This is a genomic window from Sphingopyxis sp. Soil_C_28 (assembly GCF_057657055.1).
Map to the genome: position 1 here is coordinate 113,716 of NZ_JBDGJE010000001.1, position 115,343 is coordinate 229,058.

Below are 115,343 nucleotides of genomic sequence, written 5' to 3' on the forward strand. Positions count from 1 at the left end.
CACGTCCTGCTCGTGGAAGAGGTGAGCGAATATCTTTACGCCTTCGACCGCGCCTTCTTCCATGTCGCGACCTGTCTGGGGCCGCGCGGGCTGGCCGGGCTTCGGTTGGGGCGCGTCAGCGATATTCGCGAAAACGACCGTCCCTTCGGCATGGAAGTGGAAGAAATTGCACAGGGGTGGTGCGCACGCACCGGCATCCCGTGGCTCGGTCGCGCCGACATCGGGCATGATGCGGACAACAAGGTCGTGCCCTTCGGCTTGCATCGCGCGGGGTGAAGGAATAGGCGCGGGCCCATTCAAAAACATGCGAAGGGACGCATCATGCGCGCATTTATTTTTCCGGGTCAGGGCAGTCAGGCCGTCGGCATGGGCAAGGCTCTGTCCGACGCATCGCCGGTCGCGCGCGAAGTGTTTCAGGAGGTCGACGACGCGCTCGGCCAGAAGCTGTTCCAGTTGATGAGCGAAGGCCCCGAGGATCAGCTGACGCTGACCGAAAACGCCCAGCCTGCGATCATGGCGAACGCGATCGCCACGCTGCGCGTGCTGGAAAAGGAAGGCGGCGTGACGCTGTCGGCCAAGGCCGATTATGTCGCGGGCCACAGCCTCGGCGAATATAGCGCGCTCTGCGCCGCTGGCGCGTTCGACCTTGCCACCACCGCGCGCCTTTTGAAAACGCGCGGACAGGCCATGCAGGCGGCGGTGCCCGTCGGCATCGGCGCGATGGCGGCGTTGCTCGGCGCCGATATCGGCACCGCGCAAAAGCTTGCCGATGCCGCAGCCGAAGGCGAAATCTGTACCGTCGCAAACGACAATGACCCCTCGCAAGTCGTGATCTCGGGCCATAAGGGCGCGGTCGAGCGCGCCGTCGCACTGGTCAAGGATTATGGCATCAAGCGCGGCGTGTTGCTCCCGGTTTCGGCGCCCTTCCACTGCCCGCTGATGCAGCCCGCCGCCGACGCGATGGCTGAAGCGCTGGGCGCCAATCCGCCTGTCGCGCCGCTCGTGCCGGTCGTCGCCAACGTCACCGCCAGCCCGGTGAGCGACCCCGACACGATCCGCGATCTGCTCGTCCAGCAAGTCACCGGCCGCGTCCGCTGGCGCGAGAGCGTCGGCGCAATGGAAGGCATCGGCGTCACGAATTTCGTGGAATTCGGCGGCAAGGTTCTCGGTCCAATGGTCAAGCGCAGCGCAAGTGGCGAAGTCGAGATAGTCAGCGTGATTTCGATGGACGACATCGAAGCTCTGCTCAAAACGCTTTAAGTTTCAGATTTCAGGAGACCCAATATGTTCGACCTCACCGGCATGACCGCTCTCGTTACCGGCGCTTCGGGCGGCATCGGCTCGGCCATCGCACAGGCGCTCGCGGCGCAGGGCGCCCGGCTTGCGGTATCGGGTTCGAATGCCGACAAGCTGAACGCCTTTCGCGATAGCCTCGGCGGCGACCATGTCGCGTTGCCCTGCAATCTGGGCGATGCCGCTGCGGTCGACGCGCTTGTTCCGTCGGCGGTCGAGGCGCTCGGCAAGCTCGATATCCTCGTCAACAACGCCGGGGTGACGCGCGACAATCTGATCATGCGGATGAAGGACGAGGAGTGGATGGACGTCATCCGCATCAATCTCGAGGCCAATTTCCGCCTCGCGCGCGCTGCCGCCAAGCCGATGATGAAGGCGCGTTTCGGCCGCATCATCTCGATCACCAGCGTCGTTGGAGCGACGGGCAACCCGGGGCAGGCCAATTATGCGGCGTCAAAGGCGGGCGTTACCGGCATGACCAAGGCGCTGGCGCAGGAGCTTGCGAGCCGCGGCGTGACCGCCAACTGCGTCGCGCCGGGCTTCATCGCCACCGCGATGACCGACGATCTGCCCGACGCGCAGAAGGAAGCGCTCAACCAGCGCATCCCGGCAGGCCGGATGGGCGAGGGCAGCGATATCGCTGCCGCCGTCGTCTATCTCGCGTCGAAAGAGGCGGGATATGTCACGGGCCAGACGTTGCATGTGAACGGAGGGATGGCCATGCTGTCCTGATGGGTCGCACCTCAAGGGCGGAAGGATTCGTCGATGCATAAGGGTTTGATGGCGGGCGTCGTGCTTGCATGGGCAGGGCTGCCGGGCGCCGTTTCGGCCCAGGAAGGCGCGAAGTTCGATTGCGTCGTTTCTTCGGTCGCGCCAGATGTGAAGGAATCGATCGGCAACTCGATGGCGGGCGGCGGCGATGAAGCGTCGCGCGATGTCCTGTTCAAGCAGCTCGCGACGATTACCGATGGTTGCGTCACGCGCCATGGTATCACCGCCGAGCAGAAGGGCAGTTATTTCGATTACAGTCTCGCGCGCATTTCGCGCGAATGGCTGATCGGCGATATCGCGAAGCTGGGCTTGTCCAGCACGATCGTCGACAAGGCCCTCGACTTCGGCGCCGGCGGGGCGAATCCCGACCTGTCGGCCGACATGAGCGAGGATCAGATCATGGCGATCGTTCAGGCCTATATTGAAAGCGGCGTCGACATCGAAAAGGTGGACAGCGCGGCATGGGAAAAGGTCGGCGCCTATGCGGCCGCCACCTCGATCTACTGGAACAAGCGCAAACTTCTTCCCTTCTGATCCGCGATGGAGCCGGAGCCGGTCAAACCGGCCCCGGCTCCGCGGGACGAGCGAAGAGAGGGGTCAGAAGCTCGCCCGGGCGGTAAGACGGAAGTCGCGGCCAGCCAGCGGCACATAATCCTTGGTAAAGCTGGCGTGGCGCCGCGCTTCGACGTCGAAGATATTGTTCGCCGACAGGCTGAGCGTCAGATTTTTCGTGTCGGGAAGCGGTCGCCAGCTGATCGACGCGTTCACCAGCGTGAAGCCCTTGGTCGGCGTTTCGAACTGCGCGACGCGGGTCTGGTCGTCGGTCCATTCGACCTCGGCGCGGGCGTCGATACGCTCGCCCTGCGCCTCTAGCCCACCCAGTACGCGGAGCGCGGGGATGCGTGGCACGTTGCGGTCGAGCCCTGCGTTTTTGATCTTCGCGCGCGTCATGTCGGCGATCACATCGCCGACGATGTTGAACCCGCCGATCTGCGCCAGCCGCGCGCTCGCCTCGGCTTCGAAGCCATAGACGCGTGCATCGCGCTGGAAATATTGGAACACGGGCAATTCATCCTCTTCTGCGCCGGTTGCGGCCGAATAGATGAAATTGTCGAACCAGTTTGAATAGCCGGTGAGGCTGAGGTTAAAGGCATCGGTCTTGAGCTTGAACGAGGCTTCGGCGCCCCAGTTGGACTCGCGCTTCAAATTCGGGTTGCCCAGCTCGAAGCTTTGCGTTGCGATGTGCGGACCGTTTGACAGCAGTTCCTCGGCCGACGGTGCGCGGATCGCGCGCGATACCGAGACTCCGAATTTCGCGCCGTCGAACAGATCATAGGACGCACCGAACGCGCCCGAGAAGCTGTCGAAACTGCGGTCGAAGCCGACCGTCTGCGCGCGCACATTGGTCTTTTCATAGCGTGCCGCAGCTTCGAGCCCAAGCGGACCCATCGTATATTCCTGGAGCGTGAACAGCGCGAACTGGTCGGTCAGGTTGCGCGGCACGAACGCCTCGGCGCCGATCGCGTTGAAGTCGCGGTGGCTGTACTGCACGCCGCTCGCGCCGCGCCAGCCACCACGATCGTTCTGCGCCAGTTCGATGCGGCCTTCGACACCCTGATTGGTGAAGACGGTGCCGATCTCGTCACCCTCGAATTCGGTGTGCTTGTAATCGGCAAAGCCAGCGCGGATGCGCAGCTTGTCGAAGAAACCGTCACCCAGCTCGACCTCGCCGCGCACGTCGGCGCGCCATTGCTTCATGCCGATGGTGACGGGGGCTTCGCCATGGTCGTGGCCACCCTCTTCTTCTTCGCCGCCATGGTCATGCGCGGTGTTCGGCCGGTCGGGCACGCCATAGTTGGTGTCGAAATAGCCGATCGAAATGCCGAGCTGGCCGCCGTCGTTGATCAGTGACAGGCCCGCGCCCGCAGTCCAGGTCTCGCTTTGCGTGTTGTCGATCTTGCCGCGCTTGCCCGCTTGTGCGGTCAGTTCTGCCGCTTCTTCCGGATGCCCGTCCTCGACCTCATGCTCGGCAAGGTGGAGCAGGTCGCCGCGAATATCGGGGGCATAGACAAAACCGCCGCTGCGCGTGTCACCCGCCTTGCGCCAGCTACCGTCGAGGTGCGCGACGATCTGCGGGCTCAGCGCGACGTCGATCGAACTACCGATATTGCGGTCGTTGGCCGCTGTCGCATAGCCCCCGATCGCGTCGATATGGACATGGTCCGAAGGTACTTTCCGCGGAATGCGGCGGTCGAACAGGTTGACCGCGCCGCCGATCGCCTGGCTGCCGAACAGCAGCACTGCGGGACCGCGCAGGATTTCGACGCGCTCGACGGTCAGCGGGTCAATCGTCACAGCATGGTCGGCGGAGGTATTCGAAGCGTCGATCGATCCGATACCGTCGGTCAGGATGCGTACGCGCTCGCCCGAAAAGCCGCGAAGAACGGGGCGTGATGCGCCCGGGGAGAAGCTGGTGGCCGATACGCCGGGTTGGCGCGTCAGCGTGTCGCCGATCTGCCCGCGGATGTCGCGCGCCAGCTCGTCGCCTTCGAGCACCGATACATTGCCCAGGATGTCGAGGCTGCGGACATAGGGCGCGGTGACGACGATCGGCTCGCCGGTGTGCACATCGTCGTCGCTGCCCGCGGCGGCGCGGTCCTGCGCATAAGCGGGGGCGGCAAGAAAGATGGCAAAAGTGAAACCGGCGGAGCAAAGCAAACGCATAAGGGGAGAGTCCTGTTCTATGGCGACCTGTTGGCGCGGCAGTAATGATATACTGTTACAATGACAACCCCCAGAGCGGGCCGATGCTGTCGTTCGTCGGACGCGGGCGGCCGTTAGTCGACAAACGCCGATGATCGGCGGATCAAGCGAAGCTGTCTTGCAGGGGCGGGGCCGCCGCCCTAGATCATGCGCATGACTATTGCTGCAAACAGCCTCGACCTTATCGGCAATACCCCACTGGTGCTGCTCAAGGGGCCGAGCGAAGCCACCGGCTGCGAAATCTGGGGCAAATGCGAATATGCCAACCCCGGGGGATCGGTGAAGGACCGCGCCGCGCTCTATATCGTCCGCGATGCCGAAGCGAACGGGAGCTTGCGTCCCGGCGGTACGATCGTCGAGGGGACCGCGGGCAACACCGGCATCGGCCTCGCTCTCGTCGCCAACGCGCTCGGCTACAAAACGATCATCGTCATGCCCGACAACCAGAGCGCCGAAAAAATGGCAACGATTCGCGCACTTGGCGCGGAGCTGGTGCTGGTCCCGCCGGCGCCCTTTGCGAACCCCGGCCATTTCGTCCACACCTCGCGTCGCATCGCCGAGGAAACCGAAAATGCGATCTGGGCCAACCAGTTCGACAATATCGCCAACCGCAAATCGCACATCTTCGGCACCGCCGAAGAGATTTGGGAGCAGATGGACGGCCGCATCGACGGCTTCACCTGCGCCGCGGGGACGGGCGGCACGATTGCGGGCACCGGACTGGGCCTGAAGGCGCACAATTCCGACATTGTCATCGCGCTCACCGATCCGCACGGCGCCGGGCTCTATAATTATTATCAGTGCGGCGAACTGAAGGCCGAAGGCACGAGCGTTGCCGAGGGGATCGGCCAGAACCGCATTACCGCCAATCTCGATGGCGCGCCGATCGACACCCAATTCCGCATTTCGGACGCGGAGGGCCTCGCCGTGGTCCGCGCCTTGCTCGACAAAGAGGGACTGTGCCTCGGTCTGTCGTCGGGAATCAATGTCGCCGGAGCGATGGCGCTCGCGCGGCAACTGGGTCCGGGCAAGCGGATTGCAACCATCCTCTGCGACAGCGGGTTTCGATATCTTTCGACACTCTACAACCCCGAATGGCTGGCGAGCAAAGGCCTGGAGGCAACGGCGTGAGGGACATGCGGATCGACAATAATGCGCCCCCCAAAGCACCGCCGCCGCCGACCGCGACGGCACCGGTCAACGATACCATGCGGCGCGTACAGATCGGCATCGCCGGGGTGCTCACGGTGCTCCTGCTCGTCGGTATGGCGGGGCTTATCGGCGAGCGCGCGCGAGACAGCAACGCCGGAGATACGACCGCGACCGCCGAGATGAAGATGCTTGGCGACGAACAGAAAAACAGCGGTGCGCCCCTTGAGGAACTGGGGGTTCAGGCGGTCCAGCCATCGGCAAAGGATGAAAATGCGGCGACGTCTGTGAAGGTGCCGCAGGCGGCGCCTTCTTCGTCGAGCGTTCCCGACCTCGAACCCGACCCCGCACTTCAGCGCGCGCGCCAGACCAAGCAGTGACCGCGGCGTCGCGCGGGCCGTGGCTGCGCGCTTTTGTAACGACCGTGGGAATCGCTTCGCTGACGTGGGTCGCGGGCGGACAGGCGTTGCTTGGCCGTATCGATCCGGCGCTGGCCGTCCCAGTGCTCATGCTGCCGATGTTGCTGCTCGCGTGGTGGCAGCGCCGCGAGCCCGCATCGGATCGCCTTCGCACTTACCTTCTAAGCCTTGCGCTTATGGCGATCGTGCAGGCTTTGCTCGCACTCGTCCTCGCGGGGTCGACGGGGTGGCTTCAACCGCTCATCAACATTTTCGCGGGCGGCATCGCCGCCTGGCTCGCGGATATGCTCTTGCAATGGCGCGCGCGGTTCAGGCTCATGCGATGGCTGGCGGGGTTGGCTTTGGTCGCCTGCTGGGTTGCTGCGGGGCATGCTGGCCTCGCCATCCTCTACCGACCGGCCGCCGCGCCGGCGGACGCGCCCGCCGTCACGATGCTCACCGGCCTGCCGCTGCGTTGGTCGGCCAGCCGCGACATCGCCGCGATGATTGCCGAAGGAACCAATGACGATCCGGCCCTCGCGCGGCTGGCGTCGGTGGGCCCCGTGTCGCTCGTTGACAGCCTCGTCGACCATGTGCCCCAGCCGGGCGGCGCGCTGCTGATCGCGCACCCGCGCGCGCTGGCGCCACAGGAGCTGGTGGCAATCGATGCCTTTGTGCGCGGCGGGGGGCGCGCGGTGGTTCTGGCCGACGCGCTCTCGGGCTGGCCGGCGCGCTATCCGCTTGGCGATCCGCGCAACGCGCCGGTTACAAGCCTGCTGACGCCGCTTCTCGCCCATTGGGGTGTAACGCTTGGCGCCGCACCGCCCGGCGAGCGCGCGGTGCTGCCCGCCGACATCGACGGTGCGCGGCTTCGCCTCTTCAGTGCCGGGCGCTTCGACCGCCTGCCGCCCGATTGCCGCGCTTACGCCGACCGGCGCGTTGCGCGTTGCGCGATAGGCGAGGGTGAGGTGTGGCTCGTGGGCGACGCCGACCTGCTCTTTGCGCCGCTCTGGCAGCCGGCCGTCCCCGATGCCGATCATCTGCGGCGGTCGGACACGATGGAATGGCTTTCCGCGCGTCTTTGGTCCGGCGCCGGACGCGGCCTGCTGCATCCGCTCTGGATTCGCACCCGCACCACCTGAGTCGGCGTTTGCGCCCCAATTCGCCCCGATGGACCTGCTGCATTCGCTCGCCGCTGGCACCGTGGGACGGGTATTTACCCAATTACATGCGCGTTTTGCGATAAATGGGGGTCGGATTCCCTATTTCACCCTAAAATACCCCTTTCCACCCCGATCTATAGTTGATACTCAGGAATCGGAGAGGGGCATTCTCCACCTGTGCCGAATGAGCTGGAATCCTGCGATTCCGGGGACGGGGAAGTTTTGCCCGGTGGCGTGATACGGGGGGCAGAGCGATGGCGATTGTGACGCCCGGCCAGTATGCAGGCACCAGTTTTGCCGCGATCGATGGCAAGGGACGCATCGCCGTTCCCTCTCAGTTCCGCAACAATGTGCCCCTCATTGCGGATGGCCAGCGCGTGCTTTGGGTCGGCTTTCACGAAAAGCTGCCCTGTCTCGTGGCCTATGGCCAGGACCAGTATGACCGACTGAACGGCGAGATCGAGCGCGACCGCGAAACCGCGCGGCTGCGCAATATCGACTTCGACGAAGATGCCGAGTTCAAGAAGCGCTTCAGCTATACCGAGCCCTATACGCTCGACGACAGCGGTCGCTTCCTTCCCAGCTTCATCCACCGCGACCGCGTCGGCGATGCGGGCGCGACGGCGTTTGTGGGATCGGGTCGCCGGCTTGAAATCTGGTGGTTGCCGACCCTGGCCGAATGCGCCGAGGCCGATCCGGTGCTTCAGCGCCTCGCGGCGTCGTGGGACGCGACCAAAGGGAAGGGGCGCAAATGACCGGCCTTCTCCCCCGCGACCCGCGCCACGATCCCGTCCTCCGCGATGAAGTGCTGGCCGCGCTCGCCATTGTCCCCGGCGAGCGTCATGTCGACGCGACCTTTGGCGCCGGCGGCTATACCCGTGCGATGCTCGCTGCGGGCGCCGACGTCATCGCCTGCGACCGCGACCCCGATGCGATTGCCGAAGGGCAGGCGCTGGTCGAGGAAGCGGGCGGCAAGCTGACGCTGATCCATGGCCGCTTCGGCGAAATCGACCGGCTGCTTGCCGAACGCGGCATCGATGCGGTCGACGGAATCACCTTCGACATCGGCGTTTCGTCGATGCAGATCGACCGGGGCGAGCGCGGTTTTTCCTTCCAGAAGGACGGCCCGCTCGACATGCGTATGGGGCAGGAGGGCGAAAGTGCCGCCGACTGGTTGAACAGCGCCGACGAACATGTGATCGCCGACGTCCTTTTCCACTATGGCGACGAACGGCAGTCGCGCCGCGTCGCCCGCGCGATCGTCGCCGCCCGGCCGCTGAGCCGCACCGCCGAACTGGCGATGGTGATACGCAAGGCGCTGCGTCACCCGCCGGGCGCGCCGAAGGATCCGTCGACGAAAAGCTTTCAGGCGATCCGTATCCACATCAATGCCGAACTCGATGAACTGATGGCGGGGCTCAACGCCGCCGAACGGCTGCTCCGTCCCGGCGGCCGGCTCGCGGTGGTCAGCTTTCACAGCACCGAGGACCGTATCGTGAAGAACTTCCTGCGCGAACGGAGCGGTGGCGATGCCGCCGGTTCGCGTCACCGGCCCGCGCCTACCCCTCTGGCGCGGGCCGCAACTTTCGAAACTCCGGCGCGCAAGGTGCGTCCGGGCAAGGCCGAAGAGGCGCGCAACCCGCGCGCCCGTTCGGCGACGCTGCGCAGTGCGATCCGGACCTCCGCTCCGGCGCATTCGACCCGGGAAAATTCAGGGAAGGAGGCAATGTCATGCTGATGGCGGCCCGCAAGCTCCAGGGGATCGGCCTGGTTCTGCTCGTGCTCATCTTCGCGATGATGCTCTACCCCGTGTCGCTGAAAGTCGCGGCGACGCGCAGCGAGCTGACGCGCATCGAAAAACAGATCGACAGGACGCGCGACAATATCCGCTATCTCGAATCCGAACTCGCGGTGCGGGCTTCGATGCGCCAGCTTGAGCAGTGGAACGCCGACACCTTCGGTTACTCGGCTCCCGGCGCGGGCCAGTATCTTGAAAGCGAGCGCCAACTCGCCTCGCTCGACCGCCTGCCGCGCGCTCGCGGCGCCAACGAGGTCGCGCCGGTGCTGATGGCGATGGTCTCGCCGGTCGCGGCGGCTCCCGTTTCCGGCAATGGCGCGCCAAAGGACGGCCCCGTCGCGGCCAAGCCTGCCGCTGCCAAGCCCGTCGTGCTGGCGCAGGCCGACACCAGTGTGCGCAGCGATACGCCGCCGCGGATGGCGCCGACCCGCCGCCGCGAACAGCTCAAGATGATCGAGGACCAGCTGCTCGCCGAATCGACGCTCGCCGACCTCAAGCGCGCGGCAGCCGCCGAAGCGGCAGGAGGGAAGTCCGGCCGATGAACACGCTGGTCGTCCGTCCGACCCGGGTTCGAACCGCTGGGGTGCGGCAGCAGATATTGCTGACCGCCCAACAGCGTTTGATGATCCTGATGCTGCTGTTCATGGCGGCATTTTTCGTTGTGTCGGTCCGACTTCTCTATTTTGCGTTGTTCGATACCGCGTCGAACCGCGATGCGGCGACGGCGTTCGTCCCCGCGCGCGCCGACATCATCGATCGCAACGGCGTGCCGCTCGCGCGCACGATCGATGGCTATTCGATCCGCGTCGTGCCGACGAAACTGCTCAACAAGCGTGAATATCTGGCCGACGAACTGCACAAGATTTTCCCCGAAACGCCGCGCGAAGAACTGCTGGCCAAGCTTAGCGGCTCGCGTCCGACCTATATCCGCCGCCGCGCGCTTCCCGATCAGGTGGCGGCCGTGAACGCGATCGGCGACGTCGGTTTCGACTTTCCGCGCGAAAAGGAACGCCTCTATCCGCAGCTCAGCCTCGCGGCGCACGTGCTCGGCTTCACCAATGCAGAGGGGCATGGCGTCACCGGGATCGAAGGCGCCTTCGACCAGCGGTTGATCGACAAGGCGACGCGCGGCGACCCGCTCGCGCTGTCGATCGACGCGCGTGTGCAGGGTGTGCTCGAAAGTGAACTGGGTTCGGCGGTCGCCAATCTCGAGGCCATCGGTGGCGCGGGGATCATTCTCGACGTTCACACCGGCGAAATCGCTGCCATGACGTCGCTGCCGACCTATAACCCCAACAAGCTGATGGGCGAGGATCCAAGCACGCGCCGCAACGCCATGACCTATAATCTCTACGAGTTGGGTTCGACGTTCAAGCCGCTGACCGTCGCGGCCGCCATTGACGCCGGGACGGTGACCAGCATGGCGCGCCGCTACGACGCGACGCAGCCGCTCGCTATCGCGGGCTTCAAGATCCGCGACAGCCATCCGTCCAAGCGCTGGCTCAATGTGCCCGAAACGCTGATCCACAGCTCGAACATCGTCACCGCGCGGATTGCCGACGAACTCGGCCGCGACAAGATGGAGGCGATGTTCCGCAGCCTCGAATTCGACGGCCGTCCGCATATCGAACTGAAAGAGCGCTCCTTTCCGCTGTGGCCCAGGGACTGGGGTCGCATCACGACGATGACTACCGGCTATGGCCATGGCATCGCGGTCACGCCGCTCCACCTCGCGAGCGCCTATGCTGCGTTGGTAAACGGCGGCATCTGGCGGCCGGCGACGCTGATGAAGCTGGGCGACAAGGCGCCGCCGCAGGGCCGCCGCGTGTTCAAGGCTGCAACCAGCGCGCGGATGCGTCAGCTGCTGCGCCTGATCGTTTCGGATGGCACCGGCAAACAGGCCGAGGCGCCGGGCTTCCGCGTCGGTGGCAAGACTGGCAGTGCAGAAAAGCCGGGCGCCGGCGGCTATCGCCGTCATTCGCTCGTCTCGACCTTTGCCGCAGCCTTCCCGATGGATAATCCGCGCTATGTCGTGCTGGTGATGATCGACGAGCCCAAGGGCAATGCCTTCAGCTCGGGTCAGCGGACCGCCGGCTGGACCGCGGCGCCGGTGGTGCGCAAGGTCGTGACCCGCGCGGGCCCGATGCTCGGCGTCTTCCCCGACGAAAGCCGCGACGTCGATGTTTCCGAACTCACTCCGCTGTTATGGAGAAACGGGGAAACCGAATAATGCGCCTGTCCGCGCTGCTCGACGATCAAGGGCTGGAGGGCAGCGATCCGGTCGTCACCGGGCTCGCCATCGACCATCGGAAGGTAGCACCGGGAACGATCTTCGGCGCTTTCGTCGGCGAAAAATTCAACGGCGAAGATTTCATCGCCGCCGCGATCGAGGCGGGCGCGATTGCGGTTGTCGCGCGGCCCGAGGCAAAGGTCGAGGGCGCGGTCCATATCGCCGACGCCAATCCGCGCCGCGCCTTTGCGCATATCGCGGCGCGTTTCTTTCACCGTTTTCCGGCGAACTGCGTCGCGGTGACCGGCACCAACGGCAAGACCTCGACGGTCGAAATGACGCGCCAGCTGTGGCGCATGGCCGGGTTCAACGCCGCGTCGATCGGTACCCTCGGGATCACGACGTCGCAGGAAAGCGCCTCGACCGGGCTGACGACCCCTGATATCGCTACCTTTCTCGGCAATATGTCGGGGCTTGCCGTCGAAGGCGTGACCCACGCGGCGTTCGAGGCTTCGAGCCATGGCCTCGACCAGTATCGCACCGAAGGGCTGCCGGTGAAGGCAGCCGCCTTTACCAACCTCAGCCACGATCATCTCGACTATCATGGCACGATGGAAGCCTATCTGACCGCCAAGATTCGGCTGTTTTCGGAAGTGGTCGTCCAGGACGGCACCGCGGTGATCTGGGCCGACGATGTTTACTCGCCCGCAGTGATCGACGTCGTGAAGGCGCGCGGCATCCACCTGATAACCGTCGGGACGACCGGCGACGATCTGCGCCTCGTCTCGCGCGAGCCGACGCAGCTTGGCCAGTCGCTCTGCATCGCGGCGGGAGACCTGACGCAAAAGGTCGATCTCCCGTTGATCGGTGCATATCAGGCCGCGAATGCTCTCGTGTCGGCGGGCCTCGTTATCGCCACCGGTGGCGATGTTCGGCAGACGCTCGGCAATCTCGCGCGGCTGCAGCCGGTCCGCGGCCGGCTCGAGCGCGCGGCGATCACCAAGGCCGGCGCTCCGGTCTATGTCGATTACGCCCACACCCCCGATGCGATCGAGGCCGCGCTCGATGCGCTCCGCCCGCACGCGACCGGCCGACTGATCCTCGTCTTCGGCGCCGGCGGCGACCGCGATCAGGCGAAGCGCCCCGAAATGGGCAAAATTGCGGCCGCCAAGGCCGACGTGCTGATCATCACCGACGACAATCCGCGCGGCGAAGACCCCGCCGTCATTCGCGCTGCGATCGCCGACGGCGCACCGAACGCACAGGTGATCGGCGACCGCCGCGCCGCGATTGCCGCCGCAATTGCCGAAGCGCAGGCCGAGGATATCATCTGCATCGCGGGCAAGGGTCACGAACAGGGCCAGATTGTAGGCCGCGGCGACGATATGCGCGTGATCCCCTTCGACGATGTGACGGTCGCGCGCGAGGAGGCAGCATGAGCCCGCTCTGGACCGCCCGCGCTGTTGCAGCCGCCACCGGGGGGCAGGCAAGCGCCGATTTCACCGTGCAGGGTGTCGCCTTCGATTCGCGCGAGGTCACGAACGGCGACCTGTTCATCGCGATGAAGGGCGAAGTCGCCGACGGCCACGCCTTCATCGACAAGGCGATTGCGGCGGGCGCCGCAGGCATCGTCTGCGAAACCGTGATCGACCACCCGCACGTGCGCGTTGCCGACAGCGTGCAGGCGCTGAACGCGCTCGGTACGGCATCGCGCGCGCGCAGTCATGGCCGGATCATTGGCGTCACCGGTTCGGCGGGAAAGACGGGGACGAAGGAGGCGTTGTTCGCGGCGCTCGACCGCTTCCGTCCCGGCAAGGCGCACCGCTCGGTCAAAAGTTATAACAACCATGTCGGGGTGCCGCTCAGCCTCGCGCGCATGCCCTCGACCGCCGATTTCGGCGTGTTCGAAATGGGGATGAACCACGCAGGCGAACTGGCGGAACTGACGCGCATGGTTCGCCCGCACGTCGCCATCGTCACCACCATCGCCCCCGCGCATATGGAATTTTTCGGCAGCGAAGAAGCCATCGCCGACGCCAAGGGTGAAATTTTCGAAGGGCTCGAACCCGGCGGCACCGCAATCATACCGTTCGACAGCCCGCATTATGTGCGCCTCCGCGCCAAGGCCGAGAAGCACGCCGCGCATGTCGTCAGCTTCGGCCTCGGCGCCGATGCCGATGTCCGTGCGGTCGACTGGCTCTCGGACGGGCGGGGCGGTTCGCTCGTCACCGCGCAGGTGCAGGATTCGCTTCTCTGCTTCACGATTGCACAGGCGGGCGCGCATTGGGTCTCCAACTCGCTTGCGGTGCTTGCCGCGGTGAAGGCCGTCGGCGGCGACCTTCCGGCGGCGGGTCTCGCCTTTGCCGAAATGGCGGGTCTTGCCGGTCGCGGCGCACGCCACCGCGTCGCAGTCCCCGGCGGCCACATCCTCGTCATCGACGAAAGCTATAACGCCAATCCGGCCTCGATGGCGGCGACCATTGGCCAGCTTGGCAGCGAATCCGGCGACCGCCGTATCGCGATTCTAGGCGCGATGCGCGAGCTTGGGCCCGGTAGTGACGCCTATCACGAAGGCCTCGCGGCTCCGCTCGTCGCGGCCGGAGTGCAATTCGCCCTGCTTGTCGGCGAAGAGATGGCGCCGCTCGCCAAAGCGCTTGAGGGCCGCATCGATTTCGAGCATGTCGCCGCGCATTCGGCCGCGGTAGGGCGGCTGAAGGACCTGATCCGCGCGGGCGACGCCGTGCTGGTCAAGGGGTCGAACAGCGTCGGGCTGTCGCATGTCGTGACGGCGCTGACCAACGGGGACTATTGATGCTATATTGGCTGGCGGAATGGCTTGGCTTTCCGGGGGCGCTCAACCTCATTCGCTACTTGAGCTTCCGCTCGGGCGCGGCGGTTGCGACCGCACTGATCATCGGATTGTGGATCGGTCCGCGCTTCATTCTGATGCTGCGCATGCGGCAGGGGAAGGGACAGCCGATCCGCGAGGACGGCCCACAAAGCCATCTCGCCAAAAAGGGCACGCCGACGATGGGCGGGCTGATGATCCTCATTTCACTGATGATCTCCGCCTTGCTGTGGATGGACCTGTCGAACCGCTTCGTCTGGGCCTGTATTTTCGTGACCGGCGGCTTCGCCGCGGTCGGCTTTCTCGACGATCTCGACAAGGTGACCAAGGGCAGTCACCGCGGAATTCCGGGGCGGGTGCGCCTGCTGATCGAATTTTTGATCGCCGGTGTCGCGGTGTTCCTGATCGTGTCGCGCACGGGCACCGACCTCTATTTGCCATTTTTCAGCGGCGTCGTGCTCGAACTCGGGCCGCTTTATTATGTCTTTGCGATGGTCCTGATCGTCGGTTTCGGCAACGCTGTGAATCTCACCGATGGGCTCGACGGGCTCGCGACCTTCCCCGTGATCATTGCCAGCATGGCGATGCTCATCATCGTTTACCTGTCGGGTAACGTGAAGTTCGCCGAATATCTCGGCATCCCGCATGTGCCGGGCGCCGGTGAGCTGGCGATCTTCGGTGCGGCGATCATCGGCGCCTGCCTCGCCTTCCTGTGGTTCAACGCGCCCCCCGCCGCGGTGTTCATGGGCGATACCGGCAGCCTCGCGCTCGGCGGTGCGCTTGCGACCATCGCCGTCACCGCGCAGCATGAACTGGTGCTCGTCATCATCGGCGGGCTGTTCGTCGTCGAGGCGCTGTCGGTGATTATCCAGGTCTTCTGGTATAAACGCACCGGAAAACGTGTCTTCCGAATGGCGCCGATCCACCATCATTTCGAACAGCTCGGCTGGCCCGAATCCACCGTCGTCATTCGCTTCTGGATCGTCTCGATCGTCCTCGCGCTCGCCGGACTCGCGACCTTGAAACTCCGGTGATCGTCTCGCGCGTCTTTGCCGGTCGCCGCTATGCGGTGCTGGGACTGGCGCGCTCGGGGCTGGCGACCGTCGAGGCGCTCGTTGCCAGCGGCGCGGGCGTGACCGCGTGGGACGACCGCGAGGAAGCGCGCGACGACGCGATGGCGCTCGGCGCCGATATTGGCAATCCGCTGGAGATCGACCTGATCGGCTTTGCGGGCGTCGTGGTGTCGCCGGGCGTGCCGCTCAATCGTCATCCGATCGCCGCGCATGCGCGTGAGGCGCACGTCCCGGTGATCGGCGACATCGAGCTTTTTGCCGAGGCGCGCGGCGACCTGCCGCCGCACAAGGTCGTCGGCATCACCGGCACCAACGGCAAGTCGACCGTGACGGCGCTGATCCACCATATGCTCGAAAGCGCCGGTGTGCCGTCGCTGATGGGTGGCAATATCGGCCTGCCGATCCTGACACGCGACCCGCTTCCCGAAGGCGGGGTCTATATCCTCGAGCTGTCGAGCTACCAGATCGATCTCTCGCACAGCCTGGCCTGCGATGTCGCGGTGCTCACCAATCTCAGCCCCGACCATCTTGACCGGTACGACGGCTTCACAGGCTATACGGCGTCGAAGGCCCGATTGTTCAGCCTGCAACACCGCGAACAGGTCGCGATTGTCGCGATCGACGACGATCCGTCGAAGATGATCGCGAGCCGGATCAATCATCGGCTCCATCGCGTGTCGGGCAAAGACATCGATCCGGTCGATCAGACACGCTGGCCCGCGCTACAGGGGCCGCACAACGCCCAGAATGCGGTGTGCGCGATCGCCGTGTGCCGCGTGCTGGGGCTGAACGACGAACAGATTGAGCGGGGGCTGGCGACCTACAAGTCGCTGCCGCACCGGATGGAATTGGTCGGCGAAGTCGGGGGTGTCAGCTGGTTCAATGACAGCAAGGCTACCAACGCGGCTTCCGCTGCACCGGCGCTGGCGGCATTTCCGCCGGCGCCGGACCAGCGTTTGCACTGGATTGCCGGAGGCAAAGCCAAGGGTGACGGGCTGGCGGCGTGCCGCCCATGGTTCGCACACGTCAAACGCGTCTATCTGATCGGCGAGGCGATGGAGCCGTTTGCGGCCGAGATCGGGGATGCGCTGCCCGTCGACCTTGCGGGAGATATGGCAACGGCGGTCGCGCATGCCGCAGCCGCGGCAAAGCCCGGCGACATCGTCATGTTGTCGCCGGCATGTGCGTCGTTCGACCAATTCACGGATTATGAACAACGCGGCGATGTCTTTCGTGGCCTTGTTCACGCGCTTGGGGCATGAGCGGGGGAATGGACAATATGGACGCCACGACCGAACGGCCGGTGATCGCAACCACCACGCGCACGGTCAAGCGCCGCGGTCCGCGCCTCAGCCGTGCCGACCGCACCCCGCTGGGCCTGTGGTTCTGGGAAATCGACCGCGTCCTCCTGCTTCTTGTGTCGATCCTCGTTGCGGTGGGGCTGGTCGCCGTGGCTGCGGCATCGCCCGTTGCGGCACAGAAATTGTCGACATCGACCGCCTCGCTCGATCCGCTTTATTACTTCTATCGCCAGCTGATGTGGGTGATGGTTGGCGTGCCCGTCATGCTGGCCGTGTCGATGCTGCCGAAAGCGCAGGCGCGGCGGTTCGCCATTTATGGCACGATCACCTTCCTGCTCCTGCTTTTCCTCGTGCCGCTCGTCGGCACGTCGGTGAACGGTGCACAGCGCTGGATCGGTAGCGGTATATTCCGGCTTCAGCCGTCGGAATTTCTCAAACCCTTCTTTGCGGTATCGCTGGCGTGGGTGCTGTCGCTGCGGCTGCATGACCAGAGCCTGCCGGTCGTCCCGCTCGCGCTTGTGCTCACGGGGGTCATCGCGCTGCTGCTGATGGGCCAGCCCGATCTGGGGCAGACGGTGATTTTCGTGGCGACGTGGCTGGTCCTCGTGATGGTCGCGGGGCTGTCGATGCGCATCCTGGCCGGGCTTGCCGCGTCGGGCGTCGTCGGCCTCGTCCTCGCCTATTTCTTTTATCCTGTCGCGCAGCAGCGCATCAACATCTGGCTGTTTGCCGAAGGCGACAGCTTCCAGGTCGACAAGGCGCACGCCACGCTAACCGCCGGGGGTCTCATCGGCACTGGGCCCGGCGCGGGCCTCGCCAAATTCCAGCTGCCCGAGGCACACACCGATTATATCTTCTCCGTGATCGGTGAGGAATTCGGGATGATCGCGTGCATCGCTATCGCGGTCCTCTATCTCGCGATCATCGTCCGCGTCCTCGTTCGCCTGCTCGACGAAGACGACAGCTTCCTGATCCTCGCGGTCGCGGGTCTGATCGCGCAATTTGGCGGGCAGGCGGTGATCAACATGGCGGTGAACACGCAAATCTTCCCGTCAAAGGGAATGACGCTGCCTTTCATCAGCTATGGCGGTTCTTCCTTTATCGCTTTGTCGATCGGAATGGGTTTGCTCTTGTCGCTGACCCGGCGAAACCCCTATGCGGCGCGGGTGTCGATGACCCGAAACTGGAACAAGAAATGAACGCCCAAAAATGACCGCGACGCGCCACTTCCTTCTCGCTGCTGGCGGGACGGGGGGACATATGCTGCCCGCCTATGCCCTTGCCGGCGAACTGATTTCGCGCGGCCACCGCGTGGCGCTGGTCAGCGACGACCGCGGACTGAAGATTCCCGGCGCTCCCGCCGAGCTTGAAACGCATGTCCTGCCAGCAGGGCGGGTGTCGGGCGGACCGATCGGCTGGATCAAGGCCGCGCTTGCGATCCGCAAGGGACGGCGCATGGCCATCGACCTGATCCGGCAATTCGATCCCGCCGTCGTCGTCGGCTTCGGCGGCTATCCGTCGCTTCCCAGCCTGCTCGCTGCGGGTGCGACAAAACGGCCGCGCGTGATCCACGAACAAAATGCCGTGCTCGGCCGCGTCAACCGGCTGATGGCGCCGCGCGTCGATGCGGTGGCGGTCGCCTATCATAATATCCAGCGCTATCCGGCGGGGCATGAACTGAAGAAGCATATTACCGGCAACCCCGTACGCGACGAGATTATCGCGATCCGCGAGGAAGGTTTTCCGCCGCTTCCCGAGGATGGCATTGTTCGCCTGCTCGTGGTCGGCGGCAGCCTGGGCGCGACGGTGCTCAGCGAGGTGGTCCCGGCCGCCGTCGCGATGCTGCCGCCCGCGCTGCTCAGCCGCCTGCAGGTCGTGCAGCAGTGCCGCGAGGCTGATCTGGAAACGGTGCGCGCCAAATATGCCGAACTCGGCGTCGCCGCCGAATGCGCCGCCTATATCAAGGACTTTCCAGAGCGGCTCCGCTGGGCGCATCTCGTCATCGCGCGCGCGGGCGCCTCGACGGTCGCCGAACTGGCGTGCGCCGGGCGCCCCGCGATCTTCGTTCCCTATCCCAGCGCGATGGACGATCACCAGACCTACAATGTCGTCGACCTGGTCGAAGCGGGCGGGGCGATCGCGTTCCGGCAGCCCGCCTTCACGCCCGCCGAGGTCGCGAAGCATATCCAGCGCATGGCGCTCGAACCCGGCGCCCTGGAAAATGCGGCCGAACGCGCTGCGAGTTGCGGCCTGCCCGATGCGACGCGCGACCTTGCCGATCTCGTCGAATCGCTCGCCGCGCCGCCGATGATGGACGTGATCCGCGTCGGCGCCTCCTCGGGCCAGCGCGCGGCCGCAAGCGGCATGGCATCCGCCCGCCAGGGAGGCGAATGATGCGCGGCGTTGCGACCGACATTGGCACCATCCACTTCATCGGTATCGGCGGGATCGGCATGTCGGGTATCGCCGAGGTGATGCACAATCTCGGCTATCAGGTGCAGGGCAGCGACATCGCCGACGGCTATGTCATCGACGGCCTGCGCAAACGCGGCATCAAGGTCAGCATTGGTCATGAGGCATCGAATGTCGACGGCGTCGCGGTCGTCGTGACCTCGACCGCGGTCAAGCGCGGCAATCCCGAGGTCGAGGCTGCGCTCGCGAACCGCATTCCGCTCGTCCGCCGCGCCGAAATGCTCGCCGAGCTGATGCGGCTGAAATCGACCGTCGCCATCGCCGGGACGCATGGCAAGACGACGACGACCAGCCTCGTCGCAGCGCTGCTCGATGCGGGCGGGATCGATCCGACCGTGATCAACGGCGGCATCATCAACAATTATGGCTCGAACGCGCGCCTTGGTGCCAGCGACTGGATGGTGGTCGAGGCCGACGAGAGCGACGGCAGCTTCCTGCGCCTCGACGGCACGATCGCGGTCGTCACCAACATCGACCCCGAACATCTCGACCATTATGGCAGCTTCGACGCGATCAAGGACGCGTTCGTCGAGTTTATCGAGAATGTGCCTTTTTATGGCGCCGCGATGCTCTGCCTCGACCATCCCGAGGTGCAGGCGATCATCCCGCGCATCCGCGACCGCCGGATCGTGACTTATGGTTTCTCTGCCCAAGCCGATGTGCGTGGCACCAATGTGACGCCCGGCCCCGACGGCAACCGTTTCGACGTCGTCGTGCGCGACCGCGACGGCAACAGCCGGACGATCGAGGGCATTCATTTGCCGATGTCGGGCCGCCACAATGTCCAGAACTCGCTTGCCGCGATCGCCGTCGCGCTCCACATGGGCGTGCCGGACGACAAGATCGCGACGGGCTTCAACGGCTTTGCCGGGGTCAAGCGCCGCTTCACCAAGGTCGGAGAGATCGCGGCGGGCGAGGGCATCGTCACCGTGATTGACGATTACGCCCACCACCCCGTCGAAATCCGCGCCGTCCTCTCCGCTGCGCGCGAAGGCGCCGGGGCAGGGCGCGTCGTCGCTGTTGTCCAGCCGCACCGCTTCACGCGCTTGCGCGATCATATGGACGATTTCCAGCAGGCGTTTAACGACGCCGACATGGTGCTGGCGCTGCCCGTCTATACGGCGGGCGAGGCGCCGATAGACGGCGTGTCGTCTGATGCGCTGGCCGCGGGCCTGCGCGACCGCGGACATCGCCATGCCAATGTCGTCGCCGATGCCGGCGCGCTGGCCGCGTCCATCGCCGCGAGCATTGCGGCGGGCGAACTAGGCGCGGGCGACATGGTCATCTGCCTTGGCGCGGGCGACATCACCAAGATGGCGGCAGGACTGGCTGCGGCGGTCGAGGCGGCATGAACGCCGCGGATACCCTTCCTGCCGTGCGTGGCAAGCTGACGGCAAAGGCGCCGCTGGCGCCGCTGGTCTGGTTCAAGTCGGGCGGCCCAGCTGACTGGCTGTTCGAGCCAAAGGACGCCGAAGACCTCGGCGATTTTCTGCGCGACCTCGATCCCGCGGTTCCCGTCTTGGCGCTCGGCCTCGGCTCGAATCTGATCGTCCGGGACGGGGGTTTCCCGGGCGTCGTCGTGCGGCTCGGCAAGGCCTTCGCCAAGGTTGAGGCCCTCGACGCGACGACGCTCCGCTGTGGTGGCGGCGCATCGGGCATCCTCGTCTCCTCGACCGCGCGCGACGCGGGGATCGCAGGCATGGAGTTCCTCCGCTCGATTCCCGGCACGGTCGGCGGCTTCGTCCGCATGAACGGCGGTGCCTATGGCGGCGAGGTCAAGGATATCCTGATCGACTGCGACGTCGTGCTACGCTCGGGCGAGCGCAAGACGCTGCCGCTCGCCGACCTCGGCTACACCTATCGCCACAGCGAATTGCCCGCAGGAGCGGTCGTCATCGGTGCAACCTTCCGCGGCCGCCCCGGCGAGGCGCAGGCCATCCAAGCGGAAATGGACCGTATTTCGGCCAGCCGCGAAGCGTCGCAGCCGCTGCGCTCGAAAACTGGCGGCTCGACCTTCAAGAATCCCGACGGCCACAAGGCGTGGCAGCTTGTCGACGAAGCTGGCTGCCGCGGCTTTTCGGTCGGCGGCGCAAAGGTCAGCGAAAAACACACCAATTTCCTGATCAACACCGGCGACGCGACGAGCGGCGATATCGAGGCGCTCGGCGAGGAAGTCCGCCGCCGCGTCAAGGACAAGAGTGGCGTCGAACTGCAATGGGAAATTCAGCGCGTAGGCAATTTTGCCGAAGCGCCAAATAAGAATGTGGGAGTCATGAATTGAGCCGGGGTCCGTGGCATGTCGCCGTTCTGATGGGCGGCTGGTCGGCCGAACGCGAAGTGTCGCTGATGAGCGGCAATGGCGTCGCCGACGCGCTCGAAAGCCGCGGCCACAAGGTTACGCGCATCGACATGGACCGGGACGTTGCGCTGCGGCTTTCCGAAGCCAAGCCCGACGTCGTGTTCAATGCGCTCCACGGCGTCCCGGGTGAGGACGGCACGGTGCAGGGTATGCTCGACCTGATGGGTCTGAAATATACCCACAGCGGCCTCGTCACCTCGGTGATCGCGATCGACAAGGAATTGACGAAACAGGCGCTTGTGCCCCATGGAATCCCGATGCCGACGGGGACGATGGTCGACAGCGAAAGCCTCTTTACAGTCGACCCCTTGCCGCGCCCCTATGTTCTGAAGCCCGTCAACGAAGGCTCGTCGGTTGGCGTCGCGATCGTGCGCGACGACAGCAATTACGGCAATCCGATCGCGCGTGAAGCCGTCGGCCCCTGGCAGGAGTTTGACCGCCTGCTTGCCGAACCCTTCATCAAGGGGCGCGAGCTAACCGTTGCGGTGCTCGGCGACACCGCGCTTGCCGTCACCGAACTCCGCGTCAAATCGGGCTTCTACGATTATGACGCCAAATATACCGACGGCCTGACCGAGCATGTTTGCCCCGCCGACGTCCCCGACGACGTGGCGCAGCGGATGAAGGATCTGGCACTGCAATCGCACCGTCTCCTCGGCTGCAAGGGCGCTTCGCGTTCGGATTTTCGCTGGGACGACGAACATGGCCTCGCGGGGATTTTCCTGCTGGAGGTCAATACACAGCCGGGCATGACACCGCTCAGCCTCGTGCCCGAACAGGGTCGCGCGGTGGGTATGGATTATGCCGAACTGGTCGAACGCATCGTGGGGGAAGCGTTAGCATGAGCAAGACACAGATCAAACGCGGGAAGGCGCCGCCGCGCCGCCCGGCGCGCGCGCCGAAAAAGCGGCGGAAGGTACAAACCTCGCGCCTCAATGCGATCATCAACGCGCTGCCGATCAGCCCGCAGCGATTGCAGAAAGTCGCGAACTGGACGATTGGTCTCAGCCTGGTCGCGGTTGCCGCAATCGGTGCGCATGCGACCGGCGTAACCGCGAAGGTGCACGAGGAATATGCGCAGGCGGTCGGCCGCGCCGGGTTTCAGGTCAAGAAGGTCGAAGTCGTGGGCGCTGACCGCATCGACCGGCTGAAAGTCTATGACATCGCGCTCGCGCAGAAGGACCGCTCGATGGCGGCCGTCGATCTGGAAGATGTGCGCGGCGACCTGATGCGCTACGGCTGGATCAAGGATGCGCGCGTGTCGCGCCGCCTGCCCGACACGCTCGTCGTCGATATCGTCGAACGCACCCCGGCGGCGATCTGGCAGCACAACAACCGCCTGTCGCTGATCGACGAAAAGGGCGTGGTGCTCGAACCCGTCACGGTCGCGACGATGCCCGACCTGCCGCTCGTCATCGGACCGAAGGCGAACCAGCGTTCGCAGGATCTGGGACGGCTGCTGACGGAGGCGAGCAGCCTCAAGGAATTGCTCGCGGGCGCGACCTGGGTCGGCAACCGCCGCTGGGACCTGCGTTTCCGCAGCGGCGAAACGCTGTCGCTTCCCGAAGGCGAGGCCGAGGCGAAGGCTGCGCTCGCCAAATTCGCGCATATGGACGGCGCCAACCGTCTGCTCGGGCGCGGCATCTTGCGTTTCGACATGCGCGATCCGGCGCGGTTCGTGCTACGTCTGCCCCACGAAGGCCAGGTGGCGCCCGCGAAGCTCGACGAGGCGCGCGCCGCGGTCGACGCCGTCGCGGCCGCTTCGTCGAACGAAGGGTAAGACCATGGCGCCGCCGCGCATCGAAAAGATCATCACTGCGCTCGATGTCGGGTCGTGGAAGGTGTGCGCCTTAATCGCGGGGCAGACCGCCGATGGCCAACTCCATGTGCTCGGCACCGGCCAGCGCGAAAGTCGCGGCGTTCAGCGCGGCTATGTCGCCGACATGGAACAGACCGAGCATATCGTGCGCGAAGCGATTGAACAGGCCGAGCGGATCGCGGGGCTCAACATCGATGACGTCTGGGTCAGCTTTTCGGCGGGCGGGTTGCTCAGCGATGTCGCGCCCATTGAAAGCGAGCTGGGCGGCCATCGCATCGAACGCGAAGATGTCGACGATCTGCTCGCTGCGGGGCGCGCCGGCATCGATCCCGAAGGCCGGATGATCCTCCACGCACAGCCCGCACTCTACACGATCGACGGGCTGACGGGGGTCAAGAACCCGATCGGGCTTCATGCTGACCGGCTGGGCGTCGATATCCATATCATCATGGCCGATGGCGCGCCGGTGCGGAACCTCGAGGCCGCGGTTCGTCAGGCCCATCTCGACGTCAACGCCGTCGTCGCCTCGCCGATTGCGGCGGGCCTTGCCTGTCTGTCGGACGAGGAACGCGACCTTGGCGTCGCGCTCGTCGAACTCGGCGCTGCGGTCACCACCGTGTCGCTCTATGCTGGCGGGATGCTGGTCGAAATGGCGTCGCTGCCCTTTGGCGCGAGCGACATCACCGACGACATCGCCTCGGCCTTCGGCATCCGCCGCAGCCAGGCGCAGCGGCTGCAGAGTTTTTACGGTTCGGCTTCGGCCAGCCCGCGCGACAATAACGAGATCATCGAGCTCGAACCCGGCGCGCCGTCGGGCAGCGATTCCCCGCGCATCACCCGCGCGCAACTGGTGACGGTGATCCGCCAACGCCTCGACGCGATGATGGGCGAAATTGGCCGGACGCTCAAGGATCTGCATTTCGTCGGGCCGATCGGACGTCAGGTCGTGCTCGTCGGCGGCGGCGCCGACCTCAAAGGGATCGCCGATTACACCCAGAGTGCCCTCGGCCGCGCCGCGCGCGTCGGGCGACCGCGCGGCTTGCACGGCCTGCCCGATGCGCATAGCGGCCCCGCTTTCGCGACGCTCGCGGGTCTGGTTCTCTATGCGGCGTCGGACCCGGTGGACCTTCGCGATCTGCCGATGATGTCGCAGGATGTTTATCGGCCGGCGGGGACTTCTATCCTGCATCGGCTGATGGCAGCACTGAAAAGCAGTTTTTAGTTGCCGCAGGGTCAAAAAGGTTAATTTTTTGGATGATTCCCGAGTCACAATAGTGCAATGCGGTAATAGAAAACCGGGCGGACGGACTACCGCCCGGCTGGGTCGCAAGGTTGGGGAAGCGGCACCTGTCCGCCGCTGCAGGGAGACACTTTGATGAGCATCAATATTGGCCCGCCGCAGGTCGATGAGCTGAAACCGCGCATCGCGGTGATCGGCGTCGGCGGCGCGGGTGGCAATGCCATCGCAAACATGATTGCCGCGCGCGTCGAAGGGGTCGACTTTGTCGTCGCCAACACCGATGCGCAGGCGCTGAATGCTTCGCCCGCCGAACGGCGCATCCAGCTGGGGACGCAAATCACCCAGGGGCTGGGCGCGGGTTCGCGGCCCGAGGTCGGCCGTGCGGCCGCCGAGGAAAGCATCGCGCAGGTCGAAGAGGCGCTGAACGGCGCGCATATGTGCTTCGTCGCGGCGGGCATGGGCGGCGGCACCGGGACGGGTGCGGCGCCTGTCATCGCGAAGGCAGCGCGCGACCGCGGCATTTTGACCGTCGGTGTGGTGACGAAGCCTTTCACCTTCGAGGGCAATCGCCGGATGCGTTCGGCCGACGCCGGAATCGCCGAACTGCAAGAGCATGTCGACACGCTGATCGTCATACCCAACCAGAATCTTTTCCTTGTCGCCAATCCGAACACGACCTTCAAAGAAGCGTTCACGATGGCCGACGAAGTCCTCCAGCAGGGCGTTCGCGGGATTACCGACCTGATGGTCATGCCCGGCCTGATCAACCTCGACTTTGCCGACGTGCGCAGCGTGATGCGCGAAATGGGCAAGGCGATGATGGGCACCGGCGAAGCCGAAGGCGATGGCCGCGCACTCGAAGCCGCGCAGAAAGCGATTGCCAACCCGCTGCTCGACGGCGTGTCGATGGCGGGCGCAAAGGGCGTCATCATCTCGATCACCGGCGGCGAAGATATGCGCCTGATGGAAGTCGACGAGGCTGCGAACCATATTCGCGAGCTGGTCGATCCCGACGCCAACATCATCTGGGGCAGCGCGTTCAACGACAGCCTCGACGGCAAGATCCGCGTTTCGGTGGTTGCCACCGGGATCGACGGCAGCGGCGAGCAGGCGGCGGCATCGCCCGCAACGCGCAGCTTCTCCTTCGCTCCCGCGCGTGCTGCAACGCCCGCGCCGGTGGCCGAAGAGATTGTTGAACCAGCGGTTCAGGAAGAATCCTTTGTCGAAGCCCCTGCGGCCGAAGGCAGCGATCCGGCTCCCGGCTTTTCGTTGAGCGACCCCGCCGAGCCCGAAGTTTCGTCGGCGGCTGCCGAAGAGGAACCGATGGTCTTGTCGCAGGTCGCCGCGACCTATGACGATACCGCCGACGAGCTCGTGCTCGACGCACCCGAAGCGCCGGCGGAATATCAGACCTCGTCTGCTCCGGCACCGACGGAAGAAGCACCCGCGCGGTCTGTCGGGGGCGGTACGCTGTTCGAACGCATGTCGCGTCTTTCGCGCGGGGCATCGACGCCTGACGCCCAAGAAGGCGGCAAGGAAGACGGGGTTGATATCCCGCGTTTCCTGGGGCGCCAGAACAACCAGTAACGGGGCTATCGAGCGGCTGCCCGCCGGGCACGGCCGGCCGGAATTCGGGATGATTTGCCCATGCGGCAAGCGAAAATGACGGCGAAGCCGGCGCGCGCACGGCGGATTGTCGGCGCGCTCGGTGCGCTGCTGCTCGGTTCGGCGTTGATGACGCCGGTCCAGGCGATGCAGGCAACGCCGCCCGACGCCGCAACGCGGGTGGCAATGCAAAAGCGTACGGCCGCCCGTTCGCTGTTGTCGTCGGCCCTCGCGCGCATCGCGTCCAACAACAACGACACCGCCGCCTTGCTCGATGCGGGTCGCGCGTCGATTGATCTGGAGGATTATCGGGCCGCGCTGGGCTTTCTCGTGCGTGCCGAACAGGCGAACCCCCGCGACGGGGCGGTGAAGGCTGCGCTCGGTTCGGCGATGGTCCATATGGAAAATCCCACCCGCGCGCTCGACTATTTCGGCGAGGCGCAGTTGATGGGTGCGTCGGAAAGGCTGTTCCTTTCCGACCGCGGCCTCGCGCGCGATTTGCTGGGTCAACAGGACGCGGCGCAGCGCGATTACCAGCTGGCGCTGTCGATCACGCCGAACGACGAATTGACGCGGCGATACGCGCTGTCGCTTGGGATCAGCGGCGAGGCTGATCGCGCGATCCAGATGCTGACGCCGCAATTGCGCGCGCAGGACCGTGGTGCATGGCGTTTGCGCGCGATGATTCTCGCAATGAACGGGCGCGACAAGGAGGCGACCGAGATCGTCAACGCGACAATGCCGCCCGCGATGGCGCAGAATATCATGCCCTATCTGACCCAGATGGACCGGCTCAACCCGGCGCAGCAGGCAGCGGCGGCGCATTTCGGTCGCTTCCCCAACGGTCAGCTCGGCCCGAAACGCAAGCCTGTGCAGATCGCCGCCGCGACGCCGCCACCTTCGCCTGCGCCCGTTGCCTCAACGGGAAGGCGCGCTACGGCGGCCGACAAGCGGCAGGCGATGATGTCGGCAACGCCCGCGCCGACGCCCGTCAGCCGCAAACCCGCTCCGACACCCGCGCCGGCCGCAGCACGGCCACGGCCGGCGACGATCGCATCGGTCAGCCCGACGCCAACGCCAACGCCAACGCCAACGGCAGCTGTTCGCCCCGCATCCGTATCGCCGCAGCCCGTGCCCGACAATGTTTTGGCGGCAGCGACCACGCCGATCTCTACCGCCGCCGTCCCCCTCCAACTTGGCCCCGGGTTCGATCCGACCGCTAACGGCATCGCCCCGGCACCGGCCAAAGTCGATGCTCTCGACGCGGCCTCGCAGCCGGCAGCAAATACAGCCCCGATCGGCACCAATGCCGCGCAATCGTCGCAGCCTGTCGGGCCCGGCTTCTCGATCGCCGACATGGGCCGCGGGACGGGCGCCGCGCCCGCGACGGCGCCGATCTCTCAAACAGCCGTGCCGGTTCCTGCGCCTGCACCGGTGGCCGCAGTTCCCGCGCCCGTCGCCTCGGCGCCGCTCGCGTCGCTCGCCGATATCGTCGGATCGATCGAAATCCCGGCCGAAGAATTGACCCAGCCCGACAATGCGATCGGTGCCGATACGCTGGCCAGGCTGATGGCGGACAAGCGCAAGGCCGATGCCGCCGAGGCGGCGAAGCGTGAGAAGGATAGTGCCGCGGCCAAGCTGAAGGCCGAAGCCGACGCCAAGGCGAAGGAAGAGGCGGCCGAAAAGAAGGCCAGCCCCGCGCGTCTGTGGGTCCAGGTCGCGACCGGCGCCAACGCGCGCGCGCTCGCCACCGACTTTGGCAAGTTCGCCAAGAAAAGCCCCGATATATTCAAGGGCAAATCGGGCGCGACGGCCGAATGGGGCAAGACGCGCCGCCTGCTCGTCGGGCCCTTCAAGGATCGCAAGGCGGCGCAGGACTGGCTTGCGAGCTATAAAAAGGCAGGCGGCGACGGTTTCCTGTTCAACAGCGAGGCGGGCCAGTCGGTCGATCCGGTCAAGTGAGCGTTGCCGATTGCGCCAGCCAACCTGAAAGCAGCCGCGGCCGCCGCTATGCCGAGCTCGGCCGGGTCGTTCGCGGGCCGCGCGATGACTTCCAGCGCGACCGCGACCGGATTATCCACTCGATCGCGTTCCGCCGCCTCCGCCACAAGACGCAGGTTTTCGTCGCCCCCGACGGCGATCATTATCGCGTCCGCCTGACGCACAGCATCGAGGTCGCGCAGATCGGCCGCGGTATCGCCCGCGCGCTCGGCCTCAACGAGGATATGACCGAGGCGCTCTGCCTTGCGCACGATATCGGCCACCCGCCCTTCGGCCATGCGGGCGAGGATGCGCTCAAGTCTGCAATGACCGACCATGGCGGCTTCGACCATAATGGCCATACGCTGCGCACCCTTGCGCGCCTCGAATGCCCCTATCCGCTCTTCGACGGCCTGAACCTGACGTGGGAAACGCTCGAAGGACTCGCCAAGCATAATGGCCCGGTGACGAACCCCGGCTGGGCGCTCGCAGAAATCGATGGCGATTTCGGGCTCGATCTCGGCAGCCATGCCAGCCTCGAGGCACAGATCGCGGCGGTTGCCGACGATATCGCCTATGACAATCACGACATCGACGACGGTCTCCGCGCCGGGCTGCTCGAGCTCGACCAGCTGATGGAACAGCCCTTCGTCGCCGCCAATTACCGGGCTGTCGAAGGGCGTTTCCCCGGTGCGCCGCGCGACCGGCTGCTTCGCGAACTAGTCCGCGACCAGATCGGCGTCATGGTCAATGACGTGATCGCCGCGACGACGGCCAATGTCGCTGCCGCTGGCGTGGCGAGCGCCGACCAGGTGCGCGCCGCCGGCAAGACGCTCGGCTGCTTTTCGCCGGAACTCGCCGCACAGGAGCGCGACCTCAAGCGCTTCATGTACGCCAATCTCTATCATCATCCCGAACAGGTCGCCGCGGCAGAGGCGGCCAACCAGGTCGTCGGCCGTCTGTTCGCGGCCTATGCCGAAAACCCGGGCCTGATGGGCGAGGACTGGTCGTCGCGCGTGCCCAAAGAAGAATGCGCGACAGTGCGGCATATCGGCGACTATATTGCCGGTATGACCGACCGTTTCGCCATCGACCGCTACGCCGACATTTTCGGCCGCGATGCCGTGCCCCAGGCTTTGGCGCATGCCTGACGCTCTGATCATCGGCGCGACGGGGCTCATCGGGCGCGCGGTGATCAAAGCCTTCGGCAGCACACCCGCCCTCGTCCTGGCGCGCCGCAAGCTCGAGGATCTGGCGCCGCATCATGCCGAAATGGTCGCACCCGCCGATCGCTGGCCCGATATCATTGCCGCCGAAAAGCCCGCGGTGCTGATCTGCTGCCTCGGCACGACGATTCGGCAAGCGGGATCGAAAGACGCCTTTCGTGCCGTCGATCACGACCTCGTTCTCGCGGCGGCGCGCGGCGCGAAAGCGGGTGGCACGCCGCATATGATCCTCGTCAGCTCGGTCGGCGCCGCTGCGGAAAGCAGCAATTTCTACCTGCGCACCAAGGGCGAGACCGAGGATGACCTGCGCGCGCTCGGCTTCGATCGGCTCGATCTGATCCGCCCCGGCCTGCTCCGCGGCGACCGGCCGGGACCACAGCGATTGGGCGAGGGACTGGCGACGATTGCCGCGCCGTTGGCCGATGCGCTGCTCCACGGCTCGTTCCGCCGATATCGCTCGATCTCGGGTAATATTGTCGCCGCAGCGATAGTCGCGCTGGCCGCGCACGGCGGTTCGGGCGTGCATATCCACGAAAACGACGCGATCCGCGCGCTCGCCGATTGACTCCTTAAAAGGGCAGCGCCAAGGCTCGGATGTCTGTCGGGCCTCGCAAGGGATTCGACCGGCCGCGCGGGAGAGCGTGAGGGCAGGGTAACCGGCGCCTCACCACCGAAGGAGCAACCGCCCCGGAAACTCTCAGGTCAGCAGGACCGCGCAGGCTGGAACGGACACTCTGGAAAGCGTTCCGGCTGCCCGAAATATGGGGGGACGGAACCACCGAAGGGGTAACTCCGTCATATGATGGAGGAAAACTCTCAGGTTCCCGTGACAGAGGGGGCATGGCGACAAGGTGCGGCGTTGGGCCGCACATAAGCTGTGCAACCGCGGGAGACTGGCATGACCGATATTGAACAGACGGACGACGAAGCGGTTATCGAGACCGAGACGCTGCCGCTCGACGCCTGGCATCGCGCGAAGGGGGGCCGGATGGTCGAATTCGCCGGCTATTGGATGCCGATCCAGTATGAAGGCATCATGGCCGAACATCTGTGGGTTCGCGAAAACGCCGGTTTGTTCGACGTCAGCCATATGGGACAACTCGCGATTTCGGGCGACGATGTTGCCGAAGCGCTCGAAACGCTCGTCCCCGGCGACATTTCGGGGCTGAAGCCGGGCCGGATGCGCTATTCGCTGTTGCTCGACGAAGATGGCGGCATTCTCGACGATCTGATGATCACCAACGAGGGCGACCAGTTTGGCATTGTCGTCAACGGCGCGGTCAAATGGGAAGATATCGGCCATTTGCGTGAAAACCTGCCCGACGACGTCACGCTCAATCACAATGAGGATTATGGCTTGCTCGCGCTACAGGGCCCCAAGGCGGTCGACGCGTTGGCGCGGCTGATCCCGGAGGCCGCCAGCCTCGTCTTCATGCAAGCGGCCCGCACGACCTGGCAGGGTCATGCCATTGCCCTCAGCCGCTCGGGTTATACCGGCGAGGATGGCTTCGAGATTTCGCTGCCGAACGAGGCGCTTGAGGCCTTCGCCGACACGCTCTGCGCGATGGACGAAGTCAAGCCGATCGGCCTCGGTGCGCGCGACTCGCTGCGGCTCGAGGCGGGCCTGCCGCTCTACGGCCACGACCTCACCCCCGCGATCGACCCCGCCGAAGGCGACCTGGGCTTTGCGGTCAGCAAGCGCCGCCGGGCGGAAGAGAATTTCCCCGGCGCCGCGCGCATTCTCGGCCATCTCGAAGACGGCCCGCCGCGCAAGCGTGTCGGCTTGCTCGTCGACGGCAAGGTGCCCGTCCGTGAAGGCGCGAAGCTGTTCGACGGCGAGGACGAGATTGGTGTCGTGACCTCGGGCGGTTTTGCCCCCAGCGTCGGCGCGCCGATCGCCATGGGTTATGTCCCGCGCGACCACGCCGTGCCCGGCACCGCTGTCGCTGCCGAAGTGCGCGGCAAGCGGGTAGCTTGCACCGTCGTCGCGATGCCCTTTGTTCCTCATAATTATGTCAGAAAAACAGGAGGTTGACTGATGCCGCGTTATTTTACCGAAGAACATGAGTGGCTCGATGTCGACGGCGACGTCGCGACGGTCGGTATCACCGACTTCGCGCAGGGCCAGCTTGGCGACATCGTGTTCGTCGAAGTGCCCGACACCGGCGCCGAACTTAGCCAGGGCGGCGACGCCGCGGTCGTTGAATCGGTCAAGGCTGCCAGCGACGTCTACGCGCCTGTCGACGGCACCGTGACCGAAGGCAATGGCCAGCTCGAGGAAGATCCCGCGCTCGTCAATTCGGACCCCGAAGGCGAAGGCTGGTTCTTCCGCATGACGCTGGCCGACAAGAGCCAGCTCGACGGCCTGATGGACGCGAAGGCGTACAAGGCTTTCTGCGACAACCTCTGACCCGGTTCCCCTCTCGCACGGGAGGGGAAGGGAGATAGTGTGACGAACATCGACCCGGCCCTCGCCAATTGCCGCCTGATGGTGGCGACGCCCATCTATGACGGGGCGCAGGGCACCTATGTCCGCTCGGCGCTTGATCTGGCGTTGAAGGCGCAGGCGCTGGGCGTTTCGGTCCGGTTCGAATTCATCCTCTATCAGCCGTCGATCACGCGGGCGCGCAACATATTGGCGGCGATGTTCCTCGCGAGCGATTGCACCCACATGCTGTTCGTCGACGCCGATATCGATTTTACCTCAGACGACGTGTTTTCGATGGTTCAGGCGATGGCGGGGCGGCCCGATTGTGCCGTGCTCGGCGCAGCTTACCCAAGGCGGATGGTCAATTGGCGCAACGTCGCGCTCGCAGCCGAACGCGGTTTCGGCAAGGAGGATCCAGCCGATCTCGCGCGCTTCGCGGGCGATTTCGCGCTGCAATTCCTGCATGCGGATCAAAGCTTCGCACTGACCGATCTCGTCGAACTGGCGCGGCTCGGTACGGCGATGATGCTCATCCGCCGCGACGTGCTCGAAACATTGCGCGCCAAGCTGCCCGACATCGCCTTCCGGCCCGACCCGGCCGAACGCGCGGCGCATGGTGTCGGCGAATATGAAGCGGCCTGCTTCTCGCCGATGATCGAGGCAGAGACGCAGGCGCTTTTGTCCGACGACTACGCCTTTTGTCGACGCGTCCGGGATGCCGGTTTTCGCATCTGGCTCGCGCCGTGGGTCAGCACGACGCACAGCGGACCGGCGATCTTCCGCGGCTCGCTCGCCGACGTTGCCCAGCTTCTTTCCACAAATTCAGCCTCTTCTCCGGAGTAATTCATGCGTTATCTCCCCCTCACCACCGATGACCGCGCGGCGATGCTCGCGACCATCGGCGCGTCGTCGATCGACGATCTGTTCATCGATGTCCCCGCCGAGGCGCGGCTTGACGGCCCGATCGCCGGGCTGCCGAACCATGCCAGCGAACTCGCGGTCGAACGTCATATGGGCGCGCTCGCACGCCGCAGCCGTGCGGCGGGAGAGGGGCCGTTCTTCCTTGGCGCCGGGGCTTATCGTCACCATGTGCCTGCCAGTGTCGATCATCTGATCCAGCGCGGCGAATTCCTCACCGCCTATACGCCGTACCAGCCCGAAATCGCGCAGGGTACGCTCCAGATGCTGTTCGAATTCCAGTCGCAGGTCGCCCGCTTGCTCGGCACCGACGTCGCCAATGCGTCGATGTACGACGGTTCGACCGCCTGCTGGGAAGCGATCGTCATGGCGCGCCGCATCACCAAGCGTGGCAAGGCTTTGCTCTCGACCGGCCTCCACCCGCATTACCGCAGCGTCGCGCGCACGATGGCCAAATATACCGGCGATGTTCTCGTCGATGGCGATCCGAGCCTTGAAGCCGGCACCGACTGGGCGGCGCTGGCGGACAGCATCGACAAGGAAACGAGCTGCGTCGTCGTCCAATATCCCGACATCCTTGGCCGCATCGACGATATGACGAAGCTGGCCGAAGCCTGCCAGGCCGCGGGCGCACTGCTGATCGCGGTCGTCACCGAACCCGTTGCGCTTGGCCTGATCAAATCGCCCGGCGAAATGGGCGCCGACATCGTGGTGGGCGAGGGGCAGTCGATCGGCGTCGGCCTCCAGTTTGGCGGGCCGTATGTCGGCCTCTTCGCATGCAAGACCAAATATGTCCGCCAGATGCCGGGGCGCCTCTGCGGCGAAACCGTCGACGCCAATGGCAAGCGCGGCTTCGTGCTGACGCTCTCGACGCGCGAACAGCATATTCGCCGCGAAAAGGCGACGAGCAATATCTGCACCAATTCAGGTCTTTGTGCGCTGGCTTTCAGCATCCATATGACCTTGCTGGGTGAGGCTGGCCTGCGTCAGCTCGCGGCAATCAACCACGGGCGCGCCAAGGCAGCGGCGAGTGAACTCGCAAAAGTCCCCGGCGTGTCGGTCCTGAACAGCAGCTTCTTCAACGAATTCACCCTGCTGCTTCCCACCGAAGCCCGTCCCGTGATCCACAAACTCGCCGAGCAGGATATCCTGGGCGGCGTCTCGCTTGGGCGTCTCTATCCCGACAATGCGGGGCTCGAAAACGGCCTCGTCGTCGCCGTCACCGAAACCGTGACCGAGGCGGATATTTCCGCCTTCGCTGCTGCCCTGAAGGAGGTGCTGGCATGACCGCGCTCAACCGCGCCGGCTGGCGCCCCGAAATGAACACCGCCGGCGGCGCCGACGACACCGCGACCTTCACCGGCAACCGCGCGCTGATGCTCGAAGAAGCGCTGATCTTCGAAATCGGGGGCAGCGAGACGACTGGCGTCGATTTCGACGAAGCCGCGCCCGCCGCCGACCTTGGCGCGCTCGCACGCACCGCGCCGATCGGCCTTCCGGGGCTTAGCGAGTCCGAGACCGTCCGCCATTACACACGCCTGTCGCGGCAGAATTATGCGATCGACCTCGGCCTCTTCCCTCTCGGCAGCTGCACGATGAAGCATAACCCGCGCCTCAACGAAAAGGTCGCGCGGATGCCCGGCTTCGCCGACGTCCATCCGCTCCAGCCGCAGGAAACGGTGCAGGGTGCCTATGCGGTGATCCACGAACTCGCCGAATGGCTGATCACGCTCACCGGCATGCACAGCGTCGCGATGTCCCCCAAGGCGGGCGCGCATGGCGAACTTTGCGGCATCCTCTGCATCAAGGCGGCGCTCGCAGCGCGTGGCGAGGACCGCCGCGTGATCCTCGTCCCCGAAAGCGCGCACGGCACCAACCCCGCGACCGCGGCCTTTGCGGGATTCACCGTCGAGGATATCCCTGCAACCGAAGCCGGCCGCGTCAACCTTGAAGCGCTGAAAGCGCGTCTCGGTCCCGACGTGGCGGGGGTGATGATCACCAACCCCAACACCTGCGGGCTGTTCGAACGCGACATGAAGGCGATCTCGGACGCGGTCCATGCCGCGGGCGGTTATGTCTATTGCGACGGCGCGAACTTCAACGCGATCGTCGGCCGTGTACGCCCCGGCGACCTCGGCGTCGATGCGATGCACATCAACCTCCACAAGACCTTCTCGACCCCGCACGGCGGCGGCGGCCCGGGCTCGGGCCCGGTCGTACTGTCCGAAGCGCTCGCGCCCTTCGCGCCGCTGCCCTTCGTGACACAGCAGGGCGAGGGTTTCCGCCTGATCGAAGAGGAAAGCGCGGGCGAGGATCATCCACAGACCTTTGGCCGCATGACCGCCTTTCACGGCCAGATGGGCATGTTCACCCGCGCGCTGACCTATATCCTCAGCCACGGCGCCGACGGCCTCAAGCAGGTCGCCGAGGATGCTGTGCTCAACGCCAATTATGTACTGCGCAGCCTCGATGGCGTACTCGATGCACCCTTCGGCGGCTCGGGGCCGTGCATGCACGAAGCCTTGTTCAGCGACAAAGGCCTCGCCGAAGGCTTCTCGACGCTCGACATCGCCAAGGGGCTGATCGACGAGGGCTATCACCCGATGACGGTCTATTTCCCGCTCGTCGTCCATGGCGCGATGCTCGTCGAACCGACCGAGACCGAGAGCAAGGCGGCGCTCGACCAGTTCATCGGCGCGCTGCGCAGCATCGCATTGCGCGCCAAGAACGGCGACCCGGCGCTCAAGACCGCTCCGCATTTCGCTCCTCGCGCCCGCCTCGATGAAACGCTCGCGGCGCGCAAGCCCGTGCTGGCCTGGGAAGGCTGATGACCGAACCGGCGCCTGGCCCCGAACGCACCCGATCCGGCTGCGTCGCGGCCGGGGCGCTGTTCGCGATCGTCGCGATCCTCGGCTGGTTGATCGCCATCACCGCCTATGGCCTGGTTGTCGAGCAGTGGGAGATGATCGAGGTTCGCCGCGAATTCAGCTACGACTGGGTCTTCCTCTATGCGCCGCTCTTCGCCATCGGCATCGGCCTCGCGGCGGCATTCCTGATATCGCGGCGCGCGTCGGCGGCGCGAATGACCTTGCTGATCACCATCACCGGCGCCATTGCGCTGCTTGCAGGCGTCGTGCTTTTCGGGCTGGGCGGACTGATCTGACAGGGCGGGGGAGCGCGCGATGAGCTGGGATAATATTTTTCTATTCGCCAATTATTGGGCCTTCGCTGGCTGGATCGCACTCGCCTTCCTGCCGCGCAGCCCCAAAATTCTCGCGGCGATCCTTTACGCCGGCGTTTTCCTTCTTTGCCTTGCCTACACCGTGCTGATCGTCGGTTTCCTGACCGGCGGCATCGATCCCGGCGGACCCGGCGGCGGCGACTTTACGACGCTGAAGGGCGTGATGAAGCTGTTCGACAGTCCCGGCGGCGCAACGCTCGGCTGGGTTCATTATCTGGCGTTCGACCTGTTCACCGGCATGTGGATCGCGCGCGACGCCGATCAAAAAGGGTTCGGCCGGATCGTCCAGTTTCCGTTCCTGTTCCTGACCCTGATGGTCGGCCCGGTCGGCCTCTTCGCCTGGCTGATCGTTCGCGAACGTCGCGCCCGCGCCCGGGCAAAGACGCGGTGACGGCGCAGCCGTGGAGCCCGGGCGACGGCGGCGGCGCGGATAAACGCCACGCCCCCGCAACGCTGCGCAACCGCGACGCCATAGCCGCGACCCTCGCCGACTGGCTGCCGCCATCGGGAATGATACTGGAGGTCGCGAGCGGATCGGGCGAGCACGCCGTGCATTTCGCCGCCGTCTTTCCGGGCCTCGACTGGCAACCGAGCGACCCCGATCCCGCCGGGCTCACCTCGATCGCTGCGTATCGGGCCGAAGCTGGCCTGCCGAATATCGCGCCGCCGCTCGCGCTCGACGCTGCGTCCAGCGTCTGGCCGATCGATCGCGCCGACGCACTGCTCTGCATCAACATGGTGCATATCAGCCCGTGGGAGGCCACGCTGGGCCTGTTCGCGGGCGCCGCGCGGCTGCTCGCGCCCGGCGCGCCGCTGATCCTCTATGGCCCCTATATCGAACCCGGCGTGCCGACCGCGGACGGCAATCTGGCCTTTGATACCAGCTTGCGCAGCCGCAATCCGGCATGGGGTCTGCGCGACACCGATGCCGTCAAAGCCGCCGCTGCCGATGCCGGCTTCGCCTTTGCCGCGCGTCGCAATATGCCCGCAAACAATGTGATGCTGCTCTTCCGCCGCACCTGATGGACCTGACAGGTGCAGCGATCGGCGCTTTACGTCGCGCCCGCAACCGCTAGCCTCGCCGCAATTGCACGAAAGAGATGCGATTCGAGGAGAGAGAGCCGATGGGCCGCGATGTTTCGGAGCTTTTTACATTTGACGAATTTCTGACCCACTGGGCCAGCGAGCGCCCCGACCGGGTGGCGCTCCGCGAGGAGGGGCGCGTCTTTACCTATGCCGAACTCGACGACCGGACCGCGCGCGTGGCCTCCGCGCTGATCGCGGCGGGGCTGCAAAAGGGCGACCGCATCGCGTGGATCGGCAAGAACAGCGATCTCTATTTCACCCTCTTCTACGGTGCGGCGCGTGCGGGAATCGTGATGGCGCCGATCGGCTGGCGCCTGTCGCCGACCGAATGGGTCTTCATCGTCAACGATACGCAGGCGAAAATGGTCTTCGCCGGGCCGGGGTTTGAAACGCTGGCCGATCAACTTGCGGGCAAGCTGCAAAATGCCCCCGCGATCGTCGGCGCGGCCGAAGCGCGTGCGATGATAGAGGCGACGCCGCGCGCCGTGTTCGATCCTTCGTCCGCCAACGACGCGGTGCTGCAACTCTATACCTCGGGCACCACAGGAAACCCCAAGGGCGCCGTGCTGTCGAACCACAACCTCTTCGCGCTGCGCAAGAATTCGGCCGACAGCGATCTGGCGTATACCAAATGGGAAGATGATGAGGCGGTGCTGGTCGCGATGCCCTGCGCGCATATCGGGGGCACCGGCCTTGGCATCATGGCGCTGGTTTCGGGGCTGCCGGGCGTGATTCTTGCCGAATTCAATCCCGACGGCGTGTTCGACGCGGTCGAACAGCACGGCGTCACTCGCTTTTTCATCGTCCCTGCGGCGTTGCAGATGCTGCTGATGCACCCGCGCTGCGCCAGCGTCGATTACGGCCGGCTCAAATATATCCTCTATGGCGCCGCCCCGATCCCGCTCGACCTCTTGCGCCAGTGTATCAAGATGTTCGGCGCGCAGTTTATTCAGGCTTATGGCATGACCGAAACCACCGGCACCATCTCGATGCTGCCGCCCGAGGACCATGATCCCGAAGGCAATGCGCGCATGCGTTCGGCGGGCAAGGCGCTTCCCGGGGTCGAAATCGCTATCCTTGGACCCGACGGCGAATCCGTCCCGACGGGCGCGGTGGGCGAGGTCGTCACGCGCTCGTCGAACAATATGCTGGGATATTGGAACCTGCCCGACGCGACCGCCAATACGATGACCGACGACGGCTGGATCCGCACCGGCGATGCGGGTTACCTCGACGAGGACGGCTATCTTTTCATCCACGACCGGATGAAGGACATGATCATCACGGGCGGCGAGAATGTCTATCCGGCCGAAGTCGAAAGCGCGATCTTCGGGCACCCCGCGGTACAGGAAGTCGCGGTATTCGGCATCCCCGACGAAAAATGGGGCGAGGCGGTGAAGGCCGTCGTCGTGGCGAAACCCGGCGCCACGGTCGACGAATCCGACATCATCGCCTGGGCGCGCGACCGCATCGCGCCGTTCAAATGCCCGCGCAGTATCGACGTGATCGAAGCGTTGCCAAGAAATGCCAGCGGCAAGATCCTGCGCAAGGACCTGCGTGCGCCCTATTGGGAGGGCTATGCGCGGATGGTCAACTGAGCGGGTGAGGTTTCGGTGCCGGCACGTGCTGGGGGACGGGCGTGGCGGCCGGTAACGACAGGTTCATTTGGCCGGTGCTTTAGCGTGCGCCGATGGAAAGCCTTATCGACTTCTACCGCCCGCTGAGCGCGGCGCTGGGCATGAGTACGGGCGCTTCGGACAGCCTGCTGCATGTCCACGGCGGCATGGTCATCCTGTTTCTCGCCCGCGTCGCGACCCGGCGTTCGCTCGCGACATGGACCCCATTCCTGTTCGTCCTGGCGGCGGCGATCGCAAAAGAAGTCGCCGACCGCATTGCCCATGGCACCTGGCGGATGCCCGACAGCGCGCTCGACCTGGTCAATACGATCTTCTGGCCCTTCGTCCTGATGATCGGGCTTCGCTGGCGCCGCGCGCGTACCGATCCTTCCCCAGCCGGGTCCCGATCGGGAGGGGATGGCGACTAACGACCAATTGTGGGCTTCAATCCTCCCTGTGGCGAAGCCATGGGAAGGTGGCAGCGCGAAGCGCTGACGGAGGGGCGATGGAGCCGACGTTGCTGCCCCTCCACCATCCGCTTCGCGGACGGTCCCCCCCCCCATCGCTGCGCGATAGGGAGAATAAAAAGGTCCGCTTCCCAACCCAAAGCCGCCTGAAATCGTAAATCCACCCCAGCGCCCGACGTGTGAGAATTTGAAAGCCAACCTCTGAGGCGCCGCATAAATTCGCCCCACATTCGGCCTTTCACGCGACCTACACCCCGAAAGGCCGATGAGTTTTCCTCGTCAGTGCAACCCATGCACGAGGAACATGGAGGGCTTCACCTTATGGTGGAGCCCTTTTTTGTTAAGCGGCCGGTTTCTGGCGCTCCCGCGCGCGCTGGAATCCCTCGCGCGCCGTGCACCGGCCCAGCCAAGCCTTTGTGGCATCGCCCAGCACATCGTCGGCGCCCAGCGTCGTCGCGAGGAAGGCGGCGTAGCCGATCACGATATCGGCGATCGTGAAGCGCCCCGCGACCAGCCATTCGCGCCCGTCGGCCAGCGCCGCCTCGATGCTTTTTGCGCGGCCGCCGAAAAAGGCTTTGTAATCCGCGACCGCCTGCGCGAGCCGCCGTTCCTCGGGCTCGACGCGCGTGTAGCGGATCATGATTGCGAGCGGAAAGGTCAGCGTCGCGTCACTGCGATGCAACCAGTTGCGCCACGCCCAATAATCGCCCTCCTCGCGGCGCACCTCAAGCGGCGTCCCCTCGGCGATGCGTTCGCAGATCGCTGCCGATTCGGTCATCAGCCGTCCGTCCTCGACCCACCCGGGAATCGTCATCAGGGGGTTCACCGCGCGATAGTCGGGCTCGAACGCCCGCGGCGGGAATTTCAGCAGGCGCAGGTCGACGTCGATCCCCACCTCTTCGACCGCCCACAGGCAGCGCAGCGAGCGGGCGTCGGGGCAGTGATAGAGGATTGGCCGAATATCTTCATGCGTCATGCGGCGACTTCCTTCGGGCGGGCAATATGGCGGCGATGTTCGCGCCAGGCGATGAACAGGCCCGACGCGACGATCAGCGGCGCGCCGACCCATGTCGTGTCGGCGGGCAGGGTTCCAAAGAACCACCAGCCCGCGGCAATTGCCCACAACAGGCTCGAATAATCCATCGGGATCACGACCGACACCGGCGCGAGGCGCAGCGCGCCGGTCAGCGACATCTGGACGATCGCGCCGAGGAAACCGAGCCCGACGAGCAGCAACCATTGGGGGCCGCTATGCGCCGTGATGACAAAGGGCAGGGCGATGCCGAGCGGAATCATCGACAGCAGGCTGAACCAGAAAACGATTGTCGCGGCATTTTCTGTGCGGCCAAGGTCGCGGACCGCAATCGTGATGAGCGCAGTCATGATCGCGCCGGTCAGCGCGACGACCGTGCCGACGCCATGCTCGCCGCCGAACCCGCCCGCGAAGCTCGCGATCGGGTTGAGCACGACAAGCACGCCGACAAATCCGATGATCACCGCGCTCCACCGCTGCCACCCCGTCGCCTCCCCGAGCAGCAGGGCTGCAAATATCACCGCAAAAATCGGCACCGACAGGCTGATCGTCGTCGCCTCGGCCATGGGCAGCAGTATCATCGCGCCGAAATTGCACGCCATTCCGGTCAGCCCCATCAGCATACGTCGGCCGTGCGCGCCGATTCGGGTCGTTCTCAGCGACGAAAGCCCGCTGGTCGCCATGACCCAGACAAGCAGGAAGGGCAGCACCAGCGCCTGCCGCCAGAACAGGCTCTCGACGATATGGATGCCCGCCGTGTCGATCATTTTGACCAGCACGAACATCAGCGACAGGCTGACCATCGCCAGAAGCCGCAGCCCGATGCCGCCCAGGTAGTTTTGCGGGGCTGCGGATGATGGAGCGCCGTTCATGCGAAATTGCGCATATCAGCCCGGCCCGCGCACGCAACCCGTCATCCCTCTTGCCCCGCCTCGTCAATCGGGCTAGTGGCGCACTCCGGCCTAGGGGTATAGCTCAGTTGGTAGAGCATCGGTCTCCAAAACCGAGGGTCGTAAGTTCGAGTCTTACTGCCCCTGCCAGCCGGCCCATCGCGCCCTGACCTGTCCCGGGGCGTCCCATCTCCATCGCTCGAAATCCTCCGAAAAGCTTGCCTCAGGAGCTCCCAGAACGTCTTACGACGTCTCTGGCCGGTCTCCCGCATCAGCCTTGCCGTCGCGATTTGTTGATAGGCAGATGAACAGTCCAGATATCCACCCGCAAACTCTCAAATCGCATTCGGTTCGAATCGGCAGGTTCTAGAGAGCGTTGAGGGGACGAGGGGCAAATTTATGGCGCTTCGGATATGGGTTCGAGTCCTACACCAAAATCTGCAATTTCTCCGTCCGCTTTGCTCTGGTCCCCTGGACGACCTCGAAGCAAGAGGGATGAGATAACGGCCGCCTACTGAAAGTTTCTCGCTTGATATTCAGCCAAAAACGCGCGATCTCGCCGTTCGATCAGGCGAGATCGATCAGCAGGACCTCGGCCTCGGTTTCTGCCTCAATGGCGAGCATATCCTCCGAAGTAACGGCGGCGCCATCGCCTTCGCGCATTTCAGTTCCGTTGAGCCCGATGATTCCGGAGACGACCTGGACCCAATAGCCGCGGGCGGCATCAAGTTCGCGCTTGAGCGCGGCGCCCTCGTCGAGTTGCGCCTTCTCCATCGAGGCATCCTGCCGCAGCGTCAGTGATCCGTCGCGCCCGTCGCTGCTCGCGATGGTGATCCAGCGGTTGCGGGCCTTGTTCGATGCAAAGGACTTTTGTTCATAGGACGGCGCGCCTCCGATTTCGGCGGGAATGATCCAGATCTGAAGCAGATGGGTGCGTTCGTCGGGGCTGGGATTGCGCTCGCTGTGGCGGATGCCCGTCCCGGCGCTCATCCGCTGCACTTCGCCCGCCTGGATCAGCGCGGCATTGCCGAGGTCGTCGCGATGCTCGACCGAGCCTTTCAGCACGATCGTCACGATTTCCATGTCCCGATGGCTATGTTCGGGCAGCCCTGCGCCGGGGACGATGCGGTCCTCGTTGAGCACGCGCAGGTCTCGAAAACCCATGTGCTGCGGGTCATTATAATCCGCAAAGGAAAAGCTGTGGCGTGCGTCGATCTGTCCGCCCTGATGGCGGCCACGAGCGCCGCGGTCCCTGAAGCTGATCATGCTACTCTCCTGTACGGAGCGCCCCCGGTCGGGCGGCGCTCCGGTCTGGTTCAGGCGGCGTCGACGAGGACGATTTCGCTGTCCTCGATCGCTGTGATGCGAACGACATCGAGGTCGCTGATCGCAGCGCCGTCGCGGGCGTTGACACGAACATCGTCGATCTGGATCGCACCCGTTGCGGGCACCAGATAGGCCTTGCGGTCCTTGCCCAACAGATATTCCGCCGTCTCGCCGGCCCGCAGCGTTGCACCAACGACGCGCGCGTCGGTCCGGATCGGCAGCGCGTCATTGTCATTGTCATAGCCCGACGCGAGCGTGACGAACTGGCCCGAGCGCTCGCCCTTGGGAAACGGCTTGGCACCCCATTGCGGCGCTTCGCCGTCACGCGTCGGGACGATCCAGATCTGGAAGATCTTGGTGGTCACATCTTCCAGATTATATTCCGAATGACGGATGCCCGTGCCGGCGCTCATCACCTGGACGTCGCCGGCTTCGGTGCGGCCCTTGTTGCCAAGGCTGTCCTGATGCGTGATCGCGCCTTCGCGGACATAGGTGATGATTTCCATGTCGCGATGCGGGTGCGGCGGAAAGCCGGTCTGCGGTTCGATCGTGTCGTCATTCCAGACACGCAAATTGCCCCAGCTTGTCCGCGCGGGGTCATGATAGCCGCCGAACGAAAAATGATGTTTGGCGTCGAGCCAGCCATGGTTGGCACCGCCAAGGCTGTCGAAAGGGCGAAGTTCGATCATCGTCTGTCTCCATCGTCGCGCCGGAAGCGGCGCCGTTGGAGAGGATTTAGCCATTGCGGCCCATCATGATCAGTGGGATAAAATTTGCCGAAACGTTCGAGGAAATAGAAAAGTGAACAATCCGGGAACCCCGACCTTCGATCAGTTGCGCATCTTCCTCGCGATCGTCGATACGGGCAGTTTCGCGGCGGCCGGGCGGCGGCTCAATCGCGCGGTCTCGGTGATCAGCTACGGTATCACCAACCTCGAGGCGCAGCTTGGGCTGACACTGTTCGAGCGCGAGGGCACGCGCAAGCCCCAGCTTACCGTTGCCGGCCGGGCGCTGCTCGCCGAAGCGCGGTCGATCTCGCACGGGATCGACGGTCTGCGCGCGAAGGTGAAGGGGCTGCTCGACGGGCTGGAGGCCGAGATCGATCTTGCGGTCGATGTGATGCTGCCCGCCGAACGGCTCGGCAAAGTGCTGCGCGCTTTTGCCGCCGAGTTTCCGACGGTCCAGCTCCGATTGCATGTTGAGGCCTTGGGCGCGATCACCGCGATGATCCTTGACCGCAAAGCGATCGTCGGCATCTCAGGCCCGCTGGCGGCGGGTGTCGAGGGTGTCGAATGTATTGCCGCCGGGTCGACACCGATGGTCCCGGTGGCGGCGCCCGATCATCCGCTCGGCCGGATGGATCGCATCCCCCCCGGTGCAGGGCGCAATTACACACAACTTGTGCTCACCGACCGCTCGCGCTTTACCGAAGGGCGGGACTATTCGGTGATGAGTCCGAAAACCTGGCGCCTCGCCGACCTTGGTGCAAAGCATGCGTTGCTTCGTGAGGGGATCGGCTGGGGCAATATGCCGCTGCCGATGATCGAATCCGATCTCGTCGCCGGCACATTGATCCAGCTCGCTATGCCCGATCATCCCGGCGGAACATACCGCTTTGCGGGTGTTTGGCGCCGCGATTCACCGCCGGGTCCGGCAGCGTCCTGGCTGCTCGAACAATTTGTCGCGCTGGGCAGCGATGACGCCGAACTCGCGGGGATGATCGATCTTTAATATTTGAGCATCGCCTCGGTGCCCGCCATGCGGATCGTGCGCGCGCTGACCCAAGGACCAATCCTCGTCATAGTGAAGGTTGGTCTGTTCGACGTCCTGCGCCTGCGCAGCGAACGGGGCGAGCGCGACCAGAAGCAGCGCGGAACGCATCAACGCCGGGTAATGAAATGGCGCGCGATCGGCGGCGTGTCGCCCGCATGGAAATCGCGCAATGTTTCCTGCAGTACGCGGTCGGCGTTGGTGACCCGGTCATGCTGCCGCAGATGCTCGAGCCAGCTCTCGACGGTGAAAGTCTCGATGACCGTGCCGGGCTGCGCGGTGTCCTCATAGACTCCCCAGTGGATTGCCCCGTCGCGACGTCTGATCCGGCGCATTGCTTCCATCGCGGCGAAGAAGTCCGGTACCTTGGCGGGATCGACGCGATATTCGATCGTCACCAGCACCGGGCCGCTGTCCTGTTCGATGTCCCCATCGACGATCGGGGCCGGCCAGTGCGCTGACGGTGCAAGGTCGAGGCGGCTTGCACCATCGAGCGGGAAGCGCCACGCGAGAACCAGACTGACAGCGACGAGCAGCGCTGCGGCGGCGAGCAAGGTGGTCGGCACCCCGATCCCGGAAGCCACCGATCCCCACAAGGTCGATCCGGCGGTCATCGATCCCTGAAAGACGAGGAGATAGATTGCGAGCGCGCGCGCCTTGACCCAGGCGGGCGATGTCGCCTGCGCGCCGCCGTTCAGCGACGCCATCATCGCGATCCACGCCAGACCGCCGACAAAGAGCGCCGCCGACGCGGTCCAGAAATCGACCGCGAGCGACAGGCCCGCCATGGCAGCCGCGAGCAGGATCGACGCGCCCAGCGTAATCTTGTTGGCGCTCAGCCGGCCTCGCAGCCGGGGCATGATCACCGCGCCGGCGATCGCGCCGAGCCCCATGAAGGTCAGCAAACCGCCATAGCCCGCCGGGCCCAGCCCCAGGTTGCGCCGCGCGATGATCGGCAGCAGCGCCCACAGGCCGCTCGCGAAAAGAAAGAAGCCAACCGAACGGATGAGGACGACCTGCAGTTCGGGCGCTCGCATCGCATAACGCAGGCCCGCGCGCATCGCGCCGACCATATGCTCGGCGGGCAGATGTCGATCGGGGGCGTGCCGTTGCCAGCGATACAGAACGGTCAGCACGGCGAGGACCGACAGGGCGTTGACTGCAAAGACGGCGGCGGGCCCCGATGCGGCGATGATGACGCCGCCAAGCGCGGGGCCGATCGCCCGCGCGATATTGATGCCGAGCGAGTTGAGCGCGACCGCCTGCTGCAACGCCGGACCGGGGACGAGTTCGGGCACAATCGCCTGGAATGCGGGCGCGGAGAAAGCGGCGCCTATCGCGATCGCGGCGGTGAACAGCAGCAATATCCACGCGTCGGTGAATCCCGCGAACGTGATCGCGGCAAGCGCGGCGGCCGCGACAAGCCCGAACAGCTGCGCGCCGATCAGCAGTCGCCGCCGGTCGACGATATCGGCCAGCGCCCCGGCGGGGAGCGCCAGCGCGAACATCGGGAATGTCGTCGCCGCCTGCACGAGCGCGACCATCAGCGGGTCGGGCGACAGCGAGGTCATCAGCCACCCGGCGCCGACATCGTGCATCCAGGTGCCGATGTTCGACACGATCGTGGCGATCCACAGCGCGCGGAACATCGGACTGGCGAGCGGCCCTTTGGCTTGTGTCCGCGCGGTCGCGGCGGTCATGGCTTGTCGCCGCGCAGGATCGCCGCGAGCATCAGTCCGCCGACGAGGCCGACATGCTCGAGGAACGTGTTGCGCTCGTGGAAACGGGCGATGGGGTCGGCGATCTGCCAAAACGGGTGCGCAATGACCGTCGCTATGGTGGTGAAAACCCCGAGCGCGCCAGCGCCGAGCCATGCTTGCCGGCCGACGATGACCAGCAGCGAACCGCCGATCTGGATGAGGATCGTCGCGGCGACGACAAGCGTCGCAGGTTCCAGCCCGAAATGCCGCGCTTCGCCAAGCGCTCCACCAAGGTCGAGCAGTTTGGCAAAGCCGCTGGTCCAATAAGGCAGAGTGAGCAGGGATGCGGCAAGGACCGCGAAGCGATTGTCGCCGAGCAGACGGGCGATGGGTACGGGGGTCATCATCGCTCAGACCGCCCAGCAGCCGCAGCCGAACGCGCCCCAGAAGCTCTGGACGTCGGCGGCGGGCGCATGGGCGCCGAGCGCCGCGGCATGGTCGTGGCCGTGAACAGCGCAGGAGGAAGCGCAGCCGCAGGCCGAAGCCATTTTCTGCGCACCCTCGGGGCGGCGGTAGTGGCCGCCGAAGGTCGCCACGGGCGACCAGTCGGGCATCGGTTTGGGCAGCGCGGGCGCAATGGAGCCATAGTCGCCCTCGCCATGCACGACCTTGCCGCCAAGAATGGTCAGCACCGACCGGAGGTGGACGATCTCGCTTTCGGCGACGTTGAAATAATCGTCCGACAGCATCGCGAGGTCTGCGAGTTGCCCCGCCTTGATCTGCCCCTTCTTGCCCACCTCGTTGGAGAACCAGGTGTTTTTCTCGGTCCACAGGCGCAGCGCCGTCTCGCGGTCGAGCCGGTTGCGGACCGGATAGATCGTTGTGCCGCCCAGCGTCGTTCCGGTAACCAGCCACGACAGCGAAACCCATGGATTATAGCTTGCGACGCGCGTTGCGTCGGTGCCTGCTCCGACGGGAATGCCGGCTTCCATCATCCGTTTGATCGGCGGGGTCGCCTCGGCGGCCTTGGCGCCATAGCGTTCGACGAAATATTCGCCCTGGAACATCATACGGTGCTGAACCGCGATGCCACCGCCCAATGCCGCGATCCGGTCGATGTTGCGTTCGCTGATCGTCTCGGCGTGGTCGAAGAACCAGTTGAGGCCTGACAGCGGGATATCCCGGTTCACTTTCTCGAACACGTCAAGCGCGCGCGAAATCGTCTGGTCATAGGTTGCGTGCAGCCGCCACGGCCATTTACGTTCGGCAAGCAGGCGCACGACGGGTTCGAGATCGGCTTCCATGCTGGCGGGCATGTCGGGGCGTTCGACGCGGAAATCCTCGAAATCCGCCGCCGAATAGACGAGCATTTCGCCCGCGCCATTGTGGCGATAGGTATCGTCGCCGTCGCCAGGCTTGACCTGCGTCGACCAGGTGGCGAAATCCTTCAGCTCTTCCTTCGGCTTTTGCGTGAAGAGATTATACGCGATGCGCAGGGTCATCTCGCCGTCCTTGTGCAGCTTTTCGATGATCTGATAATCGTCGGGATAATTCTGGAAACCGCCGCCCGCATCGATAACGCTGGTGACGCCGAGCGAATTGAGCTCGCGCATGAAATGCTTGGTCGAATTGACCTGATACTCTTCGGGAAGCTTCGGCCCCTTGGCGAGGGTCGAGTAGAGGATCACTGCATTGGGCTGCGCCAGCAGCAATCCCGTCGGATTGCCCGCGGCATCGCGAACAATCTCGCCGCCCGGCGGGTTCGGCGTGTCCTTGGTATAACCGACGACGCGCAGCGCGGCAGCGTTGAGCAGCGCACGGTCATAGAGATGCAGGATGAACACCGGCGTATCGGGCGCCGCGGCGTTGATTTCGTCCAATGTCGGCAGCCGCTTTTCGGCAAACTGATGCTCGGTAAAGCCGCCGACGACGCGCACCCATTGCGGCGGGGGCGTATTCTGGGCCTGCTTCTTGAGCATCGCCATCGCATCGGCGAGGCTGGGAACGCCGTCCCAGCGCAGTTCCATATTATAATTGAGCCCACCGCGGATGACGTGAATGTGGCTGTCAATCAGCCCCGGGATCAATCGGCGGCCCTTCGCGTCGATGACGTCGGCGTCGGGTCCGGCCGCGCCGCGCACCGACTGCTCGCTGCCGACGCTCAGGAACTTGCCATTGCGGATCGCAACCGCTTCGGCGACCGGGTTTGCCCGGTCGAGCGTGGTCACCTTGGCGTTGACGATGATCAGGTCCTTGGAACTCATGGCGAAGCTTTCCGATGCGGTGAGAAGGGCGGTCATGGCGGCACCAGCGAGCGCCTGACGGCGAGTGATGGGATTCATGCGTCGCGATCCTTATTGGCGGGGCGGGCACCGAGCACATGGCTGGCGCAATCTTCGCGGACAAAGCGGACTAGCTCCGGGCGATCGGCGAGGCGCTTGACGATCGGTACCAGCTGCTCGCCGACGAGAATGCCAGCCAGCCCGACGAGGGCGACGATCGGCGGGGCGGGAGAACGGACGCCGAGCAGGCTGTAGACGACGCCAACCAGCAGTCCGGCGCCGAGCGACACAAGGTAGAGTTTCATTGTCCGTCCTCCCTCTCGTCGGTCAGCCCTTCACAAAGGCGAGCAGGTCGGGGTTGATCACATCCGCATGGGTGGTGAGCATGCCGTGCGGGAATCCAGCGTAGATTTTGAGCGTTGCGTTCGGCAGGATCTCGGCCGAGAGCACTCCGGCGTTCTTGTAAGGAACGATCTGGTCGTCATCGCCGTGCAGCACGAGCGTCGGCACGGTGATCGCTTTCAGGTCTTCGGTCTGGTCGGTTTCCGAAAAAGCCTTGATGCCATCATAATGCGCCTTCGCGCTTCCCATCATGCCCTGGCGCCACCAATTGTCGACGACTGCCGGCATTACCCTGGCATCGGGACGATTGAAGCCATAGAAGGGTCCTGCCGGCAGGTCGTGGAAGAATTCGGCCCGATTGGCGGCGAGGGCGCTGCGCAGGCCGTCGAACACCTCCCTAGGCAGGCCGCCCGGATAGGCTTCGGTCTTGAGCATGATCGGCGGCACCGCCGATACCAGCACCGCCTTGGCAACGCGGCCCTGCGGGATGCCGTGCTGTGCGACATAGCGGGTGACTTCGCCGCCGCCGGTTGAATGGCCGATATGCACCGCATTTTTGAGGTCGAGATGTTCCATCACGGCCGCAGCGTCCGCCGCATAATGATCCATGTCATGGCCGTCGCTCACCTGCGCCGAACGGCCGTGGCCGCGGCGGTCGTGTGCGACAACGCGATAGCCGTTCGCGAGGAAAAAGAGCATCTGCGCGTCCCAGTCGTCCGACGACAGCGGCCAGCCGTGGTGGAAAACGATCGGCTGGGCATCCTTCGGACCCCAATCCTTGTAAAAGATTTCGACGCCGTCCGTGGTGGTAACATAGCTCATGAGATGATCCTTCGGCAGATGGGGAGTGGACTTCAGTGTGGCCGGACCCGATGGATCCGGCCATGGGCTGGTTTAATGGCCGCCTTCGGAGGCGCCGAACATCGACTTGGCATAGGTGATGCCCAGGCCATAGGCACCGCCCCATTTGGCCGCGATGCCCGTGGTCAGCCCATAGGTCTCACCGCGCGCCCAATCGCGCTGCAGTTCGAGCAGATATTGCAGCGAGGTGATCGGCGTAGCGCCAGCCTGCACCATCCGCTCGACGGCGCGCTCATGCGCCTCTTCCGAAATGTCGCCGCTGGCGTCGGTGATGACATAAGTCTCGAAACCCTGTTCGATCGCCGACAGCACGGGGCCGACAATGCAGACCGACGTCCAGAGGCCGGCGAAGACGAGGCGGTCCGTGCCGATGTTGTTTACCGCATCGATCACGCCCGCATCTTCCCAGCTGTTCATGCTCGTGCGATCGAGCATCGCCTGACCGTTGAAGGCGTCGGTGATTTCGCTGAACATCGGGCCCGAAAAGCTCTTTTCGGCGACCGTCGTCAGGATGGTCGGAACATTGAAACCCGCCGCGCCGTTCGAAATGAGCGCGGCATTGTTACGCAGCAGTTCAGGGGCGATCGATTTGGTGGCGAACGCCATCTGCGATTGGAAATCGATGAGAACCAACGCGTGGTTGCCGGGGTCCAGCAATGCTTTGGCGGGGGTCGGGGTGGCTTTGATCGACATGGCTGACACTCCTATTTGAAAAGGCCGGTCCCGATCCGTTCGGGCTGAGACGGGTTTACGCCCGGCGATTTGTGCGAAACAGGCCGATAAAATTATTCAGTACGTTCGAAAAAGCTGAAAAGATTGCGCAGGCCGCCCGGCACATGGAGCGAAACGGGTCGACCTTCGACTGGCAAGCACTCTGCGCCGCATCGCGCGATCGTTCAAAGAGCGGGTTCAAAAAGACCTGGCGTCAAGGCCACAAGTCACGCTGTATATTTCGATTACTTGGAGCTATAGCAGGGTCCTGTCGGCCCTGTCAGGTCGTCACGAAGAGGCCACGTCCTCGCCTGCGCGCTGCGCGGGCTTTCAAGTCCGGGACGGCCCGGCGGCCTTTGAAGGAGGCTGTCATGGCCTGGATTTATCTTGCCATTGCGGGTGTGCTCGAAGTCGTGTGGGCCTTTTCGATGAAGCAATCGGAAGGCTTCTCGAAACTCGGCCCGTCGCTTGTCACGCTTGTCGCGATGATCGCGAGTTTCGCCTTGCTCTCGCTATCGATGAAGTCGCTGCCGCTCGGCACCGCTTATACCATATGGACCGGAATCGGGGCGGTCGGCGCGTTCCTTGTCGGCGTCTTCGTCCTCGGCGAACAGGCGAATGCGATGCGGATCGCCGCCGCCTTGCTGATCGTCGGCGGGTTGGTGCTGATGAAGCTGTCGTCGCCGGCTTGAGTCTGGTGGGGAAGCGGCGCCCGCCCGAAAGCTCCACGAGCGGTCGGGCGAGCGCCAAGGGCGAGCGGCGGGAAGGCCGCCGCCCTATGTCATAACAGGATGTGACAAATATCGGGCTGCGGGCGGACGATGCCGTGGGTCAGTCGCGCGATCGCGCCTTCGTCGATGCGTGTTGCGTCGGCGAGTTCGACCCGGTAGCGGCCATGAAGCGCGTGGACCGTGCGCACATTTGCGTCGCCGCCGAGCGCGCCGACGACCTCAGCGGGGAGCGCCGAGGCGCCGGACCTGCCGGCGACGATCGGGATCATTGTCGCCGCCGCAGCCCCACCGCTCCACGCCAGGGCGCCGCGGATTTCCTCGGCGACCAGATCGGCGATCGGTCCGAGGACGACCTGCGTCGCCTTTTCGGACGGACGGATAATACCACGCGCGCCGAGCGCAGAAAGCGCGGTGTCGTCGATCGCACGCTGGTCGGCGACGATCAGGCGGAGGCGCGTCGTGCAGGCATCGACGCTGACCAGATTGGCGGCCCCGCCGAGCGCCGTCACGAACGCGTTGCCACGGGCGCTACCGGCCGATTGCGTTGCAGTTTCGGCGACCTCGCCCTTCTCGCGTCCGGGCGTCGTCAGATCGAAACGGCGGATGAAGAAACGGAACAGGCCGTAATAGAGCAGCGCATAGACCGCCCCAATCGGCAGCAGCAGCCAAGGCCGGGTCGCGAGGCTGAAGTTCAGAACATAGTCGAACAATCCCGCCGAGAAACCGAAGCCCAGCTTGACGTCGAGCGCGTTCATCAACGCCATTGAAGCGCCCGTCAGCAGGGCGTGGATCGCGTAAAGCAGCGGCGCGACGAACATGAAGGTGAACTCGATCGGTTCGGTCACCCCGGTGAGGAAGCTGGTGAAGGCAAGACTGAAGAGCATCCCGCCGACCGCCTTGCGCCGTTCGGGCCGCGCTTCGTGATACATGGCGAGGCATGCGGCGGGCAGGCCGAACATCATCACGGGGAAGAACCCGCTCATGAACGCCCCTGCATTGGGGTCGCCCGCAAAGAAGCGGCGAAGATCGCCCGTTGCGCCTTCGAAATCGCCGACGACGAACCAGGCGGCGTTGTTGATAATATGGTGCAGCCCGGTGACGATCAGCAGCCGGTTGAGCACGCCATAGACGAACAGCCCGGTGCCTCCGCTCTCGACCACCGTGCGGCTCGCCGCATCGATCGCGCCGCTGATATGCGCATAGCCATAGCCGAGGACGGCCGCGAGCAGCAGCCCGGCGACACCGCTGGCGATGGGCACAAAGCGCCGCCCGCCGAAGAAGGCGAGATATTCGGGTAGCGCGATCGTCGCGAAACGGTTGTAAAAATTGCCGCCGATCAGTCCCGACAAAATGCCGATGGGCACCTCGAGCTTGTCGATCTGGGTCAGCGTCCAATTCTTGGCGGCGAGCGCCGCTGCCGGCTCGGGCCATCCCGCGCCAACGTCGGGCGGTGCTGTCAGAAACGTCTGCGCGCCGGTCGTCGTGACCAGATAGCAGACCACGCCCGCGAGCGCCGCGGCGCCATTGCCGTCGCGCGCAAAGCCGACCGCGACGCCAATCGCGAAGAGGATTCCCAGATTGTCGAAGATCGCCGCGCCCGCTGCCGAGATGAAAGCGATGTCGAGCAGGTCGGGCTGGCCGATGCGCAGGAGCAGGCCCGCGATCGGCAGCACCGCAATCGGCAACATCAGTGCGCGGCCCAGCGGCTGGAGCGCTTCGAGCATCTTTCTCATCGCCGTGTCTCCTCGAATGCGCGGGCCAGCGCGCGAACCTCGGACGCCGACTTGCATTGCAGCGCGAGCTCGGCATGCGCGCGTGCTTCGATCAGGGTCAGCCCGCGCACGATCTGCTTCGCCTCGGCGACGAAGCCGGGGACGGCGGATAATTCGGTGACGCCAAGCCCGACAAGGATCGGCAGCGCGGCGGGATCGGAGGCGAGCCCGCCGCACACGCCGACCCAGCGCCCGCGCGCGGTCGCGAGGCGGCAAGTTTCGCCAATCATGCGGAGCACCGCAGGGTGCATCGCATCGACACCGGCTGCGACAGCCGGATTGCCGCGATCCATCGCGAGCACATATTGGGTGAGGTCGTTGGTGCCGATCGAGAGGAAGTCGGCCTCGACGGCAAGCAGGTCGGCGGTCATCGCCGCGGCGGGCGTTTCGACCATCACTCCGACTTCGACCGGCGCCGCGATTTCCATCTCGCCGCGCAAGCGGTCGACGAGCGCACGGACATGCCTTAACTCGTCGATGCCCGCGACCATCGGGATCATGATCTTGCACTGGCCCACGGGCTCGACGCGAAGGATCGCGCGGATTTGCGTTTCGAGCAGGTCGGGCCGGGCGAGTGCAACGCGGATGCCGCGCTGGCCGAGCGCCGGATTTTCCTCGCGGGCAATCGGGATATAGGCGGCGGGCTTGTCGCCCCCGATGTCGAGCAGACGGATAATGACGGGTTTTCCCGCCAGCGCGTCGGCGATCCCTTGATAGGCGGCGAACTGCTCGTCTTCCGAGGGGGCCGTCTCGCGATCGAGGAAGAGGAACTCGCTACGGACAAGACCCGATCCTTCGGCACCTTGCGCCGCGGCGATCGCTGCATCTTCAACCGTGCCGATGTTGGCGAAAACTTCGATGCGCGTGCCGTCGGCGCTGTGGCACGCGTCTTTCGCGGCTGCCTGAGCTGCCTCGCGCCGCGCGTCGCGCTTCGCAAGCCGCGCCACGAACGCATCGGCGTCGGCGGGCGAGGGGCTTGCCGCGACAAAGCCCAACTCCGCGTCGAGCAACAACGGCGTGCCGTCCTCAACAGAATCGAGCGCATCGCCGATCGCGACGAGCGCGGGAAGGCCCATGCCGGCGCAGAGGATCGCGACATGCGAGGTCGGGCCGCCGCGCGCGAGGCAGATGCCGGCAGGCTTCGCTGCGGCGAGCGTCATCAACTGCGACGGCAGTAAATCTTCGGCCACGACGATGGCACCTGCCGGAACCGTCGCGCCCTCGATCGGCGCGCCGGTCAGCGTCGCGAGCAATTGTCGCTCGATATCGACGAGATCGTCGACGCGTTCGATCAGATGCGCATTGCCCGTCGCGCGGATCGCATCGATCTGGTCGTGGATCGCGCCGCGCCAGGCAAAGCCCGCGCTATGTCCCGCCGCAATCCGGTTTTCGGCGGCGGTCAGCAGTTCGGGATCGTCGATCAGGGCGAGATGCGCCTGCATGACTGCGGCGACACTGCCGTCGGCCGCCTCGGCGCGTGCTGCGATTCGTTCGCGCACCGCGCCGCGCGCGGCAATCAGCGCGGAACGTTCATGGGCGGCGCCGCGGCCCTCGCGCGCGACCGCGATCTCGACCTGTCGCAGCCGCGCCGCCGGGCCGATCGCCAGGCCGGGCGAGGCGATCACGCCGCCGATCTGTCCGGCGCGGAGCGGTTCGGCGGCGATGACCGGCGCCGGTGCCGCGATTGCTGGCGCGCCTTCGCCCATATCGGTCGCGAGCAGCGCGACGACCGCCGCGAGTGCGGCCTCGGCATCGTCTCCGCGCGCCTGCACAACGACCTCGTCGCCGAACTTCGTGCCCAGCGCGAGCAGTGCGACGGTGCTGCGGGCATCGCCGCGCTTGTCGCCGTTCAGCAAATGCACTTCGGCCTCGAAGCTGCGCGCCGCTTCGCCGATACGCGCAGCGGGGCGCGCGTGAATTCCGTGGGGCAGCGACAGCGTCACGGCTTGTTCGACTATTGTGCCGTCGTCGGACCGCCGGCGCGCTTCGGCTCGAACGGGCACCAGCGTCATCAGTGCCTCGCACGCGCCGACTGCGCAGTCGATCGTGCGCCGGCTGATCGCAAAAGCCTCCGCGTTGGTCACGATCACGGGCGTGATAAGGCTGGTCGCAGACAGCGCGACCGCGTCGAGGTCGAAACGGATCAGCGGATCGCCGCGCGATACCGTCTGGCCGACCGTCACGAGCGGAGTGAAGCCTTCGCCCTTCAGCATTACGGTGTCGAGCCCGATGTGGATCAGCACCTCGGCACCCTCGGCGCTGCGCAGCGAAACGGCATGGCCCGCTTCGTGCAGCGTCACGACCTCGCCGTCGAACGGCGCGACGACTGTGTCGCCGAGCGGCTGGATCGCGACCCCATCGCCCATCATGCGTTGGGCGAAAACCGGATCGGGAACATTGTCCAGCGTCGTTGCCCACCCCCTGATCGGCGAGGTGATGATCAAGCTCATCGGCTTTTCCCCATATTTCTGCCGCTTATGTTGTGCGGCTTGCGTATCATTGTGCGGCTTGAACAAGGTCCGGTGCGGATTCCGAAACGATCTTTCCCCCGATCCAGGTGGCGCGCGGCGCTAGCGCAGGGTCGAGCCATACCCAATCGGCACGCTGCCCCGGTGCGATCGCGCCGATGCGATCCTGTAATGACAGGAAGGCCGCGGGCGTCGCACTTGCCATCAGCGACACGTCGGGGACGGAGAGGCCGGTGACCTCGACGGTCTTGCGGAGCGCAGATGCCATGTCGAGATGCGTGCCCGCGAGCGTGCCATCCTCGAAAATGCAGACGCCGTCCTTCACCGCGATGCGCTTGCCCTGCAGCGTGAATTCGCTGACGTCGGTGCCCACGCTCGGCATCGCATCGGTGACCAGCATGATGCGGTCCTTGCCCTTTGCATGGACCGCCAGCCGCACGACCGCCGGATGCAGATGGACGTCGTCGACGATCAAACCGCAATAGGTATCGGAATCGAACGCCGCCCCGACTGCTCCCGGACTGCGGTGATGCAGCGGCGACATTGCGTTGAACAAATGCGTAAAGCCCGAAAGCCCTGCCGCAATCGCGCGCTGCGCCTCGTCATAGGTCGCGTCGCTGTGCCCCGCGCTCACGATCACGCCGTGGCGGACGAGGGTGCGAATGTCGTCTTCGTCGCACAATTCGGGTGCGAGGGTCAGCATGACGCGCCCGCGATGCGGCGCGGTGAGCGTCGCGAGCGTATCGGCGTCAAGGCGGCGGATCCGGTGCGCCTCGTGAATGCCGCGCTTCACCTCATTGATGAACGGGCCTTCGATATGGATGCCGATTACTCCGGGCACGCCCTGTTCGATCGCGGCATCGACCGCCGCCATCGCCGCGGCGATCTGCGCCGGGGTATCGCTGATCAGCGTCGGCAGGAAGGCGGTGGTGCCGAACCGCGCATGCGCGGCGCCGATCGCCGCGATCGCCTCGACATCGACCTGATCGTTGAACAGCACACCGCCGCCGCCATTCACCTGCGTATCGACAAACCCGGGAAGCAGCCAGCCGCCGTCCAGATCGATCACCCGGTCCGCGGCCGCGGTCGTTGCGGGCCTCGCGCTGGTCACAATGCCGTCGGCGATGGCAATATCTACCGCGCCGACGGCACCGGTCGGCAGTGCGACCCAGCCGTTATGGAAACGAAAGATCATAAAGTCTCGGTAACCTTGTTGAGATGCGGAGGCGAGTCGGGGTTGTGCCCCCGGGCCAGCGCAAGCGCGCTCGCCATGCGATAGAAGCTCTGGATCATCAGGATCGGTTCGATTGCCGGATGCGCTTCGATGGCGGGCAGGTCGCCGCCTTTCGGGTCGGCGAGCAAGACCGTCGCGCCGCGGCCGCGAAATTCGTCGGCGACGGTGCGAACGCCTGCGGCGGCGCGGTCGGTGCCACCAAGCGCGAGGACGTGAAACGCATCGCCGACGATCGCCATCGGGCCATGGCGTACCTCGGCGGAACTGAAGCTCTCGGCGTGGAGCCCCGAGGTCTCCTTGAACTTGAGCGCGGCTTCCTGCGCGGCGCCAAGGCCATAGCCGCGGCCGAGGACGAACAGGTTCGTCGCATCCCTGAACGCGCCGACAGCAGGCGACCAGTCGAGCGCAAAGGCTTGCTTAAGCTGCGCGGGCAGGGCGGTCAGTGCGTCGTCGAGCACCGTGTCCTCGGCCCAGGCGGCAACGAGCGCCGCGATCGCGGCGAGCGAGGCGATATAAGATTTGGTCGCCGCCACCGACCGTTCGACCCCCGCCGAAAGCGGGATCGCGACATCGGCGAGGCTTGCGAGGGGTGAGCCTTCGGCGTTGACCAGCACGACCACGAAGGCGCCGGCATCGCGCTGTTGCTCGACCGCGGCGAGCAGATCGGGGCTTTTCCCCGATTGCGAAATAGCCAGGCACAACCGATTGCCCGCCACCGCCGGCGCATCGTAAAGCGACGCAATCGAGAGCGCGGCCGACGCGGTCGGCGTTCCCGTCATCGTCTCGATCAGATATTTGGCATAGGTCGCCGCATGATCCGACGAACCGCGCGCGCAGGTCACGACCGCCGCAGGCGGCGAAGCGCGAAGGCGGCGGCCGACCGCGGCGAACGCGTCGCGGTTCGCGGCGAGCATTTCCGCGACCGCCGCCGCTGCCTCCCCAGCTTCCTGCTCCATCAGCGTCTGTCGACCGTCTATAGCGGCGTTCGGCGTCATATGATCGAATCTCCGGATCGGTGACATGCACCCACTCGATGTATTGGTACTATATAGGTTATATAGGTCTCATCAAGACGTATGTTTCGTCGATCAGATTTTGACGATCCAGCCCTTGCGGCGCAGCCATTCCATCGCCGCCCAGATGAGCGACATATAGAGGAGGATTGGCAGCAACGACGCGATCGGGTCTCCCAGCGATTCGCGCAGCGCGCGGAAGGGCAGCAGCAGCAGATCCCAGGTGACGACACCCGCGGTTAGCTGATGCAGCGTATAAGCCGCGATTGCGTTGGCGCCGAACGCCAGCATGGCGGTCGCAGCAAGGCCCGGCTTGCGGCCTTCGCGATCGAGCCAATGATGCAGAAGCGCCAGCGCAAGGATGGTAATCCCGCTGGTGACGAGAACAAAGCTGCTCGACCAGATGTCCTTGACGATCGGAAAGATGAGGCTCCATGCACCGCCGGCCGCGAGCATCGCGGCCCCGGCAACGGCAAGCTGGCGGGCGGCCGGGCCTTTGCGGCGGATCAGCATTTCGCCGATTGCGACGCCGATCAGCCCCTGCGCGATGGCGGGAAACGTGCCGAGAATCCCTTCGGGATCATAGCCCTCCGGCCCTTTTACATAAAGGTGGTTGCCGAGGAACAACCGGTCGATCGATGCTGCGAAATTGTGCCCGCGCACCCAGATATCGGTCGCAAGCCCGTCGAGCGACGGAAGCAGCGTCAGGGGCCAATAAGCCGCGAGGATCGCTGCGGCGATGATCATCCGCGCGCGCGAACCCGCAAGCAGAAAGAGCAAGGCGCAGGCGCAATAGACGAGGCCGATTCGCTGGAGCACCCCGAACAATCGCCAGTCGCCCGAGGCGAAGCTGGTAAACCAGTAAAGATTGCTGAGAATGAAACCCAGCAGGAGCAGCCGCCCCGTCCGCCCAAGGATATGTCGCCGCTGCGCCGAATCGAGCTTCGCCTCGCGCATCGAAAAGGGGATGGCGATCCCGACCATCGTCAAAAACCCCGGAAAAACGAGGTCGGCGAGCGTGAGTCCCTCCCAGCTGACATGCAGCAGGATCGGCGCGACATTGGCTTCGGCGCCATATTTCATCGCGGCGGCGGAGTTGACCAATATCATCCCGGCGACGGTCAGCCCCCTCAGCACATCAAGTGAAATCAAACGCATGGCTTTGCCTCCCCGGTCGCCGTCGCCCCCTCAGGCAACATCTTTGCGCTGCCACAAATTTGCAATGGACAGCGTGCTGAATTTGTAGTCTATTGGTAATAGTCCAAGGACGCAATTGGTCTTATAAAGATTGTGGGAAGGCAATCTGATCGGTTTGGATGGGGGAAAGCAAAAATGATTCAGGGGCCTGTAACTACATATCGGATCCGCCACGGTTTGCTTCAGGGCATCTGTGTTGCCGCCTTGGCGAGCGCGATCACCCTTCCTGCCGCGGCGCAGGATAGCACCACGCCGGTATCGGCCGACGATGCAAATCCCGACGACATTGTCGTCACCGGCATCCGCGCCAATCTGGAATCGGCGCAGAACCGCAAGCGCAACGCCGATACGGTCGTTGATTCGATCACCGCCGAGGATATCGGCTCCTTCCCTGACAAATCGGTCGCCGAAGCGTTGCAGCGTGTTCCGGGCATCACCGTGATCCGTTTCGCGGGCACCGACGACACATCGCACTTCTCGGCCGAACCCTCCGGCGTCATCGTTCGCGGCCTCAGCCAGGTGCGCTCCGAATTCAACGGCCGCGACACCTTCAGCGCGAACAGCTCGCGCGGCCTCAGCTGGCAGGATATCTCCCCCGAACTGCTCGGCGGCATCGATACCTATAAGAACCAGACCGCCGACATGGTCGAGGGCGGCATCGCCGGTACCGTCAACCTGCGCACCCGCGTGCCCTTCGACCAGGACGGCCGCCTGATCTCGATTTCTATCAAGAACACCTATGGCGACATTGCGAAGAAATCGACGCCCGAAATCTCGGGCATCATTTCGGACCGGTGGGAAACCGGGATCGGCGAGATTGGCTTGATGCTCAATGGCGCCTTTTCGCACGCCGTGACCGCAAGCCAGGGCATCCAGTTCGACCGTATGGCAATTTTCGACGGCGTGTTCGGACCGGGGAAGCAATATATTCCCAGCGGCATCTACATGCGCGACAATGAATATGACCGGAAACGCTATGGCGTCGCGGCCGCCTTTCAATGGCGCTCGAACGACGGCGACATGGAACTGACCGGTCAGTATAACCGCTCGCAATACAACAACAGCTGGCGCGAACATGCGATCTATTCGAGCGCATTCAGCATTTACGGCCAGCCCAGCGACTATCAGGTCACCGATCCGACGCTGGTCAATCCGCTCACCGGGACTGCACCGTTCCAGTTCGACGATGACGGCAATTTTCTTAGCGGCTGGTGGTCGGCGCCGCGTCCTTATGTTGGCGAAGGCAATGACAATTTGGGACTTGGCGTCAACGAGAACGGCCAGGCTTTTTTCAATCGCTGCTACGGATGGGAAGGTTGCGTCCCTCAGCAGCGCGCGCCGCAGGTCGATACCGCCGCCAACGCGCTGAAGAACAAGCAGATCACGCAGGACTTTGGCCTCAACTTTCGTTGGGACGTTACCGACCAGTTGCGCGTGACGCTCGACGGCCAATATGTCGATGCCAGCGTCAGCAACTATAACGCGTCGGTTACCGCGCGCACCTTTGCCGACACCTATGTCGACCTGACAGGAAAATATCCGCGGCTCGAATTCCGGCCCAATCAGGCGGAGAATATCAATCTGTCCGCGGGCGGGCTGAGCAATCCGAACAATTATTTCTACTACGCCGTCACCGACCATACCGAGGACAGCGACGGCCAGGAAATCGCGCTACGCGCTGACGTCGAATATGACGTCGATTCGGGTTGGCTTGATGCGATCAAGGTCGGCGCACGCTATTCCGACCGTGACCAGACGGTGCGCTGGGGCGCATATAACTGGGCGAATATCTCGAACACCTGGACGTACACGCAGGCGCCCTATTTCAACATCGACAAGCCCGTATACCCGGCTGGGAGCAACGGTCTCCACACGTTCAGTGGTGATTTCTTCGCCGGCAATCAGATCAACCACAATACATTCTCGTTTTTCAACATGGACATGTTGTCCAGCCGGGACAAGCTCGCGGCGGCACTCGGCCGCCCGAACATCGGAGTTGGCGATTATTATCCCGTCTGTTCGGGCGCCGGGTACCGGTCGGGCGAGACGATCGAAAAATCCTTTGGCTGTTACCTGCCCAGCGAAGTCCACCGCGTCAGCGAACGTACCGTATCGGCCTATGCGATGGTGAAGTTCGGCGGCGACAGCCTTGCGATTGGCGGTATCCCCATCTCGGGCAACGCCGGCGTGCGCCTGATCTGGACGCGCGACGATACGCAGGGGGCCACGACCTTGCCCAACCCGTTCACACCGGCGGGGCTGCTGTGCCAGCGCGGAACCGATCCGGGCACGGGGCTGCCGACGGCGACGTCGGGTTGCGTCGTGACACAGAACGAGATCAACTTCGGCAACGGCGCGACGGTGGCGGATACCACGAAGGCCAATCATTTCCACGCGCTGCCGAGCTTCAACATCAAGTTCGACCTGTCCGACAGACTGGTGTCGCGCTTTGCCTATTCGCGGGCGATGTCGCGGCCCGATTTCGGTCTGTTGCGTAACTTCCTGACGGTGAATCGTCTGACCCCGAACCTCAATGACCGGTCGGATACGAACATCACGCGCGATGCCGCCGGAAATGCCATCGCCTATGACTGGCAATATACCGGTCAGTCGGGCAATCCGGGGTTGAAGCCGATCACCGCCGATCAGTTCGACCTGACGCTCGAATATTATTTTGGCCGGTCGAGCTCGTTCACCGCGACGGGTTTCTACAAGAAATTCTATGATTATATCCAGGCCGGCTCGTTCAACGTCGACGTCACCAACAATGGCGTGACCGAGTCGGTTCGCGTGAACCGGCCGGTGAACGGCGACGGTGCAACAATCTATGGCGCCGAGTTCGCTTTCCAGACCTTCTTCGACTTCCTTCCGGCGCCCTTCGACGGTTTCGGTGTCCAGACAAATTATACCTATGTGAAGAACAAGGGGATCGAGACGGTCAATCTGACCAATGAAACCGCGGGTGGCACCGCCGGCGGCGGCATCAGCTACGACACCTCGACGGTGAAGGCGCGAGCGCTGGAGGGTGTCTCCAGGCACAGCTACAACCTTGTCGGCATGTTCGAAAAGGGCCCGGTCTCGGCGCGCGTCGCGTATAACTGGCGCTCCAAATATCTGGTGACCGCGATCGACTGCTGCGTCGGCTTCCCGATCTGGCAAAAGAGCACGGGCTATCTCGACGCCTCGCTTCGCCTGCGCGCCACCGAACGGATCGAATTCGTCCTCGAGGCGACGAACCTGCTCGGCACCGATACCGTGCTGATGCAGCAGGTGGACTCGACCGGCCTGCTCAAGCCGAACGCCTGGTTCAAGAACGACCGGCGCTATCAGCTTGGCGTGCGACTGAACTTCTAAAGGGGGAAGGGGCGTCGGCTGTGTCCACTTGGGGCTGGCGCCCGCTTTCTTCCACGCTAGGCTGACCCGATATGGGGGATAGGTTCGAACTGGTGATCGTTGGCGGCGGGACCGCCGGCTGGATGTGTGCCGCGGCGTGCGCGGCGAAGCTCGATCGGGCACGTTTCCGTGTCCGCCTCGTCGAATCCGAAGAGATCGGGACCGTCGGTGTCGGCGAAGCGACACTGCCGCAGATGAAGGATTTCAACGACTTCCTCGGGCTCGACGAAGTCGAGTTCATGAAGGCCACGCAAGCGAGCTTCAAGCTCGGTATCGAATTCGTGAACTGGGGGCGCGAGGGCGACCGCTATATCCACCCCTTCGGCACCTTTGGCCGCCCCATTGGCGAGGCTGATTTCTTCAGCTACTGGATCCGCGCGTTTCGTGGCGGAACCGCGGCGCCGCTATCCGACTATTGCTTCCCGATCGTCACCGCACTGCAGAACCGTTTCATGCTGCCAAATGGCGACGGGGCGGATGTCCGCAATGCCTTTGCCTATGCCTATCACCTCGATGCCTTCCTCTATGCCCGCTATTTGCGCGGATGGGCCGAGGCGCGCGGGATCGAGCGTGTCGAAGGGCGCATCGTCGAGGTCGAACAAAATGGCGAGACCGGCGACATTGCGGCGGTCAAGCTCGCGTCGGGCACGCGCATCGCGGGCGATCTGTTCATCGACTGCTCGGGCTTCCGATCGCTGCTTCTCGGCGGACCGCTCGGGGTCGATCTGGAGGACTGGTCGCACTGGCTGCCTTGCGACAGCGCGCAGGCGGTGCCCTCGGCACGTTCCGCCGATTTCACGCCCTATACGCGTTCGACGCGGCGCAAGGCCGGCTGGCAATGGCGGATTCCGCTCCAGCACCGCACCGGCAACGGCTATGTCTATTCGAGCGCCGATATTTCGGACGACGAGGCGGCAGCAACCTTGCTCGCCAATCTCGACGGAGAGGCGCTCGCCGAACCGCGCGTACTGCGTTTCAAGGCGGGCAAGCGTCAAAAGGCCTGGGCGAACAACTGCATCGGCATGGGTCTCGCCGGCGGCTTCCTCGAACCACTGGAATCGACGAGCATCTATCTCGTCCAGATGGCGATCATGCACATGCTGACGCTGATGCCGTCCGAACGCACGATCGATCCCGCGCTTCGGGCTGAACTGAACCGCGTGATGGACGTCGAATATGACCGCATCCGTGACTTCCTGATCCTCCATTATGTCGCCAACGAAGCCGACGCGCCGCTTTGGGAGCGCGTCACCGCGATGGCCGTGCCCGACACGCTGGCGGGCAAGATCGAGCGTTTTCGCCACCGCGGTCATGTCCAGGCCTATCGCGACGGGCTGTTCGGCCCGCCGAGCTGGCAAGCGGTGTTCGTAGGGCAGGGGATCGATCCGCTTGCCGCCGACCGGCTGGCGGACGTGCTGCCCGCCGCAACGGTGAACGAACGATTGCAGAACCTCGCGGCAACGATCGCCGACGCAGCGGGGACGGTGCCGTCGCACGCCGATTTCATCGCGCATTATTGCCCGGCGCCCGCTCCATGACGAATTCGATACAGCGGGTCGTCGTTTACGGCGGGGGTGTCGCGGCGGCGATGGCGGCGCTTGCGGTCTCCCGCGCCTTCGCGCGGCTCGGGACCGATGTCGTCTGGGTCGATACCGGCGTGGTGCCCGAACCGCACGCGGCGCTGATCGCACCGCCCGATCTGGCGACCTTTCACCGTCTGCTGGGCATCGATGAGGCCGCGCTGATCGCGGACGCCGCCGCGACGGTCAACATGGGGCAGCAATTCGCCGGATGGTCGGGGGACGATGGCGCTTTCCTTCATGCCTATGGCGATGCGGGAAGCCCTTTTGCCTCGCTTCCTTTCGTGCAGCACTGGACGCGCGCGCGCCAGGCCGGGCTGGGTGTCGGGCTGGAGGATTTCTGCCTCGCGGCGGTCGCGGCCAAACAGGGGCGCACAGGCGCGCCGCGCGCCGCCGCGACGCGACAGGCGGTCAAGCAGGGATGGCATCTCGACGCCGCCGGTTATGCGCGGCTGCTCCGCCGGGCCTGCGAGCGCGGCGATATCCGTATCGTTCGCGGCGCCGACGCGGTCTTACATGCAAGTGGCGGACGGCTCGACCGCATCGATCTTGCCGATGGCGAGCCGTTGGACGCGGACCTTTTCATCGATGCAGATGGCATTCTGATCGCCGCACTCGATCCCGATGGCTCCGTTGCTAAAGCTGCCCTCTGCGACCGAATGATCCGCGGCTCGGCGCCCGTCTTCGATCCGCTGCCGCTTTATAGCCGGGTCACGGCGCATCCGTCCGGGTGGCTCGCGATGATCCCCTTGTCGGACCGCACCGCGATCGAGTTTGCTTATGACAGCCGGTTGTTGCCCGACGCCGACGCGCCCGCCGCACTGGCGGCGATGGTCGGGAGAGCGGTCGATGTCCTTCCGCCCACGCCGCTTGACGCGGCCGTGCGCCCGCGCCCCTGGGCCGGTAATGTCGTGGCGGTCGGCCCGGCAGCAGGCGCGGCGCCCGCGCTGGACGGCGGCGAACTGCTGCTGCTCCAGCTCGCGATCGCGCAGCTCGTCCTGCTATGGCCGATCGATCGCGCGGCGATGCTCGAGGCCGATATCTATAATGAGGAAATTGCCGGTGCCTGGGCGCGTGTCTCCGACTTCACCGCGCAGCATTTTCGCCTCAACGCCCGCGCCGGCGAGCCCTTATGGGACGCCGCGCGCATTGCGCCCATCTCCCCCGAACTCGCGTCCAAGATCGACCTCTTTGCCGCGCGCGGCATGTTCGCGCATTTCAATCATGAGGCGCATGTCGAGGACAGCTGGGCGCTTGTCATGGCCGGGCATGGCGTGGTCCCGCGCAGCTTCGACCCGCAGGCGCTGCTTGTCGAGGATCAGGCGCTGATGGCCGAATTCCAGCGCCAGCTTCGCGCTGTCGCTAGCGATGTGCACGGCATGGAAACGCATGCCGATGCGCTGCAGCGGATGCGCAGGTGAGCGCGCGACAGCGACCGATCCGGCGCATCGTCATCGTCGGCGGCGGCAGCGCCGGCTGGATGACCGCAGCGGCGCTCGGCCGCGCGCTGTCGGGACAACCGCACGCGATCACGCTCGTCGAATCCGAAGCAATCGGCACGGTCGGGGTCGGCGAGGCGACGGTGCCGCCGATCCACGAATTCAACCGCTATCTGGGGTTGAATCAGGCCGAGTTCCTGCGCGCGACGCATGGCACGATCAAGCTCGGCATCCAGTTCGACGGTTGGGGGGGCGAAGGTCACCGCTATTTCCACCCCTTCGGCTATCTCGGTATCGAAATGTCGGGAATCCATTTCCACCATTTCTGGCTGCGTCATCTCGCGGCGGGCGGCGATCCCGATCATGGCCCCTATAATCTGGAGACGATGGCCGCGCGCGACGACCGCTTTGCACCCGCGACGCGCCATGGGCCGGTGCATCATGCGGTCCATTTCGATGCGGCCGCTTACGCGCGCTATCTCCGCACCTATGCGGAAGAAAAAGGCGTGGTTCGGATCGAGGGGAAGGTTGCCGACGTCCGCCTCGATCCCGAAGATGGCTTCATCATGTCCATCGCGATGGAGGACGGCCGCACGATCGAGGGCGATCTGTTCATCGATTGCTCGGGCTTCCGCGGGCTGCTGATCGAAGGCGCACTGAACACAGGCTACGCTGAATGGAGCCACTGGCTGCCGTGCGACAGCGCGGTTGCGATGCCCTCCGAAGGCGAGGGTGACCCGTCGCCCTTCACGCGCTCGACCGCGCGCGAGGCGGGATGGCAATGGCGCATCCCGCTCCAGCATCGCGACGGCAATGGCTATGTCTATTCCAGCGCGCATCTGGAGCATGATGAGGCCGAGGGGTTGCTGCGGTCCCGCCTTCCCGGCGCGGCGCTCGCCGATGCCAACCGGCTGCGCTTCACTGCCGGGCATCGCAAAGCGATATGGAACCGCAATTGCGTCGCGATCGGGCTGGCGGGCGGTTTCCTCGAACCGCTCGAATCGACGTCGATCCACCTGATCCAGACGACGATCATCCGGTTGCTCGCGCTGCTGCCGCGCGATGCGATCGATCCGCATGTCGTTGCGCGCTTCAATCGCGACGCGCTCCACGAATATCGGACGATCCGCGATTTCGTGATCGCGCATTACGCCCTCGCGGGCCGCGACGACACGCCCTTCTGGCGCGATATCGCGGCAGCGGGAATGCCCGACAGCCTAGCCGAGCGCATCGAGGCGTTCCGTGCGACCGGAAACATCCTGTTCGAGCCCGGCGATCTTTTTGGCCCTACGAACTGGTACGCGGTGCTGACGGGGCAGGGGGTGCGGCCGCAAAGCTGGCACCCGATTGCCGACAGCCTCTCCGCCGAGGAACTTGCCTCGCGCCTCGCGACATTGCGTGGCCGCGTGGCGGAGCAGCTCGCCGAGCTGCCGCCGCACGTCGAATTCCTGCGCAGCCTAGCCGTTTAGCTCGGCGACGACGTCATAGGCGTCGCCGCGATAATAGCTTTGGGTGAATTCGGCGGTACGCCCGTCGGACAGGAACCCGCGCCGTTCGATAAACAGGCCGGGCGTTCCCGCCTCGATCCCCAGAACCCCGGCCTGTTCTGCGGTAAAAGCGACCGCGCGCAGGCGCTGCAACGCGCGCACGGGCAGGTGCCCTGCCGTCTCCAGCGCCTCGTAAAGCGACGCTCCGACCGCCTCGACCGACGGCAGGCAATAGGCCGGGATCGTCGCATATTCGAGCGCCATCGACGTGTCGTCGGCGTAACGGATGCGGTGGAACCGATACACGAGCGACCCCGGTGACAGCCCGAGCGACAAGGCTTCCTCTGGCGTTACCGCGCCCGCCGTCTTGCTGACCCATTTGCTCGTCGGCTTGCGCCCCCGCGACTTCATATCCTCCGAAAAGGAGGTCAGTTTGGAAAAGCTCTTCTCGACGCGCGGCCGCGTGACGAAGGTGCCCGCGCCGCGGCGCCGCGTGACGATGCCGTCGGCGACGAGGCCGTCGATCGCCTTGCGCACGGTTATGCGCGATACCTCGAATTCCTCGGCCAGATCGCGCTCGGTGGGGATCGCTTCTTCGGCTTTCACCAACTGCCCTTCGATCGCGTCGCGCAGGATCTTCTGCAATTGCAGGTAGAGCGGAGTGGGGTCGTCCTTCTGGAGCGGACCCACGCGTTCGATCAATGACAAGGACGATGCTCCACTTGATTGCGTCGGCGTGCCGGCGATAATACCAGCCTTAGCGCAGCATGTGTTGCATTGGTATCTTTGCGTCAACCTTGTTGCGATTTATTCGCGCAAGAACCCGCGACGGATCGCCTTCGTCAGGGCATGGTCGGCGGTATCCTGCGATAGCTCCCACACCATCACGCCGCCCGCCTTTTCGGCGGCAAGGCGCGATTTTTTTTCGATCGTCGCGGGACTGTTGTGCGTGATGTAACGGCACCCGGCGCACCGGTCGCCGACGACATCGGTATTGGTCGCATCTTTGCCATGTGCGGCGGCGAGATCGCGATAGGACCAATTCGCCTTTTCGCCGCCGAAGCCATAACCGTAAAAGGGGACGCCGAGAACGAGACGATCTGGAGCGACACCGCGGGCCAGCCACAAGTCGAGATCGCGCTCCGCCATCGCAAGGGTCGAATGTTCGGCGCCCGGCTGACCCCAGCTTGGCCCGATGGCGTCATAGGACATCACGTTGACGAGGTCGAAATAGGGGATCGAACTGACCGGGATCATCCCACCCTCATAGGAAGCGGTCGCGCAGGTCAACAGCTTGCCGCGCTCGGCCATCGCTGCGGACAGCGCTTGAATGGACGGCGTATAATCTCCCGCGTGATCGATCTCGGTCAGCAACTGTCCTTCGATATCGATGTCGACTCCGTCGAGCCCCAGCGTATCGGCCAATTCGACCAATGCCGCGACCGTCGCAGCGCGCCGTTCGGGCGCAAGCAGCGCTTTCCAGTCCCCCGAACAGCCGGGAATCACGCCGCCCGCGGTCGAGATCAGCACCTTGGCGCCGCCCGCCTGCAATCGCGCGACGGTCTTGCGCAGCGCCTCGACCGACATATTCTCGCCGGTCTCATCGCCCATGCACGTCATCCGCCCGTCGCGGACGAAGCGTCCTTCGCTGTCGGGATTGGCGAACGACAGATTATAATGGGTAAATGCTGACAGATCCGTGCGCTCTATCGACATGTCGAGCCCCTTGAATGCCGCGAGATAGCCGACCAAAACGGGGCGCCGGTGCTGCGCAGCGGTCGAGGTAGTCGACAATACTAATGTAAAACCAATCAGGATCGATGCGATGAAGCGAAAAGCACGAATATCTGTCATTTTGCCGTTTACCCTCTCAATTCCGTCGAATCCGAAAGGCGTTGACCCGCCCGCGACTGCATGACAAATTAGATACAAATTGTCGAGCGGGAGAAAAATGATGCGGGCTGTGGGTTGGACGGCAATGGCAATGGCGGCACTGGCCGCGCCCCAGGCGCTTGCGGCCGAAAAGCCGTCGCAGGCCTCGCTCGACCGTCTTGCCGACACGCTCGGCTACCGGCTCACCATGGTCGATAATCGCCCGGCATGTCCCCCGGGGATCGATGCCTGTTTCCTGTCGACGATCACGCTAACCCTGCCCGAAACGCTGCCGCGCGACGTGCCGACTACGGGGCTTTCGCTCTATTTCAGCTTCGTCAACCGGCTGCCACTGGTCGAAAGCGACATTTTCACCCACCGGCTCGTCAATGGCGACGTGCAGCAACTGGTGCTGAAGCCCGGCGCCAGGCTGCGTCCCGGCGCGACCCACGAAATCAAGCTGTGGGGCGTCGGATCGAATTTCTCCAAAGCGTTCGGCATGCCCAACGCCTATCTGGTTGCCGATGGCCTGAAGCCGCGCACCATCGCGGCGACGCGCGCGGTGATCGATGCCGAGACGGGCCTCGAAATTCTGCCCTTCGTCGCGCCGATGACCGACGAGGCGAAGCTGGTAACCAAGAGCGACGCCGACAAGACGCGCTGGCTGACCGCCGAGCGCGCCTTCGCCGCGCAGGCCGAGCGGTTGGCGCCCGAAGCGACCGGAGTGGTGATCCTGCCGAAGCCTGCGAAAGCAGAGCAGGGGAAGGGCAAGCCGGTCGATCTGGCCGGCGGCGTCGCCCTGGCGCTGAGTGGCATCGAACGCGCTGCTATCGCGCCCGCGCTGGCGGCGCTCGGCGCGCCTGAGGACGGTACACTGCCGTTGACGATCCGCATCGACCCCGCTCGCGCCACCAAGGCTGAGGGATATATCCTCGACGCCAAACCGTCGGGCATCACTATCACCGCGCACGATGCCGCAGGCGCGAGCCACGCACTGCGCTCGCTCGCGCAACAGGCGGCGTTCGAGAAGGGCAAGCTCGCGCCACTCCACGTCGAGGATGCCCCCGAATATGGCTTCCGCGGTCTGCACATCGATTTGGGCCGCAACTTCCACGGCCGCGACGAGATATTGAAGCTCGTCGAGGCGATGGCGACCTATAAGCTCAACAAATTGCACCTCCATCTCGCCGAGGACGAAGGCTGGCGCATCGAGATACCGGCGTTGCCCGAACTCGCCGAGATCGGGTCGAAACGCTGCCACGATCCGGGCGAAACCACCTGCATCCTGCCGCAACTCGGCGCCGGTCCCGACGGCACGAGCGGGGTCAACGGCTACCTCAGTGTCGCCGACTATGTCGCAATCGTACAGGCCGCAGCAGCGCGACAGATCGAGGTCATCCCGTCGATCGACATGCCCGGCCACAGCCGCGCCGCGATCAAGGCGATGGAGGTCCGCCACACCCGCCTGACCGCGGCAGGCAAGAAGGCCGAAGCAGAGCAATACCGCCTGATCGACCCCGCCGACACGACCGAATATCGCAGCATCCAGAATTACAGCGACAACACGCTGAACGTCTGCCTGCCCGCGACCTATCGCTTCGTCGACACCGTCGTCGATGCGCTCGAGGCCATGCACAAACAGGCGGGCGCGCCGCTCAAGACCTTCCACCTTGGCGCCGACGAGACCGCCGGCGCGTGGGTCAATTCGCCCGCGTGCAAGGCGATGATCGCCGAAAATGGCGGCGATGCTGGCAAGCTCACGCCGCGCTTTATCGAACGGGTCAGCAAGAGCCTTGCCGCGAAAGGGCTCGATGCCGGGGGCTGGAGCGACGGCATGGGGCATACCGAAACCGCCGCGATGCCGAAGAAGGTCCAGACGAACATCTGGGGCGTGCTCCACACCGGCGCGATCCGCGAGGCGCACGACCAGCTGAACCGCGGCTGGGACGTCGTGCTGTCGATCCCCGACCTTGGCTATTTTGACATGCCCTATGCGCCGCATCCCGACGAAGGCGGCTATGACTGGGCCTCGCGCGCAGTCGATCCCTATCAGGTCTTCGGCTTCATGCCCGATAACCTGCCCGCCAACGCTGCGACGATCCGCAACATCTATGCCGAGGGTAAATCGATCGAGGACAAGCCCGTCCTGCAACCGGGCCACCGCGTCGCGGGCCTGCAGGCGCAATTGTGGAGCGAGACGATCCGCACCGACGCGCAGGTCGATTACATGCTTTTCCCGCGCCTGCTCGCGCTCGCCGAGCGCGCGTGGAGCCCGGCACCATGGACCCCGGCCTATCAGGCAGGGGCCAGCTATGAATGGGGCGACAAACGCATTGACGCTGCGCGGCTGAAAACGGGCTGGCAGGATTTTGCCGGCCGCGCCGCTGCGCAGTTCCCGACGCTCGAAAGGATCGGCGTCGCCTATCGCGTCGCTCCCCCGGGCGCACGCATCGCAAACGGCAGACTCGAGGCGAACAGCATGTTCCCCGGCACCGCAATCGAATATCGTATCGGCGATGGCGCATGGACGCGCTATGCCGGGCCGGTGGCGGTCAGCGGAGCGGTCGACCTGCGCAGCCGTTCGGCCGATGGCAAGCGTGCCAGCCGGACGGTTCGGGTCGAACCTGCCCGGTAGGGGGCAGGGGATCGCCGTGGGGGTGTTGGACGAACTGGATGGCAAAGATCACGACGGCATAGCGCGCGCCGTCGCAGCGGCCGATCGCCCGGCTATCATCCGCGGTATCGCAGCTGACTGGCCCGCCGTCGCCGCCGCGCGCGAAGGCGACGAGGCGATCGCCGACTATCTTGCCGCACGCGACAATGGCAAGCCGCTGACCGTGCTTGTCGGCGCGCCTGAAACCGGCGGGCGCTATTTCTATTCCGACGACATGCGCGGGGTGAACTTCCGCAGCGAGAAAATGCCGATGGCGGTGCTTGTCGAACGGCTGCTCGCGTTTCGCGATACGGCCGACGCACCCAGCCTCTATGCCGGATCGACCCCGACGCCCGAGAGCGTCGCAAGCTTCGCCGCGGAAAACCCGCTGCCGATCGACACGGGCGTCGACCCGCGCATCTGGGTTGGCAACAACAGCCGCATCGCGCCGCACTACGATATGGCTGCGAACATCGCGGTCGTCGTCGCGGGACGGCGGCGCTTCACCTTGTTTCCGCCCGCGCAAATCGCGAACCTCTATGTCGGTCCGGTCGAGCGCACGATCGCGGGGCAGCCGACGAGCATGGTCGATCCCGACCATCCCGACCATGCGCGCTATCCGCTCTATGCCGAGGCCGAACGCCACAAGCGCATCGCCGATCTCGCACCCGGCGATGCCATCTACATGCCGCCGATGTGGTGGCACCATGTGCGCTCGGACGGCGCGCTCAATGTGCTCGTCAACTACTGGTTCGGTCAGCGCCCCGACCGCTTTCCCTTCGCTGCGCTGATGCTTGCGATGCATTCGATCCGCGAACTGCCCGACAGTGAGCGTCAGGCATGGCGCACCTGGTTCGAGCATTATGTCTTCGGCGACGAAGCCAAGGGCGCAGTCGACCATCTGCCGCCGCACGCGCAGGGCGTGCTCGGTCCGCCGTCGCCGCAGCGCGACCGGATGATCATCGACTATATCGTCGGCATGTGCCGCAGCGGTGGGAGCGGCTAGGCCGCCTTCATCCAAACCACGAGCGCGAAGCGCGTCGCGCGTGCCGGCAAGGTGCGGTGCGGCGTGAACCGGTCGAGAAACATTAGCGTCCCCGCCGGGCATTCGGGCTGGACGCGCGGCAGGCCCGCGAGCCGCCATTCGGGGATTTCGAACCCGTCGTCGCCCTCGCTTGCAAGCGGTGCCGGCTGGCGCCCCGCCGCAATCTCCAGCCCGCCGCGCTCCGGGCCGGCATCGCTCAGCGGGATCCATGCCGTCACCACGACCTTGCCGCATCCGGTGCCATCGTCGCGCGCAACATCGCTGTGCCAGGCATGGCGATGCTCGGGAAAGCAGGCGATGCTGGCGCGGACGCGCGCGATGGTGCCCGACAATTTGCGACCGCCGAGCTGCTCTGCCGCCGTTATCAGCCGCGGATCATGGACGAGCGCCTGCAATCGCGGCCCGCGATGCGCATCGGTGCATACCGCGACACGCAGCAAATTCGCGACGCTGCGCTCGTGCGTATAGACCCGGTCGATCCGCTCGCTCGGCGGCGCGTCGGGACAGCTCAGTTCGAAGGGCAGGTAGAGCGCGCGCGACACACGGTCGACATGTTCGGCGATATCGGCCAGCGCCGCGCGGACCAGTTCCGGTTCCAACAGCGGCACCGCCGCATAACCCTGTTCGGCAAAGAGCTTTTCGTCGGTCACCGCGCCCGCCCGAACAAGGTGACCGTCGGCCATTCGCCATCGGTCTCGACGCGCGCGTCTATACCATAGACCATGCGAAGCCGCTCGGCGGTGAGCACCTCGGCCGGTGTGCCGTCGGCGACGATACGCCCTTCGTCGATCAGCAGCAGTCGGCTGCAATAGCGTGCCGCAAGCGTCAGGTCGTGGAGCACCGCGATCACCAGCGCCCCGCCCGCCGCCTCACCGCGCAACATCTCCATCACGTCGATCTGATGCCCCGGATCGAGGCTCGCGAGCGGCTCGTCGGCGATCAGCGCGGGCGCTTCGACCGCCAGCGCCCGTGCAAACAATACGCGCGCGCGCTCGCCGCCCGATAGCTCGGTCGCGATCCGGTCGCGCAGGTCCAGCACGTCGGCGCGATCCATCGCCCGCTCGATCGCCGCCCTGTCGGCGTCGGCAATCCGCGACATCGGCGCGAGGTGCGGCAGGCGTCCCAGCCCGACGAGCCGCTCGACCGTCAGCGGCCAGTGCAAACTCTGCCCTTGCGGCAAATAGGCGATCCGCCGTGCCAGTTCGCCGCGCGGCATCGCCGCCGCATCGACCCCATCGACGCGCACCGAGCCGCTCGCCGGCACCAGCGCGAGCATCGCGCGCGCGAGCGTCGATTTGCCCGCGCCATTCGGGCCGACGATTCCGGTCAGCGTCCCAGCGCCAAATTCGGCGCTGACATCGTGCACCACCGCGCGGCGGCCGAGTGTCACGCCCACATGATCGAGGGTGAGGGTCACCATAGCCGTCGCTCCCGCATCAAATGAACAAGGAAGACCGGCACCCCGAGGAAGGCGGTGACCACCCCCAGCTTCAGCTCGTTCGTCGCCGGGATGATCCTTACGCCGAGGTCGGCGAGCGTCAGTAGCGCTGCCCCGCCAATCGCCGAGGGCAACAGGATCGCCGACGGGCTGCGGTCGGTCAGCGGGCGGATCAGGTGCGGCACGATCAGCCCGACAAAACCGATCGCGCCCGACACCGCGACCGCGCCGCCGACCCCGATCGCGGTCCCAACGAGCAGCCGCAACCGTGTTTTGCGCAGATCGGTTCCCAAGGCCTGCGCCGCATCCTCGCCCAGCGTCAGCGCATCGAGCGCCCGGCCGTCCCACAACAGCATCGCGGTCCCGATCGCGACGCACGGCAGCGCGATCCACACATGGTCGAACGACCGGTTTTCGAGGCTGCCGAGCAGCCAGGTCATGATCTCCATCGCCGCAAAAGGGTTCGGTGACAGGTTGAGCGCGAGGCTCGTTCCCGCCACCGCCAGCGTCCCGACCGCAATCCCGGCAAGGATCAGCGTCAGCGGGCTCTCAGCCTTGCCCGCGAGCACGAACAGCAACGCAAGCGACAGGAGCGCGCCGCCCGTAGCAAGCACCGGCAATATGATCGGATGGATTTCGGCCAGCCCGAAATAGATCGCCGCCACGCCGCCGAGCGCCGCGGCGTTCGACGTGCCGAGCACCGAGGGTTCGGCGAGCGGATTGCGCAGATAGCCCTGCAACGCCGCCCCCGCGAGCCCGAGCATCGCACCAACCGCGAGCGCGAGGATAGTGCGCGGCAAGCGAAGGTCAAAGAGGATGATCGATGCGACTTTGTCGTTACTGCCCATCGCGGCATCGGCGAGACGCGCGACCGACAGGTCGACCGCGCCGAACAACAGCGACGCGACTGCGGCCACCAGCGTCAGCGTCGCCAATGCAGCAACCAGCGACCAGCGGGGAAGGGGGAAGCGGCTCATGAAGTTTTGCCCTCGAGGCGCGCGATCTGCCCCGCCATGCTGCGCGCCGCCGCTGTGTAAGCGGGGCTGCCGCATACGGTCCACGCCTGCGGCACGCTGATGCGCGGAATGTCCTTGAGCGCCGGGTGATGCAGCATTTCGCTCCCCTGATCGGTGACCTTGTCGGTCGCGCTCTCGACGATCAGATAATCGGGCTGGGCCGCGACCATCTCTTCGAGGCTGAGCTGCGACAGCGGCGGCTTGCCGAGCTTGCCCGCGAGGTTGACGAGGCCGACGCGCGCCATCAGCTCGTCGATCAGCGTGCCGGTCCCGGTCATATAGCCGCGCCGCTGGTAATAGGCCGCAACGCGCCCTTTGCCCGGCTTGGGCAACCCTGCAAGTTCGCTCTGCATCCGCGCAATCAACGCGGTACCGCGCGCGGGATGGCCGACGGCGACGGCGGTTTGGCGGAGCGACGCATAGATTTCGTCGAGGGTGTTCGCCGTGTCCAGGTCTAGCAGCGGGTAGCTTTGCTCGGGCAGCGCACGGAGCGCTGCGCTGCGGCTCGCGGGCATGCCGACGATCAGGTCGGGTTCGATCGCCAATATCTGCTCGGCGGAATTACTGAGCAAAGGCAGCCCCCGTGCTTTCGCCGCTTCGCCCGACATTTCGGTATCGGTCGCATTATGCGTCAGCCCCGAAATCTGGCTGCGGTCGGCGAGCGCGAGCACAAGCTGGTCGGCGCACAGGTTTATCGACACGATGCGCTGCGGAACGGCCGGTGCCTTCGCCGGAGGAGCGGTGGACGCAGCCCACAACGCACCCGCGCCCCCGACCAGCGCTGCAAGCGCCAACAGCCCGCGCCGTTGCATCAGAATTCGATCCCCTTCTGCGCTTTCACATTCTGCTCGCGGAACGGGTGCTTCACCTGCGCCATCTCGGTCACCAGATCGGCCGCATCGATCAGTCCCGGCGGCGCGTTGCGGCCGGTAATGATGACGTGCGTCATATGCGGCTTCCCCTTGATCGCTTCGAGCACCTCATCGACGGGCAGATAGTCATAGCGCAGCACGATATTGAGTTCGTCGGCGATCACCATCGCATAGCTCGGATCGGCTATCATCCGTTTGACCTCGTCCCACGCGGTGCGCGCCACCGCGATATCGCGGCTGCGGTCCTGCGTGTCCCACGTAAAGCCTTCACCCATCGGCTTGAATTCGATCAGGTCGGGGAAGCGGTCGAACACCGCTTTTTCGCCCGTCGCCATCGCGCCCTTCACGAACTGGACAACGCCGACCTTCATGTCGTGACCGATCGCGCGGATTGCCATGCCAAGCGCCGCCGACGTCTTGCCCTTGCCGGGGCCGGTATGAACGATCAGCAGCCCCTTTTCGACCGTCTTTGCAGCGACCTTCTTGTTCTGCGCGGCCTGGATCTTCTTCATTTTCGCCGCATGTTCGGCGTCGGTGCGCGCTTTCATCAGAAGCGCGCCCGCACGCCGCCATAGGCCGCGCGGCCATAGGTGCCGTAATTGAAGGCGGTCGCATAATCGGCGTCGAACAGATTATCGACGCGGCCGTAAACCTCGAAATTCCGGCCTATGGGTAACGAAGCACGGATGCCCGCCAGCGCATAGCCATCGAGCCGCACAGCATTTGCCGCATCGTCGAAACTATCTCCGACCATGGTCAGCGTCGCGCCGGTCGAGAGGCCGAACGACCAGTCATAGTCGGCCGACAGGCTGACCGCATGTTCGGCGCGGCGCGGCAGGCGTTTGCCGTCGAACGCCGGGCGCCCCGACCGGTCGCGCGCGTCGATATAGCTGTACGACGCGGTGACATTCAACGCATCGACGGGCCGCAGGGCCAGCATCGCTTCGACGCCCTTGGCCCGCGTGCGGTCGATATTGCCATAGGTGAAGGTGGCATTGTCATAATTGATCTGGTCGGTCGTGTTGCGCAGAAAGGCGGTGAGCGAAATCAGCGCGCGCCCTTCGGCAAGGCTCTGGTCGATGCCGAAATCATAGCTTTTCGACCGCTCGGGGCGCAGCGCGCTATTGCCGCTGAAGCTGTCGTACAGTTGATAGAGCGACGGCGCCTTGAAGCCTTCGCCATAGCTCAGCCGGAAGCTCGTCGCGCCGTCGTTGGGCGAATAGTTGGCGTTCGCGCCAAGCGTCGTCGCCCCCCCGAACTGGCTATGGTCGTCGTGGCGGATACCGCCGGTTACCGACAGGCCGGCGAACGGCTGGACGATCCCCAGTGCATAGACGCTGTCGATGTTAGCGCGCTGGCTGTCGGTCGATCCAAAGCCGAAGAAATCATAATCGGGGCGCTCGTGTTCATATCCGAAGATCAGCTTCGCCTGTTCGACCGGCGTGACGACACCCTGATATTCGAAGCGCAGATTGGTACCCGAATAACCATAGTCGGGCGCGGTGCCGCGAACGAAATAATAGTCGCGGTCGTTACGCAGCCAGGTTACCGCCGCGCGGCTGGTAAAGCGGCCGTCGAACAGGCCAAGGTTCAGCCCCGCATAGCCGACATACTGGTCGAGCTTCGCGACGTCGGGGCTGTCAGCGGGCGCGCCGAAGAAGCTGTCATAATCAAGGTCGGCGTTGATGTAATAGCCGCGCAGGTCGAGGCTCAGCGCATCGCTGAACGCGATCTTCAATCGCGCATTTCCGGCGAAATTCTTGTATCCGTCCTTTTCCGTCCCGACCGCGGCCGATGAAATACCGTCGGTACGCAAATAGGCGCCGCCAATTCCGCCTGACACGGCGCCGGCGGTGCCCGACATATCGGCCTTGGCGGTGAGCGTGTCGCTATAGCCATATTCGGCCGAGGCATTGGCCGCAAAGCCGTCGGCCGGCGTCGCGGTCACCAAGCTGATGACGCCGCCAATCGCCTGGCTGCCATGCACGACAGAGTTCGAACCGCGCAGCACCTCGATCCGGCTGATGTTGCCGGTCAGCAGATGGCCGAAATCATATCCGTCGCCGATGCCGCTTGGATCGTTGACCTTCACGCCGTCGATCAGCACCAGCGTTTGCGTCGTCTCCGCACCGCGCAGCGATACGCCGGCGGCGGAGCCGGTGCTGCCCGTGCGGCTAAACCGCACGCCGGGGGTGGTGGCAAGCAGGTCGACGACGTCGACCGTCTGACGCTTTTCGATTGTCGCGGCATCGATGACCGTGATGGCCTGGCCGACTTCGTCGCGGGGTTGTTCGATGCCTGATGCGGTGACGACGATATCATCGGCGGTTTGGGCAAAGGCCGGCGTTGCGATCGCCAGTGCCAACAAGGAAATAGTCGCAAATTTCAACATGGAAAAACCCCGCACGCCGGCAACGAAGGCGGAGCCTGCCGAAACGCGTGCGCGATCGACCGATGCTGAGGTCGCAAGTGGCGTAAAAGCCTGCAACCCCGGCACCGAAGCGGCTCCAGCCGCTTGGTCGTCGCTCGACGGAATTTCCGTGCCGCGGCCTTTCCCTGGGCCTTGGCATTGAGCGACCCACGCCGGCAGGTCTCCTGGCTCACGGGTCAGGGCTCGATGCACGCCTTCCCAGGTTTCCCCAGTGGCTGTCCGGACCGAAATCCGGAAGGTGCATCTCGCTCGCCGCTTACAGTTGCAGGGACAGCCTCGGCTTCGGGGGTTCGGCAAGAACCCCGTTACCGCGTTCCCATTTTAAGCCCTTTCGGGCACCGGTGCGATCATGCGCAGGGCGAACCCCGCACGCGCCGCCCATAGCGGAATGGCGGTTTTGCGCAATCGGGATTTGCTTTGGGGGTGATCCTCCCTGTGGCGACGCCATGGGGAGGGGGACCGCGCCCGAAGGGCGTGGTGGAGGGGCAGCAACGCTCGCTCCATGGCCCCTCGCTCAGCTCTTCTAGCTGCCACCTCCCCATGGCTTCGCCACAGGGAGGATTGGTTTCAGGCCGCCATCCGCTCGACAACCATAGCCGCGCCGACGCCCATCGCACCCGTCAGGACAACCAGCCCGTATCGACCGCCGCATGCATCGAGCGCGTCGAGCAGGGTCGAGGTCAGGATCGCGCCGCTCGCCCCCATCGGATGCCCCTTGGCCAGATGGCCACCGCTCACATTGACGCGAGCCGGGTCGGCGTCACGGTCGCGCAGGAATTTGGCGATGGTGACGGCAAAGGCTTCCATAAACTCGATCCGGTCGAGATCGGCGAACGTCAGCCCCGCGCGCGTCAGCACCTTGTCCATCGCGGCAAACCCCGCGGTCAGCGATGCCGCCGGATCGCCGCCGCTTTCCGCAAAGGCGATCACGCGAGCGCGGGGGGCAGGGCCCAGCCCCTCGGCGCCGACGAGCGCCAGCCCCGCACCGTCGCAGATCGGCGGCGCATGGGCGATGCTATGCAGCGGTTTGAAGGTCGCGCCTTCGAGCGCGCCCGCATATTGCTGTTGCAACTCGCCGAACGCAGGCAGTGCGGCGGCAAGCGATTCGGCCGTCGTTTGCGGCCGGATACACTCTTCGCCGGCCAGCGGCCCCGTCGCGATCCGCGATTTCTGAAGCGCGGCATCGCCTTCGGCCGCGCCCGCTTTTTGCTGCGAGGCGAGCGCGACGATGTCCAGTTCGGCGCGGCTCATGCCTTCGGCATTTGCCAAACGGTCGGCAGCGAGCACCGGCGGGACGAAGCGCGCACGCGGGGGCAATTCGTCATTCGTATAGAAGCTCGCGCGATCACCGAGAAACGGCGCGCCGCTCATCGACTCAACCCCGCCCGCGAGGATGTGTGTCGCTTCGCCGCTCGCGACCTTGGCGACCGCCTGACCGATCGCCGACAGCCCCGACGCGCAATAATTGTTGATGCTGTGCGCCGCCGTGGTGTCGGGCAGCCCGGCATGCAGCTTCGCCAACATCGCAATATGCCCGCCCTGAGCGCCGCTCTGCGTGACGCAGCCGAGCAGCAGCGTATCGGGCGTCGTCGCGATCTCGCCGCAGCGCGCCGCAAGCGCCGCCACTTGCTGGCGTATCAATTCCTGCGGGCTCAGCCCCGCCAGCCCCCCATCGGGCCGCGCCTTGCCGCGCGGTGTACGCACGGCGTCGTAGAGATAGACGTTCAAAAGATCAGACGCCGACGACAAAGCTGACCGCCGTGGTCGCGCTGCCGCCGACGTTAAAGGTCGCAAAATTCCTTGCGCCCTCGACCTGATAGTCCCCGGCATTGCCGGTCACCTGCCGCCAGCTGTCGAGCAGCATCCGCACCCCCGTCGCGCCGACCGGATGGCCAAGGCCGATGAGGCCTCCCGACGGATTGACCGGCAGCTTACCGCCCAGCGCAATCGTGCCATCCTCGACCGCGCGCCAGCTTTCGCCCGGCGGGGTGATCCCGAAATGGTCGATCGCCATATATTCGGTGATCGAGAAGCAGTCGTGCACCTCGACGCCGTCGCACGCATAGACGTCGGGCATCTCGGCGCGGCGCAGCGCATCCATCATCGCCTTGCGCACGCTCGGGAAGACATAAGGCTCGCCGCGGCTGCCCGCGACCTTGGTCGAATAGAGCAGGGGGGCAGTCGAATGGCCCCAGCCCTTGATTCGCGGAATGCTGTCGATCGAAATCCCGCGCCGCTTGGCATAGGCCTCGGCCACCGCGCGCGAGGCGAGGAAGATGGCGGCGGCCCCGTCGGTGACCTGCCCGCAATCGGATTTGCGCAAGCTGCCCTCGATCAGCGGATTGACCTCGTCATTCTCCCCCAGATGATCCCCCGTGACCGCCCAGCCGCGCGTCTGCGAATTGGGATTCTTCTTGGCATTGGCGAAATTATTCGCCGAAATCCCGCGCAGATGCGCGCGGTCGAGCCCGAAGCGCTCGTCATATTCCTCGGCGACGCGGGCGAACATCCAGGGCCACAAATATCGCGCCTCCTGCGCCTCGCGCCCCGCCCATGCGGCGGCGCCGAGATATTCGGCCGCGCGCTGGCCCGGAACATTGCGCATCAGTTCGATGCCGAGCACCAGCGCGAGGCCGTAACGCTCGGCCTCGATTTCGGCCGCCGCAGCGAGGATCGCGATGCTCCCCGACGCGCAGGCGGCCTCGTGCCGTGACGCGGGGATGCCCGCAAGGTCGGGATGGACATGGCCGAAGAAGCCGCCGAGCTGGCCTTGTCCGGCAAACAATTCGCCGACGAAATTGCCGACGTGCGCGGTCTCGACCTCTTTGGGCTCGATCCCCGTCGCGGCGAAAGCGGCTTCGGCGACGTCGCGGAACAGCTCGAACAACCCGCCGCCCTCGCGCTCCATATTGCGCGCAAAATCGCTCTGCGCACCGCCGAGAATGAAGACGTCCTTCGCCATATCAGGCTTCCTTTTCCAAAGTCGCGAGCGCCATCTCGCGCACCTCGCTGCGCATCACCTTGTTGGTGACGTTGCGCGGCAATGCGTCGAAGCGGAACAATCGCTCGGGCAATTTGAACACCGCGAGATCTTGTTCGCGAAGATAGTCAGCCACTTCGCCAACCCCGACATCGTCGGCGCCGCGCGGCACATAGGCGAGTCCGATGCGCTCGCCCATCGTCGGGTCGGGCAGCGAAAATACGCACGCCTCGGCGAGCAACGGATGCCCGCCGAGCAGCTGGTCGATTTCCTCGGGCGAGATATTGACCCCGCCGCGGATGATCAGATCCTTGCAGCGCCCGACAAAGCGGTAGAAATCGCCGCCCTCGGCAATCTCGAACAGGTCGCCGGTGCGGAACCAGCCGTCGTCGGTAAAGGCTTCGGCGGTGCGTTCGGGCGCGTTGTGATAGCCCTCGAACAAGGTCGGTCCGCGAATCTGGAGTTCGCCCGACACACTGTCCGCCTCGATCGCATCGCCGCCGCCGGGCGGGACGAGCCGGCTTTCGATATTATGCGCGCGGCCCTCGCCATAGGGCCGCTGGTACGTGCCGCGGCGCGGGAACAGGCTGGCGCGCTTGTCGGGGTCGGGCATATCGCCCTCGCCGGTGATGAAGCTCATCCCCTCATTCGATCCGAAGACATTGACGATGATGATGCCGAGCTTTTCCTGAAAGCCGCGCACCATCGCGGGGGCGAGCGGCGCCGATCCCGACGCAATGACGCGCAGGCTCGACAGGTCGACCGACGCCAGCAACGCTTCATTCTGCAGCAGCATGTTGAGCACCGCGGGCGGCGCGATCGTCAGGCTCGGCCGCTCGGTCGCGATCTGCTTGAGGTAGATGCCGGGATCGAAAGGATGATGCAGCACCATCGTTCCCGCGCTGGTCAGCCAGCACATCGTAATCCCGCCGATGCTCGCCATGTTGATGAGCGGGAAGGGATTGAGCAACACGTCGCCCGGCCCGACCTTCATCGCCTCATAACCCGCGCCGGCGACCGCGATCCAGTGATTGTGGCTGCGCGGTACGCCCTTGGGCACCCCGGTGGTGCCCGAAGTCCAGCAGATGGTGAAAATATCGTCGGCATCGACCGGGGTCGCCGCGACATGCGCCGCGAGCGCGGCTTCGTCGCCCGTGGCAGCCGACAGATCGAGCGCGCCGGCGGGCGGATTGGGGCCGAAGGTCATCAATTGGATGCCATCGAGCAACGGCGCCGCGACGCCGATATGGTCGCAACCTTTGACCGTCGTCGCGCAGACGAAGGCTTTGGGCTCGACGACGCCGATCATGCCCTTCAGCTCATGGCTGCGATATTGCACCGCCGCCGGGCTGACGATCGCGCCGATCTTTGCCGCGGCGAAATAGAGTGCGACGAACTCGCTGATGTTCGGAAGCTGGACGAGCAGCACATCGTCCTTGCCGATCCCGGCGGTGACGAGCGCGCCGGCGAGGCGGTCGATCTCCGCCGCCAACTCGGCGTAATTCAACCGCGGCGGTTCGCCGAACGCAAAGTCCGCGCGGTTCGGCGCGTCGACGAGCGCGAGTCGCTCCGGGTGTTTTGCCGCATTGGCTGCAAACAGATCGGCGAACGTCTTGTCACCCCACCAGCCGCTCGCCCGATGCTGTTGCCGTTTATCCTCGCCCGCCGCGATCATATCAGGCAGCCAGCACGCTGTTTTCGGCCATCCCGATATCGTCGCCGCTCGCCCACACGGTGTGCGTCCCCGAACAGATGCGCTCGGGCAGGATGATCCGGCACACCGGCCCCGCCGCGATATTTTTCGCGTCGATCAACACGCATTCGGACGTGTCGGTTTCAAGGTCGGCGATGAAGGAGACGAGATAGCCGTCATCCTCGTCCTTCGCATCGATCCGCGGCGCAAACGGCGCCTCGCTGCCAAAACGGCCGGGGCCGAATTCATAGGATTCGCTCGTCCGTGCATCGAGGTCGTGCTTGACGAGCCCGCGGAACAGGAACCAGCCGGGCTCGGGGATCGCGCTGTAAGCATAGCGATAGGGCTTGCCGGCATAGCGGTGATTGAACATCCCGAACTCAAGATCGCGGTCGTCGAGCCGCTCTTCCACCGTCTCGCCGGTAACCAGGTTGAAGCGCCAGCGATGGAGCCGCGGCTTGAGCAGCCCCTGATCGAGATACGCCATCATTCGCTCGAGCCCCTCAGGCGCGTTCGGATAGGATTTCGGCATCGGCTCTTCCTGATAATAGCCGTCGAGGATGATCTCGTCGCCTTCTTCCCACGCGTTCAGCCAGTGGAGCGTGTAGGTGGGTTCGGCCTCGAACCAACGGATATCCTCGGGCTGCCCGTGCCGCGGAATGATCGCGAAGCGCGTCTTCTCGTCGGGATGGAACTGCACGACATGCAGGCGCTTTTCGAGCAGCTCTTCGTTCCAATAGAGCGGCATATCGTTGAGGATCGTGTAATTCTTCGTGAACGCCATATCGTGCGGCAGGCGCGGCCCGGCGAGCGGCACCGGGATATAATGCTTGAGCTTGTTGTCCGCCCCGACAACGCCATAATGCATGTAAGGTGCGTGCTTCGAGTAATTGAAAAACATCAATTCTCCGGTCGCGAGGTCGACCTTGCAATGCGCAGAAATGCCGTCGAGCGGCACCCAGCTTTCGGTGCCATGCTGCTCGAGCGTGAAGGGGTCGAGCCGGTACGCTTCGCCGCACTGGTAGAAGGTCGAGATGATCTTGCCTGCATGAATCGCGACGTCGGTTGACGACGAATCCTTGAGCCACTCCTGCGCGCCCCAGCCGGGGCGCGTCGACTTGTGTGGCGGCTCCATCAGCCCCGCCCACAGCGAGCGGCCGGCCTCCTTCTCTGCCTCGAACCCCTTGGTACGCACGAAGCGGCTGCGATAGCTCGCGCGGCCGTCCTTGAAACTGATCGCATGGATGAACCCGTCGCCGTCGAACGGATGATAGCGGCCGATCGGTTCGTGAATCTGATTCTCGCCGGTGCGGACGTACACGCCGTCGATATCGTCGGGGATCGTCCCGATCACCTCGGCATCGCCATTGGCGAAGATCGCGTTCCATTCGTTGAACGTCGGCCGCCAGGCGCCCTTCATATAGGGATGGTCGTTCGGCTGGATCGTGGTTTCTATCGTCTCGACAAGCTGGGCGGTCATGCAATGACTCCTTCGGCAGGTGCAAAGCGCGGCCGCGCGGCGGCCGCATCATATTCTTTCACAAGGCGATCGACGATGGCCGCGACAGGTTCGACGCCGCGCACCGCGCCGACGCCTTGCCCGGCAGACCAGACATTCTTCCACGCCTTCGCGTCGTCCTGCGCATCCGAAAAGTTCGGGCGCTTGTCCTCGGGCATATTGGCGGGATCATACCCCGCGGCGATCAGGCTCGATTTCAACCAGTTGGCGGTCACACCGGTGATGCCTTTGGAAGGCACGATGTCCTCGGCCCCCGCGGCGACGACCATATCCTTATAGCCCGGTACCGCCATGCTCTCGGTGCACGCGATCAGCGACGTCCCCAGATAGGCAAAGTCGGCGCCCAATATCTCGGCCGCGCGCACCGCATGCCCGGTCGAGATCGCCCCGCCAAGCACGAGCGGACCATCCCAGAACTGCCGCACCTCCTCGACGAACGCAAAGCCCGCCGTCGCGCCGGTATGTCCGCCCGCGCCCGCGGCGACGAGCACAAGGCCGTCGACCCCGGCGGCTGCCGCCTTGCGCGCAAAGCCGACCGAATTGACGTCGGCGAAGACGAGCCCGCCGTAGGAGTGTATGTCTTCGACCACCCGCGCCGGACTGCCGAGCGCGGTAATGACGAGCGGCACCTTGTGGCGCACGACGCACGCAAGGTCGTCGGGAAGCCGGCTGTTCGACGGATGGACAACCAGGTTGACCGCCCATGCCGCAGCCTCGGGATCGTTCGACAGCGCCGCGTCGATCCGGCTCACCCACTCCTCCAGATCGGCCGACGTGCGCGCATTGGGGGCAGGGAAGCTGCCGATCACGCCCGACCGCGATGCGGCGATCACCATCTCCGGACCCGACACCAGGAACATCGGTGCGGCGATTGCGGGCAGGCGCAAATTGCGCGTCAGTGCAGGTGGAAGGCCGTGTCCCGGCAAGGTGTTTCCTCTCTCAAATTATCTGACTTGCATAACGATACTTAAAGCCCTTATGACTCGCAAGGCAAGAAAAACATCGCGGGCGGTGGTCGCCAAGACGATGATGCGTGGGAGGATCCTATGAACAGAAATTTTGTTGCGCTGCTCGCTGCGTCGGCACTCGCCAGCCCCGGTATCGCATTCGCGCAGGACGCGGCTCCGGCCGAAGAACAGGGCGGACTTGAGGAAATCATCGTCACCGCGCAGAAGCGCGCGGAGGGCCTGTCGGACGTTCCGATTTCGATCTCGGCGATCAGCGGCAAGCAGATCGAAAATTATGGTCAGACCAACCTTGAACAGATTTCGTCGTCGGTCCCCAACCTCAAGATTACCCAGACGGCGATTGCCAACCGCATCGCGATCCGCGGCATCGCCTCGGGCGACAACAAGGGCTTCGAACAGTCGGTCGCGATGTTCGTCGACGGCGTCTATTACGGCCGCGACCAGCTCTCGCGCCTGCCGCTGATCGACATGGAACGCGTCGAGGTGCTGCGCGGGCCGCAACCGACCTTGTTCGGCAAGAATGCGATCGCGGGTGCCGTGAACATCACCACGCGCAGCCCCACCGACGAATTCGAAGGCTCGGTCAGCGGGCTTTATGAATTCAACCACAAGGAATTCCAGCTGACCGGCGTCTTGTCGGGTCCGCTGACCGAAGGCGTCGAGGCGCGCGTCGTCGGTTATTACCGGACGATGGATGGCTATTTCTACAACACAAAGCTCGACCGCGACGAACCGAACGTCGACGAGAAATATTTCCGCGGCAAGCTGGAGTTCGATCGCGGCGGCCCCTTCGCCGCCGAACTCAAGCTCGAATATGCCGACTTCGAAACAAAGGGTCAGCCGCGCGACGTGTTCGGTGCGGTGGGCAATTACAACACCGTCTTCCAGGGGCCGTTCTTCGTCGACACCACGCCCGATTATGTGCGCGCGGACAATGGCTATGAAAGCAAAAACAAGGTGTTCGGCGCGACGCTTAACGCCGACCTCGAAATTGGCGAACATACGCTGACCTCGGTCAGCTCGCTTCTCGACTACAAGACGCGCGAGATTGTCGATGTCGATTTCTCCGGCATCAGCTTCCTCGACGGCACGAACCTGCGCGAAGATTATCGCCAATATTCACAGGAACTGCGGCTGGCGTCGCCCGGTGGAGAGACGTTCAATTATATCGCGGGCGTCTATTACCAGCATGCCAAGCTCGATGTGCAGGACTTTACCCTCTTCAACCCGACCTTCCTCGCGCTTGGCGCGCCGTTCAATGCGATCGGCGATACGCGGAACGACCGTGACTATGCGCAGAAGTCAGACCTGATTTCCGGCTTTGCGCAGGGCGAGCTGGCGCTGACCGACCAGCTTCGCGTCACTGCCGGCGCGCGCTTCAACCACGAGAAGAAGAGTGGCAGCCGAACGCTCGCGATCGTGCGCGGCCCGCTCAACACCTTCAACCCACTGGTCGTTGCGGCGACGTTCCGCGCGCTCAACATCGAGGCGCACAGCGTCTCGGGCAAGATCAGCGAGGACAGCTTCAACCCGATGGTCAACGTCCAGTTCGACGCGACCGACGATCTGATGCTCTATGCCTCCTATGCCAAGGGCACCAAGGCCGGCGGTTTCGACATCCGTTCGAACTCGCTGCCGGGATCGACGACGGTCGCAAAGCCGGGGGCATTTGAATTCGAGGACGAAAGCGCCGACAATTTCGAAGCGGGGCTGAAATATAAGGGCCGCAACGTTGCCTTCAACCTGTCGCTCTATCGGACCAAATATAAGGACCTTCAGGTCAATATCTTCGACGGCACGCTGAACTTCAACGTTCGCAATGCCGCCGCGGCGACCACCCAGGGCGTCGAGGCCGACTTCCGCGCGGCGATCGCCGACGGGCTCACGATCAGTGGCGCGGTCGCCTATCTCGACTTCAAATTCACCAATTTCACCGATGGCCAATGCTATTATCTGCAGGTGCCGGGCGCGAATGGCTTCTGCGACTATTCGGGCAAGCGCAACGCGCTCAGCCCCAAATGGTCGGGCAACCTCAATCTCGACTATACCACCCCGGTCACCTCCGACATGAAGGTCGCGTTCAACGTCAACGCGGACTTCTCCTCGTCGTACATCGCCTCGGCGAACCTCGACCCGCGCACGCATCAGGACGGTTATGTGAAGCTCGGCGCGCGGCTGGCGCTGGCGCAGGTCGACGATCGCTGGGAAATCGCGCTGATCGGCCGCAACCTCACCAACCAGCGGATTTTGCAGACCGCCAGCTCGATGCCGCTCGCGACGACGATCACGCGCAACGCGGGCAATGCCTATAACGGTATCGTCGATCGGCCGCGCACGATCGCGGTGCAACTGACCGGACGCTTCTGATGCGGGGGAGGGCGGTTCCCGCCGCTCTCCTTACTGCCACCGGTGCCAGCCTTGTCGGTCACCCGGGCTTCGTTTAGGGGCGGGGAGAGATAAGGACGGCTGATTTGAAACACGACCGCACGATCAGGGCCTGTTCGATCTGGCGCGCGCTCGATGTTGTCGGCGACGTGCCTGTGCTGCTGCTGATGGAGCAGGCGTTTCTCGGCATCCACAGCTTCGATGAATTCGTCGCGCGTACCGGCCTGGCGCGCTCGGTGGTGAACGGCCGTCTCAAAAAACTCGTCGAAGAAGATTGTCTGGCGAAAGTCCCGAAGAAGAGCGGGCGCGGCTTTCATTATGTGTTGACCCAAAAGGGCCGCGACCAGTTCCCCAACGCGCTGATGATGCTGCGCTGGCAGCATCGCTGGGAAGCCGACAGCCGCGATTTCCGGGTGCAGCTCCATCACGCAACGTGCGGCCATGCGACCGAACCGGTACCCGCGTGCGCGCATTGCCACGCCGAAATCGATCCGCGCGACGTCGACTGGCGCGAAGGACCGGGGCTGGCGCAGGTCGTCCCGCATTACGAGCGCCGCCGTTTCAACGGCGATGTCGGCGCGCGGCGGCCGGGCGGACGACCGCTCGTCGACACGATGATCGAACTATTCGGCGATCGCTGGGCGACGCTCGTCGTCCGCGCGATGTTCACGCACATCAACCGCTTCGACGACATCCAGCGCGATACGTTGATGGCAACGAACATCCTGACGGGTCGCCTCGAACGGCTCGTGCGGCAGGGTATACTGAAGACAATGCCCTATTCGACACACACCGACCGCGTCGAATATCGCCTGACCGGAAAAGGCCGCGATCTCTATCCGGTGCTGCTCGCGTTGCTGCAATGGGGTGATCGCTGGTTTTCCGACGAGCGCGGGCCACCGTTGCTGTTGACCCACAAAAGCTGCGGCCATGACCTGACCATGGTCGTGGCATGCAGCCATTGCGGCGATGAATTGCAGCTGTCGAACAGCCGTTTCACGATTGAGAGCACAGACGAAACCACCGACGCGGCCGAGGGCGAAGCGTGACATTGCGTCCGCCCGCGATTATAGGCGCGGCATGCCGACGCTGATGCGCTTCCTGATTGGCCTGCTGGTTTCCCTGTCCATCGGATTCGGGAGCATCGCACATGCGGCGGAAGCGCCGGCATGGGCGGCGGCCGAATTCTGCGCCGAAGACGCGGGGCATACGCAGGGCGAACCTGCCAACGACCCCGACAAGATGGGCTTCCACAATCACGGCGGCTGCCACGGACATCATCAGGTCGGCAATATCGGCGCCAATGATGCGCCAACCTGCCTGCCGCTCAATGGCGTGAATTTTGCGGCTGGCGCCGATTTCGTGCCCCAACTGATCCCCGGCGCGAATCTGAGGCCGCCGATCGCCTGAACCAGCCCGTGCTGCCGGCCATCCGGCGGCTGACTTTGGCTTGTTCAGGATATAATCGATGAAATCATTATTGGCGGCCCTATTGGCCGCGCCGCTCTGTGCCTTGCCGGCGCAGGCGCAAAGCTCGTCCCCGTCTGTGGGCGGCGATGTGCTGACCCTTGACGAAGCGCTGGCTGATGCCGGTGTGACCACGCCGCTGACGCAGGCGGCCGAAGCGGGCATTTCGGCCGCGCAGGCCGGACGCACCGTTGCCGGGCTTCGTCCCAATCCCTCGGTCAGCGTCGATACCGAAAATGCGCTCGGCACCGGGCCGTATCGCGGGCTCGACGAATCGGACACGACCATCGCGTTCGCGATGCCGGTCGAACTGGGCGGTAAAAGATCGGCGCGCATTGCCGTCGCCGATGCAAGGATTCAGCGTGCCCACGTCGACCTCGCGGTCGCCGAGGCCGATCGGCGTTTCGCGGTTACCGGGGCCTATGTCGCGGCAATCGCGTCGGAACGCCGTGCGACGGTTGCGGAAACGCAGGTCGCGGTCACGACCGAAAATCTGCGGATCGCGCGCGACCGTGTAATGGTCGGCGCCAATTCGCCGATCGATGAACAGCGCGCGGCGCTGGAACAGATCAGGGCGACGACCGAAGCCGAAACCGCGCGGCGCACCGCAACCGCCACGCGCGCGGCGCTGGCGCAATATGTCGGTGACGGGGCCGGTTCGGCGCTCGATCAGCGTTGGTTCGATCTCGCCGCGGCGCGGGCACAGGGGCCGGGGGTCCCGGTCGATGCCCGCGGCACCCTCGCACTGGCTGCTGCTGCCGCCGACACTGCATCGGCCGAGGCGGAGCTGCGGCTGGCGCGAAGCCAACGCGCGCCGGATGTCACGCTGACCGCCGGGACGCGGCGGCTCGAGGCGAGCAATGATCAGGCGATGCTGTTCGGCGTCTCGGTGCCGCTGCCACTGTTCAACGGCGGCAAGGCGGCGGTGACGCAGGCCGCACGCGAACGGGACAGGGCCGAAGCGCAGCGACGTATCGCGCTGTTCGAGGCCGAGCGCGCGATCGCCGCTGCCGAGGCTGACCGTGATCGTGCCGCGACGGCGGTGCGTGCTTCCGAACCGGCACTGACCGCCGCGACCGAAGCCGCGCGTATCGCCCGCATCGGTTATGCGGAGGGCAAGTTCGACCAGCTGATCCTGCTCGATGCCGAGCGGACTTTGCTCGACACCCGCCGCGCCGGAATCGACGCGCGCGCCGCCTATCATGATGCCGCCGCGCGCCTCGAACGGCTGACGGCGAAACTGCCCACCGAAGGGGGTGTCCAATGACGATGATATCGAAATATCGGGCGGCGCTGCCGCTCGCGCTGATGCTTGTCCTCGCCGGTTGCGGCGAAAAGGCGGCCGAACCTGCCGAGAAAGCCAAAGTAGAGGCAGAGAAGGCGGAAGGCGAAATCCACCTGACCGCGCAGCAGATCACGGCCGCGGGAATTGCCCTCGTCCGGCCGTCAGCGGGGGGCGCCGGTACGCTCAGCCTGCCCGCGACAATCGAAAGCGATCCGCAGGCGACGCAAGTCGTCTCGGCGGCGATCGGCGGTCGTATTGTCGCGCTGAACCGCAATCTGGGCGAGGCGGTCGGGCGCGGCGAGGTGGTCGCGGTAATCGAAAGCCGCGACGCCGCTGGGCTGCGCGCTGAGGTCGAGGCCGCACAGGCGCGCTCGAACCTCGCACGCTCGAACCTGTCGCGTGAGGAGCGGCTGTTCGCGCTCAAGGTTTCGCCCGAACGCGACCTGATTGCCGCGCGCACCGCGATGACCGAAGCGAATATCGCGCTGCGTCTGGCGGCGCAGCAGCTCTCGGCGGCGGGCGTCGGCGGCGGCTCGCTCAACCGCATCGGCGTCGTCGCGCCGATCGGCGGGCAGGTTACCGCGCGCAGCGTCGTACTCGGCCAGACCGTCGCTCCCGACGCCGAACTGTTCCGCGTCGCCAACCTAGGCCGCGTTGCGGTGGGCCTCTCGCTGACCCCCGCCGACGCCGGGCGCATCCGTGTCGGGACGCCGGTCGACGTGCGGTCGGGTGAGCGGAGCGCCACAGCGCGTATCCAGTTTGTGTCGCCCGTCCTTGATGCTGCGACCCGTCTCGTGCCCGCCGTCGCCTTGCTCGACAATGGCGGCGGCGTCTGGCGACCCGGCGAGCCGGTCACCGCAATCCTGCAGGCGGGGGCTCCGGGTAATGCGGTGAGCGTGCCCGACAGCGCGATCCAGACCGTCGAGGGCCGGACCAGCGTCTTTGTCCGCACGAAAGAGGGCTTCCGCACCGTACCGGTCACCGTGACCTCGCGCGTCGGCGGCGCGGCCACGGTCACCGGCCTGTCGGGCCGCGAGCAACTCGCGGGCGAAGGCAGCTTCACCCTGAAGGCGGAGCTCGGCAAGGGCGAAGCCGAGCATGGGGGGCACTGACATGATCGCCTCCATCGTCAATTTCGCCGTCGCGCGGCGCTGGTTCGTGCTGCTCGTCACCGCCATCGCCACATTGATCGGCGCATGGGCCTTAGCCCGCCTGCCGATCGATGCCGTCCCCGACATCACCAACAATCAGGTGCAGATCAGCGCCCGTGCGCCTGCGCTGTCGCCCGAACAGGTCGAAAGGCAGGTCGCCTTTCCGATCGAAACCGCGCTCGCGGGCATCCCTGGCCTCGAAAGCACGCGGTCGCTCAGCCGCAACGGTTTTGCGCAGGTCACCGCGGTCTTCACCGACGCGACCGACATCTACTTCGCGCGCGCGCAAGTCGCCGAGCGGCTGCGCGGCGCCGAACAGGCGCTGCCCGACGATGTCGTCCCCGAAATGGGGCCGATTGCGACCGGGCTCGGCGAGGTTTTCATGTGGACCGTCCATATGGAGCATCGGAAAGACGACAAGCACAAGCCCGGCGAACCCGGGATGCAGCCCGACGGCAGCTATATCACGCCTGAGGGTGAGCGGCTGGTCAGCGATGCCGAAAAGGCGACCTATCTGCGCACCGCGCAGGACTGGATCGTCACCCCGTTGCTCAAGCCCGTCGCCGGGCTCGCGGGCGTCGACACCATCGGCGGCTATGTGAAGCAATATCAGGTCGTTCCCGACGTCCAGCGGCTCGCGGCGCTGGGCCTCAGCCTGAAGGATCTTGCCGAAGCACTGGAAGCAAACAACCGCGCGATCGGCGCCGGCGTCGTCGACCGCAACGGCGAGGGCCTTGCCGTCCGATCCGATGCCCGTATCGCCGGCGCCGAACAGCTCGCGCAGACAGTGATCGCGACGCGCGGCGGCGTACCGATCCGCCTCGACCAGGTCGCGACGGTTCGCACGGGGCAGGCAATCCGCATGGGATCGGCGTCCGAAAACGGCCGCGAGGTCGTTGTTGGCACCGCAATCATGCGAATTGGCGAAAATAGCCGCAATGTCGCGAGCCGCGTTTCGGAGCGTCTCGACGAGATCAACGCCTCGCTGCCGACCGACATCGTCATCCAGCCGGTGCTCGACCGCACCGGCCTCGTCAACGCGACGATCCAGACGGTGGCGAAAAACCTGACCGAGGGCGCGCTGCTCGTCATCGTCATCCTCTTCCTTTTGCTGGGTAATTTCCGCGCCGCGCTGATCGCCGCGCTCGTCATCCCAATCACGATGCTCCTCACCAGCTTCGGGATGCTCAAGGGCGGCGTGTCGGCCAATCTGATGAGCCTCGGCGCGCTCGACTTCGGCCTGATCGTCGACGGCGCGGTGATCATTGTAGAAAACACCCTCCGCCGCATCGGCGAGCGACAACATCAGCTGGGCCGAACCCTCGACCGCGAAGAACGGCTTGGCGCCGTCGCCGCGGCCGCTCGCGAGATGGTCCGTCCGTCTGTCTACGGGCAGGCCATCATCATCCTCGTCTATGTCCCGCTGTTGACGCTGACCGGTGTGGAAGGAAAGAGCTTCACGCCGATGGCGTTGACGGTGATCGTCGCGCTCGCTGCCGCTTTCGTGCTGTCGTTGACGTTCGTTCCGGCGATGCTGGCGATCTGGCTGTCGAAACCGGTCGAGGAACAGGAAGGGCGGATCATGCGCTGGCTTGGTTCGCGTTATGAGCCGGGGCTCGACCGCGCGATGAGCACGCCGCGCAAGACGATGCTTGCAGCAGTGCTTGCGCTGTTCGTCGGGGCGGGGGCTTATGTCACGCTGGGGCAAGAATTCCTTCCGCAACTCGATGAAGGCGACCTCACCGCACAATTGCTGCGCGTTCCGGGAACCTCGGTCGATCAGAGCCAGGCGATGCAGGTCCGCGCCGAACGCGCGCTGGCGGCGCTGCCCGAGGTGAAGTTCGTCTTTTCGAAGACGGGCACCGCCGAACTTGCGTCAGATCCGATGCCGCCGAATATCTCCGACAGCTTTATCATCATGAAGGACCGGAAAGACTGGCCCGACCCGCGGCTGACAAAGGCAGAGCTGATCGCGAAAGTGGAAAAGGCACTTTCGGAACTGCCGGGCAATGCCTTCGAGATCAGCCAGCCGATCCAGATGCGCTTCAACGAACTGATCGCGGGGGTGCGCGGCGATGTCGCGGTCAAGGTCTTCGGTGACGATAGCGATGCGATGGCCGCTACGGCCAATCGCATCGCGGCGGTCCTTCGCAAGACCGAAGGGGCGACCGATGTCCGGGTCGAGCAGACTGAGGGGCTGCCGATGCTCGATATCCGGCCGGACCGCGATGCAATGGCACGCCTCGGGGTCACCGCGGCAGCGCTCCAGGAAACCATCGCAGCAGCAGTCGGCGGGCGTGATGCGGGTGTCATTTTCGAAGGCGACCGACGCTTTGCCGTCACGATCCGCCTGTCCGATGCCGCGCGCGCCGATTTTGCGGCACTAGGTCAGGTGCCGGTGCCGACGCCGGGCGGCAGCTTCGTCCCGCTCGAAAGCGTGGCGGAACTGGCGGTGGTCGATGGCCCCAACCAGATCAGCCGCGAAAATGGCAAAAGGCGGATCGTCGTTCAGGCGAATGTCCGTAGCCGCGATGTCGCGAGCGTGGTCGAGGATGCGCAGAGCGCGATCGCCAAGCAGGTGCGCTTCCCAGCGGGCCAATATGTCGAGTGGGGTGGGCAGTTCGAAAATCTCGCCTCGGCGCGCGACCGGCTGGCGCTCGTCGTTCCGGCCTGCTTCGCGCTGATCCTGCTGCTCCTCTATGGCGCGCTGGGAAGCGTGCGCGATGCGGCGATCGTCTTCACCGGCGTGCCGCTGGCGCTTGTCGGCGGGACGCTGGCGCTGGCGCTGCGCGGCATGCCCTTCTCGATCTCGGCGGCGGTGGGCTTCATCGCCTTGTCAGGGATTGCGGTGCTCAACGGGCTCGTGATGGTAACATCGATCCAGCAGTTGATCGCCGACGGGTTGGCGCGCGCCGAGGCGGCGAAAGCGGGCGCCTTGGCAAGGCTGCGGCCGGTGGTGATGACCGCGCTTGTCGCATCGCTTGGCTTCGTCCCGATGGCGCTCGCGACCGGAGCGGGGGCAGAGGTGCAAAAGCCGCTCGCGACGGTCGTCATCGGCGGGTTGATCTCCGCGACGCTGCTGACATTGTTCGTGCTGCCAACGCTTTATGCGCGTTATGGAAGGCCGCGAGCCTAGGGCAGCAACCTGCCTTCGTCGCGCCGCGGCATCGGCGCGACGAAGCGCAGCACCAGCGCCGACAGGACAAGCCAGCCCGCCGACCCAAGGATCGCTGCCGGCAGCGACGACAGATCGGCGATCAGCCCGAGCGTGTAGGCACCGAGCGCCATCGCGCCGAAGGTGACGGCCTGATAGATCGACAAACAGCGACCGAGGATTTCCTCGGGCGAGCGCAATTGCATTGCAACGTTGAGCGTCGTCAGCGTTGATACCCACGCACCACCAGCGATGAAGGCGGCGATCATCACTGCGGGCAGGCTGGCCGTCAGCGCGACCGGCAGCATCGCGGCGGCGAACACGAGAGATGCGGCGGTAACGACCCGGTCACTACCCCAGCGGCGCCTTGACGAACCTACCAACAGCGCGCCGAAGATAGATCCTGCGCCAAAAGCGGCAAGGCAGAGACCGTAAATGACTTCGGTGCCATGCAAACGGTCGCGGACGAGCGAGGGCAACAGGGCCTGGAATCCCGCCGCGCCAAAGCCGAACGCAAAGCCGCGGATCAGTACGCGGCGCACCGGGTTGGAGCGGGCGCAAAAACGCATGCCCTCGGCGATCGCGGCGAGCATTGAGGTACGGCGCCGCGGCGTGGTTTCGGGATGCCAGCGAAGCAGTACGACGATCAGCACCAGATAGCTGATCGCATTGAGGCCGAAGGCCGCGGCGGTGCCGACGATCGAGATCAGCAGCCCGCCAAGCGCTGGGCCGACGCTGCGCGCAAGATTATAGGCGATAGTGTTCAGCGCGATCGCCTGCGGCAGATCCCTTGGTCCGACCTGCAGGCGCACCGACGCCTGCCACGCCGGTCCGTTGAGCGCCGTACCGCATCCGACCGCGAGGGTGAAAAAGAGCAAGGTCAGCGGCGTTATCGCGTCCAGATAGGTCGTCAGCGTCAGCAACGCCGAGATGATGAGCATCCCGGTCTGCGCCGCGAGCATCACGCGTCGGCGGTCGAAATTGTCAGCAATCGCACCTGCGAAAATACCGAGCAGCAGGATGGGGATCGTCGCTCCCGCCTGCACCAGCGCGATCAGCAGGTGTGACTGGGTGAGTTCGGTCATCAGCCATGCCGCGGCGACCGACTGGATCATCGACCCCATGTTCGACGCAAGGTTCGCGATCCAGATCGCGCGAAACGCCGGATAGCGGAACGGGGCAAGCGCAGAGGGCGCGGGTGGCGTATCAGGACTCACTTATCGTCGCGTAACCCGGCCCGCCACCCTCGGCAAGGCTGCCTATTCGGTCAGCTCGAACGCCGCTTCGGATCCTTCCGCCGATGACGGACCGACCCACAGCTTGAACTGGCCGGGCTCGCTTCCCCAGCTCATGTCCTGGCGGGTGAAGGCGAGGTCGGCGTCGGTAAGCGTAAAGCGGACCGTCCGCGTCTCGCCCTTCCGGAGGCTTATCTTTTCGAAGCCTTTCAGCTCTTTCACTGGCCGCGTCACCGAGCCGACGAGATCGCGAACGTAAAGCTGCACCACTTCCTCGCCGGCGCGCGCGCCGCTGTTGGTGACGGTAACGCTGGCAGTCAATTTCTCGCCCGGCCGCACCTTCGCCTTGTCGAGCGTCACTGGCGAGTAAGTGAAGCTGGTATAGCTCAACCCGTAGCCGAACGGATAAAGCGGCGTGTTTGGCGTATCGAGATAGCGCGAGACATATTTCGCACCGGGTGCGCCAAGCTCAATCGGACGGCCGGTGTTCTTCATGTCATAATGGATCGGCACCTGCCCCACATTGCGCGGGAAGGTGACGGGCAATTTGGCCGAAGGATTGTAATCGCCATAGAGGATGTCGGCGATCGCATGGCCGCCCATCGTGCCCGGATACCAGGCCTCGAGGATCGCATCAGCATTGGCGTCCGCCCAGCCGATGCTGTTCGGGCGCCCGCTCATCAACACAAGGATGATCGGCTTGCCGGTCTTCTTGAGTTCCTCGAGCAACGCTTGCTGGTTGCCAGGCAGGTCGAGCGACGTGCGGCTCGCCGCTTCTCCGGTCATGTTCCAATGCTCACCCACCGCTGCGATGATCACGTCCGATTTCTGTGCGAGTGCGATCGCCTCGGCAAAGCCGTCGGTCTTGCCCTCGGCGGCGAAGTCATAGCTCGCGCCCTTCGCATAGCCGACGCTCGTGCCTTTGGGCGCGCGCGCCTGCAGTCCTTCGAGCAAGGTCACGGGCCGCGTCTTGCGGTCGCCCGCTGCCGACCAGCTGCCGATCATATCCTCCTTGCTGTTGCCGAGCGGGCCGATCACCGCGATCGACTTCGCGGCCGCGGCGAAGGGCAGGGCGTTGCCCCTGTTCTTCAGCAGTACGATCGACTTGCGCGCAACGTCGCGCGCGGCCTCGAGGAATTCGGGCTTGTAGATCGTGGCCTTCTCGCGTTCTTCATTGGCGTAGCGATAGGGGTCCTCGAACAGGCCGAGGCGATATTTCATTTCGAGAATCGATTTGACCGCGGCGTCAACCCGTTTGATGTCGACCTTGCCTTCGGTGACGGACTTGGCGAGGTTTTCCATATAGACCGCGCCCTGCATGTCCATGTCGACCCCGGCGTTGATCGCCTGCTCGCCTGCCTGTTTCAGGTCCTTCGAATAGCCGTGGGGGACCATTTCGTTGATCGACGTGTAATCGGTTACCACAAATCCCTTGAAGCCCCATTTATCGCGCAGCACCTCGGTCAGCAGATGGCGGCTGCCCGAAGCGGGCACGCCGTCGAGTTCGTTGAACGAGGTCATGAAGGTCGCCGCGCCCGCGTCGGCGGCGGCCTTGAACGGCGGCAGATAGACATCGCGCAGGGTGCGCTCCGAAATATCGACGGTGTGATAATCGCGCCCGGCCTGCGCCGCACCATAGGCCGCAAAATGCTTGGCGGTCGCGAGGATCGTGTCAGGGCGCGACAGATCGTCGCCTTGATATCCGCGCACGCGCGCCTTGGCGATCAGGCTGCCGAGATAGACGTCTTCGCCCGCGCCTTCCGAAATGCGGCCCCAACGCGCATCCCGGGCAATGTCCACCATCGGCGAGAAGGTCCAGTGGATGCCTTCGGCCGATGCTTCGATCGCGGAAATTCGCGCTGATTTTTCAATAGCCTGCAAATCCCAGCTCGCGGCTTCGCCGAGCGAGATGGGGAAAATCGTGCGGTGGCCGTGGATCACATCATATCCGAATATCAAAGGGATCTTGAGCCGCGTCCCCTCGACCGCGAGTGCTTGCAACTCGCGCGTATATTTGGCGGTATAGGCGTTGAAGATCGCCCCGACACGGCCAGCGCGAACATCTTCCTTGTAACTGTCGCGCATCGTCGGGCCGGTCGATTCCCAATTGCTCGTCAACAGGTTCAGCTGACCGACCTTCTCGTCGAGTGTCATCTTCGCCATCAGTTCGGCAATGAAGCGGTCCATCCGGGGATCGGGACGCATCCAGCCCGCGGAGTCCGCCGCGGCCTGATTCGCGCTCGCTGCGGGTTTCGCCAACAGCGGCGCAGGGGACAATTGTCCCGCCACCATCAAGGTGGCCAGCGTCAGGCATATGAAGTTGCGCGTCATCGGCGGCATGATTCGTCCTTCCCAGTCGGATTTGCTTATACATTGTCACGAAGATGGGCCGAAATCGGCCCGAAACCGGCTGGTCCCCGATTACTCCATCTGTGTCGCTTCCCCCTATACAGCTATCGTGAAACCGGTTACAAATCAAAAAAACAACGACGCGATTTCCCGCGATTCGTCGCTGCACCGGAGGCAAGGTCGGTCAGCGAATGAGGCGAAAGCGGGGAATGTCGGGGCGCTTAAAAGGGAGGATGCCGTGAAGTTTCCGCATAATTTTCAAAATAATTCCGCGCGCCAGTCGCGCGCTCGCACGCTGGCGGCTGCGCTGGCGTGGAGCAGTGCGGCCACGGCGCTTGCGGTAGCGGTTGCCACACCCGCGCATGCGCAGGTTTCCGGCGCGTCGCTGCGCGGAACGGTCAAGGCGGAAGGCGGCGTATCCGAAGTCACCGCCGTCAACGTCAACACCGGCCTGACGCGCACCTCGACTGTTAGCGCCAGCGGCAGCTACGGCTTCTCTTCGCTGCCTGTCGGCACCTATCGTCTTGAATTCACGACCTCGCAGGGCAAACGCCAGACCGACGAGTTTACGCTCAATGTCGCGCAAAGCGCCGTGCTCGACTTCGACTTCTCGCAGCCCGACATCGCCGAAGGCGGCGACGATGCTATCATCGTCACGGGCACCCGCCTCCGCTCGATGGAGGGCGGCGAAGTCGGTGCAAACATCTCGCAGCGTCTGATCGAGGTGCTGCCGCAGAACAACCGCAACTTCCTTGCCTTTGCCGACCTTGCGCCGGGTGTACAGTTCCTCACCAACAGCGCCGGTCAGACCAGTCTGCGCGGCGGCGCGCAGGGTGCTAACGCGATCAACATCTTCATCGATGGCATCGGGCAGAAGGACTATGTGCTGAAGGGCGGCATCAGCGGTCAGGACTCGACGCAGGGCAACCCGTTCCCGCAGCTCGCGATCGGCGAATATCGAGTCATCTCGTCGAACTATAAGGCCGAGTTCGACCAGGTCAGCTCGGTGGCGATCACCGCGGTGACCAAGTCGGGTACGAACGAGTTCCACGGTGAAGGCTTTTTCGACTTCACCAACCAGAGCCTCCGCGACCGGTTACCGCGCGAAAACTTCCCGACTTATATCCCCAAGGTGCGCACCAAGGATATGCAGTTCGGCGGTGCGCTGGGCGGCCCGATCATCAAGGATGTCCTGCATTTCTTCGTCACCTATGAAGGCAAGCGCCGCGTCGAGCCGCGCGAAATCAAACCGGGCCTTGATTTGCCGACCAGCTTCTTCCCCGATAAATATCAGGGAGCTTTTGGTGCCCGTACCTCGTCGTTCGACGAAGATCTCTATTTCGGGAAGATCAACTTCACTCCGACGTCGAGCGACCTGTTCGAATTTTCGCTGAAATATCGCGATGAGAGCGGTGAAGAGCTGAACAACGGTTTTGCGGCCGAGGAAACGGCGACGATCACCAAGGTCAAGGAATGGCGCGGCCTCGCTCGCTGGGAGCATACAGGCGACACGTGGGTGAACGACTTCAAGGTCGCTTATGAAGACGTGACCTGGAATCCCCGTCCGCTCAACTTTGGCAATGTTTCGTTGTTCAACGTGACGGTGCCGAACACGCCGCCGGTTACGGGAACTCGCCGTGGTGATATTCTTCGCGTCGGGGCAGGCACCAATTTCCAGGACAAGGGCCAGAACGGCTGGCAGGTTTCGAACGATTTCACCTGGACGGGGCTCGACAGCCACACGTTCAAGGTGGGCGTGAAGGCTAAGTGGATCGAACTGAACACCAACACGCAGAATGGTGTGAATCCGGTCTTCACCTACAATGCACTTTACCCGGCGGGCGGTGCATTCAATGATACCATTCCCTATCGCATGACTTTCAGTGCGCCGGTGAATGGGGGCGATCCCGACATCCGGTCTAAGAACTTCCAGTTCGGCGTGTATGCGCAGGATGATTGGGAGATCGACGATCGTTTGACGCTGAATATCGGTTTGCGCTGGGATTATGAGCGGACGCCTGCATTCCTCAATTACAAGCATGACCCTGCGATTGCCGAATTCGTTGCGGGCCGTGCATCCTACACCGCGGCGAACGGGACGGTCACGCCGCCCTATCTGAACCTGCGCAACGCCAATTTCGATATAGACGATTTCATCTCGACCGGTAACGAGCGGAAGGCGTTCAAAGGCGCATGGCAGCCTCGGTTGGGTTTCACTTACGCGCTCGACGATGAGAAGCGCTTCTCCATCTTCGGCGGTTACGGTCGTTCGTATGACCGTACGCAGTTCGACTTCATCCAACAGGAACTGGCGCAGGGCCTCTTCGCCGGTCGCACGTTCAATTTCAACAATCCGGGCGATACGACCAATGTTTGTGCGCCTAGCGCGACCTGTATTGCGTGGAATCCGGTCTATCTGACTCAGGGTGGCCGCGATGCGCTGATCGCGGGTTTGCCTGCTGGCGCCGGGCGGGAACTGCGGTTCATCAAGAACGATCTCAAAACGCCCTATTCGGATCAGTTCAGCCTAGGGGTTCGTGGCCGCTTCAATCTGCTCGATCTTGAAGCGGGCTACAGTTACGTCGAAAGCCATGACGGCTTTGCCTATGTGCTCGGCAATCGTCGTCCCGACGGCAGCTTCTTCCCCCCGAGCGGCAATCCGGATTCGCCCTTCGGCTTCGCGCCGGCACCGTTTGGCAGCATCATCCTCGGCACCAATGGGATCGAAACGCGCGCGAATACCGCATATTTCAAGCTGACGAAGCGTTACACGCAATTCTCTCCGTGGAGCCTCGACGCCACCTATACCTTCACAGATGCCGAGGAGAACCGGCAACTGGGCGAAGTCTTTGCACTCGATTTCCCCGGTATTGAGGAATATCCCTTCATCGCCGCGACGGGCACACGCAAGCATCGCTTCGTGATGGCGGGTTCGGTCGACATTCCGTTTGGTATCACGCTGTCGGGTAAGTTCCAGATCGCGTCGCCGAAGTATCTCGCGCAACTCGTCGGCACCTCCGGTGTCGGTGGTGTTCCGCCGAGCCGGACCGTCACTTCGATCGAGACCGAGGGTAATGGCGACCGCTGGGGCTATCGCCAGATGGATCTGTCGATCACCAAATATGTCCCGCTTGGTTTTCTCAGCGAGGAATCGCGCCTGCGTTTCCGCGTCGACATCATCAACCTGTTCAATGATCGCAACTATAGCGGCTTCAGCGCCGTGACCGGTTTGCGTAATCAGAACGACCTTGGTCTTGATGGTCCGCCGAGGACGATTAAGCTATCGGCCGGCTTCCAATTCTGACCGGCTGACCAGGCGCCCGGCCCGCACCCCCCTCCCGTGGGTCGGGCGCCGCATATTTTTGGAGTATCGAATGTCGTTCCGCAGCGGGGCCCTCATTTTGCCCCTGGTCGCGCTGACCGCCGCTTGCGCTGCCGCCCCGGCGCCGTCCAGCGCCGTTCCGGCCACAACGCTGGCGCCGATGACCGAGGCGGCTTTTTCGGAAGAGCTGACCGAGCGCACGTTTCGCTATTTCTGGGACACGACCGACACCCAGCGCTGCCTCGCGCCTGATCGCTGGCCCAGCAATCCCTTTTCATCGATCGCGGCGACGGGGTTTGCACTGACCGCCTATGGCATCGGGGCAGAGCGCGGCTACGTGACGCGCGCCGAGGCGGCGCTGCGCACGCGCGACTGCCTGCGCTTTTACTGGAATGCGCCGCAAGGGCCCGAGGTCGCCGGCAACACCGGCTACAAGGGCTTTTTCTATCACTTTCTGAAGAACGACGACGGCACGCGCTACAAGACCAACGAGCTGTCGACCGTCGACACCAGCCTGTTCCTTGGCGGCGCGCTGTTCGCGCAAAGCTATTACGACCGCAACACGCCCGTAGAGGCCGAAATCCGCGATCTCGCCGAAAAGATCTACACGCGTGTCGACTGGACCTTTGTCCAGCGCACGAACACCGGGACCGAGGCGCGAAACCTCGCGGGTTCGCATGGCATCACGATGGGCTGGAAGCCGGAAAAGGGTTTCGAGACGCATGATTGGGTCGGCTATAACGAGGGCATGCTCGTCTATGTGCTGGCGCTCGGCTCGCCGACGCATCCCGTTGGCAAGGATGCATGGGACAAGGGCTGGGCGGCTGACCTAGAAAAGGATTGGGGCAGCTATTACGGGCAGGAACATCTGCAGTTCGAGCCGATGTTCGGTCACCAATATTCCCATGTCTGGGTCGACTTTCGCGGTATTCGCGACGCTTTCATGCGCGGCAAGGGCATCGATTATTTCGAGAACAGCCGCCGCGCGACGCTGTCGCAGCGCGCGTACGGCGCCGATAATCCGAACAAATGGAAGGGTTACAGCGCTGACATCTGGGGCTGGACTGCGTCCGACGGGCCCGGATATTTCCAGGGCAAATATAGCGTGAATGGCACGCCGAGGAACTTCAATGGCTATATGGCGCGCGGCGTCAGTGCGGCGCGCGTCGTCGATGACGGCACTATCGTTCCGACCGCGGCCGGCGGCTCGGTTGCTTTCGCTCCCGAAGTGACGATCCCCGCGCTGATGGCGATGCGCACGCAATATGGCGAACGGCTCTATACGCGCTACGGCTTCAAGGACGCGTTCAACCCCAGCTTCACCTTCACCGACGCGGGTTCACGCTCGGGCGAGGTCGATCCGGCCCATGGCTGGATCGCGAACGACTATCTTGGTATCGATCAGGGGCCGATCCTTGCGATGATGGAAAATCATCGCAGCGGTTTCGTGTGGCAGGTGATGCGCAAGAACCCCCACATCGTTCGCGGGCTCAAGCGCATCGGTTTCACAGGTGGCTGGCTCGACAAGACGAAGCCGGAGTGAGATTCCCCGGCCTTCGCCGGAGGCCGGATCAGCAACCTTTCCCGATACAAAGGTCCGCGACCACCGGATAATGATCCGACGGCAGCTTGCCGCCATTTTGATCGGTCAGCGTCGCGTGGCGCAGCACCTTCACATCGTCGGTGACGAAAATATGATCGATCGGGCTCGGCTCCATCTGCGCGATCTTGAATGCGGTGAAAGTGCCGAGCGGGCCGTAATGCGGCGTGCGGCTGGTGATGCGGCTATCGCGGAGTGCGCCTTTGCCCGGCTCGACGATAGCGGCGTAGGGGTTGCTCGTCGCGGGGCTGTTGAAATCGCCCATCAGCACTGCGGTTTCGCCCGCCTTGCGCTGCCCGTCGATCCAGCCGCGGATCTGGCGCGCGCTTTCCTGGCGCGCGATCTCGCCGATATGGTCGAAATGGGTGTTCACGACGAGCAAACTGCGTTTCGCCGTCCGGTCTTTGAGCCGCGCCCAGGTCGCGATCCGCGGCAGCGCCGCGTCCCATCCCTTGCTCGGCATATCGGGCGTCGGCGACAGCCAGAAGGTCCCCGATCCTACGAGGGCGAAGCGATCGCGGCGGAAACCCAGCGGAGAATATTCGCCCTTCTCCTTGCCGTCGTCGCGCGCGACTCCAACGAACTGATAGGCGGGGAGGTCCGCCTCGACCGCCTGCTTCTGGTGCTGCAGCACCTCCTGCATGCCCACGAAATCGGGCGCCTGATAGGCAACGAGCGCCGTCAGCGCCGTGCGCCGGTGCGGCCAGGCATTCTCTCCGTCCGACGCAAGGTCGAGCCGGATATTATAGGTCATCGCCGCATAATGATCGGCGCGCTCTTTCGCCGCGGCGGGCAGCGCGAACAGCGCAGCAGCGGCGAGGATCAGGCGTCTTTTCATCCGAGATTGCCCCCGTTTGAGGCGATCACACTGCTGTAGAAACGCGCGCTGCGCTTGGGCGTGCGGACCTGCGTTTCATAATCGACGTGGACGATGCCGAAGCGCTTTGAAAAGCCCAGCGACCATTCGAGATTGTCGAGCAGCGACCACGCCATATAGCCGCGCACATCGACGCCCTTCTTGATCGCGTCGCCGATCGCCGAGATGTGCGTGCGCAGATAATCGCAGCGCAGCGGATCGTCGATCCCGTCGGGCCCCGCGGTCGGCGGATCGTAAAAGGCCGCGCCATTTTCGGTGATATAGACCGGGATGTCGCCATAGGTGTCGCGGAACCAGACGAGCGTGTCGGTCAGCGCGGGCGGATAGACTTCCCAGTCGGTCGTCGTGTGCGTCGCAATCTGCCGTACCGGCGATGCGCCGACCGGCCACTGGTTCGGGTCGGCCTTCACGACGTTGCGCGTGTAATAGTTGATGCCGATGAAATCGACCGGCTGGCAGATCGCCTTCAAATCCTCCGCCGGCCATTCAGGCCATGCCTCGCCAAACACCTCGGCGAGTTCGGCGGGATAACTGCCCTTCAGCGCCGGGTCGAGATATTGGCGGTTCATATAGGCATGCGCGCGTGCGGTTGCGGCGATGTCCTCGGGGCTGTCGCTTGCCGGATATTTGGGCTCGATATTGACGACGAGGCCGATCTCGTGTGCGCCTTCGCTGCGATACGCCTCGACCGCTGCGCCATGCGCGCGCATCAGATTGTGGCTCGCAATCGGCGTTTCGAACAGGTTGCGGTGTCCCGGCGCCAGCGCGCCGTGGAGGTAGCCGCCGTCGGTAATCACCCAAGGCTCGTTCAGCGTCACCCATTTCTTCACGCGCCCGTCGAGTCGGCGGTACATCACCGATCCATAGTCCGCGAACCACGCCGCGATATCGCGGTTGAGCCAGCCGCCCTTGTCGTCGAGCGCCGCGGGCAGGTCCCAATGGTGCAGCGTCAGCAGCGGTTCGATATCGTTCTTCAGCAATTCGTCGACCAGCCGCTCGTAGAAATCCAGCCCCGGCTCGTTCACGCGGCAGATCCCTTCGGGCAGCACGCGCCCCCAATTGACGCTAAAGCGATAGGCTTTCAGGCCCAGTTCCTTCATCAGCGCGACGTCGGCGGGCATGCGGTTATAGTGGTCGCACGCGACGTCGCCGGTGTCGCCCTTGACCGCCATCAGTCGCGGGTCGTGGCTGAACCGCTGCCAGATGCTCGCGCCCGCGCCGTCGGCGAGCGGCGACCCTTCGATCTGATAGGCGGCGGTCGCCGCGCCCCACAGGAAATCGTCGGGGAAGACACTCTTGCTCATTTTTTGTCCTTGTTGGTGATCGTTGGGGAGGAAAGTTTCTGCTCGAGCAACCAGGCGTAGAGCGCCGGGTCGTCATAGGCGGGATCCCAGGCGTTGTGGCCGAGGTCGGGATAGATGGTCAGGCGGACCTTGCGGCCGCCGCATGCGCGGATTGCCCGCGCCATGGCGAAACTGCCTTCGGGGATGACGACATCGTCGCGGTCGCCGTGAAACGCCCAGACGGGCAGGTCCATCAGGCGGCACGCCTCGCCCGGATTGCCGCGCCCGGCGACCGCGGCGACGGCGGCGAAGCGTTTCGGCTCGGCGATCGCCCAGCGCCAGCTGGCATGGCCGCCGCGGCTGAGGCCGGTGAGGTAAATGCGCGCCGGATCGACGCGATAATTCTTCGCGATATGGTCGACCAGCCGGTCGAGCTTGCCGATATCCCAATCCTGATCGGCGCCGAGCAAAGGCGAGACGGTGAGGAAGGGAAAAGCCGGGTCGCGCTCGGCGATCTTCGGCGGCCCGTGAACCTTCACCTTCGCGACATCGTCGCCGCGCTCGCCCGATCCGTGGAGGAAGACCAGCAGCGGATATTGCTTCGCCGTGTCGGTCAGATAGCCCTTCGGTACGAACAGCTGATAGGGATAATTGCCCGCCTCGATCGGCTGCTGCGGCGTCTGCCCTTCGACCGGCACGGGCGCTTTTGTTTTTGCAGCGACGGGCGAACCGGCGAGGGCAAGCCCCAGCAACGCCGCGGTCCAATATGTCATACGTCTGTCCTTTATGGAATGGCTCATCCCTTGACGCTCCCGGTCAGCAGGCCGGTCAGGTAAAAGCGCTGGAGCGCGAGAAACAGGAGGAGCACGGGCAGGGTGGTGATGACCGCACCCGCCATCATCAACTCATTATCCTGCACATGCTGGCGGCTCATCGCTGCGAGCGCGACGGGCAGCGTGTAGAGATCCTGATCGGCGAGGATGATCAGCGGCCACATGAAATCATTCCAGCTGCCGAGGAAGACGAACAGCGCAAGCGTCACGACGATCGGAGTCAGGATGGGCAGGACGATGCGGCGCAGGATCTGCGCCTCGCTCGCGCCGTCGATGCGCGCCGCCTCGAGCATCTCGTCGGGGATCGACAGGCAATATTGGCGGACGAGGAAGATACCGAAAATCCCCGCGAGCCAGGGCACCAGCGCGCCGGCGTAGCTGTTGACCAGCCCCATCGCCTTCAGTTCGAGGAACAGTGGCAGCATCCCGATCTGCCCCGGCACGACAAGCGCGGCGACCAGCAGGCGGAAGGTCGCGTCGCGGCCCTTGAAACGCAGCTTGGCAAACGCATAGCCAGCGGGGATCGTAAAGAGCAGCGCGAGACCGGTCGCGAGCGTCGAGACGAGCAGGCTGTTCGCAAGGAAACGCCCGATGCCGAAGGTGCCGAACAAAATGCGGTAATTGTCGAGGCTCGGATCGCCCGGCAGCAAGGGCGGCGGGAATTGCGACGCCTCGCCGCGCGCCATGAAGCTGACCGAGAGCATCCACAGCAAGGGCGCAATCGTCAGCAACGCGACCAGCGCGGCGAGCAATGTCACGGACCAGCGGCGCAGGCTCATATCGCGCCGCTCCGCCTGGCCAGCCGCAGCTGCACCAAAGTTACCGCCAATATGCAGAGGAACAGCAGGAACGCGACCGCTGCGCCCGACCCGAGGTTCCACCATTTGAACCCCTCCTCATACATGAAATAGAGGATGGTGACGGTCGACTGGGCGGGACCGCCCTGCGTCATCACATAGGGTTCGGCGAACAGCTGGAACATCCCCGCGACGGTCAGCACGGACACCAGCAGCACCGTCGGCGCAATCGCGGGCAGAGTGACATGCCGCAGGCGCGTGAACCAGCCCGCGCCGTCGATCCGCGCCGCCTCGTCGAGCTCGCGCGGCACCGTCTGCAGCGCGGCGAGAAAGATGATCATATTATAGCCGAAGGTCTTCCACCCGACGAAGATCAGGATCGCGGGCAGCGATGCCTGCGGGCTGCCCAGCCAGTCGATCGGTCCGATGCCGAACAGCGAGAGCAGATAATTGACGAGGCCGTAGCGCGTGTGGAGCAGGTAACGCCATACCACCGCGGTGGCGACGAGCGTCGTCACATAGGGCGCGAACAATGCGACGCGCCACACCGGCCGCCATTTCAGCCGGCGGGAATTGACGAGCATCGCAGCGAACAGCGACAGCGCGACGATGAAGGGCACGCCAAAGCCGACGAACAACAAGGTGTTCGTTACCGCCTTCCAGAACAGCGGGTTGCCGATCAATCTTTCGTAATTGTCGAAGCCGACAAAGCGCAGATTGCCGATATCGGCGAGCGCATAAATGTCGAAATCGGTGAAGCTCAAAAAGAGCGATGCGATTGCCGGCAGGACGAAAAAAAGGCAAATCGCTGCAAGGGCGGGCGAGGCCATTGCCCAGCCCGCGCGTGCTTCTCCTGCTCGCCGGGTGACGCCCGCGTTTTCGCTGATCAGCCGCGGCGCGCTCACAGTGCGCGTCCCTTCTCCAGCATCCAGCGCCGTTTCTCGAGCAGGCGGTCGGCGCGAAGGTCGATCTCTGTCGCGGCTTCGTCGACGCTATACTGGCCGCGCACCATGCGCTCGGCGACGATCTGCATCTCGGTGACGATGCGTTCCCATTCAGGCACTTTCGGCAACGCGGTGGCGTGGTCGAGCTGCGTCGCAAAGGGCATAACGATCGGATCGTCCGCCAGCCCCGCTTTGGCCCAGACCGATCGGCGGGCGGGCAGGTCGCCCGTCAGTTGCTGGAACTTCAGCTGCGCGGCGGGCGCCATCAAACGCGACACCAGATCCCAAGCGGCATCGCCATGGTTGCTGCCCGCAAACACGACAAGGCTCGACCCGCCGGGTGCGGCCGATCCAATGCCCCCGGGGCCAGGGTTGGGCGCGGTTGCCCAATTGTTCTGCATGGCGGGGGCGAGGCGCGTTTTCATGTCGCCGATCGTCCACGGGCCGGACAGAAAGACGCTGAAATAGCCCTTCGCAAATTCGTCCCACACGTTCGAAATCTGCGCCGATGACGCGAGCGGGGCGAGGCCGTCGTCGAACAGCGATTTATAGAAAGCGAGAGCAGCTTTGAACTCGGGATCCGAAAAGGCGCCGCGCGCGCCCTCGTCGCGCAGCATTCGCGCGCCCGCCGACAGCGCCAGCGTCGTCAGCTGCTCATATTCGTTAAGCGGATAGAGCAGGGCATAATTGCCCGCGCCGGCCTGGCCCTTCACCTTGCGCAACGCCGTCTTCCATCCGGTCCAATCCGTTGGCGGCGCGTCATATCCGGCGCGTGCGAACAGGTCCTTCCGGTAAAATTGCAGCCGCGTATCGACATACCAGGGGATCGCCCATGTCCGCCCGGCGATGCGGTTCGTGTCGACCACGGCACCGAACTGATCGTCGAGCAGTCCCAGCGCATGCCCCGGAACCGGCGCAATCGCCCCGATCGCAGCCAGCTCGGCGATCCAGCTGTTGCCGACCTGCCCGACGGTGGGCAGCGATCCGCCGGCAAAACCGGTGAGCAGCTTTTCGTGCGCGGCGGTCCATGGCAGCGGCTGTACCGTCACCGGCGGCGCACCGGCGGGCCAGTCGATGACTTTGAGCAGTTCGGGCAGGCTCGCTGCCTCATTGCCCATCGCCCAGACGGTCAGCGCAGCGTCACCGCGCGCGCTGCAACCGCCGAGCAGCGAGGCAAGGGGCAACGCCGCCAGCGCGCCCGTCATGTGGCGCCGCGTCAGCCGCATCTGGCGCCGCCCCCCGTCATAGCGGTGCAGCGCTCCCGGTGGTTCCCCGCTCGACCAGCTCGGGCGTCAGGATCGTGGCGCTTGCGCTGCCCAGCGTTTCGCCGCGCAGGATGCGCAGCAACATCATCATCGCGGTCGAACCCAGCCGGTCGATCTTGACCTGCATCGTCGACAGCGAGGGGTTCAGGTGCCGCGCGAGCGGGATATCGTCGAACCCTGCCACCATGACGTCACGGGGAACCGACTTTCCTGCCTTGGCGAGCTCTGCGATCAGCCCGACGGCCATCTGGTCGTTGGCGGCAAATACGGCGTCGGCGGGAAGCTGTCCCTGCACCAGCATGCGCCCGGCCTCGGCGCCGCTTTCCTCTGAAAAGTCGCCAGGCAGGATCGCGGGATTGGAGATTTTAGCGATCTTGGTCATTGCGTCGACAAAGCCGCGCTGGCGGTCGCGCGCGTCACGATTATGCTTTGGCCCGGCGATATGGACGACCTGTCGTGCACCGCGGCCGAGCAGCGCCTCGGTCATCGCGTATGCGCCATGATAATTGTCGACCGCCACGAACGGCAGGTCGAGCGTTCCCGCATCATAGTTGAGCAGCACGGTCGGCAGGACGGGGTCCAGATAACCCGACAGCAGTTCGGGCTTCACGTCGGGCGGCATGACGAGCAGCCCGTCGACACGCCCGCGCATGGCCGCGATCGCCGCTGCGGTTTCGTGCGTGCTGCCGTGCATGTTGCCGAGCAGCAGGTGCATGCCCGATTCATGCGCGACCAGGTCGATACCGCGGATGATTTCAGAGAAGAATTCCCCGAACAGGTCGGGCAGGATGACCCCGACGGTATCGGTCTTGCGCCGCGTCAGGCTGCGCGCGCCGCTATGCGGAACAAAGTTGAGCTTTTTCACCGCCGCCATCACGGCGGCTTTGGTCGGGGCGGTGACATTGCTGTGACCGTTGATCGCGCGCGACGCCGTGGCGACCGAAACTCCCGCTTCGCGGGCGACGTCTCTCAATGTAGCCATATCGTCCGCCCCTCTTTGCTCCGCCCATATTGCTTTTGATCGCGCGGGGCCTCTGCTGCGACTCTGTCTTGGCCGGGGCTGCCGCGCGCGGAAACGTTCACAAGGTAACCGGTTACACGATCAAAAGGCAAGGTCATTCCGGCGCGCCCATGCGCAGCGCGGCGCCATGGCCGTCGAACAGGTGGAGACGGTCGGGCGGCAGCAGCGCGGTGACCTTTTCGCCTTCGCACAGGCTGCCGTCGTCGCGCAGTTGGCATGCGATCGGTTCGCTTCCGTCGCTGCCTCGTAGATGCACCGTGACGAGACCGCCGAGCCGCTCGATGAAGCTGACGGTGAAGGCGAGCCCCCCCGGTGCTTCGCCGATCTGGATATCTTCGGGCCGGATGCCGATCGATATCGACGTCCCGGGGGGCAGCGATGGCGCGGTGGGGGGCAGGGCGATGCTGCGCCCGTCAGCCAGTTCGGCCAGCCCGGCATCTCCGACCACGGCCGCGAATATGTTCATCCGCGGCGTCCCCAGGAACTGGGCAACGAAGATGTTCGCCGGGCGGGCGTAAAGCTCGCGAGGACTCCCGACCTGCTCGATCCGTCCGTCGCGCAGCACAATGATGCGGTCGGCGAGGGTCATCGCCTCGACCTGGTCGTGGGTGACGTACAGCGTCGTGGTGCCCAATTGCCGGTGCAGGCTCGCAAACTCGTACCGCATCCGCACCCGCAGATCGGCGTCGAGGTTCGACAAGGGCTCGTCGAACAGGAATATCTGCGGCTGGCGCACGATTGCACGCCCGATCGCGACGCGCTGGCGTTGCCCGCCCGACAGCGCCGCCGGCTTGCGGTCGAGCAGCGTCTCGATATTCAGGATTCCGGCCGCGCGGCCAACGGCATCATCGATCTCGGCCTGGGATGCCTTTGCGATCTTCAGGCCGAACGCCATATTCTCGTGGACTGTCAGATGCGGATATAACGCATAGCTCTGGAATACCATCGCGATGCCCCGCTCCGACGACGGCAGGTGGGTGACGTCGCGCTCGCCGATGACGATGCTGCCGGTGGTCAGGTCTTCCAGTCCCGCGACCGCCCGTAGCAGCGTCGATTTCCCGCATCCCGACGGGCCGACAATCACGGTGAATTCGCCGTCGGCAACGTCGATCGAAACACCCTTCAGCACCTCGGTCTCGCCAAAGCTTTTGCGGGCATCGCGGATCGACAGTGCGGCCATGGATTCCTAACCTCTCTTGCGCGCCGTCGTCAGTGAACCGTCACGCCGGCGTTCGCCTGACGTGCGGGTGCCCGGCCGGCGGCGATCGCGAAGATGCACAGCGCGATGTAGCAGGCGGCCGGCAACGCCAGCGCGGCGGCATAACCCACCGCGTCCGACAGATGTCCGGCGAGATAGGGAATCGCCGCGCCGCCGACGATCGCAGTGCACAGCAGCCCCGACGTCGCCTCGGCGCGGGCGGTCGACCGTTCGAGCGTCAGCGTGAAAATCACAGGGAACATGATCGAGTTGAAGAGGCCGATCGACAGCGCGACAAAGCCGCCGCTCACCCCGCCGACAAACACGACATAGAGGCAGAGCAGCGCCGCTATCGTTGTCGCCGCCGCGAGCATCTTCGCCGCAGAGAAACGCGCCAGCAACACCGATCCGATCGCGCGGCCGACCATCGCGCCGCCCCAGTAAAAGGCGACCGCCTTGCCGGCTTCCTGCAGCGATACGCCCGGGACGCCGTCGCTGCCCATGAACCAGCCGAGCATCGGCACGCCGAACGCCGCGTCCGACTGGCCCCAGACGGAATCGCTGTTCAGGAACAGCGTCATCTGCGTCCCGATCGCGACCTCGGCGCCCACATAGAGGAAGATGGCCAGCCCGCCGAGCAGCGCCCAGCGCGACGAGAACGCCTCGCGGATCAGTTCGGCCATTCCGGCGCGTGCGCCGATCGGGGCGGGCGGCACCGCTTCGTTGACGATCCGGCGGCTGAACCAGAAGAAGAGGAGAAGTGCGACGATCAGCCCGCAGATCCAGAAATAGGCGCTGTCGATCCCTGCGAGCGCCTGCGCGCGCACCGCGTCGGTGACGACCGTGCCCGGCTTGACCTCGACGCCCTCCAGGAACAGGTGCGCGCCGATCAGCGGGCCGAGGAAGGTGCCGAAGCTGTTGAAGGTCTGGCTGAAGGTCAGGCGAAAGTGGCTGCGTTTCGGATCGCCGAGTGCCGCCGCAAGCGGATTGGCCGCGACCTGCAAAATCGTGATGCCGCTCGCAAGAATGAACAGCCCCGCAAGGACGAGCGGATAGACCGCGAGGTTCGCCGCCGCGAGCATGACGAGACAGCCGACGACCATCGTCGACAGTGCGGTCAGGATCGATGGCACCGAATGGAAACGCGCGATGAGGGCTGCGGCGGGGAAGGACATCAGGCCATAAGCGATAAAGAAGGCCGAGGCCGACAATTGCGCCTCGGCATCGCTCAGCGTGAAAATGCCCTTCACCGCGGCGACGAGCGGATCGATCATCGAGGTGATGAAACCCCAGGCAAAGAAAAGCACCGTGACCGCGGCAAAGGCCGCCATGGCATTCGACCGTCCGCCACCATTGGCGGGCGCCTGACCGGGCACGTCCATTCCAAATATCCTCTTCACCGAAACTATGTTATCCAGCGGGTCTAACGGGGCGTCGTATCCAATGCAACCGGTTACATATGCCCGATCCGGCGCTGCTTCGGGGCAGGATTCCTAGTCACGCGAAATATTCGTTCGCCCCACTGGCGCGCGCGGGCCCGACTGGTTACATGGGCCGCCACCAAACGAATCGCGTGTGCCGCCCTGAAATTCGGGGCTGGCGCCGCCCGCACCAGAAAGTGGCACCCATGGAAATCATCACCGGCCTGACCTTCGACGATGTGCTGCTGGTGCCCGGGGCATCGGACATTCTGCCATCGGATGCGAATTTGTCGACGCAACTGACCAGCGAAATCAACCTCAACATCCCCATCCTGTCCTCTGCGATGGATACGGTGACCGAGGCCGACATGGCGATCCTGATGGCGCAGATCGGCGGCATCGGCGTGCTCCACCGCAATCTGACGATCGAGGAACAGGCCGCCGCGGTGCGCCAGGTCAAGCGCTTCGAAAGTGGTATGATCGTCAACCCGATCACGATCACCCCCGACGCGCCGCTCTCCTATGCGACCGCGCTGATGGACCAGCACAAGATTTCGGGCATCCCCGTCGTCGAAACCGGCGGCCGGCTCGTCGGCATCCTGACCCATCGCGATGTGCGCTTTGCCGCCAACCCCGGCCAGCCGGTGCGCGAGCTGATGACCGCCGAAAATCTCGCCACCGTGCGCCCGGGCGTCGGGCAGGACGAAGCGCGCAAGCTGCTGCATCAGCGCCGCATCGAAAAGCTGCTCGTCGTCGACGATGATTATCGCTGCATCGGTCTGATCACGGTCAAGGACATGGAAAAGGCGATCAACTTCCCCGATGCGACCAAGGACGGCACCGGCCGCCTGCGCGTTGCCGCTGCCACCAACACGGGGGATTCGGGGATCGAACGCGCCGAGGCGCTGCTTGATGCCGAATGCGACCTGATCGTCGTCGATACCGCGCATGGCCACAGCAAGGGCGTGGGCGAGACCGTCGCGCGGATCAAGAAGCTGTCGAACCGCGTACAGGTCCTTGCCGGCAACGTCGCGACCGGCGACGCAACCCGCGCGCTGATCGATGCGGGTGCCGACGGTGTGAAGGTCGGCATCGGTCCCGGATCGATCTGCACGACGCGCGTCGTCGCAGGCGTCGGCGTCCCGCAGCTCACTGCGATCCTCGACAGCGTCGAGCAGGCCGCAAAGCTGGGCATTCCGGTTATCGCCGACGGCGGGCTGCGCACCTCGGGCGATATCGCCAAGGCACTCGCGGCGGGCGCATCGTGCGTGATGGTCGGCTCGCTGCTAGCCGGTACCGCCGAAGCGCCGGGTGAAACCTTCCTGTTCCAGGGCCGTACCTATAAAAGCTATCGCGGCATGGGCAGCGTCGGCGCGATGGCGCGCGGCTCGGCCGACCGCTATTTCCAGCAGGATATCAAGGACCAGATGAAGCTGGTCCCCGAAGGTATCGAGGGCCAGGTGCCGTTCAAGGGCCCGGCGAAGGACGTGATCCATCAGCTTGTTGGCGGTGTGAAGGCGGCGATGGGTTATACCGGCAGCCGCACGCTCAAGGATCTGCGCGAGCGCGCAAAGTTCGTGCGGATCACCAACGCGGGTCTGCGCGAAAGCCATGTACACGACGTCGCGATCACGCGCGAGGCGCCGAATTATCCGGTGGGTTGAGGTTTCTGTTTCGTCATTGCGAGGAGCAAAGCGACGAAGCAATCTCCAGCCCTCTACCTCAGGCTCTCTCGGCAGCTGGAGATTGCTTCGCTGCGCTCGCAATGACGAATAGAAAGAAGCCGCAAATATGACCCCCGCCGCCCGCGTTCAGACCGCTATCGAAATCCTCGACGTCATCGCCGCCGCGGCGCGCGATGGCGGTGCCCCCGCCGACACGATCTTTGCCGAAGCGATGCGGGCACGCCGCTATGCCGGGTCGAAGGACCGCCGCGCGATCCGGGGTCTCGTCTATGACGTGATCCGCGGTGTGCGGTCGGCGCCCGCGTCGGGCCGCGCCGCGATGCTCGCGCTCGCCGACGCAGACCCGGAGCTTGCAGCGCTGTTCGACGGCGCATCCTATGGCCCGGCGGTGATCGGCGCCGACGAACCGCGCGCCGAAACCGGGATCGCCACCACCGCGCTGATGAAACTCTTCGACCCGCTGGTCAGCAAGGCGGAGCGCGAGGCGATGCTGGCGCGAGCACCGCTTGACCTGCGCGCCAACCGCTTGCGCTCGAGCCGCGACGAACTGGCAATGATCTTTCCCGACGGCGAGGCGATCGCCGGCCTGAGCGACGGTTGGCGCCTGCCCGGCGAAACCGCTGCGGTCCAGAATAGCGCCTATGCCGAGGGGCAGTTCGAGGTGCAGGACGCCGCGAGCCAATTTGCCGCCGCCGCGCTTGGCGCTGAAGCCGGACAGGTTGTCATCGACCTGTGTGCCGGCGCCGGCGGCAAGACGCTCGCGATCGCTTCGGCGGCAAACGACGAAGCTGTGATCCTCGCTTGCGACACCAACCGCGCCCGGCTTCAGCAACTGGCGCCGCGCGCGCACCGCGCCGGGGCCACGGCGATCGAAACGCTGCTGCTCAATCCGGGTCAGGAACGCGCGATGCTCGCCGACCGGATGGGAAAGGCCGATCGCGTGATCGTTGACGCCCCCTGTTCGGGCAGCGGCACGTGGCGGCGCAGCCCCGAACTGCGCTGGCGCTCAACCCCCGCGCGGCTCGACCGGCATGTCGCCGATCAGGCGAAACTCATGGACATCGGTGCCGATCTGGTGGCGCCCGGCGGCAAACTCCTCTATGCTGTGTGC

At 64.7% G+C, this 115,343-nt stretch carries 94 protein-coding genes, 1 tRNA gene and 3 riboswitches (2 of these 98 only partly in view); of the genes, 55 read left to right on the top strand and 40 right to left on the bottom strand.

Features of this window, described 5'->3' with window-relative positions; genetic code table 11:
* The 4 genes in view from AC3A43_RS00530 to AC3A43_RS00545 are tightly spaced (at most 45 nt apart) and all read left to right on the top strand, a layout consistent with a single transcriptional unit that may run on beyond the window.
* A protein-coding gene (locus AC3A43_RS00530) for an LD-carboxypeptidase (RefSeq protein WP_487790597.1) crosses the window boundary here: on the top strand, nt 1-276 show its final stretch. It extends 552 nt beyond the left edge of the window; only the last 276 of its 828 coding nucleotides appear in the window; its start codon lies off the left edge, out of view; the stop codon is at nt 274-276.
* Nucleotides 277-321: 45 nt separating this feature from the next.
* Nucleotides 322-1,260: an ACP S-malonyltransferase gene (gene fabD / locus AC3A43_RS00535; RefSeq protein WP_487790598.1), complete on the top strand. Its 939-nt coding sequence runs from the start codon at nt 322-324 to the stop codon at nt 1,258-1,260.
* 24 nt (nt 1,261-1,284) lie between these two features.
* Nucleotides 1,285-2,025, top strand: a complete 741-nt coding sequence (gene fabG, locus AC3A43_RS00540) for a 3-oxoacyl-[acyl-carrier-protein] reductase (protein WP_487790599.1) — start codon at nt 1,285-1,287, stop codon at nt 2,023-2,025.
* A gap of 33 nt (nt 2,026-2,058) precedes the next feature.
* On the top strand, nt 2,059-2,598 hold the full coding sequence (locus AC3A43_RS00545; protein WP_487790600.1) for a hypothetical protein: 540 nt from the start codon (nt 2,059-2,061) through the stop codon (nt 2,596-2,598).
* Nucleotides 2,599-2,661: 63 nt separating this feature from the next.
* On the opposite strand, the gene AC3A43_RS00550 is transcribed toward AC3A43_RS00545, so the two are convergent.
* Complete coding sequence (locus tag AC3A43_RS00550; RefSeq protein WP_487790601.1) at nt 2,662-4,788, bottom strand: TonB-dependent receptor; 2,127 nt, start codon at nt 4,786-4,788, stop codon at nt 2,662-2,664.
* Nucleotides 4,789-4,980: 192 nt separating this feature from the next.
* Here AC3A43_RS00550 and AC3A43_RS00555 point away from each other — a divergent pair, with 192 nt between their 5' ends.
* From AC3A43_RS00555 to AC3A43_RS00710, 32 genes are all read left to right on the top strand, one after another.
* Nucleotides 4,981-5,958: a cysteine synthase A gene (locus tag AC3A43_RS00555; protein WP_487790602.1), complete on the top strand. Its 978-nt coding sequence runs from the start codon at nt 4,981-4,983 to the stop codon at nt 5,956-5,958.
* Between the two features lie 5 nt (nt 5,959-5,963).
* A complete protein-coding gene (locus tag AC3A43_RS00560) occupies nt 5,964-6,356 on the top strand; it encodes a hypothetical protein (protein ID WP_487790603.1) in 393 nt (130 codons plus the stop codon).
* Nucleotides 6,353-7,516: a Gldg family protein gene (locus AC3A43_RS00565; protein ID WP_487790604.1), complete on the top strand. Its 1,164-nt coding sequence runs from the start codon at nt 6,353-6,355 to the stop codon at nt 7,514-7,516. The genes AC3A43_RS00560 and AC3A43_RS00565 overlap by 4 nt, the downstream gene beginning before the upstream one ends.
* 275 nt (nt 7,517-7,791) lie before the next feature.
* On the top strand, nt 7,792-8,292 hold the full coding sequence (locus AC3A43_RS00570) for a division/cell wall cluster transcriptional repressor MraZ (protein WP_487790605.1): 501 nt from the start codon (nt 7,792-7,794) through the stop codon (nt 8,290-8,292).
* Entirely contained in the window at nt 8,289-9,275 is a 987-nt protein-coding gene (rsmH, locus tag AC3A43_RS00575; RefSeq protein WP_487790606.1) for a 16S rRNA (cytosine(1402)-N(4))-methyltransferase RsmH, read from the top strand. Before AC3A43_RS00570 ends, rsmH begins: the two co-directional genes overlap by 4 nt.
* Entirely contained in the window at nt 9,269-9,877 is a 609-nt protein-coding gene (locus tag AC3A43_RS00580; RefSeq protein ID WP_487790607.1) for a hypothetical protein, read from the top strand. Before rsmH ends, AC3A43_RS00580 begins: the two co-directional genes overlap by 7 nt.
* Complete coding sequence (locus AC3A43_RS00585) at nt 9,874-11,565, top strand: peptidoglycan D,D-transpeptidase FtsI family protein (protein ID WP_487790608.1); 1,692 nt, start codon at nt 9,874-9,876, stop codon at nt 11,563-11,565. Before AC3A43_RS00580 ends, AC3A43_RS00585 begins: the two co-directional genes overlap by 4 nt.
* On the top strand, nt 11,565-13,004 hold the full coding sequence (locus tag AC3A43_RS00590) for a UDP-N-acetylmuramoyl-L-alanyl-D-glutamate--2,6-diaminopimelate ligase (protein WP_487790609.1): 1,440 nt from the start codon (nt 11,565-11,567) through the stop codon (nt 13,002-13,004). Before AC3A43_RS00585 ends, AC3A43_RS00590 begins: the two co-directional genes overlap by 1 nt.
* On the top strand, nt 13,001-14,377 hold the full coding sequence (locus tag AC3A43_RS00595; RefSeq protein ID WP_487790610.1) for a UDP-N-acetylmuramoyl-tripeptide--D-alanyl-D-alanine ligase: 1,377 nt from the start codon (nt 13,001-13,003) through the stop codon (nt 14,375-14,377). The genes AC3A43_RS00590 and AC3A43_RS00595 overlap by 4 nt, the downstream gene beginning before the upstream one ends.
* A complete protein-coding gene (gene mraY / locus AC3A43_RS00600) occupies nt 14,377-15,447 on the top strand; it encodes a phospho-N-acetylmuramoyl-pentapeptide-transferase (RefSeq protein ID WP_487790611.1) in 1,071 nt (356 codons plus the stop codon). The genes AC3A43_RS00595 and mraY overlap by 1 nt, the downstream gene beginning before the upstream one ends.
* A complete protein-coding gene (gene murD / locus AC3A43_RS00605; RefSeq protein ID WP_487790612.1) occupies nt 15,444-16,748 on the top strand; it encodes a UDP-N-acetylmuramoyl-L-alanine--D-glutamate ligase in 1,305 nt (434 codons plus the stop codon). Before mraY ends, murD begins: the two co-directional genes overlap by 4 nt.
* Nucleotides 16,749-16,765: 17 nt before the next feature.
* On the top strand, nt 16,766-17,986 hold the full coding sequence (locus AC3A43_RS00610) for an FtsW/RodA/SpoVE family cell cycle protein (protein WP_487790613.1): 1,221 nt from the start codon (nt 16,766-16,768) through the stop codon (nt 17,984-17,986).
* Between the two features lie 10 nt (nt 17,987-17,996).
* Nucleotides 17,997-19,181, top strand: coding sequence for an undecaprenyldiphospho-muramoylpentapeptide beta-N-acetylglucosaminyltransferase (gene murG, locus AC3A43_RS00615; RefSeq protein ID WP_487790614.1), 1,185 nt, complete (start codon nt 17,997-17,999; stop codon nt 19,179-19,181).
* The gene (gene murC, locus AC3A43_RS00620) at nt 19,181-20,611 is read left to right on the top strand and encodes a UDP-N-acetylmuramate--L-alanine ligase (protein WP_487791999.1); all 1,431 of its coding nucleotides are present in this window, start codon (nt 19,181-19,183) and stop codon (nt 20,609-20,611) included. The genes murG and murC overlap by 1 nt, the downstream gene beginning before the upstream one ends.
* Complete coding sequence (gene murB / locus AC3A43_RS00625) at nt 20,608-21,540, top strand: UDP-N-acetylmuramate dehydrogenase (protein WP_487790615.1); 933 nt, start codon at nt 20,608-20,610, stop codon at nt 21,538-21,540. The genes murC and murB overlap by 4 nt, the downstream gene beginning before the upstream one ends.
* The gene (locus AC3A43_RS00630) at nt 21,537-22,463 is read left to right on the top strand and encodes a D-alanine--D-alanine ligase (RefSeq protein ID WP_487790616.1); all 927 of its coding nucleotides are present in this window, start codon (nt 21,537-21,539) and stop codon (nt 22,461-22,463) included. The genes murB and AC3A43_RS00630 overlap by 4 nt, the downstream gene beginning before the upstream one ends.
* Nucleotides 22,460-23,398, top strand: coding sequence for a cell division protein FtsQ/DivIB (locus AC3A43_RS00635; protein WP_487790617.1), 939 nt, complete (start codon nt 22,460-22,462; stop codon nt 23,396-23,398). The genes AC3A43_RS00630 and AC3A43_RS00635 overlap by 4 nt, the downstream gene beginning before the upstream one ends.
* A gap of 4 nt (nt 23,399-23,402) precedes the next feature.
* Complete coding sequence (gene ftsA, locus AC3A43_RS00640) at nt 23,403-24,659, top strand: cell division protein FtsA (protein ID WP_487790618.1); 1,257 nt, start codon at nt 23,403-23,405, stop codon at nt 24,657-24,659.
* A gap of 153 nt (nt 24,660-24,812) precedes the next feature.
* Complete coding sequence (gene ftsZ / locus AC3A43_RS00645; RefSeq protein WP_487790619.1) at nt 24,813-26,264, top strand: cell division protein FtsZ; 1,452 nt, start codon at nt 24,813-24,815, stop codon at nt 26,262-26,264.
* A gap of 75 nt (nt 26,265-26,339) precedes the next feature.
* A complete protein-coding gene (locus AC3A43_RS00650) occupies nt 26,340-28,244 on the top strand; it encodes a tetratricopeptide repeat protein (protein ID WP_487790620.1) in 1,905 nt (634 codons plus the stop codon).
* A complete protein-coding gene (locus AC3A43_RS00655; protein ID WP_487790621.1) occupies nt 28,241-29,413 on the top strand; it encodes a deoxyguanosinetriphosphate triphosphohydrolase in 1,173 nt (390 codons plus the stop codon). The genes AC3A43_RS00650 and AC3A43_RS00655 overlap by 4 nt, the downstream gene beginning before the upstream one ends.
* Entirely contained in the window at nt 29,406-30,053 is a 648-nt protein-coding gene (locus AC3A43_RS00660; RefSeq protein WP_487790622.1) for a Rossmann-fold NAD(P)-binding domain-containing protein, read from the top strand. The genes AC3A43_RS00655 and AC3A43_RS00660 overlap by 8 nt, the downstream gene beginning before the upstream one ends.
* A gap of 57 nt (nt 30,054-30,110) precedes the next feature.
* Nucleotides 30,111-30,212, top strand: a riboswitch (glycine riboswitch).
* Nucleotides 30,213-30,331, top strand: a riboswitch (glycine riboswitch).
* Nucleotides 30,332-30,386: 55 nt separating this feature from the next.
* A complete protein-coding gene (gcvT, locus tag AC3A43_RS00665) occupies nt 30,387-31,523 on the top strand; it encodes a glycine cleavage system aminomethyltransferase GcvT (RefSeq protein WP_487790623.1) in 1,137 nt (378 codons plus the stop codon).
* A 3-nt stretch (nt 31,524-31,526) separates the two neighbouring features.
* Entirely contained in the window at nt 31,527-31,898 is a 372-nt protein-coding gene (gcvH, locus tag AC3A43_RS00670; RefSeq protein ID WP_487790624.1) for a glycine cleavage system protein GcvH, read from the top strand.
* Nucleotides 31,899-31,937: 39 nt separating this feature from the next.
* On the top strand, nt 31,938-32,759 hold the full coding sequence (locus tag AC3A43_RS00675; RefSeq protein ID WP_487790625.1) for a glycosyltransferase: 822 nt from the start codon (nt 31,938-31,940) through the stop codon (nt 32,757-32,759).
* 3 nt (nt 32,760-32,762) lie between these two features.
* Nucleotides 32,763-34,121, top strand: a complete 1,359-nt coding sequence (gcvPA, locus tag AC3A43_RS00680) for an aminomethyl-transferring glycine dehydrogenase subunit GcvPA (protein WP_487790626.1) — start codon at nt 32,763-32,765, stop codon at nt 34,119-34,121.
* 32 nt (nt 34,122-34,153) lie between these two features.
* A complete protein-coding gene (gene gcvPB, locus AC3A43_RS00685; protein ID WP_487792000.1) occupies nt 34,154-35,662 on the top strand; it encodes an aminomethyl-transferring glycine dehydrogenase subunit GcvPB in 1,509 nt (502 codons plus the stop codon).
* Nucleotides 35,662-35,997: a hypothetical protein gene (locus AC3A43_RS00690; protein WP_487790627.1), complete on the top strand. Its 336-nt coding sequence runs from the start codon at nt 35,662-35,664 to the stop codon at nt 35,995-35,997. The genes gcvPB and AC3A43_RS00690 overlap by 1 nt, the downstream gene beginning before the upstream one ends.
* 19 nt (nt 35,998-36,016) lie before the next feature.
* Nucleotides 36,017-36,466, top strand: a complete 450-nt coding sequence (locus tag AC3A43_RS00695) for an ABA4-like family protein (protein WP_487790628.1) — start codon at nt 36,017-36,019, stop codon at nt 36,464-36,466.
* Nucleotides 36,463-37,098: a DUF938 domain-containing protein gene (locus AC3A43_RS00700; protein ID WP_487790629.1), complete on the top strand. Its 636-nt coding sequence runs from the start codon at nt 36,463-36,465 to the stop codon at nt 37,096-37,098. Before AC3A43_RS00695 ends, AC3A43_RS00700 begins: the two co-directional genes overlap by 4 nt.
* Nucleotides 37,099-37,199: 101 nt before the next feature.
* The gene (locus AC3A43_RS00705; RefSeq protein WP_487790630.1) at nt 37,200-38,759 is read left to right on the top strand and encodes a fatty acid--CoA ligase; all 1,560 of its coding nucleotides are present in this window, start codon (nt 37,200-37,202) and stop codon (nt 38,757-38,759) included.
* 92 nt (nt 38,760-38,851) lie between these two features.
* Nucleotides 38,852-39,205 (top strand): hypothetical protein, encoded by a 354-nt coding sequence (locus AC3A43_RS00710; protein ID WP_487790631.1) that lies wholly within the window; start codon nt 38,852-38,854, stop codon nt 39,203-39,205.
* Between the two features lie 379 nt (nt 39,206-39,584).
* Here AC3A43_RS00710 and AC3A43_RS00715 read toward each other — a convergent pair whose 3' ends face one another.
* Both AC3A43_RS00715 and AC3A43_RS00720 read right to left on the bottom strand, forming a co-directional pair.
* Nucleotides 39,585-40,220, bottom strand: coding sequence for a glutathione S-transferase family protein (locus AC3A43_RS00715; protein ID WP_487790632.1), 636 nt, complete (start codon nt 40,218-40,220; stop codon nt 39,585-39,587).
* Nucleotides 40,217-41,149, bottom strand: a complete 933-nt coding sequence (locus AC3A43_RS00720) for a DMT family transporter (protein ID WP_487790633.1) — start codon at nt 41,147-41,149, stop codon at nt 40,217-40,219. Before AC3A43_RS00720 ends, AC3A43_RS00715 begins: the two co-directional genes overlap by 4 nt.
* 92 nt (nt 41,150-41,241) lie before the next feature.
* Here AC3A43_RS00720 and AC3A43_RS00725 point away from each other — a divergent pair.
* Nucleotides 41,242-41,317 (top strand) — tRNA-Trp (locus AC3A43_RS00725).
* Between the two features lie 417 nt (nt 41,318-41,734).
* Here the strand turns inward: AC3A43_RS00725 and AC3A43_RS00730 are convergent.
* Both AC3A43_RS00730 and AC3A43_RS00735 read right to left on the bottom strand, forming a co-directional pair.
* A complete protein-coding gene (locus AC3A43_RS00730) occupies nt 41,735-42,433 on the bottom strand; it encodes a pirin family protein (protein ID WP_487790634.1) in 699 nt (232 codons plus the stop codon).
* 50 nt (nt 42,434-42,483) lie between these two features.
* On the bottom strand, nt 42,484-43,182 hold the full coding sequence (locus tag AC3A43_RS00735; RefSeq protein ID WP_487790635.1) for a pirin family protein: 699 nt from the start codon (nt 43,180-43,182) through the stop codon (nt 42,484-42,486).
* A gap of 112 nt (nt 43,183-43,294) precedes the next feature.
* Between AC3A43_RS00735 and AC3A43_RS00740 the strand changes: the two genes are divergently transcribed.
* The gene (locus AC3A43_RS00740) at nt 43,295-44,224 is read left to right on the top strand and encodes a LysR family transcriptional regulator (RefSeq protein ID WP_487790636.1); all 930 of its coding nucleotides are present in this window, start codon (nt 43,295-43,297) and stop codon (nt 44,222-44,224) included.
* Between the two features lie 149 nt (nt 44,225-44,373).
* Here the strand turns inward: AC3A43_RS00740 and AC3A43_RS00745 are convergent, their stop codons facing one another.
* From AC3A43_RS00745 to AC3A43_RS00770, 6 genes are all read right to left on the bottom strand, one after another.
* Nucleotides 44,374-45,963 carry an MFS transporter gene (locus AC3A43_RS00745; RefSeq protein ID WP_487790637.1) on the bottom strand — a complete coding sequence of 530 codons (1,590 nt, stop codon included), beginning with the start codon at nt 45,961-45,963 and terminating at the stop codon, nt 44,374-44,376.
* Nucleotides 45,960-46,370, bottom strand: a complete 411-nt coding sequence (locus AC3A43_RS00750) for a DoxX family protein (protein WP_487790638.1) — start codon at nt 46,368-46,370, stop codon at nt 45,960-45,962. The genes AC3A43_RS00745 and AC3A43_RS00750 overlap by 4 nt, the downstream gene beginning before the upstream one ends.
* A 3-nt stretch (nt 46,371-46,373) precedes the next feature.
* The gene (locus tag AC3A43_RS00755; protein ID WP_487790639.1) at nt 46,374-48,305 is read right to left on the bottom strand and encodes an amidohydrolase; all 1,932 of its coding nucleotides are present in this window, start codon (nt 48,303-48,305) and stop codon (nt 46,374-46,376) included.
* Entirely contained in the window at nt 48,302-48,550 is a 249-nt protein-coding gene (locus AC3A43_RS00760) for a XapX domain-containing protein (RefSeq protein WP_487790640.1), read from the bottom strand. Before AC3A43_RS00760 ends, AC3A43_RS00755 begins: the two co-directional genes overlap by 4 nt.
* Before the next feature lie 22 nt (nt 48,551-48,572).
* Nucleotides 48,573-49,409: an alpha/beta fold hydrolase gene (locus tag AC3A43_RS00765; protein ID WP_487790641.1), complete on the bottom strand. Its 837-nt coding sequence runs from the start codon at nt 49,407-49,409 to the stop codon at nt 48,573-48,575.
* A 72-nt stretch (nt 49,410-49,481) separates the two neighbouring features.
* A complete protein-coding gene (locus AC3A43_RS00770) occupies nt 49,482-50,141 on the bottom strand; it encodes a hydrolase (protein WP_487790642.1) in 660 nt (219 codons plus the stop codon).
* 389 nt (nt 50,142-50,530) lie between these two features.
* Here AC3A43_RS00770 and AC3A43_RS00775 point away from each other — a divergent pair, with 389 nt between their 5' ends.
* Nucleotides 50,531-50,851 (top strand): DMT family transporter, encoded by a 321-nt coding sequence (locus AC3A43_RS00775; RefSeq protein WP_487790643.1) that lies wholly within the window; start codon nt 50,531-50,533, stop codon nt 50,849-50,851.
* Nucleotides 50,852-50,940: 89 nt separating this feature from the next.
* On the opposite strand, the gene nagE is transcribed toward AC3A43_RS00775, so the two are convergent.
* From nagE to AC3A43_RS00800, 5 genes are all read right to left on the bottom strand, one after another.
* Nucleotides 50,941-52,623: an N-acetylglucosamine-specific PTS transporter subunit IIBC gene (nagE, locus tag AC3A43_RS00780; protein WP_487790644.1), complete on the bottom strand. Its 1,683-nt coding sequence runs from the start codon at nt 52,621-52,623 to the stop codon at nt 50,941-50,943.
* Nucleotides 52,620-55,112 (bottom strand): phosphoenolpyruvate--protein phosphotransferase, encoded by a 2,493-nt coding sequence (gene ptsP, locus AC3A43_RS00785; protein WP_487790645.1) that lies wholly within the window; start codon nt 55,110-55,112, stop codon nt 52,620-52,622. Before ptsP ends, nagE begins: the two co-directional genes overlap by 4 nt.
* Nucleotides 55,113-55,158: 46 nt before the next feature.
* A complete protein-coding gene (gene nagA / locus AC3A43_RS00790; RefSeq protein WP_487790646.1) occupies nt 55,159-56,325 on the bottom strand; it encodes an N-acetylglucosamine-6-phosphate deacetylase in 1,167 nt (388 codons plus the stop codon).
* Complete coding sequence (locus tag AC3A43_RS00795; RefSeq protein WP_487790647.1) at nt 56,322-57,359, bottom strand: SIS domain-containing protein; 1,038 nt, start codon at nt 57,357-57,359, stop codon at nt 56,322-56,324. The genes nagA and AC3A43_RS00795 overlap by 4 nt, the downstream gene beginning before the upstream one ends.
* Before the next feature lie 93 nt (nt 57,360-57,452).
* Nucleotides 57,453-58,535: an acyltransferase family protein gene (locus AC3A43_RS00800; protein WP_487790648.1), complete on the bottom strand. Its 1,083-nt coding sequence runs from the start codon at nt 58,533-58,535 to the stop codon at nt 57,453-57,455.
* Nucleotides 58,536-58,709: 174 nt separating this feature from the next.
* Between AC3A43_RS00800 and AC3A43_RS00805 the strand changes: the two genes are divergently transcribed.
* The 4 genes from AC3A43_RS00805 (at nt 58,710) to AC3A43_RS00820 (ending at nt 66,455) form a co-directional block, all read left to right on the top strand.
* On the top strand, nt 58,710-61,928 hold the full coding sequence (locus AC3A43_RS00805) for a TonB-dependent receptor (RefSeq protein WP_487790649.1): 3,219 nt from the start codon (nt 58,710-58,712) through the stop codon (nt 61,926-61,928).
* A gap of 71 nt (nt 61,929-61,999) precedes the next feature.
* Nucleotides 62,000-63,505 carry a tryptophan halogenase family protein gene (locus AC3A43_RS00810; RefSeq protein ID WP_487790650.1) on the top strand — a complete coding sequence of 502 codons (1,506 nt, stop codon included), beginning with the start codon at nt 62,000-62,002 and terminating at the stop codon, nt 63,503-63,505.
* Nucleotides 63,502-64,968: a tryptophan 7-halogenase gene (locus AC3A43_RS00815; protein ID WP_487790651.1), complete on the top strand. Its 1,467-nt coding sequence runs from the start codon at nt 63,502-63,504 to the stop codon at nt 64,966-64,968. The genes AC3A43_RS00810 and AC3A43_RS00815 overlap by 4 nt, the downstream gene beginning before the upstream one ends.
* On the top strand, nt 64,965-66,455 hold the full coding sequence (locus AC3A43_RS00820) for a tryptophan halogenase family protein (protein ID WP_487790652.1): 1,491 nt from the start codon (nt 64,965-64,967) through the stop codon (nt 66,453-66,455). Before AC3A43_RS00815 ends, AC3A43_RS00820 begins: the two co-directional genes overlap by 4 nt.
* Here AC3A43_RS00820 and AC3A43_RS00825 read toward each other — a convergent pair.
* Complete coding sequence (locus tag AC3A43_RS00825) at nt 66,444-67,181, bottom strand: GntR family transcriptional regulator (protein WP_487790653.1); 738 nt, start codon at nt 67,179-67,181, stop codon at nt 66,444-66,446. The genes AC3A43_RS00820 and AC3A43_RS00825 overlap by 12 nt on opposite strands.
* 99 nt (nt 67,182-67,280) lie before the next feature.
* Nucleotides 67,281-68,327: a glycosyl hydrolase family 18 protein gene (locus AC3A43_RS00830; RefSeq protein WP_487790654.1), complete on the bottom strand. Its 1,047-nt coding sequence runs from the start codon at nt 68,325-68,327 to the stop codon at nt 67,281-67,283.
* A 130-nt stretch (nt 68,328-68,457) separates the two neighbouring features.
* Here AC3A43_RS00830 and AC3A43_RS00835 point away from each other — a divergent pair, with 130 nt between their 5' ends.
* The gene (locus AC3A43_RS00835) at nt 68,458-70,980 is read left to right on the top strand and encodes a family 20 glycosylhydrolase (RefSeq protein ID WP_487790655.1); all 2,523 of its coding nucleotides are present in this window, start codon (nt 68,458-68,460) and stop codon (nt 70,978-70,980) included.
* A complete protein-coding gene (locus AC3A43_RS00840) occupies nt 70,934-72,004 on the top strand; it encodes a cupin-like domain-containing protein (RefSeq protein ID WP_487790656.1) in 1,071 nt (356 codons plus the stop codon). Before AC3A43_RS00835 ends, AC3A43_RS00840 begins: the two co-directional genes overlap by 47 nt.
* Here the strand turns inward: AC3A43_RS00840 and AC3A43_RS00845 are convergent.
* From AC3A43_RS00845 to AC3A43_RS00895, 11 genes are all read right to left on the bottom strand, one after another.
* On the bottom strand, nt 72,001-72,726 hold the full coding sequence (locus tag AC3A43_RS00845; protein WP_487790657.1) for a phytanoyl-CoA dioxygenase family protein: 726 nt from the start codon (nt 72,724-72,726) through the stop codon (nt 72,001-72,003). The genes AC3A43_RS00840 and AC3A43_RS00845 overlap by 4 nt on opposite strands.
* On the bottom strand, nt 72,690-73,463 hold the full coding sequence (locus AC3A43_RS00850) for an ABC transporter ATP-binding protein (RefSeq protein WP_487790658.1): 774 nt from the start codon (nt 73,461-73,463) through the stop codon (nt 72,690-72,692). The genes AC3A43_RS00845 and AC3A43_RS00850 overlap by 37 nt, the downstream gene beginning before the upstream one ends.
* Nucleotides 73,457-74,458 carry a FecCD family ABC transporter permease gene (locus tag AC3A43_RS00855; protein WP_487790659.1) on the bottom strand — a complete coding sequence of 334 codons (1,002 nt, stop codon included), beginning with the start codon at nt 74,456-74,458 and terminating at the stop codon, nt 73,457-73,459. The genes AC3A43_RS00850 and AC3A43_RS00855 overlap by 7 nt, the downstream gene beginning before the upstream one ends.
* A complete protein-coding gene (locus tag AC3A43_RS00860) occupies nt 74,455-75,309 on the bottom strand; it encodes an ABC transporter substrate-binding protein (protein WP_487790660.1) in 855 nt (284 codons plus the stop codon). Before AC3A43_RS00860 ends, AC3A43_RS00855 begins: the two co-directional genes overlap by 4 nt.
* The gene (cobO, locus tag AC3A43_RS00865; protein WP_487790661.1) at nt 75,309-75,917 is read right to left on the bottom strand and encodes a cob(I)yrinic acid a,c-diamide adenosyltransferase; all 609 of its coding nucleotides are present in this window, start codon (nt 75,915-75,917) and stop codon (nt 75,309-75,311) included. The genes AC3A43_RS00860 and cobO overlap by 1 nt, the downstream gene beginning before the upstream one ends.
* A complete protein-coding gene (locus AC3A43_RS00870) occupies nt 75,917-77,761 on the bottom strand; it encodes a TonB-dependent receptor plug domain-containing protein (protein WP_487790662.1) in 1,845 nt (614 codons plus the stop codon). Before AC3A43_RS00870 ends, cobO begins: the two co-directional genes overlap by 1 nt.
* 176 nt (nt 77,762-77,937) lie before the next feature.
* Nucleotides 77,938-78,158, bottom strand: a riboswitch (cobalamin riboswitch).
* Nucleotides 78,159-78,367: 209 nt separating this feature from the next.
* Nucleotides 78,368-79,549 carry an acetyl-CoA C-acyltransferase gene (locus AC3A43_RS00875; protein WP_487790663.1) on the bottom strand — a complete coding sequence of 394 codons (1,182 nt, stop codon included), beginning with the start codon at nt 79,547-79,549 and terminating at the stop codon, nt 78,368-78,370.
* Nucleotides 79,533-80,762: an acetyl-CoA acetyltransferase gene (locus tag AC3A43_RS00880; protein WP_487790664.1), complete on the bottom strand. Its 1,230-nt coding sequence runs from the start codon at nt 80,760-80,762 to the stop codon at nt 79,533-79,535. Before AC3A43_RS00880 ends, AC3A43_RS00875 begins: the two co-directional genes overlap by 17 nt.
* 1 nt (nt 80,763) lies before the next feature.
* Nucleotides 80,764-82,455: a class I adenylate-forming enzyme family protein gene (locus AC3A43_RS00885; RefSeq protein WP_487790665.1), complete on the bottom strand. Its 1,692-nt coding sequence runs from the start codon at nt 82,453-82,455 to the stop codon at nt 80,764-80,766.
* 1 nt (nt 82,456) lies between these two features.
* Nucleotides 82,457-83,953: a carotenoid oxygenase family protein gene (locus AC3A43_RS00890; RefSeq protein WP_487790666.1), complete on the bottom strand. Its 1,497-nt coding sequence runs from the start codon at nt 83,951-83,953 to the stop codon at nt 82,457-82,459.
* A complete protein-coding gene (locus AC3A43_RS00895) occupies nt 83,950-84,918 on the bottom strand; it encodes an NAD(P)H-dependent flavin oxidoreductase (protein ID WP_487790667.1) in 969 nt (322 codons plus the stop codon). Before AC3A43_RS00895 ends, AC3A43_RS00890 begins: the two co-directional genes overlap by 4 nt.
* 120 nt (nt 84,919-85,038) lie before the next feature.
* Between AC3A43_RS00895 and AC3A43_RS00900 the strand changes: the two genes are divergently transcribed.
* From AC3A43_RS00900 to AC3A43_RS00925, 6 genes are all read left to right on the top strand, one after another.
* Nucleotides 85,039-87,327 carry a TonB-dependent receptor gene (locus tag AC3A43_RS00900; RefSeq protein ID WP_487790668.1) on the top strand — a complete coding sequence of 763 codons (2,289 nt, stop codon included), beginning with the start codon at nt 85,039-85,041 and terminating at the stop codon, nt 87,325-87,327.
* 104 nt (nt 87,328-87,431) lie between these two features.
* Nucleotides 87,432-88,394 (top strand): winged helix-turn-helix transcriptional regulator, encoded by a 963-nt coding sequence (locus AC3A43_RS00905; RefSeq protein WP_487790669.1) that lies wholly within the window; start codon nt 87,432-87,434, stop codon nt 88,392-88,394.
* 31 nt (nt 88,395-88,425) lie between these two features.
* A complete protein-coding gene (locus AC3A43_RS00910; protein ID WP_487790670.1) occupies nt 88,426-88,755 on the top strand; it encodes a hypothetical protein in 330 nt (109 codons plus the stop codon).
* A 58-nt stretch (nt 88,756-88,813) separates the two neighbouring features.
* Nucleotides 88,814-90,079, top strand: a complete 1,266-nt coding sequence (locus AC3A43_RS00915; protein WP_487790671.1) for a TolC family protein — start codon at nt 88,814-88,816, stop codon at nt 90,077-90,079.
* Nucleotides 90,076-91,209, top strand: coding sequence for an efflux RND transporter periplasmic adaptor subunit (locus tag AC3A43_RS00920; RefSeq protein ID WP_487790672.1), 1,134 nt, complete (start codon nt 90,076-90,078; stop codon nt 91,207-91,209). Before AC3A43_RS00915 ends, AC3A43_RS00920 begins: the two co-directional genes overlap by 4 nt.
* Before the next feature lies 1 nt (nt 91,210).
* Nucleotides 91,211-94,384 (top strand): efflux RND transporter permease subunit, encoded by a 3,174-nt coding sequence (locus tag AC3A43_RS00925; RefSeq protein ID WP_487790673.1) that lies wholly within the window; start codon nt 91,211-91,213, stop codon nt 94,382-94,384.
* Here the strand turns inward: AC3A43_RS00925 and AC3A43_RS00930 are convergent.
* Complete coding sequence (locus AC3A43_RS00930; RefSeq protein WP_487790674.1) at nt 94,381-95,619, bottom strand: MFS transporter; 1,239 nt, start codon at nt 95,617-95,619, stop codon at nt 94,381-94,383. The genes AC3A43_RS00925 and AC3A43_RS00930 overlap by 4 nt on opposite strands.
* A gap of 42 nt (nt 95,620-95,661) precedes the next feature.
* Nucleotides 95,662-97,977, bottom strand: a complete 2,316-nt coding sequence (gene bglX, locus AC3A43_RS00935) for a beta-glucosidase BglX (RefSeq protein ID WP_487790675.1) — start codon at nt 97,975-97,977, stop codon at nt 95,662-95,664.
* A gap of 247 nt (nt 97,978-98,224) precedes the next feature.
* Here bglX and AC3A43_RS00940 point away from each other — a divergent pair, with 247 nt between their 5' ends.
* On the top strand, nt 98,225-101,290 hold the full coding sequence (locus AC3A43_RS00940; protein ID WP_487790676.1) for a TonB-dependent receptor: 3,066 nt from the start codon (nt 98,225-98,227) through the stop codon (nt 101,288-101,290).
* Between the two features lie 70 nt (nt 101,291-101,360).
* Entirely contained in the window at nt 101,361-102,851 is a 1,491-nt protein-coding gene (locus AC3A43_RS00945; protein ID WP_487790677.1) for a glucoamylase family protein, read from the top strand.
* Between the two features lie 28 nt (nt 102,852-102,879).
* Here the strand turns inward: AC3A43_RS00945 and AC3A43_RS00950 are convergent, their stop codons facing one another.
* From AC3A43_RS00950 to AC3A43_RS00990, 9 genes are all read right to left on the bottom strand, one after another.
* Entirely contained in the window at nt 102,880-103,746 is an 867-nt protein-coding gene (locus AC3A43_RS00950; protein ID WP_487790678.1) for an endonuclease/exonuclease/phosphatase family protein, read from the bottom strand.
* Nucleotides 103,743-105,089, bottom strand: a complete 1,347-nt coding sequence (locus tag AC3A43_RS00955; protein ID WP_487790679.1) for a GH1 family beta-glucosidase — start codon at nt 105,087-105,089, stop codon at nt 103,743-103,745. Before AC3A43_RS00955 ends, AC3A43_RS00950 begins: the two co-directional genes overlap by 4 nt.
* Nucleotides 105,086-105,841: a carboxylesterase family protein gene (locus tag AC3A43_RS00960; protein ID WP_487790680.1), complete on the bottom strand. Its 756-nt coding sequence runs from the start codon at nt 105,839-105,841 to the stop codon at nt 105,086-105,088. Before AC3A43_RS00960 ends, AC3A43_RS00955 begins: the two co-directional genes overlap by 4 nt.
* A gap of 23 nt (nt 105,842-105,864) precedes the next feature.
* The gene (locus tag AC3A43_RS00965; RefSeq protein ID WP_487790681.1) at nt 105,865-106,680 is read right to left on the bottom strand and encodes a carbohydrate ABC transporter permease; all 816 of its coding nucleotides are present in this window, start codon (nt 106,678-106,680) and stop codon (nt 105,865-105,867) included.
* Complete coding sequence (locus tag AC3A43_RS00970; protein WP_487790682.1) at nt 106,677-107,603, bottom strand: carbohydrate ABC transporter permease; 927 nt, start codon at nt 107,601-107,603, stop codon at nt 106,677-106,679. The genes AC3A43_RS00965 and AC3A43_RS00970 overlap by 4 nt, the downstream gene beginning before the upstream one ends.
* On the bottom strand, nt 107,600-108,868 hold the full coding sequence (locus tag AC3A43_RS00975; RefSeq protein WP_487790683.1) for an extracellular solute-binding protein: 1,269 nt from the start codon (nt 108,866-108,868) through the stop codon (nt 107,600-107,602). Before AC3A43_RS00975 ends, AC3A43_RS00970 begins: the two co-directional genes overlap by 4 nt.
* A 16-nt stretch (nt 108,869-108,884) precedes the next feature.
* The gene (locus AC3A43_RS00980; RefSeq protein WP_487790684.1) at nt 108,885-109,889 is read right to left on the bottom strand and encodes a LacI family DNA-binding transcriptional regulator; all 1,005 of its coding nucleotides are present in this window, start codon (nt 109,887-109,889) and stop codon (nt 108,885-108,887) included.
* A gap of 133 nt (nt 109,890-110,022) precedes the next feature.
* Complete coding sequence (locus tag AC3A43_RS00985) at nt 110,023-111,108, bottom strand: ABC transporter ATP-binding protein (protein WP_487790685.1); 1,086 nt, start codon at nt 111,106-111,108, stop codon at nt 110,023-110,025.
* A 29-nt stretch (nt 111,109-111,137) separates the two neighbouring features.
* On the bottom strand, nt 111,138-112,508 hold the full coding sequence (locus tag AC3A43_RS00990) for an MFS transporter (RefSeq protein WP_487790686.1): 1,371 nt from the start codon (nt 112,506-112,508) through the stop codon (nt 111,138-111,140).
* Between the two features lie 245 nt (nt 112,509-112,753).
* On the opposite strand from AC3A43_RS00990, the gene guaB reads away from it, so the two are divergent.
* Both guaB and AC3A43_RS01000 read left to right on the top strand, forming a co-directional pair.
* Nucleotides 112,754-114,211 (top strand): IMP dehydrogenase, encoded by a 1,458-nt coding sequence (guaB, locus tag AC3A43_RS00995; RefSeq protein WP_487790687.1) that lies wholly within the window; start codon nt 112,754-112,756, stop codon nt 114,209-114,211.
* 127 nt (nt 114,212-114,338) lie between these two features.
* Nucleotides 114,339-115,343 carry the 5' portion of an RsmB/NOP family class I SAM-dependent RNA methyltransferase gene (locus AC3A43_RS01000; protein WP_487790688.1) on the top strand. It continues 186 nt past the right edge of the window, so 1,005 of the gene's 1,191 nt are visible here — the first part of the coding sequence; it begins with the start codon at nt 114,339-114,341; its stop codon lies beyond the right edge, outside the window.

Bases quoted from the DNA above. Each gene is read 5' to 3' on its own strand.
- AC3A43_RS00900 (WP_487790668.1), top strand. From the start codon at position 85,039: ATGAACAGAAATTTTGTTGCGCTGCTCGCTGCGTCGGCACTCGCCAGC.
- nagA (WP_487790646.1), bottom strand. From the start codon at position 56,325: ATGATCTTTCGTTTCCATAACGGCTGGGTCGCACTGCCGACCGGTGCC.
- AC3A43_RS00880 (WP_487790664.1), bottom strand. From the start codon at position 80,762: ATGGCGAAGGACGTCTTCATTCTCGGCGGTGCGCAGAGCGATTTTGCG.
- ftsA (WP_487790618.1), top strand. From the start codon at position 23,403: ATGGCGCCGCCGCGCATCGAAAAGATCATCACTGCGCTCGATGTCGGG.
- AC3A43_RS00720 (WP_487790633.1), bottom strand. From the start codon at position 41,149: ATGAACGGCGCTCCATCATCCGCAGCCCCGCAAAACTACCTGGGCGGC.
- AC3A43_RS00560 (WP_487790603.1), top strand. From the start codon at position 5,964: ATGCGGATCGACAATAATGCGCCCCCCAAAGCACCGCCGCCGCCGACC.
- AC3A43_RS00980 (WP_487790684.1), bottom strand. From the start codon at position 109,889: ATGGCTACATTGAGAGACGTCGCCCGCGAAGCGGGAGTTTCGGTCGCC.
- AC3A43_RS00975 (WP_487790683.1), bottom strand. From the start codon at position 108,868: ATGCGGCTGACGCGGCGCCACATGACGGGCGCGCTGGCGGCGTTGCCC.
- AC3A43_RS00915 (WP_487790671.1), top strand. From the start codon at position 88,814: ATGAAATCATTATTGGCGGCCCTATTGGCCGCGCCGCTCTGTGCCTTG.
- fabD (WP_487790598.1), top strand. From the start codon at position 322: ATGCGCGCATTTATTTTTCCGGGTCAGGGCAGTCAGGCCGTCGGCATG.
- AC3A43_RS00730 (WP_487790634.1), bottom strand. From the start codon at position 42,433: ATGATCAGCTTCAGGGACCGCGGCGCTCGTGGCCGCCATCAGGGCGGA.
- AC3A43_RS00955 (WP_487790679.1), bottom strand. From the start codon at position 105,089: ATGAGCAAGAGTGTCTTCCCCGACGATTTCCTGTGGGGCGCGGCGACC.
- AC3A43_RS00990 (WP_487790686.1), bottom strand. From the start codon at position 112,508: ATGGACGTGCCCGGTCAGGCGCCCGCCAATGGTGGCGGACGGTCGAAT.
- AC3A43_RS00945 (WP_487790677.1), top strand. From the start codon at position 101,361: ATGTCGTTCCGCAGCGGGGCCCTCATTTTGCCCCTGGTCGCGCTGACC.
- AC3A43_RS00890 (WP_487790666.1), bottom strand. From the start codon at position 83,953: ATGACCGCCCAGCTTGTCGAGACGATAGAAACCACGATCCAGCCGAAC.
- AC3A43_RS00910 (WP_487790670.1), top strand. From the start codon at position 88,426: ATGCCGACGCTGATGCGCTTCCTGATTGGCCTGCTGGTTTCCCTGTCC.
- AC3A43_RS00850 (WP_487790658.1), bottom strand. From the start codon at position 73,463: ATGGTGACCCTCACCCTCGATCATGTGGGCGTGACACTCGGCCGCCGC.
- AC3A43_RS00650 (WP_487790620.1), top strand. From the start codon at position 26,340: ATGACGGCGAAGCCGGCGCGCGCACGGCGGATTGTCGGCGCGCTCGGT.
- AC3A43_RS00805 (WP_487790649.1), top strand. From the start codon at position 58,710: ATGATTCAGGGGCCTGTAACTACATATCGGATCCGCCACGGTTTGCTT.
- AC3A43_RS00985 (WP_487790685.1), bottom strand. From the start codon at position 111,108: ATGGCCGCACTGTCGATCCGCGATGCCCGCAAAAGCTTTGGCGAGACC.
- AC3A43_RS00795 (WP_487790647.1), bottom strand. From the start codon at position 57,359: ATGACGCCGAACGCCGCTATAGACGGTCGACAGACGCTGATGGAGCAG.
- AC3A43_RS00715 (WP_487790632.1), bottom strand. From the start codon at position 40,220: ATGACGCATGAAGATATTCGGCCAATCCTCTATCACTGCCCCGACGCC.
- AC3A43_RS00695 (WP_487790628.1), top strand. From the start codon at position 36,017: ATGAGCTGGGATAATATTTTTCTATTCGCCAATTATTGGGCCTTCGCT.
- AC3A43_RS00770 (WP_487790642.1), bottom strand. From the start codon at position 50,141: ATGTCGATCAAAGCCACCCCGACCCCCGCCAAAGCATTGCTGGACCCC.
- nagE (WP_487790644.1), bottom strand. From the start codon at position 52,623: ATGAGAAAGATGCTCGAAGCGCTCCAGCCGCTGGGCCGCGCACTGATG.
- AC3A43_RS00960 (WP_487790680.1), bottom strand. From the start codon at position 105,841: ATGACATATTGGACCGCGGCGTTGCTGGGGCTTGCCCTCGCCGGTTCG.
- AC3A43_RS00950 (WP_487790678.1), bottom strand. From the start codon at position 103,746: ATGAAAAGACGCCTGATCCTCGCCGCTGCTGCGCTGTTCGCGCTGCCC.
- AC3A43_RS00595 (WP_487790610.1), top strand. From the start codon at position 13,001: ATGAGCCCGCTCTGGACCGCCCGCGCTGTTGCAGCCGCCACCGGGGGG.
- AC3A43_RS00710 (WP_487790631.1), top strand. From the start codon at position 38,852: ATGGAAAGCCTTATCGACTTCTACCGCCCGCTGAGCGCGGCGCTGGGC.
- AC3A43_RS00735 (WP_487790635.1), bottom strand. From the start codon at position 43,182: ATGATCGAACTTCGCCCTTTCGACAGCCTTGGCGGTGCCAACCATGGC.
- AC3A43_RS00610 (WP_487790613.1), top strand. From the start codon at position 16,766: ATGGACGCCACGACCGAACGGCCGGTGATCGCAACCACCACGCGCACG.
- ftsZ (WP_487790619.1), top strand. From the start codon at position 24,813: ATGAGCATCAATATTGGCCCGCCGCAGGTCGATGAGCTGAAACCGCGC.
- murG (WP_487790614.1), top strand. From the start codon at position 17,997: ATGACCGCGACGCGCCACTTCCTTCTCGCTGCTGGCGGGACGGGGGGA.
- AC3A43_RS00810 (WP_487790650.1), top strand. From the start codon at position 62,000: ATGGGGGATAGGTTCGAACTGGTGATCGTTGGCGGCGGGACCGCCGGC.
- AC3A43_RS00550 (WP_487790601.1), bottom strand. From the start codon at position 4,788: ATGCGTTTGCTTTGCTCCGCCGGTTTCACTTTTGCCATCTTTCTTGCC.
- AC3A43_RS00705 (WP_487790630.1), top strand. From the start codon at position 37,200: ATGGGCCGCGATGTTTCGGAGCTTTTTACATTTGACGAATTTCTGACC.
- AC3A43_RS00965 (WP_487790681.1), bottom strand. From the start codon at position 106,680: ATGAGCCTGCGCCGCTGGTCCGTGACATTGCTCGCCGCGCTGGTCGCG.
- AC3A43_RS00855 (WP_487790659.1), bottom strand. From the start codon at position 74,458: ATGAGCCGCTTCCCCCTTCCCCGCTGGTCGCTGGTTGCTGCATTGGCG.
- AC3A43_RS00800 (WP_487790648.1), bottom strand. From the start codon at position 58,535: ATGCGTTTGATTTCACTTGATGTGCTGAGGGGGCTGACCGTCGCCGGG.
- mraY (WP_487790611.1), top strand. From the start codon at position 14,377: ATGCTATATTGGCTGGCGGAATGGCTTGGCTTTCCGGGGGCGCTCAAC.
- AC3A43_RS00870 (WP_487790662.1), bottom strand. From the start codon at position 77,761: ATGTTGAAATTTGCGACTATTTCCTTGTTGGCACTGGCGATCGCAACG.
- cobO (WP_487790661.1), bottom strand. From the start codon at position 75,917: ATGAAAGCGCGCACCGACGCCGAACATGCGGCGAAAATGAAGAAGATC.
- AC3A43_RS00580 (WP_487790607.1), top strand. From the start codon at position 9,269: ATGCTGATGGCGGCCCGCAAGCTCCAGGGGATCGGCCTGGTTCTGCTC.
- AC3A43_RS00765 (WP_487790641.1), bottom strand. From the start codon at position 49,409: ATGAGCTATGTTACCACCACGGACGGCGTCGAAATCTTTTACAAGGAT.
- AC3A43_RS00750 (WP_487790638.1), bottom strand. From the start codon at position 46,370: ATGATGACCCCCGTACCCATCGCCCGTCTGCTCGGCGACAATCGCTTC.
- guaB (WP_487790687.1), top strand. From the start codon at position 112,754: ATGGAAATCATCACCGGCCTGACCTTCGACGATGTGCTGCTGGTGCCC.
- AC3A43_RS00690 (WP_487790627.1), top strand. From the start codon at position 35,662: ATGACCGAACCGGCGCCTGGCCCCGAACGCACCCGATCCGGCTGCGTC.
- AC3A43_RS00545 (WP_487790600.1), top strand. From the start codon at position 2,059: ATGCATAAGGGTTTGATGGCGGGCGTCGTGCTTGCATGGGCAGGGCTG.
- murC (WP_487791999.1), top strand. From the start codon at position 19,181: ATGCGCGGCGTTGCGACCGACATTGGCACCATCCACTTCATCGGTATC.
- bglX (WP_487790675.1), bottom strand. From the start codon at position 97,977: ATGCCGCCGATGACGCGCAACTTCATATGCCTGACGCTGGCCACCTTG.
- gcvPA (WP_487790626.1), top strand. From the start codon at position 32,763: ATGCGTTATCTCCCCCTCACCACCGATGACCGCGCGGCGATGCTCGCG.
- AC3A43_RS00925 (WP_487790673.1), top strand. From the start codon at position 91,211: ATGATCGCCTCCATCGTCAATTTCGCCGTCGCGCGGCGCTGGTTCGTG.
- AC3A43_RS00775 (WP_487790643.1), top strand. From the start codon at position 50,531: ATGGCCTGGATTTATCTTGCCATTGCGGGTGTGCTCGAAGTCGTGTGG.
- AC3A43_RS00830 (WP_487790654.1), bottom strand. From the start codon at position 68,327: ATGACAGATATTCGTGCTTTTCGCTTCATCGCATCGATCCTGATTGGT.
- AC3A43_RS00860 (WP_487790660.1), bottom strand. From the start codon at position 75,309: ATGCAACGGCGCGGGCTGTTGGCGCTTGCAGCGCTGGTCGGGGGCGCG.
- ptsP (WP_487790645.1), bottom strand. From the start codon at position 55,112: ATGAGCTTGATCATCACCTCGCCGATCAGGGGGTGGGCAACGACGCTG.
- gcvPB (WP_487792000.1), top strand. From the start codon at position 34,154: ATGAACACCGCCGGCGGCGCCGACGACACCGCGACCTTCACCGGCAAC.
- AC3A43_RS00885 (WP_487790665.1), bottom strand. From the start codon at position 82,455: ATGATCGCGGCGGGCGAGGATAAACGGCAACAGCATCGGGCGAGCGGC.
- AC3A43_RS00845 (WP_487790657.1), bottom strand. From the start codon at position 72,726: ATGGCCGACGGTCACCTTGTTCGGGCGGGCGCGGTGACCGACGAAAAG.
- fabG (WP_487790599.1), top strand. From the start codon at position 1,285: ATGTTCGACCTCACCGGCATGACCGCTCTCGTTACCGGCGCTTCGGGC.
- AC3A43_RS00635 (WP_487790617.1), top strand. From the start codon at position 22,460: ATGAGCAAGACACAGATCAAACGCGGGAAGGCGCCGCCGCGCCGCCCG.
- AC3A43_RS00745 (WP_487790637.1), bottom strand. From the start codon at position 45,963: ATGACCGCCGCGACCGCGCGGACACAAGCCAAAGGGCCGCTCGCCAGT.
- AC3A43_RS00555 (WP_487790602.1), top strand. From the start codon at position 4,981: ATGACTATTGCTGCAAACAGCCTCGACCTTATCGGCAATACCCCACTG.
- gcvT (WP_487790623.1), top strand. From the start codon at position 30,387: ATGACCGATATTGAACAGACGGACGACGAAGCGGTTATCGAGACCGAG.
- rsmH (WP_487790606.1), top strand. From the start codon at position 8,289: ATGACCGGCCTTCTCCCCCGCGACCCGCGCCACGATCCCGTCCTCCGC.
- AC3A43_RS00590 (WP_487790609.1), top strand. From the start codon at position 11,565: ATGCGCCTGTCCGCGCTGCTCGACGATCAAGGGCTGGAGGGCAGCGAT.
- gcvH (WP_487790624.1), top strand. From the start codon at position 31,527: ATGCCGCGTTATTTTACCGAAGAACATGAGTGGCTCGATGTCGACGGC.
- AC3A43_RS00815 (WP_487790651.1), top strand. From the start codon at position 63,502: ATGACGAATTCGATACAGCGGGTCGTCGTTTACGGCGGGGGTGTCGCG.
- AC3A43_RS00920 (WP_487790672.1), top strand. From the start codon at position 90,076: ATGACGATGATATCGAAATATCGGGCGGCGCTGCCGCTCGCGCTGATG.
- AC3A43_RS00760 (WP_487790640.1), bottom strand. From the start codon at position 48,550: ATGAAACTCTACCTTGTGTCGCTCGGCGCCGGACTGCTGGTTGGCGTC.
- AC3A43_RS00755 (WP_487790639.1), bottom strand. From the start codon at position 48,305: ATGAATCCCATCACTCGCCGTCAGGCGCTCGCTGGTGCCGCCATGACC.
- AC3A43_RS00835 (WP_487790655.1), top strand. From the start codon at position 68,458: ATGGCGGCACTGGCCGCGCCCCAGGCGCTTGCGGCCGAAAAGCCGTCG.
- AC3A43_RS00840 (WP_487790656.1), top strand. From the start codon at position 70,934: ATGGCAAGCGTGCCAGCCGGACGGTTCGGGTCGAACCTGCCCGGTAGG.
- murB (WP_487790615.1), top strand. From the start codon at position 20,608: ATGAACGCCGCGGATACCCTTCCTGCCGTGCGTGGCAAGCTGACGGCA.
- AC3A43_RS00585 (WP_487790608.1), top strand. From the start codon at position 9,874: ATGAACACGCTGGTCGTCCGTCCGACCCGGGTTCGAACCGCTGGGGTG.
- AC3A43_RS00570 (WP_487790605.1), top strand. From the start codon at position 7,792: ATGGCGATTGTGACGCCCGGCCAGTATGCAGGCACCAGTTTTGCCGCG.
- AC3A43_RS00660 (WP_487790622.1), top strand. From the start codon at position 29,406: ATGCCTGACGCTCTGATCATCGGCGCGACGGGGCTCATCGGGCGCGCG.